The organism is Nostoc spongiaeforme FACHB-130 (genome assembly GCF_014698475.1).
GTDB classification, from domain to species: domain Bacteria; phylum Cyanobacteriota; class Cyanobacteriia; order Cyanobacteriales; family Nostocaceae; genus Nostoc_B; species Nostoc_B spongiaeforme.
This window is the reverse complement of sequence record NZ_JACJTB010000003.1, coordinates 57,672-173,014: the sequence shown is the minus strand read 5'-3', so window position 1 is coordinate 173,014 and position 115,343 is coordinate 57,672. Positions and strand designations below refer to the sequence as shown.

Sequence of the window (115,343 nt, the reverse complement as noted above, 5' to 3'; positions counted from 1 at the left end):
AATTGCCGAACAAGTAGAATCTGTAGGGGCTAGTTTGAGTGCAGATACCTCTACAGATTATTTTTTGTTGTCTTTGAAGACTGTCACCTCGGATTTTCCAGAGATATTGGCATTGACGGGACGAATTTTGCGATCGCCCACTTTCCCCGATGAACAAGTAGAATTAGAACGGCGGTTAGCCTTACAAGATATTCGCTCTCAAAAAGAACAGCCTTTTACTTTGGCTTTTGAGCAAATGCGACAAGCAATATACCAAAATCATCCCTATGCGATGTCATTGCTAGGTGACGAAACTACCATGAGCCGCATTACTCGCCAAGACTTATTGCAGTATCATCAAACTTATTTTCGCCCTGATAATTTGGTTGTGAGTATTGCCGGCAGAATTACCTTAACAGAAGCCGTCGCCTTAGTAGAGCAAGTGTTTGGTGATTGGCAAATACCCCCACAACCACTACCAGTATTGCATCTGCCCGAAATTCCCGTTAACCCCCAACGTCTACTCAAGCCGCTACAAACACAACAATCTATTGTGATGTTGGGTTATTTAGGGACAGCCGTCAATTCTCCAGATTACGCCCCACTGAAACTGCTGTCTACCTACTTGGGCAATGGCTTATCCAGTCGTTTATTTGTGGAATTACGCGAAAAACGTGGTCTTGCTTACGAAGTCTCTGCTTTTTATCCCACGCGCTTGTATCCTGGTTCGTTTGTCGTTTATATGGGTACAGCCCCAGAAAATACCACCATTGCCGTTGAGGGACTGCGAGCGGAGGTAGATTTACTTTCAGCAACGGAAGTTTCCGCCAACGCCTTTCAAGCTGCAAAAAATAAAATTCTCGGACAGTATGCTTTAGGTAAACAAACTAACGGGCAAATTGCCCAGATTTACGGCTGGTATGAAATTTTAGGCTTAGGGATTAATTTTGATAGTCAATTTCAACAGCTAATTGCGGATGTGAGTGTTGAAGATGCTCAAGCTGCTGCTAGTCGCCACTTACAAACCCCTTACTTATCTTTAGTTGGTCAGGAAGAGGCAATTAATTCGGCATTGAATTGATATAGCAGGAGGCAGGAGGCAGGAGGAAAAGTCTTACTATTCCTGGTATTCAAGCTTTCAAATTGTCCTCACATATCTGACTACTGCTATATTTGAACAATAGAGATAGAAGAAGTCAGGACTACTATACGGCAGTCCTGACTTCTCTAGTAATACAAAGATGATGCTTTTGGGACAGGAAACAAGGAATAGAAGAGAGCTAACATATAGTTCTAAATGAGAGCCAAACCAATCTGTTCCCTGTTTCCCGTCCTCATTCAATAAGATTGCTATCTCTGGATATTACTCGTACCGCAGAGTGCCATCAATGTTGGCAACATGAGCGTCAAGGTTAATTCTGGTAGGAACCCACTGTTGAGCGCGGGTTTTACATTCAGCACTTAATTCATTTGAACTTACTAGTTGGGTGTTTCTGCAAGTCTCAAAAAAGTTGCTAGGTTGCCACTTCAGACTACCATCAACATTTTCAACTACTGGGTTCAAATCAATAGAACTAGTTTTGTAAACGCCACCGCTCGCTCTTTCGCAAGTAGAGGTTAGAACGGAACCTTGAATACCAGTGTTACGGCAAGTCAGACTAAACTGACCCAAAGCCAAAGCAGAATTTGTAGTCATAAAAGACACAACAAATGTAAACAGGACTGCAATACATAGTTTCAGAACTGATTTCATTGTTTTCATCTCCAAGATAAAGAAAATCTAAACAAAGATAGACATTACAGCTATCGCTTCTATACAAACTCTATCCAAGTAGGTGGTTTGTACGTGGCTATTATCAAGCAATAATTTCTGAAACGACAAGGGTAATGATATAAAAGTTTATACTTGTGTTCAGAGTATTTTCAGTAGATAACAAAGTTTGGCGATCGCTCAAAAAAGAGCATCACTGGTAGTTAGTAATATAGGTGATAAAGCTCGATTGTTACGGCAATTCTGTTAATTACAAGATTGTGTTAAAAATGGCTTGAGATGCTAATTCTGCTTGACGACGAGCTACTTCTAGTTCTTTTTGTTGTTGGGTTTCTACTTTGAGTAATTGAGCTTGAGCAATAGCAATACCTATTTGGTCAGTAATTTGTCGCAGAAGATGAGTTTCAAAACTTGACCATTGGTGAGGCGAAGCGCATTGGTAAACAATTAATAAACCACACAGTTCCTCTTTAACCAGAATGGGTTTAATCAGCCTTGTCTTCCTTATCCACCAAATATGGTACTGAATTCTGTGAAAAAACCTGCTAATCTTACATCAAGATTAGCAGGCTAGGGATTTTATCAATCGGAGCGGCGGGATTCGAACCCACGACCTCCACTACCCCAAAGTGGCGCGCTACCAAGCTGCGCTACGCCCCGGTCAGAATTATCATTATATCGCAACGCTTCGGGAGAATCAAGGGTCAAGTTTAAAAAACTTTTAACATCCCAGCAGCTTGCAACAGACCAGGTATAGCAGAGGCATTCCATTTACCTTCTGCACAGCGTCCGGTATTCAGGATGAAGCGCAGACTGTATTCATGGGGATAACCTTCTACTTCCATCCATAATAAATCGCTTTCGGCCTCACAAGCAATCTTTTCTTCATCCATTAATTCTGCTGTGAGTTGTTTCATGGTTTCTGCTAACTGTGCTAACAAACGGCAAAATTCATTTAACTCAGCCTCTGTTAGTTCAATAGCCCAATCATCTGTACCAACTAAACCTTTAAACTCAGGTGCATTAAAGCTCCAACCAATACGCCAACCTATACCGCTTTTAATGAGACGTTCCATTTGCAAATTTGAGATTTTGGATTTGAGATTTTAGATTCTATCTTTTTTTGTCTTGTATGAGATTCGAGGGCGATCGCTCCCTCACTACTGTAATTAAAGCCGTATATAATAAGACTATTATTTGAAATTTACTACTTATTAGTAAGTGTAAAATTATATGAAATTAATTAAGCAGACTTTAGCAGTATGTTTTTTATTATTTGGTATTCCATTTTCGACTTTAGCAATTCTCGATATTCTCAATCCTAAAACTCCATCTCAAAGTAAAAACGATGCTGTCGCGGCTTTAGTTATTTTGACGATTCCATCAACAATTCTAGGCGGCTATTTGAGTTGGTCTTTAGTGCAGCAAAAGCAGAAAGAACAAGCATTACTAATTGCATCAGAGCAGAAGCGGCTTAATTTAGTTTTTTTAGAATTACTTGAGCAGAATTCTGGCAGAATAACGTTATTACAACTAGCGAAAAATGGTGAAATATCAATCCCAAAAGCTAAACAATATTTAGATGAAAAATCAAAGGAACTCAATGCTTCTTTTGAAGTTGATGAAAACGGAAATATTTTGTATCGATTTTTTTTGTAATCCCGCTTCTTGATGAAGATACAATTTATCGGTTGTTGTAGGTAGAGACGTTGTATACAACGTCTCTACAAGTATTTCAGTAAGTCGGTGGAAAAAATAAAACTATGTTTAAGAGAGGTTAATGAACCTCTTGGCTCCTTGCCTTCTCATATCACTTCAAGAGTTCAGCACCGCCTGTTTGGGTTGTTTGGGGAGTAGTGGAAGTGCTAGGGCGCGGTTCGTTGGTGGTGTTCTGTCCGTTGGGGTTAAAAATATTGACTAATGTTTGGACTAAAGCATCTCGTTGGCGGAGACTCAGGCGAGAAACGGCAGCGCGATCGCCCTCTATGGGATTTTGGCGTAATATATCATTACCTGGATAGGTGGTGTCATACATAATTTCATTGGCTCCTAGGTAATCAGCTATTGTTAGCTTCCAGTCCAAACGATAAATTGGCGATCGCTCTTTGACGTAAACGTGATAGCGTATCAGGCGATTAGCCAAAGTATTATTTTCCGCTTTTTTGCCAGTTTCTTTGCTGATGTACTGGTTTTCTTTCGGCAGGTCTGGTAATTGCTGATATACTAACTGCCAAACATCAGAAGGACTAATTCTTTGAGCTAAAGCAGGCTGAATACCAAATATACTAGATTTGTGTAGTTGACTTGTGCCGAAACTCACAACAAGCCCACCCACAACCAACACCATAATTAATGCTGAATTAAACTTCACAACCATTAGTGGGATAATTGAGCAACGCAGAATTATTCTGCTTGTAACATCGGCAAAAGTACATTAAAACCCGACTATGCGGGTTTTGTTCGTGTAGTTAGGCTATAATGCTGGACTAATTTTACATTTCACCAATAATTTCTGGCTGAGTCAGTTCATCAGACATTTCGATGATTGCCCTTAACACGGGTTTCATCATCACATCTTCAGAACTTTCAAAATCTTCATAACGCCGCCGCTTGGCGCGATTTGCCACCTGAACCGTGATGCGGTAGCGATTCGAGGCTGCACTAATTAAATCCTCGGCGCGGTGCATGATTTGAGTTTGGGTTGTCTCGAACTTAGATCGCTTGAGCATAGTTAATGGTTCTTGGGGACATTCCCCAGTTTAGCAGTACTATACGAGATATGGCTTTTTATACATAATTATGATTATGTTGATATACCAATTAATTCATACTTCTTGAAATTTCTAATCACGCCACAAGGCAATTCCGCCTAACAGACCTGTGACATTGGGTATGAGTTTAACATTTAAAGGTAGTTGTAAATTTACCTTCACGGCTTCACCACCGCCGATATAAAGACAATCATAATTAAATAAATGCTGCAAAGAAGCGATCGCTTTTTCTAAGCGCCTGTTCCATTTCTTCTCGCCATACTTTTGTAACGCTGTACGTCCTAATTGTTCTTCGTAAGTCTGGCCTTTGCGAAACTGATGGTGTCCCATTTCCATATTCGGTACAAGTTTACCATCGACAAATAAAGCCGAACCAAAGCCAGTCCCCAAGGTAATTACTAACTCTACACCTTTGCCTGCGATCGCGCCTAAGCCTTGCATATCTGCATCATTAATTACTCGGACTGGCTTATTCAAACGTTGGGATAATGCTGTGGCAAAATCAAAACCAATCCAATCAGAATGTAAGTTAACTGCTGTTTCTGTGACTCCGCACCGCACTACACCAGGAAACCCAACGGAAACCCGATGAAAATTACCTTGAGAATCGGCTAAAAGTGCGATCGCATTAATTACGACATCTGGTTTAGCTGGGGATGGTGTATCTACCCGCGCCCTTTCTGTGATCGGAGTTCCGGTAATATCTAAAACCATCGCTTTCACACCGCTACCACCAATATCAACTGATAAAGTGCGAATTGAGCCATTGTCATCAACCATTGATTCTTCCTTGTTACTACTTGTTCTTTGGCTATTATGCTTTAACTAAAGACTGAAGATTAGAAAACTAATTTCTTTAATCCTCATTCTCAATATTTAAACAGTAATTACCAAGTATCAATTAAAAATTACGAAACCTTTGTAATAACTAGAGAGACATACAGCGTTTTTCGGTTAAGTGCAGTACCAGTTGATAGGGGATAAAGGCTAGATGAATGTACCTCATGGGAATGAAAAACGCTGTATTAAGTAAGTCGGTGGGAAAAAACCTAACTATGTTACGAAAGATTAACTAAGCTAAAAACCTCTTCCCTCCTGCCTTCTGCCTCCTGCTCTTATTACTTTACTTGGACTTGTGTGTACACCGTAGCCTTTTTAAGGGGAGCCACTGCGTTGCGGAGGTTCCCTCCGTTGTAGCAAGTGGCGTGGATTTAAGGGGATCGAAATATGTGCAATTGGTATTGCACTATAACTCTTTCAAACTCTGATAACTTTGTGTCCTACTCTTCTCCCAAAGGGAGACGCTACGCAAACGGGAAGCTGCTTGCGTGTCTGCGTTTCTTCATACTTTTGTGTAATTCCTATACAAGAAGTTGTAAGATAAATTCTGTACCTTCACCAAGCACAGAATTACAAATTAATTTGCCATTGTGAGTTTCTTCCACAATTTGACGAGCGATCGCTAATCCTAATCCTGTACCTTTACCGACTGTTTTGGTAGTAAATAAATGGTCAAATATTTTTTGTTTGACTTCTTCTGTCATTCCTTTACCATTGTCAGCAATTGAGATAATTACTTGCTGCTTTATCACAGAAGTTGTAATCTTAATTTGATTAGGGTTAGCTTCGATTTCTGCAAATTTCTTCCCAATATTTGATTCATCCAAGGCATCAATCGCATTGGCGAGAATATTCATAAATACTTGGTTTAACTGTCCTGGGAAGCACTCAATATTTGGTAAGTCGCCATAATCAGTAATTACGACAATAGCAGGACGTTGGTTATTAGCCTTGAGGCGATGTTTGAGAATTAAAATTGTACTATCGATACCTTCATGAATATTGAATAATACTTTGCAATCTTTATCAGCACGGGAGAAAGTACGTAAACTGGTGCTGATATTTTTTAAGCGATCGCAAGCTAAAATCATAGCAGAAATCATCTGTGGAATGTCTTCTAGTGTGTAATCTAAGTCTATTTCTTTGGCATGTTTGAGAATATTTGAATTGGGAGGATTTGAGCTTTCTTTGTACAGCTTTAAATGTTGAATAATATCTGTCAACATAGGTTTAGCTTGTTCCAAGCTAGCAGAAATAAATCCCAGAGGATTATTCATTTCATGTGCTACCCCAGAAACCAAATTACCCAATGCAGACATTTTTTCATGTTGGACTAATTGGATTTGAGTATGCTGGAGATGTTGGAGTGTTTGTTCGAGTTTAGTGGCTTGTTTTTGCGTTTCAATTAATAAATCTGCTTGCTTGATGGCAACTCCCATTTGTACGCCAACTTGTTGGGCAAATTGAATTTCAAAAGTTTGCCAATGACGCGGGCGATCGCACTGATGAATGCAGAGTAAACCCCAAAGTTCATTATCTTGCATAATTGGTACGACCAACGATGCTTTAACTTGGAACTGCACTAAAATTTCTCGATGACAATCCAGTATTGCATCTGTGTTGATATCATCAATGGCACAATAGCGCCCTTGTTTATATAAGGTAGCAAATTGTTCTCCAAAACAATGATCTTGAACTTTTACCGCTAAAGCCGAAGTAAATGAGGGTAAGACATCCTCGGCGATAAATTCACCATATTCATAATTTGTATCTAGGTGAAACTGATAAATTCCCACTCGATCAGTATGGAGAATTTGGCGAATATTTTGGGTAACGGCGCGGAAAATTGCCTCTAAATTTAAAGATTGTCGAATCTGCGTTACCACCTCAAATAAGGTTTGTTGCTGCTGGAGAGTTTGTTGTAGTTGTTGGGCTTTTTCTTGGGATTCTCGATACAGACGGGCATTTTCTAAAGAAATCGCCGCTTGGGCTGACAACATTTGGATAACTTCCAGGCGATCGCTATGAAATACACCACTTGTCAGTTTATTTTCTAAATAAACAATACCAACTAAATGCCCATGATAAATAATTGGCTTACCTAATACACTACCGGGCTTGACTGTTTGCATGTATTCCCCAATTATGCCAGGAATATCTGTTTTACAATTATCAATAACAATTGTTTTTTGAGTATTTTTGACATAATTAATCAATGTGGACGGAATATCGGGGCAAGTCTCTATTGATTGAGGGTTAATTTTAGTTTCTGTTTTCCCTTGAGAACTTGTTTGATGATTAAGTTTAGTTATTGCCTTGACTTGCCAAATACTATTTTCTGCCGGGAGAATTAGTACTGCTTTTTTCGCACCGGAATTTTCTAAAATAATTTCAGTTAAGCTGGCGACAAGTTCATCTAATTCAATGGTACCAGAAATAGTTTGAGCGGCTTTGAGGACAGAGGCAAAATCTATAGCATCAGTAATATTAGTATTGTTACTAGAAGATGTTTGAGCAATGGTGGCAATAGTTTCTAATGGATTGAAGTTGAGTCTTTGCTGTTGTTGAATGGGTTTGAGGAGTTGCGGATAGCGTTTTTCTAAGTCATTGGTTTTAGCTTTTGCTCCCCAGCGTGCATAGCCGTAGTATGCTGCTTGCATATATCCTTGGGCAGCATTTTCTTTATTCAACTTCAGATAAAATATAGCTAAAAGTTCATTTGCTAGTGCAGATTCACGGATATAGCCATTATTTTTAGCTCCCACAATTGCCCGATCATAACTTTCTATGGCTTCCCAGTGATTATTAAGTAACTGATGACATTCAGCCGCTACTAATTCAAATTTATGTAGATAATTCATCGGTGCTTTATTAGCCCAATTTTTCATCTTTTGCTGATTTTCAGCTATTTTTTTGAGTAACTCATCTAACTCCAAATGTGGTTTTTGTTTGTACACCGCTATGTGTGCTAGAGAATCATAAAAATAAAATAGAGGAATATAAGGAAAACCAACAACACCATCTAAATATTGTGCTGTTGCAGCAGCATCAACAATTGCTTGTTGATAATCTCCTAATAAATAATTTAAAAATAATTTATGAAAATGAAGGTAGAATAAACCCAAGCGATCATTTGATTCTATATACTTGGATAAAATAATTTGTTCATTAAAAAACTCTCCTTGTAAGTATAGCGATGAACTCCTACTAATTTGGCAATATTGTAGTACCTGTTGCAACATTTTTAAATAATAAACAGAGGTAGTTTGCCTGATTTGAGTAAGAGAATCATGAAAAGCTAATACTTCTTGTTGTAGTTCTGATAATTCCTTTTCTAGCCCCGTAAAATATGCAAATGCACAGTGCATAACTGCGCTATAGCCTGCAAATTGAAAGTCTCCAGTTTCTAAGCCAATAGTATAAGCATCACACAGAGGTTTTAAAGTCGTACTCAGAGCATCTTGCCAATGTTTAATAAAGCCATAAAAGAGAGAATAAACTTTACATTGCAGTTCTTTAGCATTCAGTTTATGTAATAAATCTAACGCAAGTTTCCCAAATTTATAACCAGTTTCTGTATCTCCCATCCCACTAGACATAATCGCTGCATAGCAACCATAACTATGGGTAGAAATAGCGTGATTGCCAGATTCTACTGAGATTTTTACTTCTTTAAATGTTAGTAACACATAAAGAATAGGAGATGAGAGAAAAGCTGCTGGTAAAATGCTTGATATCAGGCGTAAAATCGCTAATTGTACTGGATCAGTCATTAATGGTAAATTGATTAATGACTCAATTTCTTGATTTTGATAAGCTAATTGTGTATCTTGTAATGCCACACTAATATCATTAGGTGTGGGATTTTCGGGAAATTCTACGCCTAATAATTGTAGAACTTTCAGTACTATTTTTATCGCTACTAAAGCTTGATTTTGGGCAATTAAAGCTTGAGTTTTAACTTCATAAACTGTGATTGTGTCAAGAATTGTCTTGGCTTGTTGCAATAAAACTTCTGCTAACCTTTCCATTTCGGGAAAATCACCACTGAGATAAGCAGCTTCTATGGCTGTTTGATATACTTTTAAAGTAAATTCATATTGATATTGCCAACTGTTTTCGGGTAAAAGTTGTAGGCTAAATGTGCAGTATTCCCAAGCGGCGCTATATGCTGTTGAGGCTTTGGCTTTCTGGGCTGCATTGAGATTTAAATGTGCGAGTTCGTCTCGCTGTTCGGCTGTTGCTAGTAATTTAATTCCCCAGTTCAGTTGATTAACAATGGCAAATATTTTCTCTTCTTGTTGATGTTTAGGAGTATTGTTTAACAACAATTGCCCGATATGCAAATGGGTAAGTTGTTTGTGTTCTTCAGGTATTAATGAATAAGCGGCTTGTTGGATACGATCGTGTAAAAATTTATAGGTGATAATTTCAGAAGTTTCTTGATGAATATTTTGATGATCTGAACTGATGAAAAACTTGTAAACATCACTTTGGGGTAAAATTAAACCTTCTTTTAAAGCACTCCACAAAGATGTTGCAGTTTCTGGTTGTGATCTTTGCGAAACAATGGCTAAGATTGCTAAATCAAATTGGTTGCCGATGCAAGCAGCTAATTTTAAAATTTCTTGTGTTGTTTCTGGCAATTTTTGGAGTTGTAATGCCATAAATTCAACAACATTATTAGTGAGCGATCGCTGATTAATTGCTACTATGTCACATTCCCAATGTCCTTGCTCATAATTAAAATAAATGAGCTGATCTTGGTGTAATGCTTTGAGGAATTGTGTCGTAAAAAATGGATTTCCTTGAGTTTTTTGATAAATTAATTGCGAAATAGGCAAGGCTACAGCTTCGGAACAAACTAAGGTATCAGCGACTAACTGATTTAATTCCAATTCATCCAGGGGTTTGAGTGTGATTTTATTAATTGTAGTGCCATTTTTAGCAATTTCATCTAACGCTAAGATTAAATGATGTGCCGCCGAAACTTCATTATCTCGATAAGCTCCAATCAGAAGTAGATATTCAGGATGTGCCTCACTCATTAATGATTGCACCAATTTTAATGAGGCTGAATCAATCCATTGTAAATCATCCAGAAATATTACCAATGGATGTTCTGAGGCGCTGAATAGTTTAATAAATTTTTGGAAGAGCAAATTAAATCTATTTTGGGCTGCACTACCTGATAATTCTGGTGCAGATGGTTGTTTTCCAATAATTAGTTCTAATTCCGGGATGACTTCAATAATTACCTGGGCATTTTCTCCTAATTCCTCAGTAATTGTATGCTGCCATTGTTGAATTTTCTTATCGCTTTCGGTGAGTAATTGTCCCATTAAATCCCGGAAAGCCTGTACAAATGCCGAAAAGGGAATATTTCGGTTAAATTGGTCAAATTTACCTTTAATAAAATAGCCGCGCTGTCTAACAATTGGTTTATGAATTTCATTCACAACCGCAGTTTTACCAATTCCTGAAAAACCCGCCACTAGCATAATTTCTGTTGCACCATTAGCAACGCGAGCAAATGCTGTTAGCAGAGTTTCAACTTCTAGTTCACGTCCATACAGTTTTTCAGGAATAGTAAAGCGATCGCACACATCCCTTTGGGCAATTTTAAAACTTTCAATCCTACCCGTTGCTTGGAGTTGAGTTAAGCAATTTTCTAAATCATATTTGATTCCCAAGGCACTTTGATAGCGGTCTTCGGCATTTTTCGCCATCAGTTTCATGACAATCTTGGAAACTACCTGGGGAATTTCGGCAATGTTAACTAATTCTGGCGGAATTTTGGCAATATGACAATGCAACAATTCTATAACATCGTTTGATTTAAAAGGTAATTCTCCAGTCAATAATTCATAGAAAGTGACACCCAAGGAATAAAAATCAGTCCGGTAATCAATTAAGCGATTCATTCTCCCAGTTTGTTCTGGAGAAATGTACGCTAATGTGCCTTCTAATACATGAGGATTAATCAGCGTTTGAGTTTCTCTAGGTAATAAAGATGCAATACTAAAGTCAATGATTTTTACTTGTTTGGTATTGGGATTAATGACAATATTGCTGGGTTTAATATCTTTATGGATGATGCCATCACGATAGAGTGTATCTAATATAATGCACAGAGCGATCGCTATTTCTAAAAACTCTTGCAAAAACTCAGGAGATTGCCGTTTTCTCGCAGTCAAATAATCCTTTAATGCAATTCCCCCCATATCTTCCATCACAATCGCATAGCCGTTTTGATAAGGTTCCAGGCTATAGGTTTCAATAATTCCAGGTTTATGTAAATTTTTAGCGATCGTGTATTGATTGCGAAACTGCACTAGTTCATTAAAACTCGGATAATGGTTTTTTAGCAGTTTAATTACTACAGGTTTGTGATCAATTTCTCGATATCCACGATAAACCAGTGTTCTCAAGCCATCGTAGAGTACTTCACTAAATTGATATCCAGAAACTGCTAACATACCACCAAATCCTAAAGACGTTTAAATATTATTGTTCCCATATATCACCAATTTCTCACCAATAATTTTGATTTTTAAATTTAGGATTTTAATGAAATTGTCACTAAATTATCTTACCTATGTTTACAATAGAAATACTTGCCTAATTTTTTCTGCATCATTGATTCAATCTTTCAAAAAAACGTCTAATACAATTTAGTATTTGAAATTTTGGATTGGTTTAGGTGAACAAAAACTTTTACGCCTAATGCGTCAGCATCTAGCCCTTGAAAGTCTGGGGCTATACAAACAAAGGCTGCCTTTGCAGGCTAATTGTATGCTTCTTTATATCAATTTGGTAATAGATAACAAAGGACTTTTAACTCTGTCACCTATTACCTGTTTTTTACTATTTTTGTACTGTAAAAATTCTCAAAGCAGTGGGTGACGAGGGATTTGAACCCGCAACCAATAGATTAAGAGTCTACTGCTCTACCGTTGAGCTAGTCACCCCCACTAAATAATGATTATAGCAGCTTTTGTGGGGTGATGCCAAGGTAAAGTTAATCAGGAAGCGGGTTACAGCGTAGTTGATATAACAGAATTTAACAGTCAGTTACTCATTTTGACTGCTAAATTCTAGTTCATCTGGGCAATGTAATGATGAAGGTGGTTTGGTGATTTACACTCTCTACATTAATTGACCCGCCTAAATGCTTGACCATTTTCTGCACTAAAGCCATTTCTAAGCCTGTACCACTATACGTCCAGGGGTCATTTTTCATTAGGCGATGGAATGGTTCAAAAATCCGGGGTATTTCACTGGCGGGAATTTCCAAGCCGGAGTTGTGAATCTTAAGTTGCACTGCATCAATTGTCAAATCAGCCGAAACGGTAATGACTTCGCCTGATGGGGTGTATTTGCAAGCATAGCTTAAAAGTTCGGTGACTATGCGTTCTAAATCGGTGATGTCTGTTTCTAGGGGTGGGAGTTGATGATTAATATTGAGGTATAGTTTTTGTTTTTGGCAATGGGAAATGTCTCGAAAGGATTCAACAATGGGTGGTAGCCATGTTTGTAAGTCAATAGTAATCAATGTGGGTATATTTGGTTCGGCTTCGAGATAAGAAAGCTGCATCAAATCGTTGATTAACTTACTTTCTCGCCCACATTCGTTTTGCAAAATCTGCAATAGTTGGGGGACAAGTTCGATATCTAAGATGCCTTCTGGGGTAAGGATACTTTCGAGGGTTTGGGCGGCGAGGCTAATGCTGGTTATGGGTGTGCGTAGTTCGTGGGAGAGAGTTCTTAAAAATTCGTTTTTGCGGCGTTCTTGCTGTTCTAATGTTTGCATTTGTGCTTGATTGGTGGATGCAGTTTTGGCTTGGCGAAGGGCGATCGCACATTCATTGGCTACCTGTTGTACTAAACTAATTTCCAGTGGCTCAAACATTTCTTGGCTTGGTCGATGCAGCCACAAGTTACCCAAAATGCCTTGGTCATCAAAAATTGGGCAAGCTAACTGAGTCAGAACCTTAAGTTTTGGATGCCATCCCGGAACGATTTCTAAAGATTGCCAATGTTTTTTGGCTAACAATGGTTGATACACTTCTGGCAAGTCGGTAACTTGGCGGGTTAATCCTTGATATTCTGGGGTGCTAGTGGTGTATTCATAGATAACAGTTGTTTCACTTCCACCAGCATTGTAAGTTTCAATGTAACAAGACTGGAGTTGAAATAACTGAGTTAGTTCTTGAGTGGCTGTTTGCATTACCAGGGTTGCAGATTGATGGTCGCGGATTTGTTCGGTAATGCGACGTACTAGTGTTTGAAAGTTATTTGCTTGCTGTTTTTGCAGTTCTAGCTGGGTTTGCAAATGCTGTACTTGTTCTTGCAGTTTGGCTTGATGAACGGCTATGCCAATTTGGGTGGCTAGTTGTTTGAGTAGGTCAATTTCGATTTCTTGCCATTGATGGGGTTGATGGCAATGCTGGGCGGTGATTAATCCCCAAAGTTTTTGCTGTGACCAAATTGGCACAACTAAATTTGCCCTGACAGGCCAAGATTCCAGCAACTTAACTTGGTCAGGATGTAACCCGGCTGTGTAAATATCTTCAATAATTTGAATGCAACCGCGTCCACTGCGTTCTTGATATTTGCCAATCAAGCTAGGATCGGGGAATTTCTGCCCTAAACAAGAATTGGTGGTGACTGTCGATTCGGCAATGACTACGCCAGTTTCATCAGGCTGTATGGCATAAACCAAAATGCGATCGCACCCCAAACAATGCCGCACTTCTTTTACAAGTTGATGCAGCAATGTATCTAAGTCTAAGGATTCTCGAATCCATTGGGCGATCGCTTCTAGCAGTTGTTCTTGGGCTGTTTGAATTTCTTTTGCTTGGGCTACCTGCTTCACTGGAGTGATGTTACTACTTGTGCCAATCAGTCGATAAATGCGAGAGTTTGTATCTCGCAATGGTGTTAATGTGGTACTCCACCAAGTCGCCACTCCTTGAAATTGCAAGCATTGTTCGTAGGAAATGGTTTTACCAAACCGCACGCAGTCAGCATAATGCTGACGCACATTTGCCGCATCATCAGGCGAGAGAATATCTTCTGGTTTTTTTCCCTTCAGATTCTCAGAACTAATGCCAATCCATCGTTCATGGGTGGGGTTTAAGGCTACGTAGCGAAAATCTCCATCGTCGAGAACATCCACGATAAATATAGATGTCTGCACAGAATTATAGATGCTCAGTAAAAACTGTTCACTACCACTGTGTTTCGCTAATTCTGGATCAAAGAGAATTTGAGAATGCAATTGTTGTTTCAACTCAACGGTTGATTCACCCGGATTTATATTCATGGGAGAGTCCCTGTCTGCTATTAATGACTCCTCTAAGCGCAACCCCTGATGATGCTAAGTGATGAAAAATGCTTTTTTGCGCTTACAGCAAAGCATTGTCTGTCTTTGCTCAACTGATTTTTCGATCTTTTTCTATTCTTATCAGAAATATCGGAAACTTAATAGCAGTCAACTCAACAAATATATCTCCTTGAAGATCAGAGTGCATTTGCAATCAGATGCAAATTTATTAGTCATTTTTTATTAAGAATGATTTAAGATTGTTGCATACATCTAAGTATACTCAAAAGCAATATTTGCCAAAAATTACATTTCTTAATGTTATTTTAATATGCAGTGCTATTAACAGCATAATAACAAAATATTGCATGATGATTTTGCCTGGATAAGAAATGATAAATTATCGCAATAGTCGGTAAGCATTGATCCCTGTGAAGATGGCGACAACAATCCAAGCAATAGCTAAACCAACAACTTCACCTAAAAACAACCGCGTTAACCGGAGTAACACCATTCCCACAATTGCGCCAATGGGTACAGCCATCGCCCAAGCGATCGCACTCACAAATATCCATTGCCATGACAAAGCTACAGACTTGGGGATCGCTGTCCACTGTGCGAAGCCAATAATCAAACCAGCAACAGCACCTAAATTTGTCCCCCAAAATATTCTTAGGGGTAAAGCTGGTGTATTGGGGACAATCCAACCCACAGCACCCACACCAATAGCCGTGATGATTGCCCAAGCCAACAAAGTTGCTAACACCCAGCGCCCAGATAAAATTTGATGGCGGATGAGTAAACTTTGGGGAAATGCGATCGCCAAACCACCCAAAGAAGCCTGCGCCACCCCCACATCTGGCTTTTCCCCGACTTCAATCCAGCACAAACTGATCAAAAAACCACCCAAAGTAGCGATCGCCCACTGCAAGATAAAACCAACTTGAGTTTTAGTAGATGTGAAGAACATGAACTTCTCGCCAGTAAAGCATGGTAGAGATTACTATACAGCGCGAGAAAAATCAAAAAAGTTCAAATTGTTAAAAGGGAACAGGGGGCAGTGGGAGAAACCCGAATTTCTCACGTATGGGTAGCAGCTGTGGAGAGAGAGGGGAGTGTGGGGAGTGTGGGGAGTGTGGGGGGAAAGATTTCTTCACCATCCTCCCACCCCTTCCACATCCCTGGATTTCTCACAAGAGAGAAATCCGGGAGAAAGAGTTTTGTCTTTCTGCACAGATGTGTTGAGTCATAACTGATTTGCCGGACATGATATCAGTTTTAGATTTCAGATTCAATCCAAAATCTTTACCTACTGCCTCCTGCCTCCTGCCATACAACATGAAACAATCGGCTTGTTAGCAATCTCTTTTAAACCAACATCACCTAGTAATTTCTGCCAATCTTGCATCAAGGTTTTGCTTTGGGGATTGCGGCGGCGGAGTTGGGCTAATTGGGTTAAAGCATCGTACCAAATGCCTTTTTGGGCATACAAAATCACTTGCTGGCGATTCACGGAAGGAGTATGTTGAAATTTGACTCGTTGAATCCAGCCGTTGACATTGATTGATTCATTGTCACCCTGACAATTGATATTTAGGGATAAATACCAATGATAGTTTTTATCTGGTTCTAGTTTAACTGTGGATGGCAGACTGAGAGCGATCGCACCTGGTGTTTCCTTAACAGTGAAAGTTCTTTGATAAATTTGCTTGTAATTTCGCTGTTCGCGGCTAGTTTCGTCCCATAATTCTAATTCAGCCCCCTGAATATCTTTGGCCTGGTAAGGAACATAAAACCAGAGTGTCGGAGAGGCGCTAACAGTTAAGCCCCAAACATGGCTCATTTTTGGTTCTGATTCCACAGCCGGTACTAAAGCGGTGAGACGCTCTTTAATATCTAGGGCGGCGCAATTGCGCCCGTCACGAGTTCCGCCACCTTGGCGATTTCCCGGTGCGCCTCTGGATGATAAGGGTGGTTGATTAAAAATTACCGCAGAAATCCTAGAGGGTTTTGACTGGGACTGCTTGATAGGGGATGAATAAACTTCTCCCTGATTCACAGCTAAAACCCATACCAAACCTAATCCCATCGTCCAGCCAAAAAACCTCATCCCAGTCATGATTTCCCTCCCAAATGCCGCTTTAAACCAGTTTTAATCACGTAGGTAATTGCCAAAGCAAATACTGATGGTATCACTGGGAGACAAAGACCGCTCAAGAAGAAGCCAAAACACAGACTAACAAGGATAACACTGGCGATCGCAGCTAAAACTCGACGATATAAAACCGAGTCAAATCTCCAAACACATAAACCCCCAATGAGTGACCAAATCCAAATCCAAATCGCATCCCAACCCTGGGGCCAAAACCTTAGTAAAGGGCGTTCTTGTTGAGCGATACTAAGCATTTGACTCACCATTTGGGCGTGAATGACGATACCGGGCATTTTTTTGTCAACTTCTTTACTAAAGGGCGTAAAAAAGCGATCGCCAATCGAGGGTGCTGTGACACCAATCAAAATAATCCGATCTTTCACCCACTGGGGCGGCAAATCATTTTTGAGAACGGCGGCTAAGGTAACTTCCCTGGCAACTTTTTGCGCTGAACGGTAATTGAGTAAAACTTGATGACCACGCGGATCAATGTTGTGATAAAAACCAGTATGATTTTCCAAAGGCTGAAAAACAGTAGAGCCAAGCTGCAAGTTGCCCTCTGATGTGGCTTGTGGTTTGATGCCCTCAAAATCGAGGTAACGCCGCGCTAATTCGGCACTGAAGGCAAATGAAGACTGACACCGGGAATTTCCTGGATCTATATGTAACAAAGAACGCCTGATTATGCCATCTGATTCCACTACAAAATCACTAAAACCCACATTGCTTGGCGGACTAGTAGGGGGAGGTGCAACACCAAATTTATCAGTGTTCGACTCTGGTTTGCTGACTTCGCAAGTCGTTACCAGCCGGGAGTTTTTCGGGATGTGGGCGGCTAGTTCCCGGTGTCCGGGTTCCACTGGTAAATCGCGGTAAATATCTAAGCCAATCACTCTGGGTTGATAGGACTGGAGTTTCTCTAGGGTTTGCCAAATTACGCGATCGCTCAGAGGATACCGCCCTTGCTCTTGAATATCTTGTTCTGTAACTTGGACAATCAAAAGACGCTCATCAATTCCACCATCTGGTTGTAGGCGCATAAATAAATCAAAAGCCCACAATTCTATCGGCTGGAGTCCACCTAAAAACCGCAATGTCATAATTAAGCCAGTCGCCAGTAAACTCCGTACCAAGATATCTTGCAAATCTTTCCAGTCTAGCCGACGACGGTAATTAGGAAGGCTCATCGGCCGCAAATCTTTCCAAGTCGGTGGTACTTGGGCGGGATTTTGGTAAATCATCGGTAGCCAAGTCGCCCCCGGTAAATCCGTAAATTCCTCTAGTCGTTCTTGGGCGCGGCGCACAGCAGTATATAAAGTTTGTCCCGCCGCATATTCCCGCAAGAATTCTTTGAGAAACGATTGAGCAACGACATCAGGGACAATCTCTTGCATAACAATGATCACCGGGACGTGTAAATCAGCTAACTGTTGCGCTAGTCCCAAACCTTCACAAGAGTTAAAAATGGCAATCTTTAACCCTTTTTGCATCGCTTCCCGAAAAGCATGTTTAAATTGCTCAGTTTCGATGCTTTCTCTGGTACTGAGACTAATGCGCCCTCTTTGTTCTACAGTCTGACTATGGCCAGCAAAAAAGAAAATATCCCAGCCTTGGGGATTTCGGAGTTGGGTAATTAATTCTCGCCCTTGGGGTTGATGACAAAAAACTGATTCTGTTTGTGGAAGATTGGCGATCGCCTGACGATCTGCTTCTAAATCTAGGTGTTGATGATCACCAAAAATTGCCAGCAACCGGACGCGATCGCGTGGCGTTTGCTGCTGCGGAATTTCCCAAGATTCATATTCTATCGGACTGTAGCTAACACCAACATTTGGATAACTTGCTAGTAAATCCCAAGTATGCCAAGGTAACTTCCATAACATTACTTCCTTGGCTTTAATCGCTAACCGCAGAGTATCCGGCTGACTGGCTAACTCTTTACTCAACCTTTCCCGAATTTTTTGCCAACCGACTTCCCCAGATGCTTGTAACCATTGATTGAAGTTGGTTTCTACTTGTCTCATTCTTTGCCAACAATCAGCCGCAATTTCCTTAGTCGCGCGATTCGTCGGTAAGCTTTCCTCAATTTCCCAACCATCATAGCGGGCGAGAGTGGTGAGATTCCGAAAAGATTGTTGCCACAAAAAATACAAGCCTTCAATCTCAGTATTAGCTCCCAACCTACCTTCAATTTCCCCCACCGAAGAACCGCCATCTTCCCTCAGTTCTAGGGATACTTCAAACCCTTGAGCAAAATCTCCCCTACCAATTTTGAGAACTGCTACCCTGCTCATCGCTGCTTTCCAGTTAATTTTTTGTCTTACGCAGAGACGCAAAGATTAACACAATAATATCGTCTAATTTGTTCACGCAATAAAAGTCTCACTCACGCTGACTTTATCCAAAGTTACCTGCACTTGGAATTGAGTTCCAGGCGGGGGACTAAAGCCTAATTGCAGAATTTTGTCTTTCCCTGCGCCTTGTTCGTCGCTTCTGGTTTCTGCTTGCAAACGAGTTTCACCGCCAGCAATTACGCTCAGTGTCAGATGGGGTGGTAGCTGATGTTGCTGGTTGATTGGCTGCATTTGTAGCCGCACTGCGATTTTTGATTCTGTTTTGGGACGAATAGTAACAATCAGCGCCATTTGACAACCCGCCAATTGCAAGCCCAAATCAATCAACCGGGCTTTACTGATTCCGGCTTGGGGATGATCAGGGGCGATTTTGCCTAAACTTAAAGCTGCTTCCCAACGGGTTTCCTCATCCTGAGCAACTTGTAACAATTCTACCAACGCCGCGATCGCCTCTGGATGACCGACACCAATTTGTCCTAACACCCCGGCGGCTTGAGCGCGTTCCTTTTCGGGGCGATTGGATTTGAGGAGGCGAATTACTGGAGCGATCGCTTCCACAGAAACTTGCTCTTCCGCACCCCGCACAGCACTGAATTCTGGCGGTGTTAAAACTGACTCTACAGCTTGCCAAATTTCTGCAATTATGCCGTCAGCCATTTGTAACCACTGACGCAAGTTGACGACAGCTAAATTCGGTGGTGATAACCGTTGTTGGTAGAGTTTTTGCCGCAACTCTTCATTGACTAGCAATGCTGCCCATTGTTCAAATGTTACCGCTAATCTAGGGGAGTATAAATCAGGATTACTGATTTGTGTGCATAAATCTGCCACTACTGCTGTAGATAACTGCGGTGGCGCTGCTGTTTGGAGACGAGAATTGGGTTGAGGCAGGAGGAGTAATTGTGTGATATCTTCCGTCAAGACAGCCTGATTAATATAGTAAGAGCGATCGCCCTGATCATATATCCCCCGACTCTTCAGTTTTTGATAGCTGACATATCCCCACAACCGCAGCCAAGATTGCTCAGGCTCACCTAAACTAATCTGCACAGCCAAATAATAATCTTTTCGCCAGCTAGGAATATCAACCCACTCGCCGGGAACAACAAATTCCTCTAAATCACTCGTTTCACTGGGAATTAAAACTAATCTAATTTCCCCCAAATCAATAGGAGTTCCATTCACAAATTCCCACAGGGAGTTACAAGTATTTGCAGCAAAAATATTATTGATGCTAATGTGAGCATCTTCTTCTGCTAACCAAGCCTCTAACCAAGGCACAAAAGACTTGAAACACAGATAATTCAGATAAGCTTGACAGCAAGCTGCGGCATTAGTATGAGCTTGAGATTGCTGCCAAGCTTCTGCTTGCAGTTTTGGTGATAACGGCAAGCATATCTGATTCGGATAAATCGTGGCAATTTTTTGCAAATTCAGCATTTTCCTTCCTCAATTTCTCTGAATTTCTTGGTAGAGCAAGTTTGTCGATAGCCAATCTTCAATTATTTCCCCAATTTGTTGAATTTCTGTTTCTAAATAAATACAAAACTTCTGATCAATCCCCTGGATAAAAGAACGCTGTAACTGCTGTTTAGCTGTGGTAATTGTTTGAACATCACTATTAGATTTGAGGATTTTTTGAGCATATTTTTGCCATAAAATTTCTTGGTATGGTGATTCTAATTGGGTAAACGATTTTAATAATTCAGCTTGAATTAAATTTTGATAATAGTTTTTCAGCCATGATTTGATATAGTTATTTTGCCATTGTTTGAGGATATTTAAGAAATTGCTCTGTAATTCATCTTCAGCTATAATTAGTTTTTGTGTTACTTCTTCTTGAGTAAGAGATTTATTCTGAGTAATAATTTTAGTTAGCTCGGTAATATTCAATTTTTGACCATATTTAAGTTTGATAATTTGTTGTAATTCAGGTTCTAAATCTGCAAGTGCAGCAATTAATTGAGAGGCAAGGGGATTAGCTACTAGATTAAAATTGCTAAATTTATCATTTAAAAATGTTGTGACATAAGTTGTCGGATTCAACTGTTCACGGGTTAACTCCTGAAACTTTTCTAATAATGGCGTTTCTATATACTTGGAAATATAGCGCGAGACGGTTCCTTGATGGACGTTCATTCTACTAGCAAACTGTTCTTGAGTTAACAGCGCCAAGCGATGGGGATAGCACAAAGGCATCACAGCCTGACGGTAAGATATGGGAATTTGACTGCGAATTTTAGCTAAATTCTGCTCAATCAGTTCAAGTTCGCTACGTAAAATCAAGTCTACTGCTGCTAAAGATTCTGCGTTTTCTGCCTCTGTTTCTCCAGCTTCCCAAAAGTTGAAACTAGCTGTATCTGGCTGTTCATTACTATTAGCATCGTAAGGCACTTCCTTAATTTGCTCCGATTGCTGTAAAGCTTCAATACAGGTATTCATCCATTTTTGAACCATGATTGGTGTGATGGCTGCACCAACGGCGACTTGCAGGGGTGCGCCTGGTTGAAATCTCTGAGAATTATAATCTTTAGCCGTTTGAACAAAATCTGAAAATTCTGGTTCTGGCCATTTTCCCCCGCCTTGTCTCTGAGGATGGTAAACGCGGTTGTTTTTGTAAACAGGAATAAAATATTGCCAAGCAAAAAGATATTGGTAAATTTCTGGTTCCTGTTTACCAGTGCTTTGCAATGCTGCTTTCAGGCGTTCGGCTGCGGTTTGCAATTTTCTGCGACTATTAATATCAACATTGCATAATAAATGCCAGGGTGATTCCCAATTGATATGCTCACGAGTGACATTTCTCAGTACCCCTAAGATATAGGTTTTGAGACTTGCACCACTATAGTCATTAGTTTTGTACTTATTGAGATATTGCTGTAATTTCTCGCGGTTACACAGGTGTTCGTTAGTCAGAGCATATAAATTTTCGGCATAAGCAGCGTAAAACGGCAAACGACACCAATTGCGCCAAATGAGATAACAGCGATCGCGATCGAAGTAAGCTAGTAAGTGCCAGTGAGCTAACTTTTTCTCTGTTTCCGGTTGGGAATCATCATTGAGAATTGTGACAAAATAATCCACATAGTCGTTCTCAACCCATTGGGGATGCAACCGCACCAGCTTTTCTATTCTCTCTCGCAAACGATTTTGAATTAACCGTTTGAAAGGAGGATAACCACTAGTTTCTATAAAGTCATACAAAGTCCAGAATTGATCATTCATTTGCAGAGATTTTCCGCTTAGTGTTTAGTAGCTTGCTCCTTGAGCGCAAGAAGCTAGTTTAACAGATACTTTTCAGAACTTACGCACTAGTGACAGAAGACTAAACACAAAAAAGCCAGTACATTGCTTTGGTTGCCAAAGCCATAGCAACTAGCACAACACCAAAAAATGAAAGTTGCAGATGATTTTTGCGTAAGTGTTACTTTTTTATGAGAACTTGATTTTATTCTTCCATATTATTTTCATGGAAGAAACAACAATTTTGTAATTCAACCAAAATTGTCACCGTTCAAGGAGTAATAAAATAATGAGGGTAAAAGGTTTTAACCAGATGATTTAGTCTACTTCCTTTCACATCTTGCACCCAGCGACTAAAGTCGCGGCTATACGAACAAAACCCTTGATTTGAAGTTAGTCCGCGTAGGCGGACTTTGTTTTTATAGCCGCGAATTCCATTCGTCGGGGCTAGGCTACAGTGGTGCGATAACAGGGAAATCAATTCCACTGAATGCAGGGTTTTGTGTAGTGTTAGTTCTCTGCATAGTTACCACGAATGAGTAAAGTCTGTCCAAACCTACATCATGGATCAGATCCACATATCGGGTTGTATTATCTATGACGTTGAACCCATTAGAACTCCATGTACCGCCGACTGTCGTTAAACCAGTAGCGTCTCGGTAGGTAAGATTTACCTTAATTTCCGATGCCGTTCCGATTCCGTCAGTATCTCGATAATAGACTCGGTATCTGGAGATATCGTTGTCGTTGGAAAAATCAACTAGTGTGTTGGCGTTAATTGGGAGTGGACAGTAAAGGGTGACTGTACCAGTAGCAGAGCCATTGAAAACATAAGCTCCGTTCGAGATGACAACTGATGCATCCCCACTGTCACTATTTGGACGGCAAGCGGTAGCGGGAATGGTTGTAGCTGTTATATCCCGATCATTGGCTGATGCAACACTAGGAACAATCAAGGATGCGGCAATGGTGGCGGCTGCTAAGAAGTTTTTGGAGATAAACATAAGAAATCCTTTGACTAGTTATTGTTATTTGGGGTTTGAACCCTTTGATTTGGTTATTGGGATAGGATTTGCTAATTTATGCACTTCCAGCAATTCACAGTTAAAAAAAGCCGTTTGTAAAGGATTGTTAATAAGAAAAATAATCACTACAACCCTATCAGGGTAATAATTTCAGCAATTTTACTAGCTACAAAAACATTTATAACTCAGGGATAAGTACATAAATCAAAAAAGCCTATCCCATTAACTCTAATGAAAGGGTTCAAACGCAACGATGTAAAGGAAGCAAGTTAAATTCACTGTTGCTCATCACATCGTTAAGTAAACACCCTTTTAATAAGTAAAAAGTAAGAAGTAAAAAGTAAGAAATAAAAAGTAAAAAGATAATCACCATAAATAAATTTAGGTGCTTGTAACCATTATTCTTTTTCTTTCTTTGGCTTTTAGCTTTTTACTTTACCTTGTTCATTCAACATTTTACGTCATTTAAATTAAGGAGAAAAACCATGTCTAACTTTGACATTATTCGTGCTTGGAAAGATGAAGACTACCGCAATAGCTTGAGTGATGAACAACGTTCTCAATTACCTGAAAATCCAGCAGGTCTAGTTGAATTAACTAATACCAGCATGGAAACTGTTGTAGGTGGTAATCAACAACTCGTCGCCGGAGGAACAGTTAGTCTGAAAAAACAAACCATCACTGTTTCTATTGATGTTTGTTGCTCAACAGGTGACTTGCCTTGTAATGGTAAGACCCAAGACTTACTCTGCATAGTCTACTAAATAACAGCTACTTCTGAATAGGCTGTAAGAATGCGCCCATATTAATTTATGGGTGCGTCATCTTCCAAACATAAATTATTATCTTGCTGTTTAATATAGAATTATGAATCAATTATTTTTTGAATCTTCAAATTGGTATTTTGCTAATACTCTAGCTGAACGCATTTCATCATTACACACTTGTGAATGTGCGACACAAACAATTAAGATTCAACTTGCCCAGCAGCGAATCCAGAAATGGCGATCGCAGTTTCCATTGCCCATCGAACCTTATTTTCAAAAACGCTTAAAAATGGATGGGATAACTGAGCAGGAATTTTTATACCTGCTTGGTGAATCAATTGAGAGTGTGTACAAACGTCAATCTGTTAACCCAAAATGGTTAACAGACTTAATCAGCGCATTTTCTAGTTCTCATAACGAAGCATCAAGACCTCTGCCTCAAATATTCCACAAAGAGGCGATATTTAAATTCAGCCATGTAATTGAGCAACTAATTCACCAAGCACTTGAGAGGATACATCACCAAGTCAAAGAACGTGTGGAATCAGCAGCCGTTCTTCCTTTTAATTGGGAAAATATTGACGATATTCTTTGTGCGTGTTTACCATCACAATTGCTGAAAATACTAAACCGCACTATGGTATTAGAACTCAATGTTGCTCGCCTACAAGGGCTGCTTAAAGGCAATACTCCAGATGAACGGTTTAACAGTTTTATAGAGCGACTACGCCAACCAGATATAGCTCTTGCCATCTTACAAGAGTATCCAGTTCTTGCTCGTCAAATTACTATTTGTCTCAATAATTGGGTAAATTCTAGTTTGGAATTTCTGCATCATTTGTGTAAAGACTGGCAGAAAATTCAAACAATTTTTAGTCCTGAGAATGATTTGGGTGTTCTGGTTGCTATTGATGGCAATGTAGGCGACAGACATCGAAAAGGGCGGTCAGTTTTGATTGCTAAATTTAGCTCAGGATTACAGATAGTTTACAAGCCAAAATCACTAGCTGTTGATGTTCATTTTCAGGAATTTCTCACTTGGCTCAATCAACGAGGTGATCATCCACCATTCCAAACATTAAAAATTCTTGATTGTGGAACTTATGGATGGGTGGAATTTGTGAGTGCTAAAGGTTGTTCCTCCACAGAAGAAATTTGGCGTTTTTATGAAAGACAAGGTGGTTATCTTGCACTCCTGTACCTCTTAGAAGCAACTGATTTTCACTCTGAGAACATAATTGCGGCTGGTGAACACCCGATTTTGCTTGACTTAGAGGCGCTTTTTCATCAGCGCGTTGGTGGTTTAGATGAGACAAAAGCTAAAGAGCGTGTCATTAGTACTTTTAGTAACTCTGTTTTTTCAACTGGTTTATTGCCTTATCGAACTTGGTCAAATGCAGAATCAGAAGGAGTTGATATTAGTGGATTGGGTGCGTCTGCTGGACAAATGATTCCCTATGAGGTTCCTAAATGGGAAGGAGTCGGGACAGATGAGATGCACTTAGTTCGCCAAAAGCAAGAAATACCAAAAAGACATAACAGACCAACTTTGAATGGTAGGGATGTTAATTTACTGGACTATGCAGATGCTATAGTTCAGGGATTTACGCAGATTTATCAGTTACTGCTGAAACACCGTGATGAGTTGTTGTCAGATCAGGGGCCATTGTCGCGCTTTGCTGAAGACGAGGTGCGGATTGTCATTCGAGCAACATCAACTTATAGCCTGTTGCTTTATGAAGGCTTTCATCCTGATATGCTGCGAAATGCGCTAGAACGCGATCGCTTATTTGATCGTCTGTGGTCGGGAGTTGAAACTGACCCCCAGTTGATCAAGATTATCCCTACTGAGCGCGATGACTTACAAAATGGTGACATTCCCATGTTTCTCACCCGTCCCAATTCACGCGATTTGTGGACTAGTTCAGGTGAAAAAATTGTTAACTACTTTGATAAATCTGGTGCAACTCTTGTCCAAGAACGCACACAACAACTTTCTCCCGCCGATTTAGAAAAGCAGCTTTGGGTGATTCGCGCCTCCCTAGCGACATCTACGATGGGAGCAGACCGCCAGGGATCAAGATGGCCAGCTTACTCCCTGACAGAACCTCAGACAATCACCAATCAAATTTCTTTGTTAGCAGCAGCACGCGCAATTGGCGATCGCTTAGAAACACTCACATTTCATGGTGAAAGCGATATTTCTTGGATTGGTATCACAGTTACCGAAAGAGGTAACTGGACTCTCGCTCCAGTGGGAATGGATGTCTACGACGGAGTGTCGGGAATTGCACTTTTCCTGGCTTATCTTGGAACAGTCACAGGAGAGGAAAAATACACCAAGTTAGCCCAATCCGCCTTGACCACACTGCAACTGCAAATAAAAGAAGGACAAGCATACCTCAAATCAATTGGTGGCTTTAATGGTTGGGGAGGAATGATTTACACTTTCACTCATCTGGCTAGATTGTGGAACAAACCAGACTTATTAGCTGAAGCTGAAAAGTTAGTTGAATTTTGCTCAGATTTGATTGAGCAAGATGAAATGCTTGACATTATCGGTGGTACTGCGGGATATTTAGCCAGCTTAATCAGCTTATATCAATGCCAACCTTCATCACGCACTCTTGATGCTGCAATTGAATGTGGAGAACATTTGCTTGCGAAAGCACAACCCATGAAACATGGTATTGGTTGGGTCAATCATCATATAGGAGAAAAACCCTTAACTGGCTTCTCTCATGGTAATGCTGGTATTGCTTGGACACTTCTAGAACTCGCAGCACTAACTGGCGAACATCGTTTTCAGATAGCAGCACTAGCAGCTATTAACTATGAGCGCAGTCTTTTCTGTCCGACGGTGGAGAATTGGCCTGATTTACGCAAATTCTCCCAGAAAATTGCGGGAAATCAAGATAATAATTTTACTTGTATGACAGCGTGGTGTCATGGCGCACCAGGTATTGGCTTGGCTCGATTACTTTCTTTGCCATACATTGATGATGCAGAAATCCGTTCCGAAATTAACACAGCCCTAAAAACCACCATCAACCAGGGCTTTGGTCACAACCATTCTCTCTGTCACGGAGATTTAGGCAACTTAGAACTGCTGTTGCAAGCCAGTCTAACTCTTGATGAGCCGCAGTGGAAAACTCAAGTTGATCGCTTTGCTGCTGCCATTCTTGAAGGTATCAATCAACATAGCTGGCTGTGTGGTGTTCCCTTGGGAGTTGAAACACCAGGACTGATGACTGGACTAGCGGGTATTGGTTATGAATTACTGCGCCTCGCTACACCAGAGATTGTTCCTTCAGTTTTGGGACTGGAACCGCCCAAGGTTAATAAGTAGTTGGACAAAATTAAATTCATTCGTGGTGACAGGGAACAGGGAAGAGGGAACATGAAATACCACCTAATTCAACAACATAGTGAAGAAGACTGCGGTGCTGCTAGTCTTGCAACAGTGGCTAAACATTATGGTAAAACCTTTAGTATGACTCGCTGTCGGGAAGCGGTCGGGACAGGACAGCAAGGAAGCACTTTATTAGGATTGAAACAAGGCGCAGAAATTCTGGGTTTCAATGCACGAGCCGTAAAAGTACCTCTGGAGACTTTCAACGAAATCACCCTTCCCTTACCCGCGATTATCCACTGGAAAGGCTATCATTGGGTGGTTTTCTACGGTCAACAAGGTAATAAATACGTTGTTGCTGACCCAGGTGCAGGTATCCGTTATCTAGAAAAAAAGTGGTTTTTAGAAGCATGGACAAACAAAGTTATGCTGCTGCTGGAACCAGATCCAGTGCGCTTTTTTACCCAGGAAGATGAAGCAGAAAAAATTGGCGGTTTTGATCGTTTTTTGCGGCGTGTTGCCCCTTATCGCGGCATTTTGAGTCAAACCTTATTACTCAACTCGGTTTTAGGTTTACTTTCCCTCGCTTCGCCCTTTTTGTTGCAAATTCTCACTGATGATGTGCTGGTGCGGGGAGATACGCAACTGCTAACTAGTGTTGCCATTGCTGTGATTGTGATGCACTTGGTTAGTAGTAGTTTGCGGTTAGCCCAATCAAATTTGGTCGCCCATTTTTCGCAACGGTTACAACTAGGATTAATTTTAGAATTTGGCAGGCAGATTTTACGCTTACCTTTAAGTTACTATGAATCTCGGCGCAGTGGTGAAATTGTCAGTCGCCTAGAAGATATTCAACAAATTAACCAATTAATTTCACAAGTTGTTGTCAGTCTACCTAGCCAATTTTTTATCGCTTTAGTATCTTTAGGTTTCATGCTGTTTTACAGTATTAAGCTTACAGTATTAGCTGGGGTGATCGCGCTAGTCATGACTTTATCTACCGTGATTTTTTTACCCACCTTACAGCAAAAAATCCGCAGTGTTCTAGTGTTATCCGCCGAAAATCAAGGTGTTTTGGTAGAAACATTTAAAGGTGCTATTACCCTAAAAACTACTACTGCGGCTCCGCAATTCTGGGAAGAATTTCAAAGTCGATTTAGTCGCCTCGCTAACTTGACTTTCCGTACTATGCAAATTGGGATTGTTAACGGTATATTTTCTAATTTAGTATCCAGCATTGGCAGTATTACTTTAATTTGGTTCGGTAGTAGTTTAGTCATTCAGCAAGAATTATCAATTGGGATGCTCTTAGCTTTTAATAGTATGAATGGCAACTTTACCAACTTTATTCAAACTACTATCGATTTTGTTGATGAATTTACCCGTGCTAAAACTGCTACCCAACGGCTCACAGAAGTCATTGACGCGACCCCAGAAATTTTAGACCATAATCAAAAGCCTTGGGTAAATATTCCAGGCAATGCAGATATCACTTGTACCAACCTCAACTTTCATCATCCTGGTAGAGTGGAGCTACTGCAAGATTTTTCGCTGACGATTCCTGGGGGTCAGGTAATTGCTTTGATTGGTAAATCTGGCTGTGGTAAAAGCACTCTGGCAAAATTGATTGCAGGTTTATATCAACTCCAGTCGGGTAATATTCGTTTTGGTATTTATAATTTAGAGGATCTTTCTTTAGACTGTCTCCGCCAACAAGTGGTGCTAGTACCGCAAGATGCACACTTTTGGAGTCGGTCAATTATGGAAAATTTTCGTTTAGGTTCACCTCACATTAGCTTTGAGCAGATTGTCAAAGCTTGTCAAATTGCTGGGGCTGATGAGTTTATTAGCAATCTCCCCGACAAATATCAAACAGTATTAGGAGAATTTGGGGCAAATCTTTCTGGTGGACAACGGCAGAGGTTAGCTATTGCTAGAGCAATTGTGAATAATCCACCAGTGCTGATTTTAGATGAATCTACGGGCGCACTCGACCCCGTGAGTGAAGCTCAAGTCTTAAATCAGTTACTCGCTCACCGTCAAGGTCAAACCACTATTTTAATTAGTCACCGTCCCAAAGTTATTCAGCAAGCTGATTGGATTGTGATGTTGGAACAAGGAAAATTAAAAATTCAAGGTTCTCCAGAGGCTTTGTGTCATCAAGCTGGTGAGCATTTAGATTTTCTTGATGCTGGGAATTTATCAGTCAGCAAAAATTCTTGCCACTGTTATCCGAATGCAAGTTTCCCCAGTAGCATTCGCTAATTTCTACCGTACTCAGTACTCAGCACTCTTCATCAGGAATACTGTTATGCTTAGTCAGTTTAATGCAGACTCTTTGCCCCCAGTGGAAGACCATGAATTTCTGCCACCGTTGAGTAATTGGGTGAAAATTGGCAGTTTGATACTTGTGGGTGCTGTGGGGGGTGCGATCGCTTTATCTTCGATAATTGAATACAGAGTAACTGTACTAGGACAGGCGATCGTCCGTCCTACGGGAGAATTACGGCTTGTCCAAGCGGCGATGACTGGGCAGATAACCAATGTTTTGGTTAAAGAAAATCAGGCAGTGAATCAAGGAGATGTGCTGGCGACAATTGATGATTCCCGCCTACAAACTCAAAAAAGCCAACTACAAGGCAACATCCAACAAGCGCAATTACAATTACAACAAATTGATGCTCAAATTCAAGCTCTCCATCGCCAAATTCAAGCGGAAACTGAGCGCAAAAACCGTTTAGTGAGTTCGGCGCAAGCTGGATTCAATCGCGCCCAACGCAACTATCGAGAACAGCAAATTAGCGTCCAAGCAGAAGTAGCCGCAGCCCAGGCGAATTTAAACAGAGCGCAAAATGAATGGTACAAAGCCCAGATAGAATTACGTGGGGCTGATGCTCAGTTGAAATCCACAAAAATAGCCATGAGTGCGGCGGAAGCTAAACGCGATCGCTATCAAAAGATAGTTCAAGCGGGTGTTTTATCTTTGAATCAATTAGAGGAAGTGCAGTTAGATGTGGCTCAACAAAAACAAGCGATTGAGATGCGACAAGCGGCGGTAGAAGCACAAAAGCAAATTATTGCCCAACAACAACAAACTGTAGTCGCCGAACAAGCCAAACTGCGCCGCGCTCAAGCTGCACTCAATCCGATTGATGCGGAAGTAGCGATCGCACAAGAGACGATTGCTCAAGAAATTGCCGGTGGACAAGCTACTCTCGCCACTCTCAACCGTGAATTGCAAGCTTTGTTGCAACAGCAACTACAAATGAAAAATCAGATCCAGCGCGACACCAGAGAACTACAACAAGTGGTTATGGATCTCAGCCAAACTAAAATTACCGCCAGTGACAATGGAATTGTCGCACAACTCAATTTGCGAAATCCTGGTCAATCGGTGCGTCAGGGTGAAGAAATTGCTCAAATTGTCCCTAGCAATGCTCCTTTAGTCATCAAAGCTGCCGTCGCCCCTGATGATGTCAGTAAATTAGCCAAAAATCAAGAAGTCCAGATGCGGGTGTCTGCCTGTCCTTATCCCGATTACGGTACTCTTAAAGGTGTTGTTAGTCAAATTTCTGAAGATACAATCAAACCTTCAGGAAATCAAGTTGTTTCCACCGTTGCCAAGAATCCTGTTTCTGCTGTTTACGAGGTGACAATCATCCCCAACAGTTTTAGTTTTGGTAGAAACCACCATCTATGTCATATTCAAGCGGGAATGCAAGGTAGAGCTGATATTATTTCCCAAAAAGAAACAGTTTTGAAATTTTTGCTCAGGAAAGCTCGGTTAATTGCCGATGTTTAACCGCCGAAGTCCGCAGAGTGTTTGTTAAGGAAGGTTCTGAAGAAATTCATCTACAGAGTTGACAGCGATCGCCGCAGCCATTAAATTTTCTAGTTGTTCAATACTCTGATCTTCCAGCCTGTCTTGTACTTCTTGGGGAATTGCACCGAAACGCAGTTGCAATACCTGTATTAACTGTCTTCTCGCACCTTGCTGTACACCTTGCTGTAGTCCTTGCTGTAGTCCTTCCGTAAGAATTTCTTGATACCAAGGTGATTCACGTAATACTGTCATATCCCACCTCATAATTTGTTGGACTAAAGGTATGTCTAGTACAAAACTAGCAAAAAATGCTAACAATGGTTCTAACTGATTAAATTGCTCTGAGGTTCGGAGTTGCTGTAATGCACGTTGTACAACTGATGTTTCTGCACCACCTCGTAAAATCGGCACAAATGGCAATAGTGAGGGTAATGGTTGGCTAAACACAATCTCTGCGTCTACTTCCCACAAGTTAATCACGTGATAGTCTTGAATTACTCTTAGTCCCAAAAACTCGGATTGGTAACTACTGACAACAGTGATTGTGGATGGAGGAGGCAAGATATTGATGAGTACCGGATAAATCGGTAGTTGATATTTTTCTTCTGCTAAGGCTGCATAAGCCCTCATACGGAGAGGCATATTTTTTGGGTAACGCAACTGCAACTCGTTGAGAATTAAAAAATCTCCACAGGATTCGCTGTATGCTTTGATTAGCACATCTGTTTCCCGACTAATCCATTGAAATTCAGCACTCAGAATTTCCTGAACCACGACATCTGGAAGTTGTGTTATCCATTGCGCCCAAGCATTAGGCGCGAGGCTAATTAATCTTTTACTGCCGGTATCTGCTGCTTTTGCCACTGGATAATTTTTAAGTTTAACTGTGATCAGTAATCATCATATATATCAGGCGATCGCACTCACTACAAGGTAGCTAAAAACCGCGCCAGCTAGTTGTCATACTACTTCAATTGCTTAACTATCAGACCATGAGTTAAGATTTGGGGGATTCTCCCCCAAGCCCCCGATTGGGGGACGGTTGCGTCCCCCAAACCCCCTCCAAAATTATTCTTTGGTCTTTTGTTGAGTCTAGTTATTTTCACTTGGGTAGAATATAAATTCATCTGCGTACCCTGCGGGAAGCCGCTATCGCGTCTACATCCGCGTCCATCTGCGGTTAATTATCTCAATATCATTCAGGAGTCACCTACACCTGTCAGCTGCTCCCTACCTATCTGCGGTCTTTGATGATAATTCTGTTACAGGACAAGATATCACCTCTTTGATTACAAGCCATTACCAATCAAAATAAAGGCTGACCAGTAAAAAGGATGACTGAGATGCTCGCTTAACTGTGGTGTTAAGTTACCGTATTTGCCAGTAATTAGGGCGATTTGTGCTTGACGTAGGGCTGCGGCTTTGGTGGTTTTGCCTTGGGACAGGATGTTGTAAAAAGCATTCATTAATACTTGTGTACCGCCATCATCTACCGACCATAAAGAAGCGATCGCGGCTCTTGCGCCTGTTTGTTGTATCTGGTAGCCAAAACCCAAAATTTCTCTACCATTGCCAAATTGATCGCCTAATCCGGTTTGGCAGGCTGAAAGTACGATTAAATCGACATTGGGCAATCGCCAGTTTTTGATATCTCGGAGGGTGACGCGATCGCCATTTCCTAACAAAATAAATGATTCTTCTGGCTGTCCAGTGGTAAATGCGGCGTGAGTTGCTAAATGGATGACGGCGTAATCATTCATTTCCAACACAATATCTGAATTGAATTGCTGGTCTAATAATTTTTTGGTGCTGGGAATGGTTTGAGCGAGTGTTTCTACTTCTAAACCAGCAAAGGGTAAACCGGAAAAGTCAAACTGCTGAGATCCTACATGAAAACTATAGTTGCCTTGGGTAAAGGCTGCCGCTAAGACATTTAATTGATTTTGGGGTTTGGTGTTGAGGTCGGTTAAGCTGACGGCAGTAATATTATTGATTTGGAAGCGTTCGATTAACCATTTTTGACCGTCATAAAGGGCGGCTAGGGGAACATAACGCAGTTGTCCGTCGGGAGCGTAGATGATGGTTTGGGCTTGTGCTTGTGCTAAGTCATTTTCTAGGGGTTTAATCAGCAAATCGTAGAGTTTTTGGGCGGGAACTGTGATTTTTGGGGTACGTTTTGGTAAGGTGGTGCGAAATTCCAAAATTGCTCGGTTGAGTTCTTCTTGGGTAACAGCTACGGTGCGGCGGATTGGTGGTGCGTAGGGAGTGACTAAAACTAGTTCTAAGCGATCGCTCAATACTAGGGGATAAAGTATGACTGCGCCTTGCTGGAGTTGTTTTAAGTTATCTTGTAAGGCGCTGGCGGAGGATTCCAGGTTAAAACTCTGCCCTTGGGTGGTTTGCTGGAGTTGGGCGACCCATTCGCGCACTTTCGGGCTATCGAGGAAGGTGTTAAAGTCTTTGGCTAGTGTCTGCTGAATTTTACGTAATTCTAAAATACGCTGTTTCTGGGACGGGGTGCGGCTGCTCACACTAATGTTTTCCAGTCGGGCGAGTTCTCGACCAAGGGTGATCGCTTGTTCAAATTCCGCTTTCATTACCGCTCGAATTTGCCGTTCTTGGGGACGTTCCACAACACCAGTCGCCGTTTTTTCACTCCCCCGCACGTCGCGGAGATAGTCGTCAATTTCTTGGACTTTGAGCAAGTCTAGTACTTGTTGCGCTTCTAAAATTCGGTTGCGTTGCAGAAGGATATCGGCTAAATGGCGATAATCCTTGGCAATGGTTTCTGTATAAGATTGCTGTTGTTCTTTGCTTAATTCTCTAATATTATTGCGAATTGTTTCTCTAGCATTTACTGATTGTTTGAAGAAGATAATTGCTAATTCTGGTTGGTTCTGTTTTTCGAGTAACTTCCCGATAGTATTGAGGATGTATCCTTCACCTTCTTTGTTGCCAATTTCTTGAGCAATTACTAAACTTTGGTGTAAGAATTTTCCGGCTAATTCATATTGCCCTTGCTCTAAATAAACGTTTCCTATGGCGTGGAGATTTATCCCTTCTGCATTTCTGGATTTGAATTTTTGATAAATAGTTAAAGGTGGTTGCAAATACGCCAAGGCTAATTGATATTTTTCTTGCTTGAAGTAAACAATCCCAATATTGTAATATGTTGTTGCTTTGAGAAATTCTTGTTGTTCTTTGTTCTGAATTTTTTGCAGCACTGTTAAGGCTTGCTGATGGAAATCTAACGCTAATTCATACTTTTCTTGTCTGTAGTGAATATTGCCGATCGCATTCAGCGCCCTCACTTCACCTGCAATGTCTCCTATTCTGTTTCCGTCTGATTCGAGCAGTACGGGTTGTCTGGCGATTTTTAAGGCTTCCTGATAAGATTTCAAAGCGAGTTCGTATTGTCCTAACACTTTATAAATCTGTCCCATATCAAATTCAATTCCTACCCAGTTGCCTAAAATTTCTTGCCGGATGGGTAAGGCTTTTTGATAGTAATCGAGAGCTAATTTATACTCTCCCAAGCTGCTGTAAACTCTCGCTATGCGATGGAAAGTCGGCCATTGTCTTGGCTCGCTGCCTAATTTTTTCGCAATCTCCAAAACTTGCTGGTATTTTTCTAAAGCTTCTCGATATTTACCTGCTCTCGAAAATTCATTACCTTGGATGGTGTAAATGTCTGCTATGGAGTTGAGGCTGGATTTTTCCCAACCGCGATCGCCGATTTCTTGTTGAATTGCCAAAGCTTGCTGATAATATTTCAACGCCTGCTGATAATTTCTTTGGCGATGGTAAACGTCTCCCAGGTGGAACAAAGTTCTGCCCGTACCTGTTTTATCTTCTATTTGTTGATAAATTAATAAAGCTGCCTCAAAGGTTTTGATGGCTCTGGCATATTCCCTTTTGATATACTGCCGCCAACCTGCTTCATACAGTTGATCAGCTTTCAATTTTTCTGGTGTTTGAGCGAAGAAAATCACGCCACCTGCGGGGTTAAAAGTCGTAATTTTGCCAGATGAAAGGCGAATTTCGAGCTTTTCGCCATCAAAAGTCCCACTCAACGGCGTTTTACCCAGAATAGTTGCTGTTTTCTCACTTTGTTTTGCGATTTCCTGTCTAATTGCCAAGGCTTGTTGATCAACTTGAGTCGCGGCTTGATTGTCTCCTAATTGTTTGTAAACTGCACTCATCTGGGTGAGAATTATCCCCTCCCAAGGGCGATTTTTTTGCTGGCGAACAATTGTTAAGGCTTGCTGGTAAGCTTGTAATGCAGCTTGGTACTGAATTTTGAGGTATTGTCCTTGGGTGGCGTAACTGTTTCCCTTGGCAAACAAAACTACCGCTTCTCCTTCTAATGGCTGTACTTGCACAAGGGTTTTTTTCGCTGCATCTCTACCAACTTCTGTAATTAAGACGGCTTTTTGACCAGTAATATTTTCTAGATTACGGTTGCTAATTTCGCGCTGTAATGTGTTTGCTTGCTCACGATACTCCTGCGCTGTTTGCTTCTGCCCTAATTTGGCGTAAATTGCGGCGATACTGTTGAGAATTGCGGCTTGATCTGGCTTTTCAAAGGGTATTCTTGTCCAGCGAAATAATTCCTGTTGTCCAAATTGGCGGATTTGTTGTTCTGGTACAAAATAGTTATCTTGAGTTTGAGGATCACGGGCGATCGCTAATGCTTGCTGGTAAGCTGTCAACGCCGCTTCATACTGGCCTAAATTGGTGTAAATTTCCCCAATTTGGGTTAACAATATCGGTTTTTGATTAACCAACCTGTGGCTGCTGTTCTCCATGTTCACAATTGCCAGAGATTGCTGATAATCATCCAAGGCAGTTTGATACTGTCCTAATGCGGCGTAAACTTCACCCATACTTCTTTTAATTCGCTGTTCCTGCTGGCGATAATCTCCTGGTGACAATTCCTCTCTGCGCCGACGAACTTCGATATTTTCTGGGCTGGACATTTCTGCATTGATGATTGCCAAGGCTTCTTTGTAGAATTGCAAGGCAGTTTGGTACTGTCCTAGAGTTTTGTGGATATCTGCAATATTCGCTAAGGTATTTTCTTCCTCATTTTCAGCAAAGTTATGCCATCCAGCTACCCCAGCGATTACTTCTAGCCGTTGTCCGCGTTTCTCTATTTCGGCTATTTCTGCGGATTCAACAGTCGTGATGGCAGTTTTGATTGGTTTTCCTTTCCCTACCTGAATCAAACCGTTGCTGAGTCCATCTTCTAGTTTGATTCCCTCTGGGCGATGAATGTTGACATCAGTACCAAAGGCTACCCGAATTGTCTGGGGGATTGGTGTTTTTGTTGACTGTTCAGCAACTTCCCGACGAATTGCCAAGCTTTGCTGATAGGTATCTAAGGCTACTTGTAACTGTCCGATAGTTTCGTAAATTGTTCCCATTTGATTGAGAATTACCCATTCCCAGGGGCGATTTTTTTGCTGACGGACGATCGCTAAAGCTTGCTGATAGGATGACAAGGCGGCTGGGTATCTTGCAAACTTGGCGTGTTCTACACCGTTGCGGTAGTGGATGAGTGCTTCCCCTGTCAAGAGTGTAATTAAAGTTGGTCTTTTTTGGGGTATATTGTAAGTCACCAAAATTGCCCGTTTGACAATATTTGTCGCCCACCCCACATGAATACCCATTTCCTGTCTGATGGCTAAGGCTTGTTCTTGATATTCCTGCGCCGTTTGCGGGTAGCCTTGGTTATGGTAAATATAGCCCAGATTATTCAGGATTTTCTCTTCCAGGGAACGATCGCCAATTTCTCGTGCTATTGGTAAAGCCTGTTGATAATACTCCAGGGCTATTTGCGGCTGTTGTCCTTGATTTTTGTAGGTGGAGGCGATCGCATTCAGGATTTTTGCTGTTAACGGGCGATCGCCAATTTCGCGGACAATAGCTAAAGCTGGTTCGGAGAAATCCAGGGAAATCGGGCAAGATTCCCGTTGATTGTCGATTCCCCAGTTATAATCTTGGCTCAAATTCAACATTACTGTAGCTTCGCCGATGCGATCGCCTGCTTGGCGCATCTGGGCTAAGGCTTGCTCGTAATATTTCACAGCTTGTTCTTTTTGATTTAACGCGGCGTAAGTCATCCCAATTCCGTTGAGACTCCAACCAACACCCGCGCGATCGCCTAAAGCCCCCATAATCATTAAGGCTTGCTGGTAATATTTTCTTACCTCCAGGTAAGACTTAATTTCCTCCGGCTTTTTGATTTTCTGGTAGTAAAGTTGCGATTTAATATAGCTGACGTAAGCATTTCCCAAGCCAATCAAAGTAATCGCTTCCCCAGATTTATCTTTTACCTCACGCCGCATCGATAAAGCTTGCTGGTAGAATTGCACAGCATTTTTGTACTGTCCTTGGGTTGCGTAAACGGCGGCGATTTGATGCAGTGATGCGGCTTCCTCTGCACGGTTATTCAATTCCCGTGTAATTTCTAAGGCTTGTTGATGATGTTGAAGGGCGGTTTGAATTTGTCCTTGATGGCGATAAACTTCTCCTAATTTATTGAGAACTGCGGCGATGTAAGCGCGATCGCCAATTGCTTGATGAATATTTAATGCTTGTTGAAAAGATTGTAATGCCGAAGTAAATTGACTTTGTGCCAGTTGTTGATTACCTTGCTCAAACAGTTGTTGCGCCTCTGGGATTTGAGCCACAACTTGGTTATTAGCAATTAATTCTGCTGCCAACACTCGCCCTTGTATGGGATGATAATTCATCAACCCACTATCAATAGAAAAGATAACCAATAAAACAGCAAGTGTAGGCATTCTCAATGCGGGGAATTGCATCAAAAATATTTTGATAAATTTGTAAGTGGTGGGACAAAATTCAATTCAACAGTGGAAATAGGATTGCTCTTATACCAATTTAATGTGAAGCTGCACTAAATGAAACTCTAGATTCTTGGCGTTCTTGGCGCTCTTGGCGGTTCGTTTCTTAAGATTCTGTGCATCTTCATACAGAATTGGTATTACTTAATTATTAGTCCCTTGCTATTAATATCTTGAATAATTTCTGTTAGTCAATCCAATGTCACAAAAATATTATTAAGTCGAAAAACCCCTCATCCCCCTTGTCCCGAATTTCTCACGTATGGGTAGCGGGTGTGGAGAGAGAGGGGAGTGTGGGGGGAAAGATTTTTTCACCATCCTCCCACACTTCCCACCCCTCCCCCCCCTCCCACACCCCTGGATTTCTCTCTTGTGAGAAATCCAGGCTTGTCTCCCTTGTCTCCCTTCCCTCATCCCCCTCTCCCAAATCACAACCTCAACCTACTACCTGTTTCATCAAGAGGAAATGGCCTGATGGCTTTGGTGTTAAACAGTTCTTGGAACACCTTGCGGCGTTTGTGGGGTGTTTCGGGTGCGATGTAACCCCATAAACTTTCCCAATAGAAAAAAGAGATACCAGAAAAAGAGCGATCGCGTACCATATCAATTTGTTCTTTAATTTGGGAAATTCTCACCGGGTTGCGTAAAGTCCCGGTAGAGATACCAATTACAACCGGAATTTTGCTGAGGGCTAATTTTATGGCTGGTTGTTCTAATTCAGTCTTAAAACTATTTTGATTATGGCGGTATACTTGCAACACCAACTCATCCACCCAGCCGTTTTTTACCCAAGTTTCCCAATCTTGCAAATAATATTTATACGCAAAAGCTTTTGCATTGGGAGACAGAGATAATTTTGCATTCGGTTCAATTTCCTTGATGCTGCGATAAATTCTCCCCATGAATGCCGTAATTTTGTTAGCACGCCAACGCATCCATTCAGGGTTAAAGGGATCAGTCGGCGGATTTTGACCTTGATGTTCTTGTTTGTAGAGTTCGACAGTGAAGCGATCGTAACCAAATTGTACTGGCATTCCAAAATGATCATCTAGTTGAATGCCATTTACATTGTAATTACTCACAACTTCTAAAATGAGTTCTAAAATAAAATCTTGAACTTCCGGATTTAGAGGATTTAACCAAGCTTGTTTAGTTACAACCCCATTGTTAGCATCTTCTGGCAAAACTTCTTTGACAGAATTTACACCTGCTTGTCCAATTGTTAACCAATCAGGATAACGTTTGGCTAACTCAGAATTTGGCGGTGTCATAAAACCATATTCAAACCACGGAATCACAGTCAAACCTTTGGGTTTAGCAAGTTTAATAATCTTGGCTAAAACATCTTGTCCACCGTGCATAAAATTCAGTGTTGGTTCTGCTTCTTCCCCAATCGTATTTTTAGCAACAGTACTTTTATAAAAAGTATTACCCCGATTCCAAACTACAGGATAAATCGTATTAAAATTCAACGCTGCTAATTGATTAATAGCGCGATCAATTCCCCAAGGAACAAATAAAACACCACTAGCAACATTAGTTAACCAAACACCACGAATTTCCGTGACCATTTGTTGGTTTTTTGGTTGAGCATAAAATGAAAAAGAAGGTAGAGTAAATACTGTTAAACAAAGTATAAATTCTAAAACTATTAAGTAAATAATCCAATGTTTAGTCAACCGATTCATCAGTGGGTTTGACTGCTTTTGCAAAGAACAATTATAAATACAAAATAATTCAGCATCTTCCGGAGGATGTGAATCTAATTCTTAATTCGTAGGGGCGGGTTTACTCAAATCATCATCAATCTCTTAATTATGTATCAACCTGCCGATACATGAGCATATAATCCCCTCAGAAGTTAATGATCTAACAACAAAATAAGTTGTCGTGACGAACAAACAAATATCATCAACAACAGCGCAACCATTCTAAAATTTCATCAACTGATTGGTGGGATGTAAAGACTTTGAGAGTGCTGTAGTTTGGTATGAGGTCGCTAATCAAACAAACTGCACCCTCAAATTTGCTGATGGCGTTGAGAAACGCATGGCTGTATGTCGCCTCACCTGTAGGATTAGTTGCGCCTGGGTGAAACACTAAAACTACTCGTTTGTCAGTTTTTAGTAATTTGAAGTAAACTTTTAAACCTGACATGTTGTTTGCTTCGCCAGAAGCACGTTCTGGACAACCTTGGTTAACCATTTCAGCATAAATTTCGGCTGCTGGGTTATCTGATTCAATAAATTTGCTGGTGTCGATACAGATTAAGTGAATGTTTTGGCTAAGTTGAGGGTCATTTTTAATTGCAGCTTGCAAGCGTTGGGGTAACTCAAGATGGTTAAGACTGATTTCTTTACTGTTTCCTTGATGCCAAGCTTGGTAGAAATCGGGGTAAGCGATATTTTGGGCGCAGTGCCAAAGTATCAAGTAGCATTCTACGTATAAAGCACGATAATTGTGATAGACAGAATCTTCTAAGTAGCCTCTTAAGTGAGAAACTGCTAACGAAAACATATCACCACTTAAAATTGACCCTAAGCTCCCAAGAGAATTCCAACGCAAACCTTGCATATTCTCATTGTGGAGTAAATTGAGCAAAAATTTAAAAACATCTTTGTTACCAACACCAACTATTCCCAATGCTCCAATAGCTTTTTCTTTAATGGCATAGTTTCCATAATTTGACTTACTACTTACCACGTCCATTAGAATGGAAATTCCCTCTGAAGAACAACTTCCAATTTTGACAAGACATTCAATAGCCTTAAATAGTGGATAGTAATCATTTTCTAGATTAGAAGAAAGTGAACGTTTGATAACTTCCACAACAGGAGGAATAGCTTGGGGATTCCTAGTCACTATTTCTTCCAACCTTAACCTATACTCATATTGCTTGGGATTACTATCTTCAGTCCTGTTAATTAAGTCAATCAAGTCTATTATCTCTTCTGGTCGATAAGAAATCTCTTTTTTACGTATTTCAGAAGGTTGATGGTTGTGTAACGAATTCAAGAATACATGTCGTCTGACAACTTCTACCTGTGCATTAAATTCAATATTCCTCAACCAGAAAGGAGGAACAAAAAAATCATCGCTATTATGAATTAATTCTTTTAAAGCTTCGTTTGCTTTAGAATTCTCTGGACAAAAATCTAATAAAGTTAATGAAACTTCAGCTATTTTGATTTTATCATAACTTGTTCCATTTTTCTCGCTAATCTTTCTGCGTATTTGTTCATCTTGAAGGAAATGTAACAATTCAGTTAAAGCAATGATAACTTGTTTATGAATTGTTTCTTTAAGTAATATACAAGCTTTTGTGTTAAGTGGAATGAAAGACAGCCATACCTGTTTTGCGGTGTCAAAATATCCAAAAGTCCATTTCACTACCTGTTGTACAATTTCAGCAGAATGCCTACAATTATTAAATTCTTTAATTCCTACTGCTGCCAAAAAGTAGGCTTGATACCAATAAAGATTTTGAAATTTATCGTCAAATTCCACCAATATCTGAATAAACGCTTCTTTCTCTTCATTCTTTACATCCTCCCGCCCAAACCACAGCAAAATTACCTCTTTCCACTGCGGTTTAAAAATGCGGTAAGTTCCTTGTGTTGGATTAGCAGGAACATGATTCAGAAACTCATGCCAATCATCAACCTTTAACGCAGCAAAATATTCTTGAAAGTTAGGATGAAAGAAAGCATAAACTTCCTCATCAGTTTCTGCTACTCTGTCTACTAAATTTAACCAACCAACATCACAAGCTAATTTAAATAATTCTTCTCTCATTTCTTGACGTGCTAAACTCCGCCGCAAGCGAAACCGCGCAGGACTGTTAATACCTGCAAAAGCTAATTTGCTTAAAGCTTGGTGTAATTCATCTTTTAAATCATCAGAGTTACACAACTCAGGAGATAACTCTGATTTCCATTCATAGAAATAGAAGGTAAATCTCTGATAAAGTGCGGCTTTCGTTTCTGGTAATTCTCCCTGCTTATCCAAATAAAATGTCTGACACAACAGCGACAACCGCAAAGGATTCGTCACCAATTTACGAATATTTTCATGTTGAGTTGCTTTTAACTTATCCTGTAGTGTCTTTCCTTTCGCTAAATCACCAGCACGCTCAAACCACTGTTGAATAAAATCATCAATTTGTTCTGGTTTAAACTCTTGAGTTTTATAAGTATTAAATCCTGTGAGTGTATTATTAACCTGGGCATCCCAAACATTTAACCGACAAGTTAAAACCACTCGCGCTTGTCTCAAAGATGCTGTCAGTTCTCGATTAATTTTGGTTAATGCTTGCACGGGTGAATTTTCACCCATTTCATCCACACCATCTAACAGTAGCCAAACTCTCTCTTTAGCAAAACACTCAATTAATTGACGTTCAATTTCTGGCGTGACGACAACATCAGATTTAACTAATTTCATTGCGTCAGTCAGCCATTGCTTGAGTAAATATTCCTCAATTGTTCTTCCCTGTAAGTTGGCGAGAGAAATACAGATGGGTAAATCTTGAGTGTTGTTTTGAATAAAGGAAGCTATTGTACTCAATAAAGTAGTCTTACCTGCTCCTGGTTCACCAATGACGGCAATATGTTTATTATTGCCGCTTGACTGTTGTGCAATTACTTCTTGTAGAAATGCGTCATGTTCATAGGTTTTGACTATGACTTCTTGCGTTAACTCATAGACATTTGCTCTGTCTGGCTGTTCATTTAGTTGTCGGCGTTGCTGCTGTTGGCGTTCCACTAACCCCAAGGGAACATAAACGTTAATTTCAAAACCTTGTTCTGTCGCTTTGCGTCTGAGTCTTGCTGCTTCTTGCTGACTTTTCAGCATGGCTATGCAAACTTCACGCCAGTCAATGCTGTGAGATTTAGCAGCCGATGGGTTAGAAACTTTACGAGGTTTAGATTTTTTAGCTTCCCGTCGCTTATCCCATTCTCCACCGGAACGAAACAAACAGTTGAGGTTTGTTTCTTTGTCGATGCTGGGAAACTTTACCGCGAAACGCCACACTTTTGAGTTAGTTCTGGTTCTAGAGTTAGTTGCTTCGCGCTTGTCTTCTAAAATGCCCAAAGCTATTAGACAATTAAGTGCATTCCGAATTGCCTCAACATCTAAACTGTTTGTTAGTTCAGCCAGTCCTTCTAAAGTGGAATGCCTTACCCATAGCTGATGATCATCTTGCCAATCAGCTTTAATATCCTTTGATTCTTCCACGTCGTCAACAAAGGAGAGTAAAGCATTTAGCAATATCTTGGCATCTTCTCTACCACGAAGGTAGCTAGGTTTCCCCATGTGAATTTCGCCATCAAAAACCAAAAGAGTTCGCAAAAAAGTTTTTGGCTTTCCTAAGCACAAAATCTTTCCCAAGCATCTTGTATTGATTCTACAAAGTTTTGCAGTGTGCTTGGGAAGATTTACTTGTCAATAAGTCCCACCCTTAACCTCGATTTGTACATAAGTTGAGGTAAATCAATGAAAATTCAACGCCAGCAACACCAAAGTCATCGCCAGAAGTTTTTTCGCCAAGTTATGGTAATTTTACTAGTTGTGCAAACTCTACTGTTAGGTGTTCAAGCTAAAAACCGCATTCAACAAGGGGACTCAGCTATTGAGGTGATGATTTGGCTGATTAATCAATATATTCCTGTGTTGCAAAAGGCTAAAGGTTTGGAGGATGAAGATAAAAAGAGTAATGAGCAGTAATGGCGTAGCAAGCCTCAAATATTACACTATGGTTTCTTGTGGGATGTGCTTCTAGTCCGTCCAGTGCAGGCAAGATGCCTACACCACAAGAGTTATATTTGTCATAAATTAGCCTTACCGTCAGTATGATACAGGTGTGTTATGGCTAATTTATTCTCTTCCTAAAGCTCAAATCCTTTGCTGTATAGTTAACCTTCGCGGCGGCGGTGGTTGGCTGCTTGTAATAAGAGAGATTCAGCAAATGCGATCGCATCTGTTGCAGATTTACCCCCTGCTAACTGCGCTAGTTCGTCTCGACGAGTATTAATGTTATCTAAATAAGTAACTCGGACAACGGTACGCTGTTCTGTGCTGCCATTGTTGGCTTTTTTACCTTTGCCTTGGGTAATAATTTGCTTATCAACCCGGAAATGACGGTCAGCCATTGCTGCGACTAAGGGTTGGTGGGTCACACACAATACTTGATGATGTTGACCGAGTTGGTATAATTTTTCAGCGATCGCTTGGGCGACTCTCCCAGAAACCCCGACATCAATTTCATCAAATACCAATGTTTCGGCGGAGTCTGCTTGCGAAAAACAAGCTTTTAAGGCTAATAAAAAGCGACTCATTTCTCCACCGGAAGCAATTTCGGTTAATGGTTGCAATGGTTCGCCAGGGTTGGGACTGAACACAAAGGTAATTTTATCTGCACCCGCCGCAGTGGGAACGATGGGTACTATTTCCACTTGGAATTGTACTTTTTCCATCGCCAATGGTTTGAGTTCTGCAATCAACCGCGATTCTAAATTATTCGCAGCTTGACGGCGCAATTTGGTTAATTTTTGACAAGCTTGAGTCAGTTTATCAAAACAAGTTTTTTCTTGCTGTTCTAAACTTTCAATTGATTGTTCGCTATCGTTGAGTTCGGCTAATTCTTGTTGGATACGTTGATAGTAAGCGATCGCTTCTGTGAGTGTCGGCCCATACTTGCGGCAAATTTGCTTTAATTCCCGGATTCTTTCTTCGACTTCTTCCAATCGTTGCGGATCAGCTTCTAAACTATCCCCGTAGGCGTTAATTTGTCTGCCAACTTCCACAACTGCCGTTTGGGCATCTCTGACTAATTCTAATAATGATTGCAGTTGGTTATCATATTCCACCATATCGTTTAAGGTGGCTTCACTATCTCCGAGTAAGTCGGCTGCTGCTGGTGTATCTCCGTCGTTTTGATACAAAGCCTGATAGATTTTGTAACTCATCTGTTGCAAGTCAACGACGTGATTTAAGCGTTCCCTTTCTTGCGTCAGTTGTTCTAATTCTTGCGGTTCGCTGAGGTTGGCGGTGGATAACTCCTGCACTTGATAAGTCAGCAAGTCTAGTTGTTGTAAACGTTCCCGTTCGGATGTGCGGCGTTTTTCTAGTGCAAGATGGGCTTGTTGGTAAGCATGATAAGCTGTGGCAATGACTTGACGTTGCTGAATTAAAGCATCGCCACCATACACATCTAACCATTCCCGGACTTGGGCTGGTTGTCCGACTTGGACTGTTTGACCTTGGGCAGTAATTTCCACAAGGCGATCGCGCAATCCTACCATGATTTGCCGATTCACTAATACACCATTCACCCGCGATCGACTGCGGACATTACTACCTGTGGCGGTAATTTCTCTACTAATTACTACGGAGTGATCATCAATTAAATCTATTTCCTGTTCCGTTAACCAAGCGGCTAGGGCATGATGAGATTTAAAGGTTGCTTCTACCATTGCGCGAGTTGTTCCAGTGCGGATAACTCGACTGGAAACTTTACCACCCAAGGCTGCATCAATCGCATCTAAAATAATCGATTTTCCCGCGCCGGTTTCACCTGTCAAAACATTTAACCCAACGCCAAATTCTAGTTCCAGTTGGTCAATTAGGGCAAAGTTTTCAATTCGCAGACCAAGCAACATCAAGCTTCTCCCTCGTTAGTGCTGAGTGCTGAGTTTTGAGTGCTGAGTGTGTTATTGAAAAAATCTTTAATTTTTTAGTGCTGTAGGCGCTCATTGCCCTGACTCAGCACTCAGCACTTTCAACTCAGCACTTAAAATGGAACTAGTACGTTTTCAGTGTAGCAAACCTAGCCTTTGCCTCTGCTGGTGTAAATAAATATTTTGAGTCTTAGTAGCCACAGCTATATTATGCGGAAAATGCTAATTAAGCTGATCCCCAATTTTAGGGATGTGGACAGCTAAACATATTGTTACAATACTTAACATGTTTCATTCGACTGGTGGCTTTCTTCATGATGGTTAAGACACTTCCCCCGACCTCCCAAACGATTGAGGGTGAAATATATAAGACTGAAGTAGTATCAGACAATGGTACATCAGCTTTAGTTGTGCGATCGCCCAATCGGCTGATTCCAAGTACCGAACCGGAAGCAGTGAAATATAACGCCGCAGAAATAGCGGAACATTATCAAAGCCGACCTCTACAGGTTTTACAACGAATTATTACTGTACTGCGTCCGACCTTGGCTTTTTTCTTCGGTTTGTGGTGGGACAGCAAACGCGGAGTTGTCATCAAAAATGACCGCCGTCGCGCTGTGCAGTTACGAGAATTGTTAACGCGACTAGGGCCTGCTTACATTAAAATTGGTCAAGCCTTATCTACCAGACCTGATTTAGTTCCGCCGACATATTTAGAAGAACTAACCAGACTCCAAGACCAGTTACCGCCGTTCCCTAATGAAATTGCTTACCAGTTTATTGAAGAAGAACTGGGCGCACCACCAGAAGACATTTATGTAGAATTATCCGCGCAGCCCATTGCCGCCGCTTCCTTGGGACAAGTTTATAAAGGTAAACTGAAAACTGGGGAAGAAGTTGCTGTCAAAGTGCAACGCCCGGATTTAAGAGAAAGAATTACGATTGATTTGTATATTTTGCGCCGCATTGCTGGTTGGGTACAAAGAAACGTCAAACGAGTGCGGAGTGATTTAGTCGGTATTTTAGATGAATTAGGCGATCGCATTTTTGAAGAAATGGATTATGTCCATGAAGGTGAAAATGCCGAGCGATTTTTCCAGTTATATGGTCATATTAGAGACATATACATTCCCAAAATTTACTGGGAATACACCAATCGTCGCGTACTGACGATGGAATGGATTAACGGTACAAAATTAACCCAAACCGCCGAAATTGAGGCTCAAGGGATAGATGCACGTTATTTAATTGAAGTTGGGGTGCAGTGTTCGCTACGACAACTTTTAGAACATGGCTTTTTCCATGCTGACCCCCATCCAGGGAACTTGTTAGCCACACCCGATGGAAAATTGGCTTATCTCGACTTTGGGATGATGAGCGAGATTCAGCCGCCCCAGAGATATGGTTTAATTGAGGCGATCGTTCACGTAGTCAACCGTGATTTTGAAGGTTTAGCGCAAGATTACGTCAAACTAGACTTTTTAACACCAGATACAGACTTAACTCCAATTATCCCTGCATTTTCGAGAGTATTTGCTGATGCTCAAGGTGCGAGTGTCGCCGAACTCAACATTAAAAGCATCACCGATGAACTCTCAGCTTTGATGTATGAATATCCCTTCCGCGTCCCTCCCTACTACGCTTTAATTATTCGCTCTCTGGTAACTTTAGAAGGAATTGCAATCTTTATTGATCCTAACTTCAAAGTTCTCAGCGAAGCTTATCCTTACGTTTCCAAACGCCTGTTAACCGACCCCGCACCACAACTGAGAACATCACTGCGAGACTTACTCTTTAAAGAAGGCAAATTCCGTTGGAATCGTTTAGAAAATCTGTTACGAAATGCCCGCAATAATGAAGATTACGACTTTAATTTAGTGTTAAATCAAGGTTTAGATTTTCTCTCTTCCGAACGTGGCGCATTCATTCGTGACAGATTAGTAGATGAATTTGTCAACGGAGTTAACGCTGTCGGTAAAAATGTGCTGCACAACTTCACCTACTTACTGCGCGAACAGGTAGGTTTAACAGCAGTCAACGAAACACCAGCCGCCACAGTCGAACAACAGCAGACCTTAGAGCATATCAAAAATATCTTGAAAATTCTGCAAGAAACCCGTGGTTTTGACCCCATCCAAATGGCTCCTCAATTGGCTCAATTATTAGTAAATCCTGGTGTACAGCGTTTAGGTCAACAAATCGGAACACGTCTAGTTCAAAAATCTTTAGCACATCTGATTCGGGAGTTATTAGCAGCAGAAGATATCGAACAAATCAGAACACCAAGAGAAGGAGTGAAAGCTTAATTCACATCTTGCATTTGCACCTAACGACTGGAGTCGCTGGGTGCAAGATATTTTTACGAGTTCTGAAGATACGGAACGCTGTTAGGAAAAATTCTGTTACCGGAAACTTGCGCTAACCTGACTTTTGGTGGTCAACCAAGTTGGGAAAAATCCTTTATGTACTGCGTCATGCTGATTGCGATCGCAGTTTTATTCCCTGGTACTTATTCCATAGATGCTGCAATTTTCGGACGATAAATATACTGCCTATTATGATTTAACGAGTATCACTATAATTTTATTCTATAGATAGATGTTGTCTGAGAAAGTAATAGTTAATCAATGACAAGCGTCAGATTGAAAATCAATTAAAGTCTAGCAAGTTATGTCTATTGCGGTGGATTTTGATTAGACCAGATTGGCAGTTGATTTACTTTTTGAAGTGTTAATTCTACATAAGTTGTTTGGCTTTGTCCGATTGTTGTTGTGCCAAAATAGCCTTGAGAACCGCTATGAGCATGAGGGCCTGTCTGCAAAACTTGATAACGTCCTTGACGACGAGCTTGATTAAAAGGTGAACCGACTGTGATTGGCCAACGTGAAGCAAATACAATCTTACTAATATCTTCAATCCAGTCTCGGCTACCGACAAGTTGGTACACATCGTCAACTTTATCAAAGCCATTTTCGCCATCAAAATCACCACCAATGGAAACAACAATTAATTGAGCATTGAGCCACTGGTCAAGATAAGTAGCTGCACCAAGCGCAACTTGCACTCCGCCACTGGTTCCAACTAAAATCAGCTTGATTTTTTGTTGGGGATTTTTTGGTACAGGATAGACAGCATTCATCCGATCAACGATCGCATTTGCAATTCCCAAGTTATAAATATGTCCATAGCGGTTATCAGCAGAAATAGCAAACCGCCAGAGATTACGAATTTTAATTAAAACATCTGAATTTGATAACCAACCATCTGCTTTTTCGGCAGCATTCCACAGAGGCGCTAATAACCTTCTTCCTCCCAAACTTTCGTTAGCAGCAGAGTAAGGAAACACATCTCGTACTGTTACACAATTAGGATGAATTTGCTCTAATTTATTTAAGAAAAATTCTTCACCCGAAGTTAATTGATTAGCAGAAAAATCTCCGACTCCTGGTAAAAAAACTATATAGCAATCAATATTTCTCGATTTGTCAACTTTTAATTTACGGCTATCGCTGGGTACATTTTTGGTGAGGTTTTTCTTAATACCCAAACTTTCAGAATTTTGTCTCAACCACCATACCAGGGTTCCTACAGGAGCAAAAGTTCCCCAGGTCAGAAGTATTATTCCTGCCAAAACTAACAGTTTTAGTGTTCCATTTTGCAACCATAGCAGTATTTGTTCGCCAATTTTACGCATCTGAGATGATTTTTTCTGATTTTTTAGAATAAAGTCATGATGAAACAATTTTCACCATTTTCATATAAAATTAATCTTTTACCTACTTTCAAGTTAGCTAAACATGAAACAGGAATATTGACTATTCTCCATTCCCTATTTATTTTCCAGCTAAAAAGTAGAAAACAAACACCAGATTGTCAGGATTGGTAATTTAACATTTTGTATTCAATTTTGTTTATTTACTTAGTTCAAGAATAAAATAATCTTGAGCTTTAAGCTTTGGTTATTAATTGCTTATTTTTATGAAATTATGTTTTTTGTGATTTGTCATCTTTCATTAGTTAGAAAAAATGAGCAGCAATAAAAAATCAAGGACAAGTTTGTGTAGTACACTCCAGTATGCTTTAGCTTTAGATAGTAACTTCTATGAAAATGCTCACAATACAAAGCGTAACCGCATATTAGCTCTGAGTATTGTAATTTTGGCGGCTGTTTCTCATGCTATAGGTAGTGGCGTAATTTTATTAATTAATAGAGCTACGATTTTTGCATTGTTAACGGGTATTTTGATTGATGCGATCGCTATTGTTGCAGGATACTATTTTTGGACATTCACAATATGGAAAATTGGGCAGTGGCTCAAACCAATCGATCCTACCTACAATGACTTACTAATTCCTACTGGCTTTGCCTACGCACCGCAAGTACTTAATTTTTTAACTCTTATTCCCTTGCTCGGACGACCAATTGAGCTAATTTTAGCAGTTTGGAGTTTGTTGGCAATCATTGTTGCAGTGCGCCAAGGTTTAGATATTACTACTCAACGAGCAGCTTTTATCTGTTTAGTAGGCTGGCCTTTAATTCAAATAGCGATTGGTTCTGTACAAGTTTTGGAGCAACAATTGGTCAGATGGACAAGTTAAAAGGCATTTCGTACCATTTTAAAAAGAGAGACAAGGCTAATTTTGCTTACTTCATTCTGTAAGTTAGTAATATTGCGTGTCCATCAGGATATTTGACTAAGCAAGCTTGTCTATAAGGCAATGAACTATCCCTAAACTCTATGATCTGTGGTCATATAAATACTTTAATAGCTGTAGTATTTTTTGGTAGTTTTTTCGTTTTTTTAGGTGTATTTCTTGCTATGCCTTTAGTGATTGTTCTACAAATTTGTATCCAAGAATTGTTAGTGAAAGATATATTCAATCATTGGCAATAGTAAGCAGTTTATTATAAAGTAAAAATAAAATTATTGTAAGATGTGTTAGGTATATATTGTGTAGCTCATTCATCACAAAAACTAGATGCGATCGCAAAGATTGCTAGTAGAGCTTGTCCTAGTCAAGCGATAACTCGATAACCCGGCCAATTTAAACTTTTCATCCTATTTTTCCCAATCTTTAATATTGCTGTTATTACCTAAATTTTTAATAATTTGGTTATATCTTTCTTCTATATCTTTTTTGTCTTTTGTTTGGGAAATTTCTGCCAGACTATTTTGTAAAATCATGTCAGCATGATGTCTCAGGATTGCTTGATATTTAGAATTGTCTGTGTAAGTAGCAATTGCAGCTATAGCTTCTAATAAACGAATAGTGACTGCAATATCAGCACATCCATAGTGGCGAATTTGGTTAAAAGCTGCATCCATCAATTCAGTAAATTTGACACCTTCGGCAATGACGCGCAGTTTATTATAATGGTCGTAGCGATAAGGTGAAGGGAAATTTCTCTGCACAAGATGACATAATCCGGCGCTGATTTGGTTAATACAACGAATAGCAGTAAATGGATCATTCACTGCCGGGGATAGCGCACGTAGGGCAATTTCTACTAATTGATTGATCGGAAATTCTACATCCTGTTGCTCGGTGCGTTCTTTACCTAAAATAAAGGCATCATTGATTTGCTTAGTCAGTTTTTTATTAACTTTTTCAGCAGGAAAAACCAAGACTAAATCGCCGCCTTGAATGATAAATCTTCCGGGATGAGTTTGCAAACGAATGAGCAAATTATACTGGCAAGCAATATTCATTAATTCTGCGTCATCAATTGCTTGTAAATAACCTGTATTTCTAGCACAAATCGGTGCAGCTTCGTCCTCAAAAGATGTAGGAATTTCTGCGAATCCTTGTCTATCTTCTGGTTCACTCAACCCGATTTTTTCAGGAAATAAACGTTCAATGGCTGAATGTAAATCTGCACTAACGTTATGAATTACATGAGATGCTTGAATGATTGTAGAAGCATGATGAATAAAATAAATTAAAATACCGATGCTAATAATTGCGAGTAAAACACCAACTGTCACTGCTAGTTGTGGTACAAACTGGCTATATTCGTCTCCTTCTCCATGAATGGTTCGCAGTACGAGTAAGCAGTAAATGAATGTACCAAGAAATGTGCCGAGTACAATTTGATTGCCTGTATCCTGCATAAAATTACGCAGAAGCCGGGGGCCAAAATTAGAAGCAGCTAATTGCAGAGCGACGATGGTAATGGAAAAAGCTGTAGCAGCAACACTCACCATTGAACCTGCAACCGCTTCTAAGAGCGATCGCGCTCCATCTGCGCCCCCAGTGTAAACCCACCAATAGTTAATATCTATGTTGTCTGTGCGGTCAAGATTCAGTATGATGAAAGCTAAAGCAGTAGCTACCATCACCATAACTGCTGGTATAAACCAATAACTTGAGTGGAGTTGATCCCACAGTTTGCTGATCTTGACGTTTCGCATTATTCGTTAGTTTGAGTGTCTATTTTACTGTTACCGTTTTGGGAAGAGTGGGCTTGTGCTAGTAGCCTGAGTGAATCGCTGACACGGCGAGGCTTGGGTACTTCAGTTTTACATTTAGGCCAACCTTCTCGCTGACGGGAGCGATCGCCATCTGTCTCTTCGGTTTGATCGTGGAATAAAATTTGTTGTGTGGGGAAGGGCAAATCAATGCCGTTTTCAGTCAGCTTTTTCTTAATTGCGATAATTACCTTATCCCGCGAAGATAAATCATCTGCCCTTCTAGGTGGATTAATCCACCAACGTACACGAATATTGACGGTGCTTTCAGCTAATTCCATTGCCAATACATCAGGTGCGGGATCTTTTAAAACTTCGTCTATACTATGCAGTGCCTCTAACATTAATTGCTTGGCTAAATCAATATCATCGCCGTAGCCAATGCCGACATCATATTGTAATCGGCGGTTCTCAAAGGCTGTATTCACTGTCACTGAATTTGTAAATAACTCTGAGTTAGGAATCACAATTCGCCGACCATCATAAGTTCTAATTGTTGTTGCCCTGGTCTCAATATTTTCTACAGTACCTTCAAAACCTTTAAAGACAATTTGGTCGTCAATTTGAAAAGGTTCTGTCAGCAAAATCAAAATCCCTGCTAAGAAGTTTTGCAAAATATCACGGAAGGCAAAACCAATGGCAACACCACTAATTCCTAACAGTTGCACCAAGTCACCAGCCTTAAATGTGGGAATCACAATTGAAAGGGCAATGAACAACCCAATCAAAATAATGATTCCTTGGGCTAATCTACCTAACACTAATCCTAAATTGCGTGCATAGCGACGGTTACGAGTTAAACGTTTAACTAGTGCTTTAACTCTGCTGGCGACCACCAAAAATAATATAAAGACAATCAACGCTAAGACCATATTTGGTAATAAAGCGATGAAGCCGTCAATCATACTTTGAACTTTATCCCAAGCGGCGGAGATTTCTGCATTCATAAATATTCCTCATACAATTTTAGACTTATATGGATTTTCATGACTTTGAATTTTGATGCAATAGTTCTTGAATCTCCTCTCGCAAGGCGGCAATTTCTGTTTGCAGTAGTTGAATCGATTTCGCCCCTGCTAACTCGGCTTCGTCATTATCAGCATCACGACCAATAAAGAATGTTGCCAGAGTTGCAGTTACATAGCCAAACACGGCAAAGGCGTATAAAGATAAGAAAAAACACAGCACTCGTCCTTCAGGAGTTTTGGGCCAATACTCAGAACCCATAGTTGTGATTAACATTGCTGTCCACCACAAAGCCGCACCGTAATTATGCAGCCCAGATTCCCCAGGAACTTCATTTTCAAACCCATACATCCCGGCTGCTCCTAATAAAGTAATAATCATGGTTAACGCCACAACATAACCAAAGCCACGACGGCTGACGCTGGCTGATAAAACCCGCATCCCTCGGTTAGCACGAGTCATCACTCGCAACAGTTGTAACCCTCTGACTGCCCTTGCTGTTCTTAAGATTCTGACGACTCGGAGAACTCGAATAGTACGTAATGCTGGCAAAAATAAAGAAATAGCTGTTAACCAGTTATTTTTAATATAAGAAAGTTTATGTGGAGCGATCGCTAATTTCAGGAGAAAATCTAAGATAAAAATAATCCAAATAGTAATGCTCACAGCTTGCAGTAGAGGGTTTAATCCCCAAATAATCTCGATGATAAATAGTGCTAACCATACAAAGCCCAGTATTAACATTGGCGTTTCTAGCCAATCTTCCAACTGTTGCAAGACTTCGCTGCGTTCTCTTTCTAGGGCTTGTTTTTCAGACATTTTAGAACTATTCATCATCATTCGAGGTTCATTTTTTACTAGCAGGCAGTTCTAGTACATTGACACTAACTAAAGGTGTGACATTAAAATCTTGTTTTAATAACTGAGTTTGAATTGCTTGGGTGAGGCGATCGCTAATTTCTTGATTCGAGGCTGTAACTTGGGGTTGACGCTGCACATAAATCACCGACAGTAAAGTATCCTGACCTGTAATATCAGAGCGAGTGAAACGCACATTTGCCTCGACTAATTTTGCTAAACCAACTTGTTTTACAGTTTTCTGCACTTGAGCATTGGCACGTTGAGCGAGGCTAGAGCGTTGCAAATTGGGAGAATTGATAAACTGCCAAGTTAGTAAACCAGTCAATGCAATCACAGTGATTACCAAAGCAAAATAGAAAACTTGCTTTTTACCCCGTTGATAACGAGTTCCTTGTGCAGACAAGCCAAATACCCGGAATAACAAAGCTGCTGATAAATTAATTCCGCATAGTTGCAAAAATAATAAAAATAGCCCCGAAATTACCATGTCCCAGCGACCAATTGCACTGGACATCCCGATAATTCCCGCAGGTGGAGCCAAAGAAGCCGCAACTAACATTCCTGTGGCGGCTCCAGATACTAAACTACTCCTTTGTGATTGCACCAAGTTCAACGCCCCGGCGGCTCCGGCTGCCAATGGTAAAATGACTGCCACTGCTGAAACTTGGCTATTGTCTAGCATTGAACTAGTGGCAATTTCTTGCCTGAGTATCAAACTCAGTAGCCAAGTTGTAATTATAGTGACTGTTAAACCAGTAAAATACCGTAAAATGCTTCTTCCCAGAAGTGTGCGATCGCCCCATGCAGTTGCAATGGCCGTATTCATGGCTGGGCCTGCAAACGGCGCAATCAGCATTGCTGCGACTAGCAAGTAACTTGTATTGGTGTACAAGCCAATCCAGACAACAAAACCTGCAAGTGCTGCATAACCAATAAAACCACGCCAAGAACCAACACTTTGCAAACCAGAAAGTAAAATCTCAATCGGACTGCGTTCTTCTACATCTACCACCTGTTGCGGTGCTTCTGACGCAGGCGGTTGCAGAGTCATCACCCCAGTGGGTATCAATGTGATGTGTACTTTCGGTAAGTCTTGCAACTCCTCTAAAACTTTGCCGACTTCTCGATTAGAAACGTGAACAATTACCACATCAATCGGTTCATCTGCATAGCCTTCAAACCGCGCCAGATTTGTACCGTGATGAGATTTGGCGATTTCCATCACGGCTGTTCCGTTTCCTTGTGGCACTTGGATCATGAGTTGACGCATCTTTACCTCCCATCGCTAAGAATCTGGTTTTTTTAGGCGATCGCTCTACTATCCAAAGAGATATTTTTCAGATATATTTTCTCCTGCATTCTGGCTTAATTTTTAACTATCAAATTAGTAAATAACTTCTAGCTGGTGCAGTATGGCAGTCAGATAAATACATTTTTACTACCTTAAATCTAATATTTAAACAATTTAGGAAAATTACTGTTTTTACTGAATTTTTACATTTCTTATTGTTTTATTTTTTTAGATTTTATGTAATTTTTACTTCTAAAGTAAGAAATAAATTCAACCTTTAGTAACATTTTAATTCTATTAACAGCTTTGCCAATAAAAACTCACTCTTTACTAATCAATTTTGAGGTTTAAAATAAAGAAAAAATTACAAAATAGGAGGCTGTTATAATGGCGCAATTAACTAAATTAGCTTTAACTGGTATATCTTTACTATCTCTTAATTTAGTAGTATTCACAGTTGGAGCATTAGAAACATCTGCCCAATCTTCTTCTACTTATTTTCGTGACGTTCCGCCTAATTACTGGGCGCAACCATTTATTCAAGGTTTAGCTGCTAGAAATATTGTAGCCGGGTATCCTGATGGGACATTTCGACCACAACAACCAGTAGATCGAGATGAATTTGCCGCAATTATTCGTAAAGCTTTTGAGCAACCACCAATTCGTCAAATAGAAAGTGGTGCTGTATATAAAGATATTCCTGCTAACTACTGGGCTGTGCGTCCTATTGAAGAAGCCTATCAACAAGGATTTATGGCAGGTTATCCTGGTGGTTATTTTCGTCCTAATCAACCAGTTTCTAAGGTCGAAGCCATAGTGGCTTTAAATAAAGGTTTGGATTTAATTAATAATTCTACCGCCGTCTCTGTTCCCACCACCACAGCCAAACAAGTGCCTCAACAAACCCAATCAAAAGCTGCAAAAAGACGGATTTTCTTACCTTTAGCAATTACAAGTTTGATGCAGCCTTTAGTTATACCAAAAGCCCAAGCTGCTCAAACTAATGTTGCGACTCCTACAACACCTGCAACAACTAAACAACAAGCGACAAATGTGAGTAATCCTGCATCAGTAATCGTTGCTAATAATTATGCTGATGCCAATAAAATTCCCCAATATGCTGTAGGAAGCGTAGCCGCAGCTACAAAAAGAAATATCGTGGTCAACTATCCAAAAGCAAATGTTTTTAATCCCAATCAACCAGCAACTAGAGGAGAAATTTCCGCTTTAGTTTATCAAACTTTGGTTTCCCAAAATAAAATACAACCAATTGCTAATAATTCACCTGCCAATCAATACATTGTTGAAACTCAGACGAACAACCAAAATCTTCAATAACTGATAATTCAACAATTATTTAGCTGGATATCTTTCTTAAGGAAGAAGGAGGAAAGACATAAGTTTTTAGCATAGTAAATATAGCTATTGGAGGAAAATCAGCATGGCCTTATACAAACTTGAAGATTTCGCTGCCCAATCTGACAATACAGATTCTGATAACTACAATATCAACAACTTTGATGTTTATTCAGACATTGATAATGATAAAATTGGCACAGTCAAACACATTTTAGTAGACGATTCCGGTCGTTTTCGCTATTTAGTAGTTGATACAGGTTTTTGGTTTTTTGGTAGACAAGTTTTGTTACCCATTGGACGTTCTCAAATTGAATACAGTAATCAGCGAGTGTATGCTAAGGGATTGACAAGAGAGCAGGTAGAAAATCTCCCAGATTTTAATGATTTGGAGAAAATCGATTACGACTATGAAGAAAGAGTACGTGGTGTTTATCGTACTCCAGTCAGACAATCATCCTTAGAAACATCCACCCCTGTAGATGCTCCACCTATCACAAGCGATCGCAAATCTCATGCTCATGATCGTAATACATATAAGTATGAAAGTGAGCCAAATCTCTACAATATGAACGAACAGGATCATCAAAATCTCAAACTATACGAAGAACGATTAGTTGCCAATAAATCCCGTGTTAAAACTGGAGAGGTAGCTATTGGTAAGCACACGGAAACTGAAACAGCTAAAGTTTCTGTACCTGTTGAAAAAGAACGTGTAGTTATTGAACGTACTACTCCCAGCGCAGATGCTAGAAATGTATCACCTACTGATGCCGATTTCCGTGAAGGAGAAGTCACCCGTGTAGGAATATATGAAGAAACTCCTGATATTCACAAAGAAGCTGTTTTGCGTGAAGAAGTAAAAGTTAAAAAAGTAGTTGAACAGGATACGGTGGAAGCTGAAGAAACTCTTCGTCGTGAGGAATTAGATATTAATAAAGATGACAAGAGATTTCGTGGCAAAAAGAGAATCTGATTAATATCAATTCACGGGAAACTAAATACCTTTATGCAATCCCAGAGTGAAGTAAATCAAAGTTTTTGTGAAGCAGGAGCCAATAGTAGCAGACACGGGAGAGCATCAATTGTCACCGTGTCTTTTTTTAATTTGGAATTGGTTGTCGCCAGTTATTAGGAAATGGTAAGACATTAAAATAAATCAGTCCTTCAAGAATACCTGTGGCATCAGGGTAATGAGTTAAATAGTGCCAAGGGTAACAGGTATTGTAATACCACCAAATAATTTCTGTCTGAGCGTTACCAACAATAATACCAGGGGATGGTAGTTGAAATAAACTCATGTCATTTCCTGAACCTCCACAGACAATGGTGGCTGTTGGATCTACTTTTAACAAGTGTTGTAAATATCCTACAGCTTTACCTTTGTTACTACTCTTGGGTATGATGTCAATGTCTCGACCATTGCTAAAAATGACCTGAGCTTGCAATTCCATAAATGTCAGTAAATCTTGCAAATCTGTGATCACTTCCAATGATGCTGACATATCCAGGCAAAAACTTAATTTCCAAGGAGTTTGTTCAATATCTGGTTGAGCTTTTAAAACAGAAAAGTAGCTCGCTACTACAGCAACTTCATCTCTTTTCCAGTCTTGTGAAATATAATTAGCCCAATCCTTTTCTAAAAGCACACCTTGTTGATAAATTTCACTACCTACGCTGGTAATTAAGTAATCTGGTTTCAAGATTTTTGCTTGCGCGATCAATTGACGACTAGAAGTATAAGAGCGACCAGTAATATAAACTAAATGAATTTGATTGCGGATACATGCTAGTCTTTGATTTAAAGCGTCAATAGCTCGATAATTACCTGCTAAAGTATTATCTAATTCAATCACTAAAAGTAGTTTCATATTGTCTAATCTCTAAAAATTTCTTTAAATACAGGAAGAAAAATTTTTCCTGTATTTAAAATTACTAGCTTTAGGATTGCTATATACAAATGCTCACGCTCAACTAGTTACCCACTGAAAAATATTATTAGAAAAAGAATCAATGAGTTTTTCTAGAGCTTTAATTTCATTAGACTTTAAAGATGTTGACTTTAACAGATTTTGAATTTGCTTTTCTAAGTCAGGCGTTAACTTTTGATTTTGAATCACTTCCTGAACAAATGTATCAACTGTCAAAGATTGATAAAGTTCATAAATTTGATTAGCAACTCCTGAAGTGCTAAATCGAGACTGCACCCATTTCCGCGCAGCATTACCGTAACTTTCCGTGAGAGTGGGATTTTCTAATAAACTGCGAATAGCACTTTTTAAGGCATTAGGATCACGGGGAGGAACTAAAAGTCCAGTGTCACCATGCACCACTGTATGCTGTAAACCTCCCACATCACTAGCAATTACAGGTGTCCCGGCTGCCATTGCTTCAATTGCTACTAATCCAAATGGTTCGTAGTAACTAGGAACAACGCAGATATCGCCTGCGGCATAATAAGCAGGTAACATTGCTTGAGAAATCCGTCCTGTAAAAACTGTTACGCCTGTTAATCGCAGTTTATCTACCAAGTCTTGAATGCGTTGTTGTTCTTGAAAATCTGCACCATCCTCTCGACTACCACCAACTAAATAAAGTTGAAAAGCATTAGGCAAACAAGCACAAGCTTTGACTAAAGTTTCTATTCCTTTACGGGGGTCAAAACGTCCTACATATAAAATTATTTTGGCATCTTGAGCAATTCCTAATTGTTGACGAGCCACTTTTTTACTTATAGAACCAAAGTGTTCTGTATTTATACCGCAGGGAATGACTTTAATACGTCCAGATGGTGAAATTAACTGACGTAAATCTTCTACTTCTTGAGGACTGGTGGAAATTACACAATCTGCTTGTTCTAAAATTGCTCTTTCTACACAATGGCGAATTGCTGCAATTTGCGGTGGATTTTGTATATGGCGATATTTTACTGCACCTATAGAGTGATAAGTATGAACTTGGGGTAGTCCCAATCGAGATTTCAGTTCTAAACCTACCCAACCAGAAAGCCAGTAATTAGTATGAATCAGTGCATAGTTACATTCTGTTCGTTGTTGAAAATTCAGCCAAGCTTCGACAAATTCTGGCAAATATTCAAATAGGTTATTTCTAGAGATAAATTCTGTTGGGCCAGCATTTAAGCGAATTGTGCGACATCCTGGCGCTAATTCTACAATTTCTGGTTGATTGGGGTGTTCTCTGCGGGTAAACATATCAACCTGACAACCACGCTTTGCTAAAGCTAACCCTAATTCCCGCACATAAACATTTTGACCACCTGCACCTTCTTTACCAACTTCAGCTGTAGGGTCGCCATGAACTGAAATTAGGGCATAACTAGGTTGAGAATTTGGTATTGCTGTAGTCATATCTTCCAAATATTTAACTAAATTTTAGAGAATTGAAAATATTCATGATTAATTGCTTTAATATGTGTTTTTTAGATAATTTTGCTGATTTATTTAACTTTAAATAATAAGTGAATCATTCTTCTTGAACAGATAAATGGGTAGTCTCTACTGATTTTTCTATGATTGATTTGATATTCAGGATGAGAATCTATGATTACTTTTATCGATTCTTGAATTGATATGTGATGAGCTTGAGCATAAGCTTTTAACTTACGATACTGCTCATAGGTTAAAACAATATTGGAAATATTCACTGAAGGATAAAACATAGTAATTGCCTAAAGCTAATTAAAATTTCCAAAACTGTTTGTCTTTGTAATATTAAGTATTAAAAGTTAAATTAGTGAGGAAAAATCGGGTAAAAATCGGGGAGAAGTGAATCAGCTTCATATTAAAATTCTCTAAACTAAGTAATTAACTTAATTTAGAGAAACACGGTGTAAAAGGAGTTATTCTGAATTTGAGGTTAATAGTGGTTGGTGAAAACCACAAGTCAAAAATGAGTGGGAAAATCAGATCAGATTACTTACCAATCCATAGATATCAAAGTATGAAGACTAGATGTGGAAGTATCAGGCAGAAATCGGGTAAAAATCGGGTAGTTGTTTAAAACTGCTTGAGACGATAACCTAATCCATGCACAGTTTCAATAAACTCATCAGGCGCACCTGCATCTTTAAGTTTGTGCCGTAAACTCTTGATGTGAGACTTGACGGTTTCTTCGCTGGGTGGGTCATCTAGTGACCAGATGCGCTCAATAATTCCGGCTCGGCTCAGTACCCGCCGACCGCTAGAAACCATAAGTTCTAACAAAGCAAATTCTTTGGGTGTTAAATGTAAGAGCTGATCAGCATACGTGACTTCATAGGTGTTAGTATTTAAACGCAAACTGCCCCAGCTCAGGTCGGGAAAAGATGCTGTGCTACTATTACGGCGTAATAATGCGCGGACACGAGCCATTAACTCTGGCATTTCAAACGGTTTGACCATATAATCATCAGCCCCAGCATCCAACCCAGTCACTTTATCAGCCAGAGTGTCGCGTGCTGTTAACATCAGAATAGGTATGGTGCTGTTACGGGAAAAATTCAGCCCGACTGTAGGCGATCGCAACCTTTGACAAAAGCTCACACCATCTAATTTGGGTAAAGTAATATCTAGAACTATTAAGTCATATTCCAAAATCTTGATAAAATCCCAAGCTTGCTCTCCATCTGGAGCTACATCTACCACATATTGGCGATCGCTCAAGGCCTCCATCAGCATTTCTGCTAACTGGATATCATCTTCCACTACCAAAATCCGCATTTCCCCAAGATTTGTAAATTAAACAATTTGTCTTCATCCCAATAATTCACCTTAATACCTCTACAAAGTATCGGGTAGAAATCGGGTAGAAATCGGGTAGAAATGAAAATTATTTTCATTTCCATCCTTATGGTAAAAAGATTTACCAACATCTTATGTAATAAAATATTACTTTTGAACTATTAATTTATTCGTTTATGAAATTGTCGCTAGAAGGAAAATGGATTGCCTCTGGCTTTAGCTTATGCTTATTATTCATGGGTATAGTTAGTCTTATTTCTTACCAAAACGCTACTCAGTTAATTTTAAGTAGTAATAAAGTTAAAGAAACAAATGAGGTAATGAAAAACATTACTGATATATTTGCTACATTAACTGATGCGGAATCCGGACGCAGGGGCTATATTCTCTATGGAGAACAATTGGAACTGAAACGTTATTATCAGGCAATGGAAAGCCTCGATATAAAAGTTCAGAAGTTGCAACAAAAACTTGCTGATGATCCTGATCAACAGCAGCAACTAACCAAGCTAAAATTACTCATCGCTCAAAGAATTGAACTTTCTAAACAGTCTATCAACCTCAAAGAATTAGGTAAATCGACTTTTGCTGTTCAAGCGCCTCTGGTGAATCAAAGCAATCAAAATCGTAATCAAATCCGCCAAACACTGACTCACATGCAAGCCAGGGAAGAAGAGTTGCTGCAAATTTCTGTGAGACATTCACAAGATAATATTCACAACCGAATGTTAATTGAACTCCTTGGTACTTTTTTGAGTTTTGCGATTTTATTAGGTGTTTATGCTTTACTGTATCAACAATTAGTGAAGCGTCAGGAAGCTGAAGCTATTCAACGGACTTTAGCTCAGGAAAAAGAACTTAGCGAATTAAAATTACAATTTTTTTCGATGGTATCTCATGAATTTCGTACACCATTGAGTATTATCTTAGGTTCGGCTCAATTATTAGCTCAAAGTAATCAACAGTGGACAGAAGAGAAAAAACTTAAGAATCTACATAGGATTCAGTCTTCAGCTAGGTCAATGAACCAATTACTTACCGATATTCTCACTTTAACTAGGGCAGAAGCTGGTAAATTAGAATTTCATCCAGAACTGATGGATTTAGAAGCATTTTGTATTAATTTAATCGAAGATATTCAGTTTGCTAATCGACAAAATTATACGATTAAATTCATTAGTCAGGGTAACTGTACTCATGCAAAATTAGATGAGAAATTACTCTACTCTATCTTGAGTAACTTGCTTTCCAATGCTATGAAATATTCATCTCCAGAGGAAAGTATTTTTTTGACTCTTAGTTGTGAACCACATGCTATATTTTTTCAAGTAAAAGATAATGGTATTGGTATTCCTTCAGAATTTCAGCAGCATTTATTTCTTCCTTTTCATCGTGCGAATAATGTAGGCAAGATTGTTGGTAGTGGTCTAGGATTAGCTGTAGTTAAAAAGTGTTTAGAAATACATAATGGAGAAATTTATCTAGATAGTAAAGTAGGAGAAGGAACGAGTTTTACAGTCAAGTTACCCCAACAGGAAGCAGGAATTATCAAGGGTAAATTAAGTAGTTAATGACGTACCAGATTCAGATTTCATCACACAGAATATATGGGCTACTTCGCCAGAATTTAAAATTGCTCCTGAATTCTTACATTTGTATATTTTACGTTTTGACCATAATGACTGTGCAATTACTATTACGGGCAATCTTTTCGGGAATATTTCCTTGAATTGCTTGTTGTAATAGACTTTCACGACTAGCACCTAAAATAATCACATCGGTGTTGTCTTGTGCAGCACACTCAATGACAGCCTCAGAAACAGAATTGGACTGGACTGAAGTAGCGAGTACTTTACCATTAACTCGGTGTTGGAGAAAATGAAGGGATTTTTCTAATAATCTTGTGTCAGGTGTGAAATTACTCGGCTGAAAAACTTGACACAGCTTGATTTTAGGGGATGAACTTAAGGAACTCAAGGCAGGTAATAATTTAATTGCTTGGCGAGAGTTAGGCCCACCGGCAATTGGCAGTAACCAACGCTCAAAGGCTTTTTTGTCATCTAACTTAGCTAAGACAACATCACAAGGAGCTTGTCGAATTATGGTATCTACTATTCGGCTGAAAACTCTACCAGGCGTTGATGTAGTGCCTTTCCAACCCATTAATACTAAATCAATATGTCGCTCTTTCACAGTTTCTAAAATTGCTTCAGCAACATTATGGGCTACTCGTATCTGAGTATGAATAGGAATACGCTGTTTCTGAGCTAATAATATTGCTTGTTCTAGAAGACGATGACTTTTGGTAGTGTCTACTGGTGTTTCTGATGGAATCCGGTTTGGTGAGACAATAATCACTTGTAAGCATTCTATTTCATAGTTGCGTTGTTTGGCGATCGCAGCTGCCATTTCTAATAAAGTCTTGGCTGTCTGTGGATGTGAAAGCGGTACTAGTAATCTGCCTTTGCCTGTAGCCGGAGTGCGAGTCTGATAGACTACATAAGAAGGTGCTGATTTTGGTTCTATCCCTTGAAGCTGGCCACTTAACCTCTCTGCTTCTACACGGATAATATCACTACGAGTAATAATTCCTACAAGTTTTCTACCTTCGGTTACAGGCAAGCAACTGAGATTATAACGATTAAGTATATGCAAAACATAAGCTAGTGTGTCTGTAGGGCTGATAGTCACTGGCTCTGGGGTCATGATATCGCTGATAGTTGTATTTCCCTTTATCTGTTGTGAAGCGTTGGTAACTAAATCCTTCTGGGTGATAATACCTACAACTTTACCATTGTCTAAAATCGGGAAATTGCGATGGTGAGACTGAGAAAATGCTTGCACTGCTTCATCAATACTCATCTGACTAGAGAGAGTTTCAACACGTCTTTGCATGACCTCTGCGGCGCTGAGTTGTGCTAATAGCCCATCTGTCGTTGGCTCTTTTTGAATGTGAATGCCTTTTCTTTCAAGTAAAAGGTCATAGAGCGACCTGTGATCAATTTTGTCTGCTACTAAATAGGCAACTACAGATACAATCATCAAAGGTAACACTAGATTGAAATCTGTCGTCATCTCAAACACAATGATGACTGCTGTAATCGGTACTTTAGAGACAGCACTAAAAAACGCCGCCATCCCCACATGGGCATAGGTTGTTGCCGCACTCATTCCCAACCAACTTTGTTCAGCAGCACCCACCAAATAACCAAGAGCCGAGCCTAACACTAAAGTTGGAACAAGTAAACCCCCAGGCGCTCCAGAACCATAAGTTAAAAGAATTAAGGTAAATTGGGCTAAAAGAGCGATCGCGGCAAATAACCAATTAGCATTACCCATCAATATAATTTCTCTCAGCCCAGCATTATTGCGAAAAGTGACAGGCAACAAAGCGATCGCAATTCCACTAACCAACCCCACAATTCCAATTCGCCAAGGTAAACTCAGGTGTAGTAAACGCTGATTAACCTCCAAACTAGCAATCACACCTTTATTAAACAAAATCCCTAATAATCCTGCTAATCCACCCAAAATCAAGTAAAAAGGGATTTCCTGAGCAAAGAAAGTTGTATGCCCAGATACTAAATTGATTTGACTCAAATCAAAGCTGTGACTACCATAAAGGCGAGAAATCACTGAAGCGATAAACGAAGCCAAAATAGCTGTGCCAAGAGTAATACCTGACACATCTTGAAGTAACTCTTCTACAACAAACAGTACACCAGCGATCGGTGCATTGAAAGCAGCCGCTAACCCTGCCCCTGCACCTGCGGCAATCAGTTGACGGCGATGTTCAGGAGAAGTCGGTACCCAATTACTTAGTTGATTTGCCAAAGCTGCACCAATCTGTACAGTTGGGCCTTCTCGTCCCAAAGGCATCCCAGAACCCAGCACCAATGTAGCACTAATCAACTTGACCAAAGCAATCCGCAAATTTAACGGCATCGGTACGCGAGCCAACACCGCTTTTACCTCAGACATTCCACTCCCAGATGCTTCCGGTGCAAAACGCTCAACTAACCAACCAGCTAAAATACCTCCGACTAGCCCAATTCCCGGTAGCACCAAATAAGCAGGCAATAAGTAAGAAACATGCACTCGCCACGCCCCTGCCCAGTCCACAGCTTGCCCTAACAAAACTGCCGCTAGACCAGAAACTAGACCAATCAAGCAAGCTTCAGCAAACGCCAAGCGCCGAGGTTGGAGCATTTGTCTAGAAAGCCTCAACCAGAGAATTTTACCTCTGATGAACATATTCCTAGCAATCACTTGTCATCAGTGAAAGTCTGTAAATATCTGAAGTTTTTTACAGTTTATCTCATCAAGAGCTACTTCTCGCAAAAATGAAATTTAAATGAAATCCTTCTCTACTGCAAGATAGATATAGAAAACTGTAATTGTTTATTAACATCAGTCAATGTAACTACTTCCAAAAATGAAATTTAAATGAAATCATTCCCTACTCAAAGATAGACATATAAAATTGTAACTTTTTGTTAATGTCAGTCAATGTAACTGCTCCCAAAAATGAAATTTAAATGAAATCATTCCCTACTCAAAGATAGACATATAAAATTGTAACTTTTTGTTAATGTCAGTCAATGTAACTGCTCCCAAAAATGAAATTTAAATGAAATCATTCCCTACTCAAAGATAGACATATAAAATTGTAACTTTTTGTTAATGTCAGTCAATGTAACTGCTCCCAAAAATGAAATTTAAATGAAATCATTCCCTACTCAAAGATAGACATATAAAACCGCAACATTTTATTAATATCAGCTTATTTTCTTCTTGCGAAAATGAAATTTAAATGAAATCATTCTCTACTTAAAAATCAGCTATATTATTAAAATCTGATAGAAATACCAGACTGATTGACTACTAAGTAAAAAGTAGTGTCAAATGCTGACGTAGTATCCAGATTGTTCAAGTATATATAAACAGTCAAAATCTTAATATTGTTGGAATATCGTGCCAGAATAAAGCTACTACTGGCACAGCTTATACTTTGAATTAAACCGCCATACCTGATTTTTTCAGCAGTTAATCTAGCCTCAGCAGCAGATACGCATACGCCATAAGTGTTGCTATATAAGGCTTTTGCTTCTGTGTTGACTCTAAATGACTAACTAGAGCATTGGTAAATACTCATTATGTATGATGCTAATCTCAACGCCAGATATTGATAGTCAATCAGAATAGTAGTAGTAAGTATTTCAGAAAAAAAAGGTGATTGCTTATTATCTAGCACTCACCTTTAACTTAGTTAATGCGAGCCTTAATTATGGCATAAAAGATAAACAATAATCTAGACCATCAAAATCTAATAAATAAAATTTACCAGTTTTAATTAAATCCATAAGCTCTTAAGAGGATAAATTGCTTACTGTTATCATCACTGACCGGAGTAAAAATTAAAAACATAAGTTAACACTCGGTTAATACGCATACGCTTGAGTAAAAACTTCATCTTGCTGCTATATACTAGCTTGGGAAAGTTTATTCACGTCTCTATCAGTAAATTTTTCCAGAGTATATGAAGCGATTATTAAATTATTAGTAAAGAGATGCAGAATTTACTAGTTACATACTGTATCTTTTATTTATGTTGAAATAGTGTATGTTTCTGATAGGTCGGCAGTACAAATCATCACCTAGTTGATGATTGACAGCCTTGTAACAAGCAACTTTCCTATGAAAATCTAGAAACTTATGAGAGAGCGAAACATCATGAGGTTTATGCGTAAGCGTAGGCTTCCAACTTTGTTATTAATAGTATGCTGTTCATTTGCCCTGGCGATATCTTCGGCGGCACTCTTCCCAGAAGTCGGTTTGGCAGGTATCTTCTCCTCTGCTCCTATTGGTAGTAATGTCCCAGACGATGCGACGTTGTTAGCTCAAAGACAAACTGAGTTAGGCAATGGAATCAATAACATATTTGATGTAGCAGAACCAGCACCAGGAATCGCGTTGACTCCAGCAGAACGTGTTCCCCGACAAAAATTTGGTGTGGTTGGAGCCTTCCCACTGGGATTGAGAGACCTTGATGCCTTGGTCTATCCTTCTGCCACTCGCACACAAAAAGAGGCTTTGGTAGAAGGAATACAATTCTTCACAACACCGCACCTTGCTGTAGAAGGTGCAGGGCCAATTGCCAACCAACAGATGTGTTTGGGTTGTCACTTGAGTTCTGCTGAAGCAACTCCTAACAGCCGAGTAGTACGTGATGTTTCCAACGTATCCCGTGCTGGACGCTCGACACCAACAAACTTCAAGTTTACAGCCCTCGATCCTGCTACTGGTGGTGGACGACCTGCTGATAACCTTGATGCCATCAATAACACCGGACGGACAGCTGCCTTTACAACCTTCGGTGACTATAATCCCGCACAGAACATATTTGACCCTCTTGATGGAGTGGCCAGGGGCGGAGCTTCACCACGCCTCGGTGGCTTTGTTCAACACACTCGTTTTTCCATTCCTCAATGTCTACCAGAACGTATCCCAACAATTGCTGAAGACCCGAACCTGCCCAATATTGATCCAGTCACAAAACTTAGCTCTCTAGGTTTCCGAAGAGGTGTTGTAGAGTTCGCTGGGCCTCCATACATTGGTCGTGGTTTGATGGAAGCTATTCCAACAAACGATATCCGTCGTTTTGAAGATGAAGGTTCTGATAGTCAAAGTATCCCCTCATCTCTCAACAATGCAGGTATCTTTGCTTGTACAGGCGATTGTATTACTGGTAAAACCAACACTATTCCTACCCCAAATGGCACTACGATCGCTGCTGGTTCAGGCTTTTCTGGTGGTGTAGGACGCTTTGGGTTGCGGGCTAATGGTGTAGAAATCCTCCAGTTTGTTGCCGGTGGTTTGCAAGGGGAAGTTGGGTTTACAAGTATTCTCAACCGTAATGAACCAACAGACTCTCCTACCAACGCTGGTCGTCCAGGTTGTGTTGACCCATACCCCAACACACTAGAATCACACCTCAGTGTGCCACTCAGCGAACGGAATTTTCTGCGGATGACTGCTCCTCCCGAATTTGGTGACACACTATTGGCAGTGTTGAATAATCCTACAAGGTCTCGTTCTCCACAAAGCCCTGAAGGTCAAGTTAAGCGTGGAGCAGAACTTTTTGGAATTGATTTAGTAGCCTTCTCTAACCGGATGATTCCAGGCCGCTTCCCTGCAGGTGGTGACGACGGTCGTGATCCTAATGCTATTAACCGTACAGATTCTATGGTGAGCTGTGCCAGCTGTCATATTCCTGTTCAAAGAACCGGTCAGTCACCAGCAGCCACAACCAGAGATGGTGCGATCGTTGCTCAACATTTGAGCTATAAGTGGGCTCCTATTTTCTCTGACCTACTTCTGCACAACGTACCTCAAATTGATGCAGAACGTTGGGCTTCTTTACCTCGTGATCCGTTAGTTGTTAACAGAAAATATCAACCAACTCTTTCTAGAGAACAAGGTGCTAGTACTGCTGTAGGTCGCTCCTTTGCTACCTTTGATATTCCTCGTAACTTAGCTGGCGACGTATTTGCCAATGGTCAAGCTGCTGCGTTTGGTGATGAGTTCCGCACTGCACCCCTGATGGGGTTGGGTAGAATGGGCGCTCCATTCTTACACGATGCTCGTGTGTACTTAAGCCGACTCACAGTTAACAACAATCCTGCTGGTACTGTATTCACTAACAGTCAAGTTACTAATGCACCATTAGTTGTGCGTACTTTAGATGATGCTATTCGTGCAGCTATTGAGCTACACGATTTACCAGCCCCTGATGACAGTCGTACACCCAACGTTCCCGGTGCAGGATGTCCAGTACCACCAGGGGGAGCCGTTGGCAACATTTCTTATGGCTCTTCACCAGCAGATGTGATTTGTCCTCCTTACAATAGCGAAGTTTCTAGAACCCATCGCAGTGATGCGAAGGAAGTCATTCGTCGCTATCGTTCTTTAAGTCCTGCTGATCAACAAGCCATGATTGAATTCCTCAAAGAGTTGTAAAATTTACCACTACTAAATATTCCTAACTCTCAAGGAATTTCATCATTGTTCATTTTGATCATCAAAGGAGAGATGAGCAATGCTCACTTCTCCTTTTTATTATTCCAAAGAATCGCATAAATAGCGGTTATTAACTGGATACACCAAAAAACATGAAAAAAGTCTAGAGATTAGACGCTAAGAAGTAGAAAATAGCTTGACTCAGCACTTTTTTAAGTCAGTCACGATGAAACTGATTGCATAGCCAAGCATGAAGGAGCGAATAGCATATCTACTCAGCACTTTCAAGCTAGAAGGTAGTAAATATTTGTAGCAGGGATAAGGCTTTAAAACAACACAAACTGCAATTTGAAAATTTTCAAGTTACTGAAACAATCGATTTATTTAGGTAAAAGTTATGGTGAATATCAATGGTACAAATGGCAATGATAACCTCATTGGCACAGATGGTAATGATATTATTAGGGGTCTTGCCGGAAATGATACCTTATTTGGCAATGGTGGCAATGACATTTTAGATGGTGGTGCTGGAAATGATAGCCTCAATGCAGCCACTGGTTTTGTCAGTTCCACAGGGAACAGTATCCTCAGAGGTGGAACAGGAGATGATTTTTTAGATATTACCCGTTCTTCTGGAAATAACCTTTTAGAAGGGGGTGATGATAATGACACTCTATTAGCTCTATTTTCTGAGGGCAATAACCTTATTAGTGGCGGAGAAGGTGATGACATAGTTGATATTAGTACCTCCACAGGCGATAACCTTGTGGAAGGTGGTGATGGCAATGATGAGATTTATGCCGAACGTGTAGCAGGAAATAACAGCCTCTATGGTGATGCAGGTGATGACACCTTCTATCTGAGCAACATTGTGCCACTAGAACCAAGTCCTGCCACTATAGCAACGCAAACTGTAGATGGCGGAGATGGGGAAGATTATCTTTTTGTTGATTACAGTGATGCTGATGCAGCAATATCTTCAACCTTCAATAGTGCCACCAACATTGGCACCATCACAGCCGGTAGCAATGAAGTCAGCTACAGCAACATCGAACGTTTGAACATTATTGGTACACAGTTCGATGATTTCATCACCATTAGTAATGCACGTTTAGATGACAGCATTGATGTGAGTGATGGAGATAACAACATCGCAGGTGAAGATGGAAATGATGTCATACTAGCGGCTTTTACAACTGGGAATAACATCATCAGTGGTGGAGCAGGTGATGACATAGTTGATATCAGTACCTCCACAGGAGATAACCTTGTGGATGGTGGTGATGGCAATGATGAGATTTATGCTGAACGTGTGGAAGGAAATAACAGCCTCTATGGTGATGCAGGTGATGACTCCTTCTATCTGAGCAACATTGTGCCACTAGAACCAAGTCCCTCTACCATAGCGACGCAAACAGTAGATGGTGGAGATGGGGAAGATTATCTTTCCGTTGATTACAGCGATGCTGATGCAGCAATATCTTCAACCTTCAATAGTGCCACCAACACTGGCACCATCACAGCTGGCAGCAATGAAGTCAGCTACAGTAACATCGAACGTTTGAACATTATTGGTACACAGTTCGATGATTTCATCACCATTAGTAATGCACGTTTAGATGACAGCATTGATGTGAGTGATGGAGATAACAACATCGCAGGTGAAGATGGAAATGATGTCATACTAGCGGCTTTTACAACTGGGAATAACATCATCAGTGGTGGAGCAGGTGATGACATAGTTGATATTAGTACCTCCACAGGAGATAACCTTGTGGAAGGTGGTGATGGTAATGATGAGATTTATGCTGAACGTGTAGAAGGAAATAACAGCCTTTATGGTGACGCAGGGGATGACTCCTTCTATCTGAGCAACATCGTACCGCTAGAACCAACTCCTGCCACCATTGCGACACAAACAGTCGATGGTGGAGATGGAGAAGATTATCTTTCCGTTGATTACAGTGATGCTGATGCACCTATCTCGTCCACATATAATGCTTCAACCAACAGTGGCAGAATTACCGCAGGTACAAATCGCATTCGCTACAGCAATATCGAAAGTTTAAATATTATTGGCACAAGCTACAGTGACAACATTGTTGGCAGCAATGGAAATGATACACTTTTTGGTGGTAGTGGTGGTAATGATCGAATCAGTGGTGGTGCTGGTAACGATACATTAAATGTTGACTATTCGACCGGGAATAATCTGCTAAAAGGTGATGTAGGAAATGATACGCTTTCTGCTATTGGCGCTTCTGGTGATAACACCTTAGATGGTGGTGCAGGTGATGATACTTTAGTTGCGGATGATTCCACAGGCGATAACTTGCTAAATAGTTTTAGTGGTAATGATTATCTGTCTGTGGTTGGTTCATCTGGAAATAACACCCTCAATGGTGGTGCTGGTGACGATAGGCTAATTGCGGATGATTCCACAGGCGATAACTCACTCAATGGCGGTAGTAATGATGATTATCTGTCTGCGGTTGGTTCATCTGGAAATAACACCCTCAATGGTGATACGGGTAACGATATATTAGTTGTGGATGATTCCACAGGCGATAACTTACTCAATGGTGGTAGTGGTGATGATTATCTGTCTGCGGTTGGTTCGTCTGGAAATAACACCCTCAATGGTGGTGCTGGTAGAAACACATTAATTGCCGATAATTCTACAGGCAATAACCTGCTAAATGGTGATAACGCTGATGAATATCTGTCTGCTGTTGATTCATCTGGAAATAATACTCTTATCGGTAGAAATGGTCACGATATATTAATTGTGGATGATTCTACAGGCGATAATCTGCTGAGTGGTGACAATGGTAATGATTATCTATCTGCTGTTAGTTCATTTGGTAATAACACCCTCAATGGAGGCAATGGTAACGATACATTAACTGTGCAGAACTCTAGTGGCACTAATGTACTGAATGGTGGTAGTGGTAATGATAATCTTTTGGCAATGGGAGCTTTAGGGAATAATACCCTCGATGGTGGTACTGGTAACGATATCCTAATCGGCGGTAGTGGAGATGATGTTTTAATTGGTGGCACAGGTAACGATCTGATCACAGGCGGTAGCGGTGCAGATACCTTTGTCTTTAATCGTTTTAATGAAGGTATTGATACGATTACTGACTTTAGCATCAGTAATGACATTATTCAGATATCTGCGGCTGGTTTTGGTGGTGGTTTGTTAGCTGGGGCGCTGTCGATGAGTCAGTTTACTTTGGGAACTTCTGCAACCACGACTGATCAAAGATTCATCTATAACAACATTACTGGTGCGTTGTACTTTGACCAAGATGGTAATGCTGGTGGATTTAGACAGGTGCAACTTGCACAACTGTCTGGTTCCCCGGCGCTGAATGTCAGCAATTTTGTGATTGTTTAAAGACTGTCGCAAAATAAACACAAATTACGATCGCTCATAGATACCCGACTTTTTTAAAAGTCGGGTATCTGAACACCTGTAATCTGTCAAAATGAATTGAGTAGAGTATTACAGAGGAATTCGGACTGTAAATGTACTCCCCAGTCCGAGTTGACTTTGAACGTGAATATTGCCTTTGTGGGCTTGAGCGATCGCTAAAGCAATGGCTAAACCCAAACCAGAACCACCAGAACTACGAGAGCGATCGCGATCTACTCGATAGAACCGATCAAAAATTCGCTGTTGATGTTCGAGGGCAATACCAATTCCTGTATCTTGAACTTTAATAATGGCGTAAATTTCATTAACTTCTAAAAAAACAGTAACTTTTCCTTCACTCGGTGTTGCCTGAATTGCATTGATAATTAAGTTAGAAATTAAGCGATAAAACTGTTCTTCATTTCCCTGAACATAAACTTTTTTTGTCACTAGTATCTGTTCAGAGAGATTTACTTGATTTTCTACGGCTAAAAATGCTAACTCTTCAATTAAATCGCTAATTAAATCATTCAAACAGCAAGGCTGATGTTCTGCTATTATTTGTTTTTGATCTATCCTTGTTAACAACAATAAATCACCAACTAATTGTGATAAGCGATGATTTTGGCGTTTGAGGACATCTAAAGTTCCATGATTTGCTTTTGCTTCTGGTTGTAACTTGATTGCGGCTTCAATAGTAGAGTGCATTGCTGCTAAAGGGGTGCGAAACTCATGGGCAGCATCAGCAGTAAATTGTTGCATCTGTTGATAAGAAAGATACACAGGTTGCATTGCCCTTTCTGCCAACCACCAACTAGATAAAGCCACAAAAATCATCGAAATTGGCAGTCCCAAAATTAAAGTTAATCTCAAATAAGCCAAATGTTGATCTAAATCAGTAATACTACGTGCGACTTGTAAATAACCTGAAATTTGGTTTTGAGTATACAAAGGTAAAGTGATTTGGCGGTATCGCGTACCAAAAGCATCAGTAATAAGTTGCCAAGGTTGTGATGATAAGGCAGGTTGTAAATTATCAAATTCTATGCCTGTGCTTGCAAATACTTTTTCTGAACTATCTAATAAGCGCACATAGTAATTAACCTGATTAGCTGTCTCATTGATTGGTTGTTTAATAATAGTTTTTTGAGGCAAACAGTTTGTAGAAGCTATACATAATTCTAAAGAAAGTTCTTTAGCCAGTTCTTGTAAATGTCCAGGTTGTTGCCAAGCTGGTTCAACACTTTTACGGAGTGCCTTGGCGACTGATTTTAATCCTTGGTCTATGGTTTCATAATAAGTGTGGGCAACCACGGTATATACTCCAAAACCAGATAGCCCTAAAATACTAACCATCACTAGGGTATACCAAGCTGCCAATCTCAACCGAGTTTGGTAGAAAATAGGATTACATTTCATATAAATCAACTACTTATTTCTGTAGTCTGAATATTAAGACGATAGCCTACACCATAAATAGTTTCTATCAAAGCTTCGCTGTCTTCTTCTCCCAATTTACGTCTCAATAAGCGGATTTGCGCTGCTACGACATTGCTGACTGGTGCTGTACCAATTTCCCAAAGTTGATTAATAATTTGGTCACGGTTGATAATTTGGTTAGGATGTCGCATAAAAAACTCTAACAATTGGAATTCCTTAATTGTTAAAGTTAATACTTGTGTTTCTCCGTTAGCATACTGGCGAGTCAGTTCATGAGTGTTGTAGTTAAGCGTCAGATAACCTACTTCTAAAATTCGAGGTTTGACTTGGGGTGTAAACGTTGCGCCTGTGTAAGAAGCCCGCCGATGCAATGCTCGCAATCTGGCTAGTAGTTCTGCCATATCAAAAGGTTTAACTAGATAATCATCTGCACCGCTATCTAAACCAATAATTTTTTCTTCCATACGGTCTTTAGCCGTTAGCATTAACACAGGTAGAGTTAACTGGTACTTTCGTAACCATTTACACAACTCTATTCCAGAGACTCCAGGCAGCATCCAATCAAAAATCGCTAATGTGTACTCAGTTGAGCTATTTTCGAGATGTTGCCATGCTTGATTCCCATCTAAAAACCAATCAACTACATACGCTTCATGGCTGAGAACTTGTTTGATGGCTGCACCTAAATCTGTTTCATCCTCAACTAATATTAGTCGCATAGTTAACTAAGTACCTAAAAGCTGCTGAAAATTTCTGCTTTTACACGGATAATATCATTTCGCACCAAGACTAGGTATTGCATAGCTAATAGAATCAACCATCCTTCACTTTTCTAAAGGTAACTGACTACTTGACAGCTTGAGCAAATAACTAAGACAGTTCCCACAACCATTTTGTACAATTCCTGTTCGGATATCGTAAATGTGCTTTAATGTCATCAGAATTTCAGATAAAGCAGCATTATCGGTGCGATCGCCAATTCCGTTTACTGTAATGTTGACTGATAAGCTCCCAACTTCCACAGCAACCGATGAATTTGTCATTGTTTGCTCAAAATTATCTGCTAACTCTTCCTCAAACCAAAATAAATCCTCCACTTTGCAACCCAGCGCCTTGGCTAAACGCAGAGACATCCCCACAGAAGGGGCGTGTTCGCCTGATTCCACACCACTAATACTCTGACGACTTACGCCAGCCATATCAGCCAAATCTTGTTGACTCATACCCAAGCGAGTTCTAATTGATTTGAGATTGTTGCATAGATTCATATCCATTTTCATGAGGTTTTATCTCTCCGTTGTACCAAGTTAAATTTTGCATTGTGGAATTAAAAATTAACTGTAATCGTCAGAATTCAGCACACAGAAGTCAGAATTCAGAATTTAAGAGTAATTCAGTATGATTAATCTATCGTTCTTGGGAAGAATGTGATTAAGCTTTTTAAGCTTCTGACTCCTGAATTTTTACCTGTAATCTTGTGAATCAAAATGCTAAAACTTCCACAACTACAGCAAGTAGATGCAAAATTTTTGCTTCATCACAGTCAGATGAAGACTAATTTCTTCTCGAAAAGCTATGTATAGAAAAATCAGTCCAGCTTGACATTTAGAAACAGCTTCGCCAAACGAAAAACCGAATTCTTGGACGGCTTTGCTCCTTTTCGATTAACGTTAAGCCGTCACTAATTAATGACTAGGCTGGGCTGATATTCAATTGGCAAGCACATGAGGAGTTGTAATTTGACGGTTGAGATTCCCCTAAATCAAGAATATCATACATCTTGCCAATTTATTTGCGCTAATCAAATTTTTGACAAACAGTATTTGTGATTACAACTAGTTCACACTCAGAAGAAATCAAAGCTCATAATTGCACTATGCTTTGATTTTTTGAGTTGTGAAATATCATCAACTCATCATATAAGCTATTTCTACTCAAGACAGAAATCAAATAATTCATGTTGCTGATTTGAGATAGAATAGTCTGTATATTTATATTAGTAAATCTGGAATTATTTCACTAATAAGTGCTGCGATGCTTACAAAAACTTCCACTGCTAAAGATTAGCTAAAAGGTGCAAGTTATTAAAGAAAATATAAGTTAAAATCATTACAATATGATATTCTACACTAAGTTTCAACAGACAAGATTTGTGCAGAATTACTCAGTGTTTTATAGATAAATCAATATACCTATAACAATGTCAAATTACTGAACTGCTAAAAAAAATTTTCTAGCGCAAGTAAAATTGCAAGATGTATGTTATTCTTGACATATAAGGAATCAAAAGCGTAAAGCAAACAACTCAAGTCTATAACAGGTACGGCATTGTAGTATCTGGTTGATGTAGTAGAGTTCAATCCTGTAAGTTAACTAATTCTTTGATGGACTGATGGTCTAACTCTGCAAGTTTCTGGAGGTATTGTAGAGTTAATGGATCGGTAATAGTCTGAAGTATGGGGAAAACTTTAGCCTGCTTGCAGTTCATCAATTCAATTGGAATCAACCGCAATTTTATACAATTACTTCTGCAACCTGTGATGTGTGAAGTGCGGCGAATACAAAGCTGGAAGTTTTTGCTACATAACAACTAGAAATTAATTTGTGTCACCTCTCAAATGTAATATTCCGCCTTGATTGCGTGAGGTTTTATCACCATAAAACCAAGTGTTTGAGAGGAACAATCTGGCTAATAAATTTGATTTGTGGCTACTACGCTGCTTGTTGGTAAGTAAAATGACGCAGATGGAGTTTATATTTTACACTCCATCTGCCCTTTATTTTCTCTAATATTTGGGAATTTGTAATCCTCACAACTTATGAGTTGTGTTTTTTAGCTACTTCTAAATCATTAAGTCTTGTGGCAATTTTAATTGTGACTGGGCTGATTTTGGCAAATGGAGATAATTAGCGATCGCTATGCTTTTACTGTCTTTCATTATTCTAGGGCTGGCTATATTTTTTTGGATGATTGGGTTAATAATCCTTAATCCAATCTGGCAACTACCAATCATATTGTTAGGACTATTATGCTTTTGCATCAGCCTGAAGTTTTCCATTATACCTTTGGAATTACTAGGAATTATTGCCTTAGTAATTACCAGGCAAAAAATCAAATCCCTCAATATTTCTCACTAGTTAATCTCTTTTAGCTTATTTACCTAAATAGCAGTCCTAAATGAATTACAAGCAAATCTACTCCCCACTCCCCGCCTGTACAGATAATCTCAAAAATCAAACCTGATTACTTTATGCGGTACTAACCTATGGAATCATCTATGCAATTAACTAACAACATAGTTTTGTTTGACGATAACGATCGCCTCCTAGTCAGATTATACGCTGCCAATAGCTTAAAAGGCGTTCTTTCGGAAGTTGCTCAAGCTTTTACCCGAAAATACAAGATTCCGATAAAGCTGGAGTTTGACTATGCAGATGTGCTGCGTGAACGCATCTTAGAAGGTGAAACTGCGGATATCTTTATTGCAGATGATGTTTACAATCCGCGTGTGTTAATGCAAGCTAGTAAAAGCAGCCCTGTGGTAAACTTTGTCAGAAATAGAATTTGTGCGATCGTCAAATCTGATCTCACAGTTACCTCAGATAGTTTACTAGATTTGATGTTGTCACCTCAAATTCGCTTAGGTATATCAGCACCTAAACCAGACCTTTTTGAAGATTACGCCCAAGCCGTTTTTCACCAAGCTGAAAAACTTCGTGTCGGTAGTTTTAAAAAATTAAATAGTAAAGCTTTACATTTAGTCGGAGGAAGCAATTATCCTATCATTTCCGACGAAAAAAATAAATTTGCTTATTTCATTCAAGAAACACAACAAGTAGACATTTTTTTAAGCTATTACACCGATGCTCGTTTAGCACATTTAGCTGCACCGAGTTTACAAATAGTAGAGTTACCTACAAATTTAGCCGTTCGGGTCAATTATGGCATGACTATTATCAACAATTCATATAGTGCTGCGGTTATTTTAGCTATGTATATACTCTCTCCAGATGGACAAGAAATATTAGCCAAATATGGGTTTGATACATCTTTAATGGGATGAATAGATAGGGAAAGGGGGGACAAGGGAGGCAAGGAAGACAAGGGAGAGAGAGGTATAAATGAGTAGTGAAATTGGATAATTTATATTTTTGATTACCTTAAATATGTGCGTTTTAGAGATGTTGTACACAACATCTCTGTTTACCTTTCAAATTCTTATGTAAGTCATGTGTAAGACGAACAATGGCTTCAGTCGCTTAGTTATTTTATTTTGTGATTTATAACTAAATAACATAAATATTATAATTAGCAATCATACAAGTTAAGAGAATAATAGGTTGGGTGTAGCGATAGCGTAACCCAACAAAGTATGCGTGAATGTTGGGTTCCGTTCCTCCAACCAACCTACACAAATCTAAGTTGTTGCCTTAACTGAACTGTATTGATGTATAACTAAATATCATAAATATTGTAATTATCAATCATACAGATTCAGAATAATAACTCCTGATTCTAGAAGATAATAATCTCTGTTTAGTAAAACCTGAATTTTCTAAATATTTGGAAGCAAAGTTATTGCTGTAACCACTATATAGCAAGGCTTTATAGAAAAATATATTCCCGGTAAATATATTTTACTCACTCTAATAGATGTCTTGCAAATAGAATATTCTGTCTATTTTATTTTGTTTAATTACCCAATATATTGATTGTTATCTTATTAATATACAGACCTGTCTTTATAAATTCAAAATGCTCATATTTTATTTATATTTTTTCGTTTTTGTCATTCAAAATACTGTTTAATAATTAGAAGAATTGTTAATCTTTAGAAAGACAAAAGAAAAAGATTTCTTCTTGAGGCGGTCATCGATTAAAGGCAAGAAGAAAGAAAGAGAAATCAGCAAAGGAGAATAAAGGAATGCCACTAAAACTATTAAAGTGCGACGAAACAATTCCTGAAAGAGAAAAGCACGTATACATCAAAGAAAAAGGCGAAGACACAACCCAATTCCTTCCTCTCTCCAACATCGAAACCATCCCAGGTTCACTATCAGAACGTGGATGTAGCTACTGCGGAGCCAAACTGGTAATTGGTGGCGTACTCAAAGACACCATCCAAATGATCCACGGCCCCATCGGTTGCGCCTACGACACCTGGCACACCAAACGCTACCCCAGCGACAACGGTAACTTTCAACTAAAATACGTCTGGTCATCAGACATGAAAGAATCCCACATCGTCTTCGGTGGCGAAAAACAACTAGGCAAATCCATCAGAGAAGCCTTCAAAGAATTCCCCGACATCAAACGGATGATAGTCTACACCACCTGCGCCACAGCCTTGATTGGTGACGACATCCGCGCCGTAGTCAAAAGCGCACAGCAAGAACTCGGTGACGTAGACATCTTCTGCGTAGAATGTCCCGGATTTGCAGGTGTGAGCCAATCCAAAGGACACCACGTCCTCAACATCGCTTGGATTAACGAAAAAGTCGGCACATTAGAGCCAGAAATCACCTCACCCTACACCATCAACGTCATCGGTGACTACAACATCCAAGGTGACACCTTCGTACTAGAGAAGTACATGGAAAAAATGGGCATTCAAATCATTGCTCATTTCACCGGAAATGGTACTTATGACTCCTTACGGGGAATGCACAGAGCGCAACTCAACGTTACCAACTGTGCGCGTTCAGCCGGTTACATCGCCAACGAACTCAAAAAGAGATATGGTATTCCGCGTCTAGACGTAGACACCTGGGGTTTTGACTATTGCCAAGAAGCACTACGGAAAATCGGCGCATTCTTCGGCATTGAAGACAGAGCCGAGGCTGTAATTGCCGAAGAAATCGCCAAATACCAAGAGAAAATGGATTGGTACAAGGAAAGACTCTCAGGCAAAAAAGTCTGTATTTGGACAGGTGGCCCTAGACTATGGCACTGGACAAAAGCATTAGAAGACGACTTAGGAATGCAGGTAGTATCCATGTCTTCCAAGTTCGGACACCAAGAAGACTTTGAAAAGGTCATTGCCAGAGGTCAAGAAGGCACAATCTATATTGATGATGGTAATGAATTAGAGTTCTTTGAAGTTCTGGAAATGATTCGTCCTGATGTGGTGTTGACTGGGCCACGGGTAGGTGCGTTAGTGAAGAAACTGCACTTGCCTTATGTGAATGGTCATGGTTATCACAATGGGCCTTACATGGGCTTTGAAGGTGCGGTGAATATGGCAAGAGATTTGTACAATGCCATTTATTCTCCTTTGATGCAGCTTGCTGCTATTGATGTTCGTGATGATGCTCCTCAAGCTCCTGCCAAGACAAAAGAAATTGAACACTTGAATGAAAAAGTGACCAATATCACAACCTACATTCAAGAACGTTGTTTGTGGCAATTCCACTCCCGTGCATGGGATAGAGAAGAGAACATCAATGGTGTAATCAAGAAAGCTGCCGAACTCTTAAGTGGAGAAAGATCAGTTCAGGAAACACTGACGGACAAGTTGCATTATGCAGATGCGAAGATTCTGGTGTCTGAACTCAAACGCAACTTACCTTGGATCAAAGAGTTGGATAAGGCGCAAGTTAAGTCTGTACTAGAGTCAGTTAAGCAAAATCTGGTCGGTATTGCGATCGCTGGTTCTCTCAACGGTGAACTGCACCACTCTCTCTATTAATAAGAGTCTCACGCAGAGCCGCAGCGAAAAGTTCCTCGAAGCCGGGTTTCCCGGCGTAGGAAACTTTTCAAGACAGAGGCGCAGAGAGGGTGAGAGAAACACAGAATCTATAAAATCTTCTCCCCAGTCGAACTTAGACAATCACCAACATAGAACTCAGAACTGCAAAATTTAGGCGAAATTCGATTCAAATATCAGTTCTGAGTTCTATTTACCCACATTTCACCCTATTTAGGAGGCAATTTAGATGACTTTAGCTGTAACTAAGAAAGAACGTGCTGGGGTAATCAATCCCATTTTTACCTGTCAGCCTGCGGGTGCTGAATATGCAACTATCGGTGTTAAAGATTGTATTCCCTTGGTGCATGGTGGACAAGGTTGCAGTATGTTTGTCCGCCTGATTTTTGCCCAACACTTGAAAGAAAACTTTGACATTGCATCTTCTTCACTCCATGAAGCTAGTGCGGTATTTGGTGGTATGCCACGGATTGAAGAAGGCGTGAAAACAATAGTAGCACGCTACCCTGATGTACGTTTGATTCCCATCATCACCACTTGTTCCACTGAAACCATTGGGGATGACGTAGAAGGTACAATCAACAAAGTCAACAAGTTCTTAAAGAAAGAGTATCCAAATCGGGAAGTGAAGTTGATTCCTGTACATACTCCTAGTTACCGTGGTAGTCAGGTAACAGGATATGATGCTGGTGTCACTTCCTTGATCACTAACTTGGCGAAAAAAGGTGAACCAAACGGTAAGTTAAACATCATTACCGGTTGGGTTAACCCTGGTGATGTGACTGAAGTTAAGCACATCCTCAGCGAAATGGGCGTTGATGCCAATATCTTATTAGATACTGAAACCTTCAATGCTCCCACCATGCCAGATAAGAACAGCTTTACCTTTGGTAATACTACCATTGAAGATATTGCTGGTTCTGCCAATGCTGTGGGAACGATCGCTCTGTGCAAATATGAAGGTGGTAACGCTGCTAAATTCTTACAAGAGCAATTTGACGTTCCTGCGATCGTTGGCCCTACACCAATTGGTATCAAGAATACTGACGCTTGGCTACAAAATATCAAGAAACTAACCGGTAAGCCAATCCCAGAATCCTTGGTAGTAGAACGGGGTAAAGCGATTGACTCCTTGGCTGACTTAGCACATATGTACTTTGCTAACAAGCGTGTAGCTATTTACGGCGACCCCGATTTAGTAATTGGCTTGGCTGAGTTCTGCTTAGAAGTTGAATTAGAGCCAGTATTGCTGTTGTTGGGTGATGATAACCAAGCTGCTTCCAAAGACCCCAGACTAGCTGAGTTAGCTAAGAGAGCAAACCACGCTGAGTATGACATTGATGTCATCTGGAATGCTGACTTGTGGGAACTGGAAAGCCGCGTGAAAGAAAAAGGCGATATCGATTTGATTTTGGGTCACTCCAAAGGTCGGTATATTGCGATCGATAATCAAATTCCAATGGTACGCGTAGGCTTCCCCACCTTTGACCGTGCAGGTTTGTGGAAAAACCCTGTGATTGGTTATCGCGGTGCGGAATGGTTGGGAGATGCGATCGCTAACGCTATGTTTGCAGACATGGAATACAAGCATGATCGTGAGTGGATCTTAAACGTTTGGTAAGAGGTTTATAAACGCAAAGGAACGCTGAGTATCACGCAGAGGAACGCAAAGTTTTAACTAAATTCCTCTGCGTTTTTATAGAACATGGGAGAGAAGAATTATGGCAACAAATATGGATGCGAATGTCGTATTTTACGGGCATTTAAGCGAACTGTATCAACTGGCAAAAGAAGGTAAGATTAAAACCACTTTACAGGGTAGTCACACTCGACCCTGTAAATTTTGGACTGCAATCAAAATTTTAAGTGGGATTAAGGATGCGATCGTCATTTCTCATGGGCCGAGTGGCTGTGCTTATGGAGTTAAACGAGCATATAAACTTACTAATAGCCGCAACAGTGGTTCGCCTTATGAACCTGTTGTCACTACTAATATGAGTGAGAAAGCGGTGATTTTTGGTGGGGAAAAGGAATTACGCGGTGCGATTCTGGAAGTAGATCAAAAATATCATCCCGATGCGATCGTTGTTGCTACTAGTTGCGCGTCGGGGATTATTGGCGATTGTGTAGATGAAGTAGTGGGTAAAGCTCGTAGCGAAATCGACGCAGAAATTATGACGATACACTGCGAAGGCTTCGCCGGAGAATATCGCAGTGGCTTTGATATCGTCTTCCGCCAGATTGTAGACTTTATGGAGCCGCCTACTCCAGAACGCCAAGCACAACTAGCTGATTCTGTCAATATTGTGGGCGCGAAGATGGGGCCAGAAAGGACAGAAGTAGAAGGAGATGTTAAGGAACTAAAACGACTAATTAAAGGGATGGGTGCAAGAGTTCACAGTGTGATTGCTGGTGACTGCACCTTAGAAGAACTCAAACAAGCACCAAGCGCAGCCGTTAACTGTACCTTATGTTTGGATCTGGGCTATACCATCGGTAAAGCTATGTCAGACAGATTTGGTACACCTTTAAATTCGACAATTCTGCCCTATGGTATCAGTGCTACAGAAAAATGGTTGCGTGGGGCGGCAAAATATTTAAAGATGGAAGCACAAGCAGAAGCCCTGATGGAACGGGAATATGCAGCTATCAAAACAGAATTTGAAGCAGCCAAGAAATATATCGAAGGTAAGTTAGCCATTATCGAGGGACATGACGCTATTAAGTGCTTGTCTATCGCCCATATGTTGGAACGTGATTTTGGGATGCGTGCGGTTATTTATAACTTCCATCCTTGGAGTACAGAAGCACGAGAAACCAGTGTAGATTACTTGCTGGAAACAGGCTTAGACCCAGAAATCTTGATTACCAAGGGGACTTTAGCTTTTGGTAAGTATGAATCCATGAAACAAACTGAAGATGAATTACTAGAATTTATCGGTGGTTTAGATGCTGATTCTGTAGTTTACTTCGGTTCTTCCTTGAGTTTCCCCCACATTCCCGTTGTCGATTTAAACGCCATCTTAAATCGTCCTAGATTTGGCTATCGCGGAGCTTTAAAGGTCGCCAAGTGTATTAAAACCGCCCTTGAATATGGTTTTAGACCCCGCAGTTCCCTAACTAAGCAAATGGTATTCCCGAAAAACTCAGGATTAGCATCTACTCAATCACTCACCGGAAAATTAGCCCAAGACTTGCCAGATTGCACTGTATATGCAGGGAAGAAGCGGGGCAAATGTTTTAACGAGTAATGGCTTAACTAACTGTACCGTATATGCAGAGAAGAGGAAAATGTTGTCAGGAATAACAAGTGAAAACTCCCAGAAACTCAATGTCATACCCTCCCACACAGAGCCACTAACCTTTGATAATTGCGATCACAGCAAAGACCCCATCGTTGGCTGTGCGTTAGAAGGTATTGCTAACATGGTCGCGGGGATTAAAGATGTCAGTATCGTGATTCACTCTCCCCAAGGTTGCGCCTCTACGGTAGCGGCTGGCTATGATAACCATGAGGTGGATTTTACTAAGCGCAAAGTCGGTTGTACGCGCTTGTTTGAGTCAGATATTGTCATGGGTGCATCTGATAAACTCAAAGGTTTGATTAGAGAGGCGGATCAATCTTTTAATCCCAAAGTAATGTTTGTCGTTGGTACTTGCGCCGCAGATATTATCGGTGAAGATATTCAGGGACTATGCAATAATATCCAGCCAGAAATCAACGCCAAGCTTGTACCTCTGCTGGCTGGTGGTTTTCGTGGTAATGCTTACGATGGCTTGGAAATGGGTTTAGAAGCTTTACTTCCTTTCATCCACAAAAGAAAGAAGCGACGCGGCGGTAAAAAACCCAGAATTGTCAATATTATTGCACCCCAAGCAAATGTCAATCCTACCTGGTGGGCTGACTTGGAATGGGTGAAGCAGACTTTAAAATCTTTGAGGATTAAGGTACAAACAGTAATTTCTCATGGTACTTCCTTTGAAGAATTGGAACAAGCGGGTAACGCAACTGCCAATATTCTTCTCAGTCATGATGTGGGGTATAAGTTTGCGCGGAAAATGCAGCAAACCCATGATATTCCGCTAATTCTGGATGATATACCTTTACCCATTGGTGTGCAGAATACTACACGCTGGTTGAAGGCTTTAGCGGCGCATTTCAAAATAGACGAAACAAGAGTAGAACCACTCATCAAAGAAGGTGAAAACAAAGTTGTCGAGACCCTCCGCAAACGAGCATTGATGATTATTCCCCGATATCGTAACTGTAGAATTGCTGTGTCTGCGGATGGGACGATGGGTATTGGGTTGGTAAGAATGCTGTTTGAAGAGTTGGAAATGATTCCAGAAGTGTTGTTGTTCCGTTCAGGAATGCGCGAATCTCGTTCAATTCTAGAGCGAGAATTACAAAGTATGGGAATATCTCCCCGTGTAGTATTTTCTGCTGATGGGTATCAGATTAAACAAGCTTTGGCGGAGGTTGATACTGATGCTGTGATTGGCTCGGCATGGGAAAAATACATGGCGGAGGAATTGGGAATTAAAATTGCTTTTGATGTGTTTACTCCGACTAACAGAGAGACTTATCTTGATAGACCATATTTTGGCTATGAAGGGATGATTAACATGATGGAAGTCATTGCTAACGATTGGGAAAGAGCATTTCGTTCCAAACATATTCACTGGACTTAGAAGCAGGCGATCGCTCTTGGGGAATCATGAGGGCGATCGCTTTATAATAGAATATGGAAAATAAATCTCCATTATGTAAAAAATATGACACACTCTTCACCAGAAAGAATCGTGAGACGTGGAAGAGTATTCCCGGAAATTCAGTGGACAAAAGCCCAAAAAGCCCAAGATAGAGCCAGAAGACAAGCATTTTATGAGCGTTGTTGGGTAATTTTTGAGCGTTTAAAACCAGAAATACTAGATAAATATTCTGGCTGGTATATTGCCATTGAACCTGATAGCGGTGATTATTTTATTGACCAGGATAAAGAAGTAGCCAGTAAAATGGCTAGAGAAAAACACCCTCAAGTGATTCATCATATTTTTGGCATTAATGAAACAGGTGTAAGTGGCAGAATATGATTGAGGGAAGATTTGGAGAATATGGACAAATTTATTTTGAAATAGATTTAATTGGCGGGGATGGCTTGAGTTTTCCTGTAGAAACAATGCTAGATACAGGATTTACTGAGTTTTTAGCTATGAACAAACAAGATGTAGAAAGTCTTGATTGGCAGTTTTTAAATCAAGATAAATTGAGAACTGCTCAAGGAGAAACTGAATTTGATGTTTATAGCGGTAGAGTCATTATAGATAATCAAGAATGGGAAATTCCTGTATTTGCTGGAGATGAAATACAGGAAATTTTATTAGGTTCTCGATGGTTGAAATCATTTATTTTAGTCGCTGATTATAGTCAAAATAGAGTTACATTAGATTACATATAATATATGGTGTTACTGAATAAAAGGATGAATTAATTATTTAGTGCAATTTGGCGATCGCTTCCACAGTCATAGCCTTAAATGCGATCATTTTTTTGGTCAGTGCGGGGAAGAAAAATAATAACTACAATGCGTTACTGGCCTCGCCCTGGTTTACAATCTGCAAAACCCAACGCCTCTGAGTCAAGAAAACTTGCGATCGCCATCTCAACCACGGCTTCGATTGGATATTCAATTTCAGCAGCACGCGCAATTAAGGCTGTGCGGATTCGCTCAGGCAATCTTCCTAAAATCACCTCAGCATCAGCACTTGTAAGTTGCTCTTGAAGTTTGGCCTGCATAACTTTAAATCTCCATTGGGATTTGAACGTTATAAGGTGGTTCCGTGGCTCTGAGAATGATGGCTTCTAGCTCCAATAGTAACGCAGGGTTTTCCCAATGCGAAATTATCTGCACTGCGATCCGAACGTCCTCATCGTCATATTTATCGAGCCATGCCCAAAGAAAAGCTTTGTGTCCACCACTGAAACGCCCCCGCAGACTCTTGGTTTTACCAATGTAGAGCAATCCGTCATTTCTGTGTCTGACTGCATAGATACCAGGACGAGGAGGAAGGCTTTTAAAGTCACGGGTTAATGGTTGACATTGCTCGAAGGGGATAAAGGCGATTTCATCGATAATATGTCGAGCTTGGGCTTGTAGATCAGAATCATTTGTTGGCATGAAGACAGCAATACTACCTGCATTGGCGCGTGGCGATTATTTTATCACCATAGGCTTGGTGTATTACTGCCAAATTCGTGATCGCTGATGTTTAGCAAAGCACAGGCGATCGCTTCCACAGTCACAGTCTTAAATGCGATCGCTCTTTTGGTCAGTGCTGGCAAGAAAAAACAATGCTACAGCGATAAGCGATCGCACTAATTAGCCATTTCCAATATTAATTTCAATAGAAAATTTCACACTATTCGCTGCTGTATTTATTACGTCTTGTCTTGGGTCTCCAGCAAAACCAGCTACTAATATTTCTGAGAACCAATACCAAAGAGGCATACAGTTAGGCAGAATGTCCTTTAATTTTGCATCTTTACTTTTTTTTCTCTGAGCTTCTACAGCCAGGGCTGGCACAACTAAAACTCCACTGATAGAATCTATTTGACTATCTGATAGAAGTGGAAACCAGATTTCATCACATCCAAAGTGTCCCATATCCCATATTGGAGACGAACACTCTTTCCCAGCATCAATAAATGCAGTAGGTATTAATGAATAATCAATATCAAGCAAGCACGAGGGAGTAAAAATAAAATAGAATGAGCTAGGAGTAATATCAAGCATTAAACTGCTTTGAGTTTTCTCCTCGTCACCAACTGTATGATAAAAGTCATCTATTTGACCATTCACATCAACTCTCTTGCATTGAATGAGGCAACTATATTGTATTTCCGACCGACTATTATTTTGCTTTATCCGACGTTGAATGATTAGACCAATATCTGCTCCTGTTTTATTTTCTTTTGTAGACTTTCGGATCTTAGTGTTTAGATAGATGTTCTGATCTCGTAACAACCCAATAACACTTCCCCAAACATTTTCTAATGATGAAGTATCTAAGGCATCTACCAAATACTCTGTAAAGGCACGTTCGTCTATATTTTGTTTTGAACCTTTAATCCGGTTGTTTAATCTTCTCGCTATTACAGATGAAATAGTGAGACAAGGTTGGGAAAGCAAATATTTGACCTCATCTGTCAACCAAGAATCCATAATTTTTTACAGGTAAATTGACTGAATATTACACTATAACAACAGTCAGCTTTATCTTAAGAAAACTAAACATAAGCTAAATATAATTACTTGTTTTTCTTTCAAAGTTTTTCCTATAGATAATCCTCACTTTTCCTCTCAACTTCCTCTTCCGCAGTAGAATGATTATGAACACGATTGATTAGTTAGGGTTGGCGATCGCTTAACTCATTGTTACCTGAGTGTTATTCCAATTGATTTATTTTCAAAACGGAAAAACATAGCGAAAAATTGAGCGCAGGAAACCCACGCTCAAGACTTTTCAAAGTAGAGTTTTTCCTATTGGATGAATTTACAATAACTTGAAGCCAAAGTTATTGAGAGTCTCGCGTAAATTTTTGCAGCCTTTGAGATAGTCTAAGGTAGCTATTCTCTCGGCGGAGTGTTCTGACCAATCACCGGCTACATTCATGTTTTGTTCGGTGTAGAACTGTTTCATAATATCGTTGTAACGAGCGATCGCATCTTCTTGTTCTCCTAATTTATAAGTCTCCCGATGCAACACAGCTGCTTGGGGTAGACGGGGTTTAATTGCTGGTTTCACTTCAGGATTGGGGAAACCCACACACATCCCAAAGACAGGGAACACAAAAGGAGGTAAGTTCAATAATGTGGCGACTTCTTGAGTGTTTTTACGGATTGCACCTATATAGATTGTTCCCAAACCCAAAGACTCAGCAGCAACGATCGCATTTTGTGCTGCAACTGAAGCATCAACGATGGCTTTCACCAACAGTTCTACATAGTCAAGAGCAACATGAGGTAGTCCGCGACTGTCAGCAATATGAGCTAGACGACCTAAATCTGCTAACCATACCAAGAATACAGGAGCTTGTTTAACATGGGCTTGGTTATTAGCCAGTTTGTATAATTCCTCTTTGCGCTGTTCATCTTCAACCGCTACCACACTCCAAGTTTGCATATTCGCTGAACTAGCAGCAGACTGAGCAGCAGCCACTAGCAACTCTAAAATTCCTGGTGGTAAAGGATCAGGCAAATAAGACCGCACCGAACGGTGAGATAATATTGTTCCGATAGAATCATTCCAGGGAATATTGTAATCAAAAGGAATTTCACCGTAGCGCGATCGCAAAACTTCCACAGGATTAGTCATAGTTAAAAACTCCAAATATTTCAAAATTGCAAAAACTCTCCGCGTTCCTCCGCGTTTATCAACTACTCTGGAAACAAAAACACAATCTTAGTCAAAGATTCTAATTCGCTTGAAGAATAATAATCAGAGTAAATATCCACTGCTAATATTTCTCTTACTGACATCACAAAAGAGATAAATATCAGCAAAACAAACAGCGCAGGAACAATTTGTTTCCAAAGTCTTGAGAAATGATAAACTTTGCTATTCATCATCCATTTTTCCTAGACAATAATTAGGAGGTATTCACTAAACATTCCGAAAAAAAGCTACTCGTAAAGCCAAGCGACTTTCAGATGTATGAGAAGTAACTGGAGTTACCATGTGCCAAGAATTATCAGAACGTACAATTACAACTGAAGAATGACTCAAAGGTAAAATATCTTGAAAGGCTGAATCAGGTTCAGAGTCTTTCAGAATCCGCAAATAACCACCCCAATTTTCTGACCATTCTTGATTGAAAAATAGTAGATGAGTTAAAACTTTATTCGGTTCATCTGTATGCGGAAAATGTTGATGTCCCGATTTATATTGACGAAATCCAATATCCATTACACAATCTGTCAAATCCAATCCAGTCATATTTCCTAAAGCTTGACGATAAGTATTTGTCCATAGTCCTTCTATCAAATTTCGCCACACATAACTGAGGTGTTTTAAATCAGAAGTTAATTTTCCTTGTGCAAGTCTTTGTCGCCAGCGATCATCTTTAAATTTGAGCAGTAAAGGAATATCTTGATTAGAAGCAATTATCTTTCCCCAATAATAGCCGTACCCCTCCCCAGTTGATAGAAAAAAATCTTGTTTGGGAAAACTGGCGGTTAATTCTAGACTTACTTCTTTTGATAATAAATCTTTAATTAAAGCCCAATGATACGGAACTTTTTGCATGACTGCGGTATGAATAGATGGGAGATTTAGCATGATTTGGTTAAGGTAGATGACTAAACTAAAAACAAAACGTAAATCTGTCTACGATCGCATTTTGCATACAGCATCAGATTTGTTCTATCGGGAGGGTATTCGCAATGTCGGGATTGACAGAATCATTGCGGAATCTGGTGTAGCCAAAATGTCGTTGTACAATCATTTCAAATCAAAAGATGCTTTGATTGAAGCTTGGTTGCGACAAGAGGATGAAAAATGGTGTCGATGGCTAAAAACCACTGTTGAACAACAAACCTCTGAGCCTGCTAAACAACTTTTGGCAATATTTGATGCTTTAAGAGAATGGTTTGAAAGCCCAGATTTTCGAGGTTGTGCATTTATTAACGCCTCCGTAGAATTAGCTAATCCTGACCATCCTGGGTATCGAGTAGCACTAGAACATCAACAGGCGATTTACCACTACATCAAAACTCTTGCTCAAGCAGCAGAAGTTACATTACCAGAACAATTAGCTAGACAACTGCTGTTGCTCATACAAGGTGCGATCGTAGTTGCCATGATGGAAGGCAGTTGGTCAACCGCATCACAGGCGAAAAAGGCTGCGGGTTTGTTGATTCAGGCGGAGATTTAGGAATGGGGGCAGGGGGCAGGGAGCAGGGGGGATTTTAATAACCCCAAGTTCACACCCTTAAACAAAATGCGCGTCTCTGGGATGGAATGCGAGTTTTATTAAACTGTGATGGTAAACATTCTCTGACACATCATTCCGAGGAACTCTAGCCGTTAAAGTTTGCTCTCCCACCTTCACCTTGATGGTATAAGTTCCGACACCGCGCACAATCCGTTCCACCCTGCCTTGAATGGAGACTGCACCTGGTTGTAGTGGAATTGTGGAACTGAGATCATCAATACGGAAAGCATCGCCGGATAGACAACAGGCTGTGATGGGTGCGTTAATTTCGCCATAATAGGAAAACTCCATAGTGTTAGCTAACTTAATCAAATAACCACGGTGTTCTGCTTCTATTTGACAAGGGATGACGTTATCCATACCGACAAGTCTGGCGAGTTGTTGGTTAGCTGGGCGACGGATGAGCATTTCTAACTTATCGTCTTGGATAATTCCACCGTCAAATAATGCGATCGCGCGATCGGCAAAGTTCAAGATATCTGTAAAGTTATGGCTGACTAATATCACCGCCGCCCCTCTAGCTTCCGCCCATTGGCGAATTTTCTCGATGATTTGCGGACGAATTGCTACATCTAAGTAAGCGGAAGGCTCATCTAATAACAGCAATTCTGGATCAGCTACTAACCCACAGGCAATACACACCCGCTTACCTTCGCCACCAGACAGTGCGCGGGCTTGTCGATGTGCTAAATGTTCAGAGCCAAATGTTTCCAGGGCAGTATATACCCTGTGTTTGATTTGATGCTTTGGTACACCGCGAAACTGTAAGACTCTAGCAACATTATTAAATACAGTGTCATCTAAGAGTAATGTTTCTTGAAACACCAATGCAGAACGACGACGCAAGACTGTTTGATTAACTTGACTAGCATCCTGTCCAAACAATTGCATTTCCCCACGGTAGGATTGCAACATATTGATGGTTCTTAACAGAGTGCTTTTACCCGCACCGTTAGGGCCAACTACGGCGACTAGTTCCCCTGGACGGACGGCGAAATTATCAATTGATAGGATATTTTTGCGGTTTTTACTATCAACCTTCACCTGACGCATATTCAGGATATATTGATTGACTTCCCCCAGATTTTCCTGTGGTTTTATAGGAGGGGATTCTAAATTGATAAATGACCTTAACTTATGCAATTTACTCATAACATCTTCTTATCGTGCTGCAAGATAGTCAGCGACACAACAATGCTGTAGGTGATGAACAGGAGAATGTAAGCGATCGCCATCGCTACATCAAAGTTACCTTTTTCTACTTCTGTGACAATAGCTGTAGTTAAAACTCTCGTCTGTCCTTTGATATTTCCCCCCACCATCATCGAAGCCCCAACTTCCGAAATGACGCGACCAAAACCCGCAATAATAGCAGCTATTAAGCCAAGTTTTGCTTCCTTAATTAATAACCAATGAGCTTGCCAAGGTGTCGCCCCCATTGATAATAATTGCCAACGTAGTTTCGGATTAATACTAAGAATGGCTGCAAAACTAAACCCTGCAACTATCGGGAAAGCAATAATAGTTTGAGCGATAATCATGGCTGTGGGTGTGTACATTAAATCCAAATCACCCAAAGGGCCAGAACGCCACAAAAATAGACTCACCACCAAACCAACCACCACAGGCGGTAATCCCATCCCGAAGTTAACGACACTGTTTAATACAGGTTTCCCAATGAAATCTTCTAAAGCCAACCACAACCCCAAAGGTACACCCAACAACACACTAATAGTTGTCGCCACTCCAGAGACTAGCAATGTCATCGTCATTACTTCGATAACATTGCGATCGCCACTAATTAATAACTCTAGAGCCTTATTTGCTCCATCAATGATTGTATCCACAAGTCTCTTAAAAATCGAAAAAATACTGAAATGTGCAGTCACCCAAAACCACTCTTTCTTTCTACCTTTGTGCCTTTGCGCCTACCGCAAGCGGAACGCCAAGGGCGAATGCGTGAGCTTTTAAAAAGACTAAAAACCATAGTCCTTTTCACTCTTACCCCCATCAACAAAAAACAATGGCTGTCCAAATTCTTGCTTACCGTGAGCAGCAATTATTCTCTGTCCTTCAGGAGATAGAACAAAATCAATAAAAGCTTTAGCTCCCGCACTATTAACTTTGGGGAATTTTTGCGGATTTACTTGCATTACATGGTAGAGATTTAATAATTTTCTGTCTCCTTCTACCAATACTTGTAAAGAAGTAAGATTTTTTTTCTGAAATATATAAGTTGCCCTATCTGCCAAGGTATACCCCAGTTTTTGATTAGCGACTTGTAAAGTTTTTGCCATTCCTGAACCTGTTTGTTGATACCAACTACCAGCAGGATTAATATTTGCTTGCTGCCATAAATCTTTTTCTAATTTATTCGTACCTGAATCATCACCTCTTGATACAAATAATGCTTGATTTTTGGCAATTGCATTAAACGCTTGCACAGCGTTTTTACTACCTCGAATCTTGGCTTTATCAGGATTACCTGGCCCTACAATTACAAAATCGTTGTGCATAACTAAACGGCGGTTAGTCACTGCACCACCTTGTAAAACTTTGCGTTCGGCTTTGGGTGAATTGACGAATAGTGCGTCAACTTCGCCTTTTTCTGCTAAAGCTAAAGCTTGTCCAGTTCCTACGGCAACTTTTTTGAGTCGATAGCCTGTTTTTTTCTCAAATGCTGGAACTAAATCATCAAGCAATCCGCTATCTTCGATGCTAGTTGTCATGGCGACAATGACATTACGATTTCTTGCAGATTGAGCGTTGGCTTGTGGTGTTAACAAGTTACTAGTGTTAGCAGTTACAATTGCTAAACAAGAAGCTAAAGCTGCAATGACAAATCTTCTTTGAACCATATAACCTCTCAGGATTTACACAGATTAAACCAAACGATAATTTTGGTTGATTTTTATAGTTGGTAAATTAAATATGTTTTGAATATTTTTTATAAAAATCTGAGTCTTTTTACTAACTCAGCAAGTATGGAACGCAGATGAACGCAGATAAACGCAGATAAATTTGTACCTCCGCAGACAGGAAAGGCTATAATTTTGCTTCTACTTCTCCAGGTTTTTAGCTTTGAGGAACTAAGCTTAGTAGTTCTTCAACGGTGAGGCTGCGTTTAGTTTTGACTGATTGATGACGTACTGCATCTAATACTGATTGAATTTCGGCTTGACCGAGGGTAATACCATGTTGTTGCAGGACGCTGAGTAGGAGATGGCGACCGGAATGTTTACCTACGACTAATCGTCGTTCCCAACCTACATCTTCTGGTGCGAATGGTTCATAGGTGATGGGGTTTTGCAGTACGCCATGAGCATGAATTCCTGATTCGTGTGCAAAGGTATTTTCACCGACGATCGCTTTCCAAGGAAGAACGGGAAAGTTAGTCGCTTTGGAGACTAATTTTGATACTTCTACGAGTCTTTTGGTATCAATACCTGTGGGTATATCGTAGAGATATTTGAGTCCCATCACCACTTCTTCTAAAGGTGCATTCCCCGCCCGTTCACCTATACCATTGACGGTGGTATTAACGGATATCGCCCCAGCTTTCACACCGGCTAAGGTGTTCGCCAAGGCCATACCAAAGTCGTCATGTGTGTGCATTTCGATGACAATTGATAGGTGCGATACTAGATAGCTAACTTTTTTGTAGGTGGTTGTGGGGTCGAGAACTCCTACAGTATCACAGAAGCGAAACCGAAACGCGCCCCATTCTTGGGCAGATTGGGCAACTTCTAATAGAAAGGATTCATCGGCTCTCGAAGAATCTTCGCCACCAACGGAGACAGATAAACCGCGATCGCACGCAAAATTAATTGCATCCCGTAGTTTATCTAAGACTAACTGTCGTTGTCCTTTGAATTTAGCGGCTATCTGAATATCGGAGACGGGAACAGAAACATGAACTCTATCCAAACCACAATTGATAGATGCTTGGATATCCGACAAGTTAGCCCGATTCCAGCCAAGTAGTTTGGCATTTAATCCTAGATTGGCAATCCTTTGAATTGATTCAGCTTCTTCATGTCCCATTGCGGGAATGCCAACTTCCAACTCATGAACACCTATAGAATCGAGTAGAGAGGCGATCGCAATTTTTTCCTCAACATTAAAAGCTATGCCCGCCGCCTGTTCCCCATCTCGCAAGGTTGTATCGTTAATGTGAATAGCCTGCTTGTTCATAGTAAATAGATAACCAATGGTTTAACTCTAAATAGTTGCGACAACTTCCCCAATATCTCTAATGTCATAACCACCAAGCACCTCTAATTGTGATTGCACTAGGCGATGTCCCAAGATACTTAAGAATTGCTGTACTGGTGATTCTTCCAAGTATTCCTTGAGAATCACTAAGTCATATCGCGCTTGATGCAAGGGGATAAATCCCAGACCAAAAGCCGCCGCCACGGAAGCTGTACTTACTCCTGCATCGGCGATTCCTGCGGCGATAGATAAAGCCACATCTTGATGGCTATGAACAATATGCTCATATCCTTTAATTGTATTGGATGATACCTGTTCTTCTTTTAGTTTGCGTTCTAAAAGCATCCGACTACCAGAACCCGGTTCACGGTTAATGATTTTGGCTTCTAGTTCCACCAAGTCAGACAAAGATTTGATTTCCATCGGATTCCCTGGCGCAACTACTAGCCCTTCTTCCCAAATGCCGAGAGTGATTAAAACTGCACTTCTACCATCTAACGCTTCCCGTGCAAAGGGAATATTATGCTCCCCTGTTTGCGGATCATACAAGTGCATCCCTGCAATGTGGACTTCACCCCGGTTCAAACTACGCAAAGCAGCCATACTGTTGGCAAAATGATAATGAACCCGTAGCTGGGGATGCCAGCGTTCAGTCGCTCTTGCTAAGAAGGAAATCACCGGCGTACAACCAGCGATAACAACCGTATTTTGCAGTTTGTCTACATCATCAAGCAGCCGCACTTGGACTTTATTCGTATGTGTCTGACTCTCTGCTTTACCGTCAGCAGGAATCATTTCCATCCGAAAAGCTTCTTTGCCCACGAGAGGATAAGCTATCCATTGACCTCCAACTTTTGCTAGACTAACCCTCAGTTGTTGTCCAGTGGGGACTGGTTTAGCCAGAACTGCTTCAACTTCGGGTAAATCATCTTCTAACCAGAATAAGTTTTCGACTTGACAACCAAGTGCTTTAGCTAAACGTAGAGTAATGGCGACAGAAGGAGCATATTGCCCAGATTCCACGCCACTAATTGTCTGACGGGTTACGCCAGCTATATTAGCCAAATCTTGCTGGCTCATGCCTAAACGGGTTCTGATAGACTTGATGTTGTTGCAGATATTGATATCTAGCTTCATGAGACTTTATTTACTCCGTGACAAGAAGCTACCACGAGCAAATTTAATCTGCTGAGGTAATAGCACAGCCTTCTACTATATCTTTGAGAAGACCTATGATTGAGTTTAGATGACTGCATACATATTCCATTACTTGCTGGATTGCTATGTTCACAGTAAATTGTCAGTTGAATTGGTTGCGAGTTGATTTACAGGTTTGGTTTTGTCCCCCCTTAACGCAAGTTTAACATACATTTCGCCAAAATAATTGCTAAAGAAAAAACTTTTTATACCTGTATTTTCTATCAGTAATGTATATGCAGTTACAGAAATTTGTGACTTTTATACTTTTAAGAAAAGGGGTGTAGGGGTATAGGGGTGTAAGGGTTTAGGGGACAAAAACTCATCTATAATTTCTACTGTTCTAAATGCTGTGATACCAACAGTTGGAGTTCTAACCAGAGAATGGGGTCTTTTTGTTTTAATTTGGAACAGCGATCGCGGATAATGCGTGTAGCGTTCATACAAATCGCATTGGCTATTCCCAGATCCTCAGCGACACTTCTAAAAGTTTCTTTGTAAGCACTTACTGAAGCCAACAGTTGATGAGGAGCGTAAATTACAAAATACTGTAGAAGTTTTTCGGGTTTACCCCAGTAGGAGTTGACAAGCTCGACATGACAGTATTTAAGTAAAGTATTGAGTTCAGGACGGCGTTCTTTAACTACGGTAGTAAATTTCTCAACTAAGGTTTCTTCTGTCAGCATCATCAAAATGCTCCGTGATTTAGAATTATGTGGGTGTGAGGGTTTAGGGGTGTAAGGGTGTAGGGGGAATATTTAGACGCTCAAAACTCCCGAATTGAGCAACAGTTCTTCTAGCTGTTCATCAGACAAAGGTTTGGGAATGACAGAATTGGTGTTTTGGTCAATTGCTTTAGCTAGATGACGATAATGCTGTGCTTGTTCGCAATCAGGTGCATACTCAATCACCGTCTGACTATAAAATTCCGCTTGCTGTACGATGTTGTCTCTGGGAATAAAGGCAATCATTTGAGTTCCTAATTGTTCTGCAAAAGCCTGAACTAAATCATCTTCTTGCTCAATATTGCGAGAGTTGCAAATTAAACCCCCCAGCCGCACACCGCCAATGACTGCATATTTGTGAATCCCTCGACAAATGTTGTTAGTGGTGTACATAGACATAATTTCGCCAGAAGTAACGATATAAACTTCCTGCGCCTTTCTTTCCCGCATCGGCATTACAAAGCCACCGCACACCACACTACCCAAACCATCATAAAAAGTGTAGTCAAGTTGGAGTTTTTCATCGTAAGCACCCAGTTGTTCTAACAAGCCAATGGATGTAATTACACCCCTACCTGTACATCCCACCCCAGGTTCAGGTCCGCCAGATTCCACACAAAAGGTCTTACCCCAGCCTTCTTTGCAGAAATCTTCTAAATGCAAATCGTCTGATTCTTGACGTAAGGTATCTAAAACAATCTTGGGGTGTAATCCTCCTAACAACAGCCGGGTAGAATCAGCCTTGGAGTCGCATCCAACCACCATCACCTTACGCTCTATTTCCACTAAACCAGCTACCATATTTTGGGTAGTTGTAGATTTACCAATGCCCCCTTTACCGTAAATAGCAATCTTCCGCATAACGTTCACCAATAGAAAGAATTTACCTCACGCAAAGGCGCAAAGGCGCAAAGGTTAAGATAACTCTGCGTACCTCTGCGCTTACCTTAGCGTCCCTCCGCGTTTCTACTCCCCATAATGAGGGCTAACAACCTTACCTTTAAACACTCGGTAAAGATAGATATTGTAGAACAGTAGAATCGGGACAAAAAAGCCGATGAAAGCAATCATGAAGGCTTGAGAACTCAGGGAGGAAGAAGCCTGATAGATGGTGATTTGAAAGGGAATAATGTAGGGAAATACGACGAAAGCCAAGGCCAGAATAGTGATCAAGAAAAGTACAATTGTCCAGATAAAGGGCTTGATTTCTTGACGGCGGTTGATACTATTCATCAGTAGTCCGGCTGCAACGGTCGCTAAGACAGGAATAGCTGCAAATATCACTACTTCTGGTTGGTGAAATAGCCTTTCTTTGACTCGTTCGTAAAACATTGGTGTCGCAATTGTCAGCACTAATGCACCCAAGTATGTGGTGATGGCACTAAATTTGGCTGTGATGTAGTGATATCGTTTGAGTTCACCTTCTGTTTTTGCAATCAGGTAAGTTGAACCAATCAATACATAGCCTTGAACAACTGTTATTGCTATTAATATTGATGGTAAATTCAACCAATCCCAAGTCCCACCAATAAAGTTTCCGGCTGCATCAACTTTAATTCCCGCAATTACGCCGCCTAATACTAATCCTTGGGAAAAAGCTACTAACAAACTACCGCCACCAAAACCGATATTCCAAAAGGTTTTGTCTAGGGAATGTTCCCGAAATTCAAAAGCGACGGCGCGGAAGATAAACCCAACTACCATCATGGTAATTGGAATGTAGAGGGCATTAACGATAGTAGCGTAAGCCAGGGGGAATGCTCCATACAATAAACCCCCTGTACACACTAGCCAAGTTTCATTAGCATCCCAAACGGTGCTGAGGGTGTTGATAATGATCCCCCGTCGTGCTTCGTTAGCAGCAGTTAGCGTCAAAATTCCTACGCCTAAATCAAAGCCATCGGTAATTAGGTATAAGGTGAGGAACAGGGCAACAAGGCCAAACCAGAGCAATGGTAGAGTGGTGCTTACGGATTCCATGAGAGTTGTGATTAGTTGGTATTAGTTGTGTACGCTTTCGGTGATTTGTCCTATGTCGCTGTGCTGTGCATCTTGATTGGGTAAGGGTAGTGCGAAATTCGGCCCTTGGAGAACTATCCGACGACCAAAGTATAAGGCGCAGGCGAACAACAACAGATAAATACTGGTGTAACCCAGGAGTGAAACTAAGACGTTGCTGGCTGGGACATTAGAAACAGCATCGGCTGTGCGAATTTGTCCGTACACAATCCAAGGTTGTCTACCAACTTCTCGTACCATCCAACCAGATTCCACGGCGACATAACCCAAAGGTGCAGCCAATATCCACGCCCGCATTAACCAAGTTTGTGTGGTAATATTTTCTGCACTCAGCTTACCGCGCAACCATTGGACGACGCTGACACCCATCAAACCCAGGAAAAAGAAGGCAATACCTACCATGATGCGGAAGGTATAGAATATCAAAGAAATTGCATGGGGTCGGTCTTCTGGCTTCCACTCATTTAAACCCAGTACAGGTTCAGAAAGTGTGGGCTTCATTTCCAAAACCATACCTAAACCATTAGGAACACTGAGTGACCAATTATTCTTGTTCTCTTTATCGTTAGGTGCAACTAAAACATTCCAAGGTGCTGCTTCGCCTGCGGGTACAGTGTCCCATAAAGCCTCGATCGCAGCTAATTTACTGGGTTGGTTGTGGTATACTTCCTCACCACTGAAGTGACCAATGACAATTTGTAGGGGTGTGACGAGAATAGCTAAGGCGATCGCAATCTTGAAAGACTTGCTAAAAAACTCCTCATAACGCTTGTTGAGGATATACCAAGCACTAATCCCACCAATCACAAACAAAGCGGTTTCGAGAATCGCCAAGATCATGTGAAACCAACTATTCAAAGCTGCGGGGTTAAAGATGGCCTCTAGATAACTGTGAACCAGAAATTTACCATTCACCATTTCTCCGCCTGCTGGTGTTTGCATCCAAGAGTTAGCAACAATAATCCAAAAAGATGAGAGACTAGCACCAACAGCTACACATAAAGTTGCGAATAGGTGCATCAATGGTGGTATTTTATTCCAGCCATAAATCATAATCCCCAAAAAAGCAGCTTCTAGCATAAAGGCCATCGTACCTTCAAAGCCTAAAATACTGCCTAAAAAATCACCCACAGCTAGAGAAAATGGAGCCCAGTTTGCACCAAATTCAAATTCAATCGCCACACCAGAAGCCACACCTAAGCCAAAATTGAGAATGTAGAGTTTTGACCAAAAACGTGCATGGTAATAAAAAGTAGGATTTTTGGTTTTTAGCCATAAAATCTCGACAACAAATAAATACCAAGACATCCCAATGGTGAGGATAGGCCAAAACATGTGAAAGATGCTGGTGACTGCAAATTGAAGACGCGACAGCATCACCGTATCTGAGAATAAATTCATCGTGTGTTCTCCAATCTTGAGTTCTGATTTATTTAGTTAAGTTCACTGTTCACACATCATGCTTATTTGTTGCTGCATCTTGATTTTGGGTGGTATTTTCTGTTACTTGTTCATCTGTGAGGATATGGGATTGTGTAAAAGTCTCTTTTCCTTGAATACCCATACCTTCATAGATTTGATAGCTATAACCTGCAATCCAAAACACTAAGAAGATAGGAATTGCTGTCCAGATAATTTCGAGGGTGATATTTCCATCAATCGGAGAACCATCAGTAATATCAAAGTTGTCGGCTCGATGCAAAACTAATGAATAAATCAGGACTCCGATAACTCCGAGAAAGATAAATGAGCCGATGCTAATTAAGAAACTAATTACATCATCAATGAGGCGTGATTCTGCTGTGGCTTGAGTAGGTAGCCAATAATATGCTATTCGTCCTATTCCCAGACTAACAACAGTTGATGTCAGCGCGATCGCACTCAAACTCAAGATATTTCTGATGTTCATAGCAGCATCTTTTTGCAAGCTACACAGATAAATTTGTACTGCAAATATTACATCCCTTCCCAATAAGGAAAGGGGTTAGATGTAAGACATTAAGTCTCTTAATTTCACACTTAAGACTTCACACTTCTAAATCTTTTCCATAAACAACTTCTTGCTGAACCTGTTTAATTTTTGTCGCTAATTCTCGGCGGGAATTAGCTTTCAGAAGATATCGCAATACAAACCAGACAACATAAACAATTCCCACAAACTCAAAAGTTAAATTGATAAAGGGAATGTCATTTATTGTATACAGTAAAACCAAGAGTAACTTGACTGTAAACAACAGCCCAATAGTTAAAGCAATACCAGCAACTATGCGTTTAACTTCATGATAAAACTTACCAAATAATTGAGGAATTTTTCTTAAAAACCCCCAATATTCTCGGAGAATTTGTAACCATTTTGGTGACTTTTGTTGATTAGTTGGCAATGCTTGAGCCTCAACTGGTAAAATTTGAGCTTCAGTGATGACTTCGCTAGAGGTAATATCAACAAATTTCAATTGTTCTAGATTACTTTCCATAACTCTCCCATTTTTGTGGGTGAAATTTAAATTCAAGTATTCGGTATTAGACAAGTCTGTGACACCATGACTTGGTTCATTAGATATTTCCATGATTGTTACTTCTTTAACTAAGATTTCGTCGGTTATTTGGATATCGATAGGGATGTTATTTTGCTGCTCAAATACACGGGGTAAGTTTAATTCTGCGTCTTGTATTTGCTCATCACGAACATCGAAAGCAGCAAGTTGCATCAAAGGAGAATTGAGTTGAAAGTTACCGTTGTCGCTGGGGTAGCGTTTGGTGTGCCAGGTGTCGTAGGCGCAACCGATGGGGCCGTGAATCATTTGGATGGTGTCTTTGAGTACGCCACCGATGACGAGTTTGGCTCCGCAGTAGCTACATCCACGTTCTGAGAGTGAACCGGGGATGGTTTCGATGTTGGATAGGGGGAGAAATTGGGTGGTGTCTTCGCCTTTTTCTTTGATGTATACGTGCTTTTCTCTTTCAGGAATTGATTCGTCGCACTTTAATAGTTTTAGTGGCATTCCTTTATTCTCCTTTGCTGATTTGCAAATTGGTAAAATAGGTGCGATCGCACTACATCTGATAACAAAATCGCTGTTCTTCACTGACCTATATCAGTGCAAGATATCAGTAACTAAAATTCAAAATGGAGATAAACTTCAACCAGCAATCAACAAAAGATGAGAAAGATTGCCTGAATCATGACTAAATTTGTAGCCACATTACAACAAAAATAATTAAAAACTAGATATTCAATGTTAATTATGGATTGTTTCTAAAGCAAAACATTTAGATTATTACAATCCTTAGTATGGATATTCAAAATATTTTAGAAGGAGAAATCAAGAAATAATTCTTCATGCTTTAACTAATTAAATATTAGTATTTCTGATTCAACGCAATAGTAACTAGAATAACAGTTGACAAAAATAAATTTATAAATATTTTCTTTTGATTAAACAAATAAATTTCCCATGTTTCCACTAAAGTAACATGAGAAATAAACCGATTTATAAATTTTCAAAGATTCATTTAAAGGCTCACGAAATCTATCGATTAATTATTTGTGGATGACTTGTTTCTAATACTGCTGCTTGCTTACTGTTTTCTCGCACAAGCATTGTATTCACTTCCAATTTACCCCCATTAATGGATTCTGTTTTAGTAATGACAATATTATTAGAGTTAATCACCGCATAAGCTTCTATTCCTTCGTCTAAACCTAATTCATCTGCGGACGCATTAGTAATTACTGATATTAACTGTAATGTATTAGATACTTTGAAAATTACTTCAGTATTTAATTCTGTCCTAACTATTTTTGTAATTACTCCTTTAACAATATTATTAGAATTTAACTCCAGATTTTTACCAAAGGAGTTATGAGTATATTTTCTGGGTTGCTTTCTAATTGATTTTGATTGCTTTAAGTTGGGGTAATAATTGTTCAACCCTCTAACTAATTCTCGTAAGATTTCTGTTTTGGTACTTTGAGATTTTCTACATAATTCCTCTAACAGTTCTAGTTCTTCCTGAGAAGCTTGAAATGTGATCCAACCTTGGTCTTTTCTTGGCATATATTGTTTCCGAGGGTTTTTTGATTTTGAATAGTCCTTAAAAATAAGAAAAGTTAAATTAACCGCAGATAAATTTGTACATCAGATGACTAGAAAACATTACATAACATTCAACTAACATCATGATTAACTTTGTAATTTGAGAACTTACGCAGTAATACAAAAAATCAAGGGTTTGCAAGATAGCAAAAATCTTGACACCCCTAAACCCTGAAACGCATTCTCAACATACAATCTCTGTGGATAAGACTTGATAGGATAGAGAACTCGCATTGTAGAAATGAGTATTTGCGATCGCAGCATATTTCTCTAGCAATTATTTTAGCATAATGTTAATTTAACTTGCTAAAACAAGAATTTTGGTAAGCATTTTTACAAAATCTCCAATTTTTTGCAGAAAAATCTAAATAGCAAGTAAATTAGCAAAATGTATGCTATGCTTGCATTAAAGGATAAAAAAGCAGCAACAAGTCTTTCATCAAAACTACAAGACTTGGCTATTTTTCCTAGAGGTGCTACTTAGTTAGTTCTCGCAGTCTCCGTAGACTCCGTACTTTATTCGTTCTGCAATCAAGAAGTTACAAGGCTGTTTTAAATAGTGAGTTTATTTGTTCTGTGCTGTATTAAACTCAAATAAATTCACTCAACATCAAAGTAATTACAACTAGGCCAAGTACATTGGTTGGCCTGTAATAGTGTTTTGCTGATAGGGGATATGAGGTAAATCATCCGACTCCTTTCTTTTTGTAGAGTTATTGTGCTTGCTCCTTTTACTCTCTATTCCCCTATCTTTCTTCTTCTAAACCAGCATACTCCAGTACTATAAAAGTTTGTGGATAAACAGACTGTTATATGTCTTGTCACTTTGAGTCTGCTAATTATAAATTCAATTTTTCTTGTTGTAATTTAGCCAGGACTTACGCACAAAGATTATCTATGAAGATTGGGTGTAAGAGTTTTAGATACATACACCCTTATACCCTGTACCCCTATACCCTCACTAAAACCCTTGATTTTTCGTTTTTATGCGTAAGTTCTATTAACATTACTACCTCTTCACCCATATCATCTGACAAGAAAAAAGCAATGAAACAGACACAAGAACAAATCAACCAATTACTCAACGAAATCGCCTGCGAATATAACGTCAAAAAATTGCAGAGCAGAAAAACTAAACCTTGTAAAAAACCACCCAAACCAGGCGCAGCCCAAGGTAATTGTCCTTTTGAGGGGGCGATGGTTGCGCTTGGGCCAATTACTGATGTGGCTCATTTAGTACATGGGCCTGTTAGTTGTACTCGTAATCCTTGGGGTAGTCGTGGTAGTTTATCTTCTAATTCTCAACTATATCAAATGGGCTTTTCTACTGATCTAGGTGAGAATAATATTATTTTTGGTGGTGAAAAAAAACTAGATAAAGCAATTCAAGAAATTGCTCACCGCTACAATCCTGCTGCTATTTTTGTCTATGCTACTTGTGTAACTGCTTTGATTGGTGATGATATAGAAAATATTTGTAAGCAAGCAGCACATCAAGTCGGGATTCCAGTTATTCATATAGATGCACCTGGATTTTTGGGAAGTAAGAATTTAGGTAATCGCATTGGTGGGGAAGCTTTATTAGAATATGTAGTAGGTACTGCGGAACCGGAATTTACTACACCACTCGATATTAATATTATTGGTGACTATAATGTTGCTGGTGAAATTTGGAATATTTTACCGCTTCTCAAAAAACTAGGTATTCGGGTTTTGAGCAAAATTACAGGTGATGCTCATTATCAAGAAATTTGCTATGCTCACCGTGCCAAATTAAATGTAGTAATCTGCTCGAATGTATCACTACAAATGGCACAAAAAATGCAAGAGCGTTATGGCATACCTTATATTGAAGAATCTTTTTATGGTGTAGAAAATATTAATCATTGCTTGCGAAATATTGCCGCAGCATTAGGTGAACAATACCTACAAGAACGAACTGAATGGTTAATTTCTGAGGAAACAGAAGCTTTAAATATTGCCTTAAGTTTTTATCGTTCGCAACTGCAAGGTAAACGCATTGTTCTTTATAGTGGTGGTGTAAAGAGTTGGTCAATTATCCTAGCAGCAAAAAACTTGGGAATGGAAGTTGTTGCTGCTAGTGATAGAAAGAATACCCAAGATGAAAAAGTTAAAATTAAGCAATTACTTGGTCAAAATGGGATGGTTTTAGCCAAGGGTAGCCCCAAGGCTTTACTACAAGCAATAGAAGATACAAAAGCCGATATTTTAGTTGCTGGAGCCAGTAATCAATATACAGCACTGAAAGCAAGAATACCTTTTTTAGATGTTAACCATGAACGCCATCACGCCTATTCTGGCTATATAGGAATGCTAACGATGGCAAAAGAATTTTATGAAGCTTTGTATAGTCCTGTGTGGGAGCAAATTAGACAGCCTGCTCCTTGGGATTAGCAAAAGGTGGGAGGGTGGGAGGATGAAAATTGATGAACTTACAAACAACAATTAATTTTTGACGGAGCAAATCAATGAAAGTAGCTTTTACCACTAGCGATGGTACTCACATTAACACTCATTTTGGTGTTGCAAAAGAAATTGATGTCTATGAAGTAACCAAAGATGGATTTGAATTTGTTGAAACTTTAATCTTTGAAGGTGATTTAGAAGAAGCTGCCCATGAGGATAAAATCACACCCAAAATGGAAGCAATTATTGACTGCAAAATTTTGTATGTTAAGGCTATTGGTAAGCCAGTAGGCAACAAGTTAATTAAGCAGGGTATGACTATTGTCAGAGCGCAAGAATATGATACAGTGCCTGATATTTTGCATGTATTGGTTAAAAGTCTGAATGGTGATGCACCACCTATGTTGCGTAAAGCCTTATTACAAGAAAATCATGAATTAGCATATTCTTGTAAGGAAGAGTAGTTCATCAAACAGTTGAGTAGAGAAAATCTACTGACCACCTGTTTTGGCTGCTGTAATTAATAGTTTTAATAATTTCCATTGCTCTAATGTCAGAACACTAGAGTATGGTTTATTTATTGCTCTCAACGGTGCTGTATATACTTATTTACAGCTGATGCCTTGAGAGCTTTTTTTACTCAACTGTCAACTTTTCCAACATCCTCTAAGACGAACTATTTGCTGATCTAATACCGCCGAATTTTCTGCCTGTTCTCTAGACAAAACATGGACATAAGCGAGTGATTAGTTGGAGAATTTTAGCAATTTTGTCCTGACTGTTCACAAGCACCAATACTCACCCAAGTGCTAGAACCATTTTGCCAGTGTTCTTTTTTCCAAATTGGCGCGTTATGCTTGAGAGTATCAATAGCATAGCGACAGGCTTCAAACGCCTCACCGCGATGAGGACAACCTACTGCAACTAAAACGCTGATTTCTCCTACTTGTAACCTACCAATGCGGTGATGAATCACAACTCGTTTAACATCAGGCCAAAATGTACGAATATCAGCCGCAATTTGATAAAACACCTGCATCGCCATTGGTTCATAGGCTTGATATTCTAAAGCGACTACAGGTTGTCCATCAGTGTTGTTGCGTACCATACCACTCATCATTACCACAGCCCCGTTAGCTGGATCATCAGCCTTGGCGTAGATTTCCTCTACGGATAATGGGACAAAGGTAATTGCAAAACTATCTTCACTTCTTGGTTTAATGGGAGAAGTCAATGTATTAGTCATAATGGAGTTGATCATAATTTGGATTTTGGATTGTAAAACAGTTAATTTGTAATCTTTTAAACAATCTTTTATCTTAACTACGTAAGTCTTATAGTCTTTTTACCCAAACCCTACGCTACTTCAGAATTACTACAAGTTCTGCATAAAATTCTGGATGAACAACGATAAATCAATAAACACATTGTAGGGGAGGTAATAAAATTTATGACGAACTACTAATTACTATGACTAATCAAGATTCGGCACTGATTCTGATTGTCGATGACGATGAATTAACCAGAATTCAACTGCGTCAACTGATGGAATATGCAGGATATCGAGTTGTAGAAGCTAGTAATGCTTGCAAAGCTATTACTATCTACACTAATTTACATCCAGATATGGTAATTATAGATACAATTATGCCCGTCATGGATGGGTTTACTTGCTGCCATCAATTACAAAAATTACCAAATATTCAAGATACACCAATATTAATGATTACAGCTGCCTATGAGCCAGAATCTGTAGAGCGAGCTTTTGCTGTGGGTGCAACCGACTACATTACTAAACCAATTCAATGGGTCGTATTATCCCACAGAATTCGCCATCTTTTAGCAGCATCTCGCGCCATCAAGCAATTACGTCAGCAAAACCAACAGGCGCAATTACGAGAGGCTCAAATGAAAATTGCCTTAGAAGCTGCCCGGATGGGAACTTGGGACTTGGATATAGTTACCAATCAAGTTACTTGGTCAGACAACAAAGAAGCACTGTTTGGCTTAGAACCTGGTAGTTTTGATGGTCAGTATAAAACTTTTCTGCACTATGTTCACCCCCAAGACCGTGATTTTGTCAATATTGCGGTAATCCAAGCAGTGCAAACAGATGCCGAGTATGATGTAGAATTTCGCATTGTTTTACCTGATGGTAGCATTCGCTGGTTAGTGAGCAAAGGTGTAGTTTTTCGCAACACGGCTGGGGAACCCGTGCGAATGTCTGGCATAGTGATAGATATTACCAAGCGTAAACAAGCAGAAGCGGAATTACGCCAGAGTGAAGAGCGATTTCAAATTATTACCCGTGCAACAAATGATGTGATTTGGGATTGGGATTTGCTGACGAATCAAGTGTGGTGGAATCAAGCTGTACAAACACTGTTTGGCTATCCATTGGCAGAATTGAATGCTGATTTAAGTTGGTGGTATGAACGCATACATCCAGAAGATCAACAAATAATTGATCCTAGTATGTGGGCTGCAATCAATAGCGGTCAACAATTTTGGTCACATGAATACCGCTTTCGTCGTCATGATGGTTCCTATGCTTACATTTTAGACCGGGCTTATATTGTCCATGACCAAACAGGTAAACCAGTGCGGATGATTGGTGCTATGATGGATATTACCGAACGTAAGCGAGTACAGGCACAATTGCAATGGCAAAATCTGCGATCGCAATTATTTGCTGATATCACTGTAAAAATTCGCCAGTCTCTACAGATTGACGAAATTTTGCAAACCAGTGTCACAGAGGTACAAAAATTACTGTGTGCTGATAGAGTTGTGATTTTACGAATACGTTCTAATGGCTCAATCTTGATTTTAAAAGAAGCTGTAGTAAATGGTTTACCAATGGCCTCTAGTCTGGAATGTAACGAGCCAAATATTGGACAAATGTACCTTTTAAAATACAGTCAGGGAACAATTAACGCCATTAGTAATTTAGACCAAGAACAAGCAGCAGACATCTCACCAACACATCTGAAAATGCTGCAAAAATTGGGTGTCAAAGCCATTGTTTCGGTACCAATTTTTCTACAAAATCAACTCTGGGGCTTATTAATTGCCCATCAGTGTGTACATCCCCGACAATGGAATAACTGGGAAATTGAACTTTTGCAACAACTGGCAGATCAAATTGGCATTGCTTTAGCCCAAAGCAAAATTCTAGAAACAGAAACTCGTCAACGACAAGAACTTAGCCGTTCTAATGAAGAACTGCAAGAATTTGCCTTTATCGCTTCCCATGATTTACAAGAACCGCTACGCAAAATTAAAACTTTTAGCGAAAGGTTGATGATTACTTGCGGTGACTCTTTACCTGAAGCTGCGTCTGATTATTTAGAAAGAATGCAGAATGCTGTTTTGAGAATGCAAACTTTAATTGAAGGTTTGTTAACACTCTCAAGGGTAACAACCAGAGCGCAGCCTTTTGTATCTGTAAGTTTAGCGCAAATTACCCAAGAGGTATTGTCTGATTTAGAAGTGCTGATTCAACAAACAGGCGCAACCATAGAACTTGGAGATTTACCAACTATTAAAGCTGATCCCTTGCAAATGCGCCAATTAATGCAAAATTTGATTGGCAACGCCTTGAAATTTCATCACCCCCAAATCACACCTATTGTCAAAATATATAGTCAACATTTAAATAATCAATCAGCCCAATTAGCCGTGGGTTTGGAATTTTGTCAAATTATCGTCGAAGATAATGGTATTGGATTTGAACAAAAGTATAGCGATCGCATCTTTCAAATTTTTCAAAGGTTACATGGTCGTCGAGAATATGAAGGTACAGGCATTGGCTTAACGATTTGTCGCAAAATCGCTGAACGGCATTTTGGCACAATTACTGCTCAAAGTACCCCAGGAAAAGGTACAAAATTTATTGTTATTTTGCCAATTAATTTTCCTATATAATTTTTCTTCCTCCAAAGGTATTACTCAAGTCCTGAAAAATAGGGTTTATTGGACAAATACATCCTAATACTACCAACACCTTCCCAGCAAAGCCATAGAACTGATGACTTGAAAGCCAGAATCTAGAACAGCTACTATAAGCTAAAGCATAAATCAAGGAGGTGAATATCTACTTTAAATCGCAAGTTTAGTAATTTAATCTCAAATCATGGCTGAAATCTTTACCTGATGTCTCAAATGGCAGAATATTTAAGTTTTTTCTCAAGCTTTAATCCATACTAATAAGTATATATTTCAGGAGAAAATTCAGAGTGAAGGGTCGGCAACCAACCGTGACTATCTTAATGGCTGATGATGACGAAGATGACAGTATGTTAATCCGTGAGGCAATAACCGTCAGTAAATTGCCAATCGATTTACATAATGTCAGCAATGGTGAAGAACTGATGGATTATCTCCATCGTCGTGGTCAATATGCGGACAGCACCCTTGCGCCACGTCCCGGCTTAATTTTACTGGACTTGAATATGCCCAAAAAAAACGGCTTGGAGGTTTTGGAAGAAATTAAAACTGACCCAGAACTAAGAACTATTCCGATTATTGTCCTGACAACCTCAAAGGCAGAAGAAAATATCCATCACACCTACAGTTTGGGTGCTAATTCTTACATAGTCAAGCCGATGACATTTTCTGCCTTAGTAGAACTAATGGAAACCTTTGGAAAATACTGGTTTGAAATCGTGGAATTACCACTAGCAGTAGTGGGAGGCGAAAATGAAGAAAAACCCAATCAGAGTTCTACTCATTGATGATGACGAAGATGATTATATTTTGACTCGTGATTGGTTCGAGGAATTTCAAGTAGCAAGCTGTGAGTTGTCATGGATAGATAATTATGCAGATGCACAACAGGCGATCGCCCAAAATTTACATGATATATATCTCGTAGATTATCGTTTAGGTATCCACAACGGACTCGAACTTTTACACGAAGCAGTGGCTAATGGTTGTACTGCACCAATGATTCTGCTTACAGGCCAAGGCGATAAAGAAATTGATATCGAAGCCATGAAAGCCGGTGCAGCCGATTATTTAGAAAAAAGTCAATTAACCGCACCTTTATTAGAACGTTCCATTCGCTACGCCATTGAACGCAAACAAACAGAACAAAAAATCCGCGAACAAGCCGCCTTACTTGATGTCGCCACCGATGCAATTTTTGTCCGCGATTTAGACGACAAAATTTTGTTTTGGAACAAAGCCGCAGAAACTTTATACGGTTGGCAAAAAGACGAAGTAATTGGTAAAAAAACACCAGAATTGTGGCAAGAAAAAAATTTGTTTCAATTGCAAGAAGCACTGCGGTTATTAATGAAACATGGCTCTTGGCAAGGAGAATTACACCAAACCACAGCAGCTAATAAAAAAATTATTGTCGAAAGTCGTTGGACATTAGTACGAGATTTTGCACACCAACCCCAAGCAATTTTAGTTGTCAATACAGACATTACGCAAAAACAACAACTAGAAGCCCAATTTCTGCGGGCGCAAAGGTTAGAAAGTATTGGCACATTAGCTAGTGGTATTGCTCACGACCTAAATAATGTCTTAGCACCAATTTTAATGACAGCTCAACTTTTAGAAGCACAATTACAAGATGAGCGTTCTCGGAAATTATTACCCATATTAATAACTAACGCTAAACGTGGTGCAAATTTAGTCAAACAAGTCTTATCTTTTACGCGGGGAATGGAGGGAGAACGTAGCCTTTTACAATTTAAGCATTTAATCATCGAAATTCAGCAAATTGTCAAAGAAACCTTTCCCAAAACTATTGAAATTACAACTTTAGTAGCGCAAAATCTGTGGGTTATATCTGGTGATGCAACTCAACTACATCAAGTGCTGATGAATTTGTGTGTTAATGCCCGTGATGCTATGCCCAATGGGGGTATTTTAAAAATTACCGCCGAAAATTTCTTGGTAGATAAAAATTATGCCAATATGCACCTTGATTCTAAAGTCGGCCCGTATATAATGATTTCTGTAATTGACACCGGTCTGGGGATTCCCGCAGAAATATTAGACCGTATATTTGAGCCATTTTTTACGACTAAAGAAATTGGTAAAGGCACTGGACTAGGACTTTCGACAGTACTAGGAATTGTGAAAAACCACGGTGGTTTTATCAATGTCTATAGTGAAGAGGGGCAAGGTAGTCAATTTAAAATATATTTGCCTGCACAGGAAATCACAGAAACTTTAGAAGAAGTAGAACCAGTATTTCCTATCGGTAATGGAGAATTAATTTTGATTGTTGATGATGAAGCTGCCATTCGGGAGATTACTAAAACATCTCTGGAAAGTTATAATTACAAAGCAATTACCGCCAGCGATGGAATTGAAGCTATAGCTTTATATGCTGAAAATAGAGATGAAATTTTTTTGGTATTAACTGATATGGCTATGCCTTCTATGGATGGTCTGACTACTATTCGCACATTGCAAAAAATCAACCCAGAAGTCAAAATTATCGCTATCTCTGGACTTGCTTCTAGTGATAAAGTGAACGCCGCTTATGATATGGGAGTTAAAGCTTTTTTGTCTAAACCTTATACAGCTAGTCAGTTATTAGAAGCGATTAGTTTTATCAAAGATAAAAACTAAACTTTATGACGCGATCGCCTTTGTCTTGGTAAAAGCGCGGTACTTTAATGTGGCTTTCCCTCAGCCAAGAACCACCTTTGAGACAACGGCTGATAGCAGAAATGAAGCTGTTCACCCTCAGTTACTTGCAAAACTATTTAGAGTAGACAACCAATGTAATATATTTGTATTATATAAGTAATACTAAAAATACACAGATTTCAAAAATCCATGAGTTACAGATTTTCTTTCAAGAACACAGTGCAGAATCAACCTGCTAGGGGTTCAGGTAGAGCTATTGTTCTGTTTGCTGTTTAGACTGGATGTGGAGTGTAAGAGTTTCTGAATTAAGAACCTTGTTGAATCCACTCCCGCCCTGCTTTCTCCGCCGCTTCGGGTGTAAAGTAAAGTTTGCGCTCACCAAAAACGGCACCACCAGGACTAATTAACCGAAACTGCCAGCAATCAATCTCTGTGTAAAACACCAACAAAATCATCTGATGAATGGCAACAGCTAAATGAATTTTGGTAGTAGTCATTAGTGGTAGCTCAAACTCTACCCTTGTTTTATCAAACTATATACAGGCAAAAATGCGATCGCTTCTACAAAATTCAATCACCTGAGCCTTCTAGTAAATGCTCAGATTTAGTCAGAATAAACAAACTACCATCACCACCACGTCCAATTCTTAAGGTTTCATCCAGGTAAGTAATGTCAAGGGTGGCGACTCTACCAGCAGGATTATTAGCAGGAATCACCTTAAATGGATTGAGTTGCGGAGTGTTAATCCCAATAATCTTCTCAACTGATAGGTAGCGTTTGTCAAAATAGACGTTGATGCGTTTGTCGGCTACAGGCTCGAAATTAGCTGTGACTCTTACGTATCCCGATACTAGCCCCAGAGCATGTTTCACTTGAGCTAAATTGAAAAATCTTTGATTGGCAACATCAATCACTTGATAAACTCTACCTACCTTTAAGCCTAGTGGCAAGGAAGCTAAAGAACGGATTTCTCTGGCGGTGGAGTATTGCAATTGCCAAGCGCCATCTAGTAAAGCAATCGCAGATACAAGCGGGTAAGGATAAGGATTAACACTTTCTAGTTCTGTGGTTAATTGTTCAATTTCTGCGGCTGTAGTTTTGTCTAGCTGCAAATTGGTTATGGGAGAGTCATCACTGTTGGTTTGGATATTCTGGAGTGATGCTTGCAATTTTTCTTTTGATAAGAGTTGACTAGTCAAGGGTTAAAACCTTATAGAGTGCTGAGTTCTGAGTGCTGAGTTCTGAGTATGTTCAGAAGTTTCAGCCACAAACATAGTCCTAACTACTCACACAGAATTAATTAGACACATTCTTTTTCTGTTCCCTACCTCCACGCATGAATTTAATTTTGTGCAACCACTGGTTTTAATCTCCAATTAACTCTACTGCATCTCGCCCATCTAAATCTTGTAAATAAACTTTGACGACTTCTTCTTTAGCGGTGGGTAATTGTTTGCCAACAAAATCTGCTTGAATTGGTACTTCTCGATGACCCCTGTCTACTAACACTGCTAAACGAATAATTTCCGGTCTACCATACTCAGTCACAGCGTTTAAAGCAGCGCGAATGGTTCTACCTTTGAAAATGACATCATCTACCAAGACGACGGTTTTTCCAGTCAGGTCAAAAGGAATGTTGGTTTTGGCAGGAGTCCGCAAGCCAATTTTGTCAAGGTCATCTCGATAAAAAGTAATATCTAAAGCTCCTACAGGTACGCTTACGCCTTCTAGGGTTTCAATTTGACGTGCTAGTAATTCTGCTAAGGGTACGCCTCTGGTATAAATACCCATAAGTACTAATTGCGATAAATCGCGCGATCGCTCGACAATTTGGGAAGCCAAGCGAGTTAAGGTACGCCGTAAATCTTCTGATGAGAGAATTTCAACTACTTTTGCACACATAAAAAGTTTGGTTAATAGTCAATAGTCAATTGACTGATTACTTCTATCATTACCTGTTTGGCAGCAAGAATAGTATAGTGATCGCTATTCCTAACCACAATAAAAAGCTATAGCGCGTTAGTTGTAAAGCTTGATCAATACTAGTCGCCGTAATTGGGTAAATGGCATCACCTAACAAGGGTTTCTCTTTCGCCACACCCCGATACCAATTTATCCCACCCATCTGTACACCCAAAATTGCCGCATAAGCACATTCACTCCAACCAGAATTGGGACTGGGATCTAAAATGGCATCTCTGCGACATATCCGCCAAACATGCAATAACTTACCCGATAACAGTGCCAAAGTAATTACAGTTAAGCGACAAGGTAGCCAAGTTAAATAATCTTCTAACCGGGCGCTAAACCAACCTATATAAGTGTAAGGCGCTTCTTTATAACCCACCATTGAATCTAAGGTGCTGCTGGCTTTATAGGCTAAAGCCAAAGGAACTGCACCTACATTTGGCAAGCAAGCACCAACTACAGCATAAAACAATGGAGCCATAACTCCATCGGTGGCATTTTCGGTGACTGTTTCTAACACAGCACGCAAAATTTCTGCTTCTGAAAGGTTTTGGGTATCTCGACCCACATAATTACTTAAAGCTTGACGCGCCTGGGATAAATTACCCGCAATTAAAGGTTGTAAAACATCAGTGGCGGCGGTTCGTAAACTTCTCAAGGCAAAACAACTAGCCAAAATAATACTTTCTATAACTATGGCAAATATTGGATGTAACCAGTGAGCAACGCGAATGATTAACCAGCCGATGCCGCCACTACCCATAATTAAAATCATCGCCAGGACAATTCCCGCGATTCTTTGTGTTATGGAATTTTGACATATCGATAATGCAAATTTTGTGAAGCGAGAAATTATCCA

Annotated in this window: 79 protein-coding genes, 2 tRNA genes and 4 pseudogenes (2 of these 85 cut by a window edge); 29 read left to right on the top strand and 56 right to left on the bottom strand. The window is 40.0% G+C overall.

What is annotated here, in order from left to right; all coding sequences use genetic code 11:
- On the top strand, positions 1 to 1,060 hold the 3' portion of the coding sequence (locus tag H6G74_RS04655; RefSeq protein ID WP_190966563.1) for a M16 family metallopeptidase. The gene continues 224 nt to the left of window position 1, outside the view; the window shows 1,060 of its 1,284 coding nt (coding positions 225-1,284); the start codon falls outside the window, past its left edge; its stop codon occupies positions 1,058 to 1,060.
- A gap of 282 nt (positions 1,061 to 1,342) precedes the next feature.
- On the opposite strand, the gene H6G74_RS04650 is transcribed toward H6G74_RS04655, so the two are convergent.
- The 4 genes from H6G74_RS04650 to H6G74_RS04635 form a co-directional block, all read right to left on the bottom strand.
- Positions 1,343 to 1,675 carry a mannose-binding lectin gene (locus tag H6G74_RS04650; protein ID WP_190966562.1) on the bottom strand — a complete coding sequence of 111 codons (333 nt, stop codon included), beginning with the start codon at positions 1,673 to 1,675 and terminating at the stop codon, positions 1,343 to 1,345.
- A 325-nt stretch (positions 1,676 to 2,000) separates the two neighbouring features.
- The gene (locus tag H6G74_RS04645) at positions 2,001 to 2,228 is read right to left on the bottom strand and encodes a GAF domain-containing protein (RefSeq protein ID WP_277927128.1); all 228 of its coding nucleotides are present in this window, start codon (positions 2,226 to 2,228) and stop codon (positions 2,001 to 2,003) included.
- A gap of 108 nt (positions 2,229 to 2,336) precedes the next feature.
- A tRNA-Pro gene (locus tag H6G74_RS04640) sits at positions 2,337 to 2,410 on the bottom strand.
- A gap of 50 nt (positions 2,411 to 2,460) precedes the next feature.
- Positions 2,461 to 2,826 carry a DUF1818 family protein gene (locus tag H6G74_RS04635; RefSeq protein ID WP_190966561.1) on the bottom strand — a complete coding sequence of 122 codons (366 nt, stop codon included), beginning with the start codon at positions 2,824 to 2,826 and terminating at the stop codon, positions 2,461 to 2,463.
- Between the two features lie 157 nt (positions 2,827 to 2,983).
- Between H6G74_RS04635 and H6G74_RS04630 the strand changes: the two genes are divergently transcribed.
- Entirely contained in the window at positions 2,984 to 3,409 is a 426-nt protein-coding gene (locus tag H6G74_RS04630; RefSeq protein ID WP_190966560.1) for a hypothetical protein, read from the top strand.
- A 151-nt stretch (positions 3,410 to 3,560) separates the two neighbouring features.
- On the opposite strand, the gene H6G74_RS04625 is transcribed toward H6G74_RS04630, so the two are convergent.
- From H6G74_RS04625 to H6G74_RS04575, 11 genes are all read right to left on the bottom strand, one after another.
- Positions 3,561 to 4,127: a hypothetical protein gene (locus H6G74_RS04625; protein WP_190966559.1), complete on the bottom strand. Its 567-nt coding sequence runs from the start codon at positions 4,125 to 4,127 to the stop codon at positions 3,561 to 3,563.
- Between the two features lie 115 nt (positions 4,128 to 4,242).
- Positions 4,243 to 4,479, bottom strand: a complete 237-nt coding sequence (locus tag H6G74_RS04620; RefSeq protein WP_062293399.1) for a DNA-directed RNA polymerase subunit omega — start codon at positions 4,477 to 4,479, stop codon at positions 4,243 to 4,245.
- Positions 4,480 to 4,593: 114 nt separating this feature from the next.
- Positions 4,594 to 5,301, bottom strand: a complete 708-nt coding sequence (locus H6G74_RS04615; RefSeq protein WP_190966558.1) for an ROK family protein — start codon at positions 5,299 to 5,301, stop codon at positions 4,594 to 4,596.
- 581 nt (positions 5,302 to 5,882) lie between these two features.
- Positions 5,883 to 11,840 carry a trifunctional serine/threonine-protein kinase/ATP-binding protein/sensor histidine kinase gene (locus tag H6G74_RS04610; RefSeq protein WP_190966557.1) on the bottom strand — a complete coding sequence of 1,986 codons (5,958 nt, stop codon included), beginning with the start codon at positions 11,838 to 11,840 and terminating at the stop codon, positions 5,883 to 5,885.
- A 420-nt stretch (positions 11,841 to 12,260) separates the two neighbouring features.
- A tRNA-Lys gene (locus H6G74_RS04605) sits at positions 12,261 to 12,332 on the bottom strand.
- A 131-nt stretch (positions 12,333 to 12,463) separates the two neighbouring features.
- Positions 12,464 to 14,689: a sensor histidine kinase gene (locus H6G74_RS04600; RefSeq protein WP_190966556.1), complete on the bottom strand. Its 2,226-nt coding sequence runs from the start codon at positions 14,687 to 14,689 to the stop codon at positions 12,464 to 12,466.
- A gap of 400 nt (positions 14,690 to 15,089) precedes the next feature.
- Positions 15,090 to 15,659 carry a hypothetical protein gene (locus tag H6G74_RS04595; RefSeq protein ID WP_190966555.1) on the bottom strand — a complete coding sequence of 190 codons (570 nt, stop codon included), beginning with the start codon at positions 15,657 to 15,659 and terminating at the stop codon, positions 15,090 to 15,092.
- 339 nt (positions 15,660 to 15,998) lie between these two features.
- Positions 15,999 to 16,808, bottom strand: coding sequence for a DUF928 domain-containing protein (locus tag H6G74_RS04590; RefSeq protein ID WP_190966554.1), 810 nt, complete (start codon positions 16,806 to 16,808; stop codon positions 15,999 to 16,001).
- On the bottom strand, positions 16,805 to 19,135 hold the full coding sequence (locus tag H6G74_RS04585) for a CHASE2 domain-containing protein (protein ID WP_190966553.1): 2,331 nt from the start codon (positions 19,133 to 19,135) through the stop codon (positions 16,805 to 16,807). The genes H6G74_RS04590 and H6G74_RS04585 overlap by 4 nt, the downstream gene beginning before the upstream one ends.
- A gap of 72 nt (positions 19,136 to 19,207) precedes the next feature.
- Complete coding sequence (locus tag H6G74_RS04580) at positions 19,208 to 20,635, bottom strand: DUF1822 family protein (RefSeq protein WP_190966552.1); 1,428 nt, start codon at positions 20,633 to 20,635, stop codon at positions 19,208 to 19,210.
- 9 nt (positions 20,636 to 20,644) lie between these two features.
- On the bottom strand, positions 20,645 to 22,420 hold the full coding sequence (locus tag H6G74_RS04575; protein WP_190966551.1) for an XRE family transcriptional regulator: 1,776 nt from the start codon (positions 22,418 to 22,420) through the stop codon (positions 20,645 to 20,647).
- Positions 22,421 to 23,284: 864 nt separating this feature from the next.
- Between H6G74_RS04575 and H6G74_RS30900 the strand changes: the two genes are divergently transcribed.
- From H6G74_RS30900 to H6G74_RS04550, 5 genes are all read left to right on the top strand, one after another.
- Positions 23,285 to 23,608, top strand: a complete 324-nt coding sequence (locus H6G74_RS30900; protein ID WP_206756975.1) for a hypothetical protein — start codon at positions 23,285 to 23,287, stop codon at positions 23,606 to 23,608.
- 340 nt (positions 23,609 to 23,948) lie between these two features.
- Positions 23,949 to 24,227 carry a mersacidin/lichenicidin family type 2 lantibiotic gene (locus H6G74_RS04565; protein ID WP_190966549.1) on the top strand — a complete coding sequence of 93 codons (279 nt, stop codon included), beginning with the start codon at positions 23,949 to 23,951 and terminating at the stop codon, positions 24,225 to 24,227.
- Positions 24,228 to 24,330: 103 nt separating this feature from the next.
- On the top strand, positions 24,331 to 27,579 hold the full coding sequence (locus H6G74_RS04560; RefSeq protein WP_190966548.1) for a type 2 lanthipeptide synthetase LanM family protein: 3,249 nt from the start codon (positions 24,331 to 24,333) through the stop codon (positions 27,577 to 27,579).
- Positions 27,580 to 27,630: 51 nt separating this feature from the next.
- The gene (locus H6G74_RS04555) at positions 27,631 to 29,847 is read left to right on the top strand and encodes a peptidase domain-containing ABC transporter (protein WP_190966547.1); all 2,217 of its coding nucleotides are present in this window, start codon (positions 27,631 to 27,633) and stop codon (positions 29,845 to 29,847) included.
- A gap of 46 nt (positions 29,848 to 29,893) precedes the next feature.
- Positions 29,894 to 31,384 (top strand): HlyD family secretion protein, encoded by a 1,491-nt coding sequence (locus H6G74_RS04550; protein ID WP_190966546.1) that lies wholly within the window; start codon positions 29,894 to 29,896, stop codon positions 31,382 to 31,384.
- 24 nt (positions 31,385 to 31,408) lie between these two features.
- Here the strand turns inward: H6G74_RS04550 and H6G74_RS04545 are convergent, their stop codons facing one another.
- The 4 genes from H6G74_RS04545 to H6G74_RS04530 form a co-directional block, all read right to left on the bottom strand.
- A complete protein-coding gene (locus H6G74_RS04545) occupies positions 31,409 to 32,269 on the bottom strand; it encodes a DUF4351 domain-containing protein (RefSeq protein WP_190966545.1) in 861 nt (286 codons plus the stop codon).
- 425 nt (positions 32,270 to 32,694) lie between these two features.
- Positions 32,695 to 38,214: a tetratricopeptide repeat protein gene (locus tag H6G74_RS04540; protein ID WP_242051151.1), complete on the bottom strand. Its 5,520-nt coding sequence runs from the start codon at positions 38,212 to 38,214 to the stop codon at positions 32,695 to 32,697.
- A 491-nt stretch (positions 38,215 to 38,705) separates the two neighbouring features.
- Entirely contained in the window at positions 38,706 to 39,965 is a 1,260-nt protein-coding gene (locus H6G74_RS04535) for a glycoside hydrolase family 10 protein (RefSeq protein WP_190966701.1), read from the bottom strand.
- 223 nt (positions 39,966 to 40,188) lie between these two features.
- The gene (locus H6G74_RS04530) at positions 40,189 to 43,593 is read right to left on the bottom strand and encodes an NACHT C-terminal alpha/beta 1 domain-containing protein (protein WP_190966543.1); all 3,405 of its coding nucleotides are present in this window, start codon (positions 43,591 to 43,593) and stop codon (positions 40,189 to 40,191) included.
- A 180-nt stretch (positions 43,594 to 43,773) separates the two neighbouring features.
- Here H6G74_RS04530 and H6G74_RS04525 point away from each other — a divergent pair, with 180 nt between their 5' ends.
- Complete coding sequence (locus tag H6G74_RS04525) at positions 43,774 to 44,004, top strand: hypothetical protein (protein WP_190966542.1); 231 nt, start codon at positions 43,774 to 43,776, stop codon at positions 44,002 to 44,004.
- 188 nt (positions 44,005 to 44,192) lie between these two features.
- Here the strand turns inward: H6G74_RS04525 and recN are convergent, their stop codons facing one another.
- A complete protein-coding gene (gene recN, locus H6G74_RS04520; RefSeq protein WP_190966541.1) occupies positions 44,193 to 45,938 on the bottom strand; it encodes a DNA repair protein RecN in 1,746 nt (581 codons plus the stop codon).
- Between the two features lie 332 nt (positions 45,939 to 46,270).
- Between recN and H6G74_RS04515 the strand changes: the two genes are divergently transcribed.
- The gene (locus H6G74_RS04515; protein ID WP_190966540.1) at positions 46,271 to 48,262 is read left to right on the top strand and encodes an ABC1 kinase family protein; all 1,992 of its coding nucleotides are present in this window, start codon (positions 46,271 to 46,273) and stop codon (positions 48,260 to 48,262) included.
- A gap of 368 nt (positions 48,263 to 48,630) precedes the next feature.
- On the opposite strand, the gene H6G74_RS04510 is transcribed toward H6G74_RS04515, so the two are convergent.
- Complete coding sequence (locus H6G74_RS04510) at positions 48,631 to 49,650, bottom strand: hypothetical protein (RefSeq protein WP_190966539.1); 1,020 nt, start codon at positions 49,648 to 49,650, stop codon at positions 48,631 to 48,633.
- 332 nt (positions 49,651 to 49,982) lie between these two features.
- Here H6G74_RS04510 and H6G74_RS04505 point away from each other — a divergent pair, with 332 nt between their 5' ends.
- Positions 49,983 to 50,555 carry a Yip1 family protein gene (locus H6G74_RS04505; RefSeq protein WP_190966538.1) on the top strand — a complete coding sequence of 191 codons (573 nt, stop codon included), beginning with the start codon at positions 49,983 to 49,985 and terminating at the stop codon, positions 50,553 to 50,555.
- Between the two features lie 161 nt (positions 50,556 to 50,716).
- Positions 50,717 to 50,851 (top strand): annotated as a pseudogene (locus H6G74_RS31030) (AI-2E family transporter); the annotation flags it as partial.
- Between the two features lie 165 nt (positions 50,852 to 51,016).
- Here H6G74_RS31030 and H6G74_RS04500 read toward each other — a convergent pair.
- The 4 genes from H6G74_RS04500 to H6G74_RS04485 are packed head-to-tail and all read right to left on the bottom strand — an operon-like array spanning position 51,017 to position 55,523.
- On the bottom strand, positions 51,017 to 52,369 hold the full coding sequence (locus H6G74_RS04500; protein WP_190966537.1) for a DUF2254 domain-containing protein: 1,353 nt from the start codon (positions 52,367 to 52,369) through the stop codon (positions 51,017 to 51,019).
- Positions 52,369 to 53,373: a mechanosensitive ion channel family protein gene (locus tag H6G74_RS04495; protein WP_190966536.1), complete on the bottom strand. Its 1,005-nt coding sequence runs from the start codon at positions 53,371 to 53,373 to the stop codon at positions 52,369 to 52,371. The genes H6G74_RS04500 and H6G74_RS04495 overlap by 1 nt, the downstream gene beginning before the upstream one ends.
- 37 nt (positions 53,374 to 53,410) lie before the next feature.
- Complete coding sequence (locus tag H6G74_RS04490; RefSeq protein WP_190966535.1) at positions 53,411 to 54,226, bottom strand: ion transporter; 816 nt, start codon at positions 54,224 to 54,226, stop codon at positions 53,411 to 53,413.
- A gap of 13 nt (positions 54,227 to 54,239) precedes the next feature.
- Positions 54,240 to 55,523, bottom strand: a complete 1,284-nt coding sequence (locus H6G74_RS04485; RefSeq protein WP_190966534.1) for a TIGR00341 family protein — start codon at positions 55,521 to 55,523, stop codon at positions 54,240 to 54,242.
- A 408-nt stretch (positions 55,524 to 55,931) separates the two neighbouring features.
- On the opposite strand from H6G74_RS04485, the gene H6G74_RS04480 reads away from it, so the two are divergent.
- Positions 55,932 to 56,882, top strand: coding sequence for an S-layer homology domain-containing protein (locus H6G74_RS04480; protein ID WP_190966533.1), 951 nt, complete (start codon positions 55,932 to 55,934; stop codon positions 56,880 to 56,882).
- 103 nt (positions 56,883 to 56,985) lie between these two features.
- Positions 56,986 to 57,876 carry a DUF2382 domain-containing protein gene (locus tag H6G74_RS04475; protein ID WP_190966532.1) on the top strand — a complete coding sequence of 297 codons (891 nt, stop codon included), beginning with the start codon at positions 56,986 to 56,988 and terminating at the stop codon, positions 57,874 to 57,876.
- Positions 57,877 to 58,003: 127 nt separating this feature from the next.
- Here H6G74_RS04475 and H6G74_RS04470 read toward each other — a convergent pair whose 3' ends face one another.
- From H6G74_RS04470 to H6G74_RS04460, 3 genes are all read right to left on the bottom strand, one after another.
- A complete protein-coding gene (locus tag H6G74_RS04470) occupies positions 58,004 to 58,771 on the bottom strand; it encodes a sucrose-phosphate phosphatase (protein WP_190966531.1) in 768 nt (255 codons plus the stop codon).
- Between the two features lie 99 nt (positions 58,772 to 58,870).
- Positions 58,871 to 60,268, bottom strand: coding sequence for a glycosyltransferase (locus tag H6G74_RS04465; protein ID WP_190966530.1), 1,398 nt, complete (start codon positions 60,266 to 60,268; stop codon positions 58,871 to 58,873).
- Between the two features lie 648 nt (positions 60,269 to 60,916).
- Positions 60,917 to 61,618, bottom strand: coding sequence for a response regulator transcription factor (locus H6G74_RS04460; RefSeq protein WP_190966529.1), 702 nt, complete (start codon positions 61,616 to 61,618; stop codon positions 60,917 to 60,919).
- A gap of 197 nt (positions 61,619 to 61,815) precedes the next feature.
- Here H6G74_RS04460 and H6G74_RS04455 point away from each other — a divergent pair, with 197 nt between their 5' ends.
- A complete protein-coding gene (locus tag H6G74_RS04455; protein WP_190966528.1) occupies positions 61,816 to 63,210 on the top strand; it encodes a sensor histidine kinase in 1,395 nt (464 codons plus the stop codon).
- A 91-nt stretch (positions 63,211 to 63,301) separates the two neighbouring features.
- Here the strand turns inward: H6G74_RS04455 and H6G74_RS04450 are convergent, their stop codons facing one another.
- Positions 63,302 to 65,893 carry a chloride channel protein gene (locus H6G74_RS04450; RefSeq protein ID WP_190966700.1) on the bottom strand — a complete coding sequence of 864 codons (2,592 nt, stop codon included), beginning with the start codon at positions 65,891 to 65,893 and terminating at the stop codon, positions 63,302 to 63,304.
- Positions 65,894 to 67,381: 1,488 nt separating this feature from the next.
- Here H6G74_RS04450 and H6G74_RS04445 point away from each other — a divergent pair.
- Positions 67,382 to 69,658, top strand: a complete 2,277-nt coding sequence (locus H6G74_RS04445) for a di-heme oxidoredictase family protein (protein WP_190966527.1) — start codon at positions 67,382 to 67,384, stop codon at positions 69,656 to 69,658.
- Positions 69,659 to 70,055: 397 nt separating this feature from the next.
- Positions 70,056 to 73,061, top strand: a complete 3,006-nt coding sequence (locus H6G74_RS04440) for a beta strand repeat-containing protein (protein ID WP_190966526.1) — start codon at positions 70,056 to 70,058, stop codon at positions 73,059 to 73,061.
- A gap of 108 nt (positions 73,062 to 73,169) precedes the next feature.
- Here the strand turns inward: H6G74_RS04440 and rppB are convergent, their stop codons facing one another.
- The 4 genes and pseudogenes from rppB to H6G74_RS30815 form a co-directional block, all read right to left on the bottom strand.
- Positions 73,170 to 74,498 carry a two-component system sensor histidine kinase RppB gene (rppB, locus tag H6G74_RS04435; RefSeq protein WP_190966525.1) on the bottom strand — a complete coding sequence of 443 codons (1,329 nt, stop codon included), beginning with the start codon at positions 74,496 to 74,498 and terminating at the stop codon, positions 73,170 to 73,172.
- A gap of 5 nt (positions 74,499 to 74,503) precedes the next feature.
- Positions 74,504 to 75,238: a two-component system response regulator RppA gene (rppA, locus tag H6G74_RS04430; RefSeq protein ID WP_190966524.1), complete on the bottom strand. Its 735-nt coding sequence runs from the start codon at positions 75,236 to 75,238 to the stop codon at positions 74,504 to 74,506.
- 105 nt (positions 75,239 to 75,343) lie between these two features.
- Positions 75,344 to 75,568: pseudogene (locus H6G74_RS31790) on the bottom strand (hypothetical protein); the annotation flags it as partial.
- A gap of 9 nt (positions 75,569 to 75,577) precedes the next feature.
- Positions 75,578 to 75,799: pseudogene (locus H6G74_RS30815) on the bottom strand (helix-turn-helix transcriptional regulator); the annotation flags it as partial.
- A gap of 1,998 nt (positions 75,800 to 77,797) precedes the next feature.
- Between H6G74_RS30815 and H6G74_RS04420 the strand changes: the two are divergent.
- The 7 genes from H6G74_RS04420 to H6G74_RS04390 all read left to right on the top strand — a co-directional run bounded on the left by H6G74_RS04420 (position 77,798) and on the right by H6G74_RS04390 (position 86,685).
- A complete protein-coding gene (locus tag H6G74_RS04420) occupies positions 77,798 to 78,583 on the top strand; it encodes a molybdate ABC transporter substrate-binding protein (protein ID WP_242051150.1) in 786 nt (261 codons plus the stop codon).
- An 861-nt stretch (positions 78,584 to 79,444) separates the two neighbouring features.
- On the top strand, positions 79,445 to 81,208 hold the full coding sequence (gene vnfD, locus H6G74_RS04415) for a nitrogenase vanadium-iron protein, alpha chain (RefSeq protein WP_190966521.1): 1,764 nt from the start codon (positions 79,445 to 79,447) through the stop codon (positions 81,206 to 81,208).
- A gap of 247 nt (positions 81,209 to 81,455) precedes the next feature.
- Positions 81,456 to 82,847, top strand: a complete 1,392-nt coding sequence (vnfK, locus tag H6G74_RS04410) for a V-containing nitrogenase subunit beta (RefSeq protein WP_190966520.1) — start codon at positions 81,456 to 81,458, stop codon at positions 82,845 to 82,847.
- Positions 82,848 to 82,947: 100 nt separating this feature from the next.
- Positions 82,948 to 84,477: a nitrogenase component 1 gene (locus H6G74_RS04405; protein WP_190966519.1), complete on the top strand. Its 1,530-nt coding sequence runs from the start codon at positions 82,948 to 82,950 to the stop codon at positions 84,475 to 84,477.
- Positions 84,478 to 84,517: 40 nt separating this feature from the next.
- Positions 84,518 to 85,918 carry a nitrogenase component 1 gene (locus H6G74_RS04400; protein WP_190966518.1) on the top strand — a complete coding sequence of 467 codons (1,401 nt, stop codon included), beginning with the start codon at positions 84,518 to 84,520 and terminating at the stop codon, positions 85,916 to 85,918.
- 84 nt (positions 85,919 to 86,002) lie between these two features.
- Positions 86,003 to 86,320, top strand: coding sequence for a hypothetical protein (locus tag H6G74_RS04395; RefSeq protein ID WP_190966517.1), 318 nt, complete (start codon positions 86,003 to 86,005; stop codon positions 86,318 to 86,320).
- Complete coding sequence (locus H6G74_RS04390; RefSeq protein ID WP_190966516.1) at positions 86,317 to 86,685, top strand: aspartyl protease; 369 nt, start codon at positions 86,317 to 86,319, stop codon at positions 86,683 to 86,685. Before H6G74_RS04395 ends, H6G74_RS04390 begins: the two co-directional genes overlap by 4 nt.
- 131 nt (positions 86,686 to 86,816) lie before the next feature.
- Here the strand turns inward: H6G74_RS04390 and H6G74_RS04385 are convergent, their stop codons facing one another.
- The 5 genes from H6G74_RS04385 to H6G74_RS04365 all read right to left on the bottom strand — a co-directional run bounded on the left by H6G74_RS04385 (position 86,817) and on the right by H6G74_RS04365 (position 90,532).
- On the bottom strand, positions 86,817 to 87,023 hold the full coding sequence (locus tag H6G74_RS04385) for a hypothetical protein (protein ID WP_190966515.1): 207 nt from the start codon (positions 87,021 to 87,023) through the stop codon (positions 86,817 to 86,819).
- Between the two features lie 4 nt (positions 87,024 to 87,027).
- Positions 87,028 to 87,405: a GIY-YIG nuclease family protein gene (locus tag H6G74_RS04380; protein ID WP_190966514.1), complete on the bottom strand. Its 378-nt coding sequence runs from the start codon at positions 87,403 to 87,405 to the stop codon at positions 87,028 to 87,030.
- A gap of 201 nt (positions 87,406 to 87,606) precedes the next feature.
- Positions 87,607 to 88,449 carry a hypothetical protein gene (locus H6G74_RS04375; RefSeq protein WP_190966513.1) on the bottom strand — a complete coding sequence of 281 codons (843 nt, stop codon included), beginning with the start codon at positions 88,447 to 88,449 and terminating at the stop codon, positions 87,607 to 87,609.
- 331 nt (positions 88,450 to 88,780) lie between these two features.
- The gene (locus H6G74_RS04370; protein WP_190966512.1) at positions 88,781 to 89,602 is read right to left on the bottom strand and encodes an NADPH-dependent oxidoreductase; all 822 of its coding nucleotides are present in this window, start codon (positions 89,600 to 89,602) and stop codon (positions 88,781 to 88,783) included.
- A gap of 288 nt (positions 89,603 to 89,890) precedes the next feature.
- Positions 89,891 to 90,532 carry a 2OG-Fe(II) oxygenase gene (locus tag H6G74_RS04365; protein ID WP_242051149.1) on the bottom strand — a complete coding sequence of 214 codons (642 nt, stop codon included), beginning with the start codon at positions 90,530 to 90,532 and terminating at the stop codon, positions 89,891 to 89,893.
- Between the two features lie 49 nt (positions 90,533 to 90,581).
- Here H6G74_RS04365 and H6G74_RS04360 point away from each other — a divergent pair, with 49 nt between their 5' ends.
- On the top strand, positions 90,582 to 91,160 hold the full coding sequence (locus H6G74_RS04360) for a TetR/AcrR family transcriptional regulator (protein WP_190966510.1): 579 nt from the start codon (positions 90,582 to 90,584) through the stop codon (positions 91,158 to 91,160).
- A 57-nt stretch (positions 91,161 to 91,217) separates the two neighbouring features.
- Here the strand turns inward: H6G74_RS04360 and H6G74_RS04355 are convergent, their stop codons facing one another.
- From H6G74_RS04355 to H6G74_RS04300, 12 genes and pseudogenes are all read right to left on the bottom strand, one after another.
- Positions 91,218 to 92,372: an ABC transporter ATP-binding protein gene (locus H6G74_RS04355; RefSeq protein WP_190966509.1), complete on the bottom strand. Its 1,155-nt coding sequence runs from the start codon at positions 92,370 to 92,372 to the stop codon at positions 91,218 to 91,220.
- Complete coding sequence (locus tag H6G74_RS04350; RefSeq protein ID WP_190966508.1) at positions 92,369 to 93,067, bottom strand: ABC transporter permease; 699 nt, start codon at positions 93,065 to 93,067, stop codon at positions 92,369 to 92,371. The genes H6G74_RS04355 and H6G74_RS04350 overlap by 4 nt, the downstream gene beginning before the upstream one ends.
- A gap of 129 nt (positions 93,068 to 93,196) precedes the next feature.
- Positions 93,197 to 94,078 carry a substrate-binding domain-containing protein gene (locus H6G74_RS04345; protein ID WP_190966507.1) on the bottom strand — a complete coding sequence of 294 codons (882 nt, stop codon included), beginning with the start codon at positions 94,076 to 94,078 and terminating at the stop codon, positions 93,197 to 93,199.
- Positions 94,079 to 94,295: 217 nt separating this feature from the next.
- On the bottom strand, positions 94,296 to 95,414 hold the full coding sequence (gene nifV / locus H6G74_RS04340) for a homocitrate synthase (RefSeq protein ID WP_190966506.1): 1,119 nt from the start codon (positions 95,412 to 95,414) through the stop codon (positions 94,296 to 94,298).
- 27 nt (positions 95,415 to 95,441) lie between these two features.
- Positions 95,442 to 96,572: a substrate-binding domain-containing protein gene (locus tag H6G74_RS04335; RefSeq protein ID WP_190966505.1), complete on the bottom strand. Its 1,131-nt coding sequence runs from the start codon at positions 96,570 to 96,572 to the stop codon at positions 95,442 to 95,444.
- Between the two features lie 395 nt (positions 96,573 to 96,967).
- Positions 96,968 to 97,321 carry a hypothetical protein gene (locus H6G74_RS04330; protein WP_190966504.1) on the bottom strand — a complete coding sequence of 118 codons (354 nt, stop codon included), beginning with the start codon at positions 97,319 to 97,321 and terminating at the stop codon, positions 96,968 to 96,970.
- A gap of 69 nt (positions 97,322 to 97,390) precedes the next feature.
- Complete coding sequence (gene nifH, locus H6G74_RS04325; RefSeq protein ID WP_190966503.1) at positions 97,391 to 98,218, bottom strand: nitrogenase iron protein; 828 nt, start codon at positions 98,216 to 98,218, stop codon at positions 97,391 to 97,393.
- A 105-nt stretch (positions 98,219 to 98,323) separates the two neighbouring features.
- Positions 98,324 to 99,337: a cytochrome d ubiquinol oxidase subunit II gene (cydB, locus tag H6G74_RS04320; protein WP_190966502.1), complete on the bottom strand. Its 1,014-nt coding sequence runs from the start codon at positions 99,335 to 99,337 to the stop codon at positions 98,324 to 98,326.
- A gap of 21 nt (positions 99,338 to 99,358) precedes the next feature.
- Positions 99,359 to 100,777: a cytochrome ubiquinol oxidase subunit I gene (locus H6G74_RS04315; protein ID WP_190966501.1), complete on the bottom strand. Its 1,419-nt coding sequence runs from the start codon at positions 100,775 to 100,777 to the stop codon at positions 99,359 to 99,361.
- 124 nt (positions 100,778 to 100,901) lie between these two features.
- Positions 100,902 to 101,285, bottom strand: a pseudogene (locus H6G74_RS04310) (cytochrome c oxidase subunit II transmembrane domain-containing protein); the annotation flags it as partial.
- Between the two features lie 118 nt (positions 101,286 to 101,403).
- On the bottom strand, positions 101,404 to 102,378 hold the full coding sequence (locus H6G74_RS04305; protein WP_190966499.1) for a CAAD domain-containing protein: 975 nt from the start codon (positions 102,376 to 102,378) through the stop codon (positions 101,404 to 101,406).
- 528 nt (positions 102,379 to 102,906) lie between these two features.
- Complete coding sequence (locus H6G74_RS04300; protein ID WP_190966498.1) at positions 102,907 to 103,434, bottom strand: TOBE domain-containing protein; 528 nt, start codon at positions 103,432 to 103,434, stop codon at positions 102,907 to 102,909.
- A gap of 1,086 nt (positions 103,435 to 104,520) precedes the next feature.
- Between H6G74_RS04300 and nifE the strand changes: the two genes are divergently transcribed.
- The gene (nifE, locus tag H6G74_RS04295; protein ID WP_190966497.1) at positions 104,521 to 105,888 is read left to right on the top strand and encodes a nitrogenase iron-molybdenum cofactor biosynthesis protein NifE; all 1,368 of its coding nucleotides are present in this window, start codon (positions 104,521 to 104,523) and stop codon (positions 105,886 to 105,888) included.
- A gap of 74 nt (positions 105,889 to 105,962) precedes the next feature.
- Positions 105,963 to 106,364 (top strand): nitrogen fixation protein NifX, encoded by a 402-nt coding sequence (gene nifX / locus H6G74_RS04290; protein WP_190966496.1) that lies wholly within the window; start codon positions 105,963 to 105,965, stop codon positions 106,362 to 106,364.
- 296 nt (positions 106,365 to 106,660) lie between these two features.
- On the opposite strand, the gene H6G74_RS04285 is transcribed toward nifX, so the two are convergent.
- Positions 106,661 to 107,146 carry a molybdenum cofactor biosynthesis protein MoaE gene (locus H6G74_RS04285; RefSeq protein ID WP_190966495.1) on the bottom strand — a complete coding sequence of 162 codons (486 nt, stop codon included), beginning with the start codon at positions 107,144 to 107,146 and terminating at the stop codon, positions 106,661 to 106,663.
- Positions 107,147 to 107,370: 224 nt separating this feature from the next.
- Here H6G74_RS04285 and H6G74_RS04280 point away from each other — a divergent pair, with 224 nt between their 5' ends.
- The 3 genes from H6G74_RS04280 (at position 107,371) to H6G74_RS04270 (ending at position 112,494) form a co-directional block, all read left to right on the top strand.
- Entirely contained in the window at positions 107,371 to 109,827 is a 2,457-nt protein-coding gene (locus tag H6G74_RS04280; protein WP_190966494.1) for a PAS domain-containing protein, read from the top strand.
- Between the two features lie 311 nt (positions 109,828 to 110,138).
- Positions 110,139 to 110,636 (top strand): response regulator, encoded by a 498-nt coding sequence (locus H6G74_RS04275; protein ID WP_190966493.1) that lies wholly within the window; start codon positions 110,139 to 110,141, stop codon positions 110,634 to 110,636.
- Complete coding sequence (locus H6G74_RS04270) at positions 110,602 to 112,494, top strand: hybrid sensor histidine kinase/response regulator (protein WP_190966492.1); 1,893 nt, start codon at positions 110,602 to 110,604, stop codon at positions 112,492 to 112,494. The genes H6G74_RS04275 and H6G74_RS04270 overlap by 35 nt, the downstream gene beginning before the upstream one ends.
- Here H6G74_RS04270 and H6G74_RS31705 read toward each other — a convergent pair.
- From H6G74_RS31705 to cbiB, 5 genes are all read right to left on the bottom strand, one after another.
- On the bottom strand, positions 112,478 to 112,609 hold the full coding sequence (locus H6G74_RS31705; RefSeq protein WP_313888450.1) for a hypothetical protein: 132 nt from the start codon (positions 112,607 to 112,609) through the stop codon (positions 112,478 to 112,480). The genes H6G74_RS04270 and H6G74_RS31705 overlap by 17 nt on opposite strands.
- A 211-nt stretch (positions 112,610 to 112,820) precedes the next feature.
- On the bottom strand, positions 112,821 to 113,012 hold the full coding sequence (locus tag H6G74_RS04265; protein WP_190673330.1) for a hypothetical protein: 192 nt from the start codon (positions 113,010 to 113,012) through the stop codon (positions 112,821 to 112,823).
- 73 nt (positions 113,013 to 113,085) lie between these two features.
- Positions 113,086 to 113,715, bottom strand: a complete 630-nt coding sequence (locus tag H6G74_RS04260; protein WP_190966491.1) for a PAP/fibrillin family protein — start codon at positions 113,713 to 113,715, stop codon at positions 113,086 to 113,088.
- Between the two features lie 166 nt (positions 113,716 to 113,881).
- Positions 113,882 to 114,418 (bottom strand): bifunctional pyr operon transcriptional regulator/uracil phosphoribosyltransferase PyrR, encoded by a 537-nt coding sequence (pyrR, locus tag H6G74_RS04255; protein ID WP_190966490.1) that lies wholly within the window; start codon positions 114,416 to 114,418, stop codon positions 113,882 to 113,884.
- A gap of 49 nt (positions 114,419 to 114,467) precedes the next feature.
- A protein-coding gene (gene cbiB / locus H6G74_RS04250) for an adenosylcobinamide-phosphate synthase CbiB (protein ID WP_390849032.1) crosses the window boundary here: on the bottom strand, positions 114,468 to 115,343 show its 3' portion. 81 nt of this gene lie beyond the right edge of the window; the window shows 876 of its 957 coding nt (coding positions 82-957); its start codon lies beyond the right edge, outside the window — the gene reads right to left on this strand; its stop codon occupies positions 114,468 to 114,470.

What these genes read in the sequence shown, in the direction of transcription:
- nifX (WP_190966496.1), top strand. Translation starts at nt 105,963, where the DNA reads ATGAAAGTAGCTTTTACCACTAGCGATGGTACTCACATTAACACTCAT.
- H6G74_RS04450 (WP_190966700.1), bottom strand. Translation starts at nt 65,893, where the DNA reads ATGTTCATCAGAGGTAAAATTCTCTGGTTGAGGCTTTCTAGACAAATG.
- H6G74_RS04395 (WP_190966517.1), top strand. Translation starts at nt 86,003, where the DNA reads ATGACACACTCTTCACCAGAAAGAATCGTGAGACGTGGAAGAGTATTC.
- H6G74_RS04630 (WP_190966560.1), top strand. Translation starts at nt 2,984, where the DNA reads ATGAAATTAATTAAGCAGACTTTAGCAGTATGTTTTTTATTATTTGGT.
- H6G74_RS04390 (WP_190966516.1), top strand. Translation starts at nt 86,317, where the DNA reads ATGATTGAGGGAAGATTTGGAGAATATGGACAAATTTATTTTGAAATA.
- H6G74_RS04300 (WP_190966498.1), bottom strand. Translation starts at nt 103,434, where the DNA reads ATGCCAAGAAAAGACCAAGGTTGGATCACATTTCAAGCTTCTCAGGAA.
- H6G74_RS04405 (WP_190966519.1), top strand. Translation starts at nt 82,948, where the DNA reads ATGGCAACAAATATGGATGCGAATGTCGTATTTTACGGGCATTTAAGC.
- H6G74_RS04590 (WP_190966554.1), bottom strand. Translation starts at nt 16,808, where the DNA reads ATGACTGGGATGAGGTTTTTTGGCTGGACGATGGGATTAGGTTTGGTA.
- H6G74_RS04465 (WP_190966530.1), bottom strand. Translation starts at nt 60,268, where the DNA reads ATGACTACAGCAATACCAAATTCTCAACCTAGTTATGCCCTAATTTCA.
- H6G74_RS04500 (WP_190966537.1), bottom strand. Translation starts at nt 52,369, where the DNA reads ATGCGAAACGTCAAGATCAGCAAACTGTGGGATCAACTCCACTCAAGT.
- H6G74_RS04515 (WP_190966540.1), top strand. Translation starts at nt 46,271, where the DNA reads ATGATGGTTAAGACACTTCCCCCGACCTCCCAAACGATTGAGGGTGAA.
- cydB (WP_190966502.1), bottom strand. Translation starts at nt 99,337, where the DNA reads ATGGAATCCGTAAGCACCACTCTACCATTGCTCTGGTTTGGCCTTGTT.
- H6G74_RS04470 (WP_190966531.1), bottom strand. Translation starts at nt 58,771, where the DNA reads ATGAAACTACTTTTAGTGATTGAATTAGATAATACTTTAGCAGGTAAT.
- H6G74_RS04330 (WP_190966504.1), bottom strand. Translation starts at nt 97,321, where the DNA reads ATGATGCTGACAGAAGAAACCTTAGTTGAGAAATTTACTACCGTAGTT.
- H6G74_RS04400 (WP_190966518.1), top strand. Translation starts at nt 84,518, where the DNA reads ATGTTGTCAGGAATAACAAGTGAAAACTCCCAGAAACTCAATGTCATA.
- H6G74_RS04615 (WP_190966558.1), bottom strand. Translation starts at nt 5,301, where the DNA reads ATGGTTGATGACAATGGCTCAATTCGCACTTTATCAGTTGATATTGGT.
- H6G74_RS04600 (WP_190966556.1), bottom strand. Translation starts at nt 14,689, where the DNA reads ATGAATATAAATCCGGGTGAATCAACCGTTGAGTTGAAACAACAATTG.
- H6G74_RS04345 (WP_190966507.1), bottom strand. Translation starts at nt 94,078, where the DNA reads ATGGTTCAAAGAAGATTTGTCATTGCAGCTTTAGCTTCTTGTTTAGCA.
- H6G74_RS04565 (WP_190966549.1), top strand. Translation starts at nt 23,949, where the DNA reads ATGTCTAACTTTGACATTATTCGTGCTTGGAAAGATGAAGACTACCGC.
- vnfK (WP_190966520.1), top strand. Translation starts at nt 81,456, where the DNA reads ATGACTTTAGCTGTAACTAAGAAAGAACGTGCTGGGGTAATCAATCCC.
- H6G74_RS04445 (WP_190966527.1), top strand. Translation starts at nt 67,382, where the DNA reads ATGCGTAAGCGTAGGCTTCCAACTTTGTTATTAATAGTATGCTGTTCA.
- nifV (WP_190966506.1), bottom strand. Translation starts at nt 95,414, where the DNA reads ATGAACAAGCAGGCTATTCACATTAACGATACAACCTTGCGAGATGGG.
- H6G74_RS04525 (WP_190966542.1), top strand. Translation starts at nt 43,774, where the DNA reads ATGAAAATTCAACGCCAGCAACACCAAAGTCATCGCCAGAAGTTTTTT.
- H6G74_RS04280 (WP_190966494.1), top strand. Translation starts at nt 107,371, where the DNA reads ATGACTAATCAAGATTCGGCACTGATTCTGATTGTCGATGACGATGAA.
- H6G74_RS04420 (WP_242051150.1), top strand. Translation starts at nt 77,798, where the DNA reads ATGCAATTAACTAACAACATAGTTTTGTTTGACGATAACGATCGCCTC.
- H6G74_RS04385 (WP_190966515.1), bottom strand. Translation starts at nt 87,023, where the DNA reads ATGCAGGCCAAACTTCAAGAGCAACTTACAAGTGCTGATGCTGAGGTG.
- nifH (WP_190966503.1), bottom strand. Translation starts at nt 98,218, where the DNA reads ATGCGGAAGATTGCTATTTACGGTAAAGGGGGCATTGGTAAATCTACA.
- H6G74_RS04380 (WP_190966514.1), bottom strand. Translation starts at nt 87,405, where the DNA reads ATGCCAACAAATGATTCTGATCTACAAGCCCAAGCTCGACATATTATC.
- H6G74_RS04650 (WP_190966562.1), bottom strand. Translation starts at nt 1,675, where the DNA reads ATGACTACAAATTCTGCTTTGGCTTTGGGTCAGTTTAGTCTGACTTGC.
- H6G74_RS04335 (WP_190966505.1), bottom strand. Translation starts at nt 96,572, where the DNA reads ATGAAGCTAGATATCAATATCTGCAACAACATCAAGTCTATCAGAACC.
- H6G74_RS04460 (WP_190966529.1), bottom strand. Translation starts at nt 61,618, where the DNA reads ATGCGGATTTTGGTAGTGGAAGATGATATCCAGTTAGCAGAAATGCTG.
- H6G74_RS04575 (WP_190966551.1), bottom strand. Translation starts at nt 22,420, where the DNA reads ATGAATGATCAATTCTGGACTTTGTATGACTTTATAGAAACTAGTGGT.
- vnfD (WP_190966521.1), top strand. Translation starts at nt 79,445, where the DNA reads ATGCCACTAAAACTATTAAAGTGCGACGAAACAATTCCTGAAAGAGAA.
- H6G74_RS04635 (WP_190966561.1), bottom strand. Translation starts at nt 2,826, where the DNA reads ATGGAACGTCTCATTAAAAGCGGTATAGGTTGGCGTATTGGTTGGAGC.
- H6G74_RS04355 (WP_190966509.1), bottom strand. Translation starts at nt 92,372, where the DNA reads ATGAGTAAATTGCATAAGTTAAGGTCATTTATCAATTTAGAATCCCCT.
- H6G74_RS04510 (WP_190966539.1), bottom strand. Translation starts at nt 49,650, where the DNA reads ATGCGTAAAATTGGCGAACAAATACTGCTATGGTTGCAAAATGGAACA.
- recN (WP_190966541.1), bottom strand. Translation starts at nt 45,938, where the DNA reads ATGTTGCTTGGTCTGCGAATTGAAAACTTTGCCCTAATTGACCAACTG.
- H6G74_RS04475 (WP_190966532.1), top strand. Translation starts at nt 56,986, where the DNA reads ATGGCCTTATACAAACTTGAAGATTTCGCTGCCCAATCTGACAATACA.
- H6G74_RS04625 (WP_190966559.1), bottom strand. Translation starts at nt 4,127, where the DNA reads ATGGTTGTGAAGTTTAATTCAGCATTAATTATGGTGTTGGTTGTGGGT.
- H6G74_RS04530 (WP_190966543.1), bottom strand. Translation starts at nt 43,593, where the DNA reads ATGGGGAAACCTAGCTACCTTCGTGGTAGAGAAGATGCCAAGATATTG.
- H6G74_RS04455 (WP_190966528.1), top strand. Translation starts at nt 61,816, where the DNA reads ATGAAATTGTCGCTAGAAGGAAAATGGATTGCCTCTGGCTTTAGCTTA.
- H6G74_RS04495 (WP_190966536.1), bottom strand. Translation starts at nt 53,373, where the DNA reads ATGAATGCAGAAATCTCCGCCGCTTGGGATAAAGTTCAAAGTATGATT.
- H6G74_RS04265 (WP_190673330.1), bottom strand. Translation starts at nt 113,012, where the DNA reads ATGACTACTACCAAAATTCATTTAGCTGTTGCCATTCATCAGATGATT.
- nifE (WP_190966497.1), top strand. Translation starts at nt 104,521, where the DNA reads ATGAAACAGACACAAGAACAAATCAACCAATTACTCAACGAAATCGCC.
- H6G74_RS04585 (WP_190966553.1), bottom strand. Translation starts at nt 19,135, where the DNA reads ATGAGCAGGGTAGCAGTTCTCAAAATTGGTAGGGGAGATTTTGCTCAA.
- H6G74_RS04285 (WP_190966495.1), bottom strand. Translation starts at nt 107,146, where the DNA reads ATGACTAATACATTGACTTCTCCCATTAAACCAAGAAGTGAAGATAGT.
- H6G74_RS04360 (WP_190966510.1), top strand. Translation starts at nt 90,582, where the DNA reads ATGACTAAACTAAAAACAAAACGTAAATCTGTCTACGATCGCATTTTG.
- H6G74_RS04480 (WP_190966533.1), top strand. Translation starts at nt 55,932, where the DNA reads ATGGCGCAATTAACTAAATTAGCTTTAACTGGTATATCTTTACTATCT.
- H6G74_RS04370 (WP_190966512.1), bottom strand. Translation starts at nt 89,602, where the DNA reads ATGACTAATCCTGTGGAAGTTTTGCGATCGCGCTACGGTGAAATTCCT.
- H6G74_RS04580 (WP_190966552.1), bottom strand. Translation starts at nt 20,635, where the DNA reads ATGCTGAATTTGCAAAAAATTGCCACGATTTATCCGAATCAGATATGC.
- H6G74_RS04595 (WP_190966555.1), bottom strand. Translation starts at nt 15,659, where the DNA reads ATGTTCTTCACATCTACTAAAACTCAAGTTGGTTTTATCTTGCAGTGG.
- H6G74_RS04550 (WP_190966546.1), top strand. Translation starts at nt 29,894, where the DNA reads ATGCTTAGTCAGTTTAATGCAGACTCTTTGCCCCCAGTGGAAGACCAT.
- H6G74_RS04535 (WP_190966701.1), bottom strand. Translation starts at nt 39,965, where the DNA reads ATGAATCGGTTGACTAAACATTGGATTATTTACTTAATAGTTTTAGAA.
- H6G74_RS04505 (WP_190966538.1), top strand. Translation starts at nt 49,983, where the DNA reads ATGAGCAGCAATAAAAAATCAAGGACAAGTTTGTGTAGTACACTCCAG.
- pyrR (WP_190966490.1), bottom strand. Translation starts at nt 114,418, where the DNA reads ATGTGTGCAAAAGTAGTTGAAATTCTCTCATCAGAAGATTTACGGCGT.
- H6G74_RS04375 (WP_190966513.1), bottom strand. Translation starts at nt 88,449, where the DNA reads ATGGATTCTTGGTTGACAGATGAGGTCAAATATTTGCTTTCCCAACCT.
- H6G74_RS04365 (WP_242051149.1), bottom strand. Translation starts at nt 90,532, where the DNA reads ATGCAAAAAGTTCCGTATCATTGGGCTTTAATTAAAGATTTATTATCA.
- H6G74_RS04555 (WP_190966547.1), top strand. Translation starts at nt 27,631, where the DNA reads ATGAAATACCACCTAATTCAACAACATAGTGAAGAAGACTGCGGTGCT.
- rppA (WP_190966524.1), bottom strand. Translation starts at nt 75,238, where the DNA reads ATGCGACTAATATTAGTTGAGGATGAAACAGATTTAGGTGCAGCCATC.
- H6G74_RS04485 (WP_190966534.1), bottom strand. Translation starts at nt 55,523, where the DNA reads ATGCGTCAACTCATGATCCAAGTGCCACAAGGAAACGGAACAGCCGTG.
- H6G74_RS04560 (WP_190966548.1), top strand. Translation starts at nt 24,331, where the DNA reads ATGAATCAATTATTTTTTGAATCTTCAAATTGGTATTTTGCTAATACT.
- H6G74_RS04540 (WP_242051151.1), bottom strand. Translation starts at nt 38,214, where the DNA reads ATGCCTACACTTGCTGTTTTATTGGTTATCTTTTCTATTGATAGTGGG.
- H6G74_RS04305 (WP_190966499.1), bottom strand. Translation starts at nt 102,378, where the DNA reads ATGCCACTAAAACTATTAAAGTGCGACGAATCAATTCCTGAAAGAGAA.
- H6G74_RS04610 (WP_190966557.1), bottom strand. Translation starts at nt 11,840, where the DNA reads ATGTTAGCAGTTTCTGGATATCAATTTAGTGAAGTACTCTACGATGGC.
- H6G74_RS04315 (WP_190966501.1), bottom strand. Translation starts at nt 100,777, where the DNA reads ATGAATTTATTCTCAGATACGGTGATGCTGTCGCGTCTTCAATTTGCA.
- rppB (WP_190966525.1), bottom strand. Translation starts at nt 74,498, where the DNA reads ATGAAATGTAATCCTATTTTCTACCAAACTCGGTTGAGATTGGCAGCT.
- H6G74_RS04270 (WP_190966492.1), top strand. Translation starts at nt 110,602, where the DNA reads ATGAAGAAAAACCCAATCAGAGTTCTACTCATTGATGATGACGAAGAT.
- H6G74_RS04490 (WP_190966535.1), bottom strand. Translation starts at nt 54,226, where the DNA reads ATGAATAGTTCTAAAATGTCTGAAAAACAAGCCCTAGAAAGAGAACGC.
- H6G74_RS04620 (WP_062293399.1), bottom strand. Translation starts at nt 4,479, where the DNA reads ATGCTCAAGCGATCTAAGTTCGAGACAACCCAAACTCAAATCATGCAC.
- H6G74_RS30900 (WP_206756975.1), top strand. Translation starts at nt 23,285, where the DNA reads ATGACAACTGATGCATCCCCACTGTCACTATTTGGACGGCAAGCGGTA.
- H6G74_RS04440 (WP_190966526.1), top strand. Translation starts at nt 70,056, where the DNA reads ATGGTGAATATCAATGGTACAAATGGCAATGATAACCTCATTGGCACA.